Origin of the sequence: Nostoc sp. ChiVER01 (assembly GCF_034531155.1) — a bacterium.
Classification (GTDB): domain Bacteria; phylum Cyanobacteriota; class Cyanobacteriia; order Cyanobacteriales; family Nostocaceae; genus Nostoc.
The window spans coordinates 1-115,343 of sequence record NZ_JAVRBS010000009.1; the positions used below are offsets into that span (position 1 = coordinate 1).

The window sequence follows — 115,343 nt, forward strand, 5'->3', positions numbered from 1 at the left end:
TAATCCTTATATATTTTTGTTTTTTTCTATTGCAAAAGGTGTTAATGAGATTCCACTATTAAATTTATTAATCTTAAGTTCTTTATTGAAAATTGTAAGTATAAACTCAGCGAGCGTCATTACATCATTTTATAGCCAATTCAGATTGGTCAGTAGATAAATTAAAACAGCGAAGATTAAATAAACTCAAGAGAGCATTAAATGGTCATGCGATTACATTAGTAATAGATGAAACCGGAGATAGAAAGAAAGGTAAAAAAACTGATTATGTAGCAAGACATGAATCAATTTAAACCCTGTTATGTTTCTAGATGATTTCACTTATTTACTACTTACTTATCCCGGAAAGTGACAGAAGAGAGATAATCGATGCATCGATGACACGCAATCCTATTCTCCTTAGTTGAGCGATCGTTTTCATAGTTTGTTCCTCTAGTTCTTTTAGGTCGCAAAAGTGCTGATAATTCATTTGTCTGCAAAACAAAAGTCAGGAGCTTGTCTCTTTAATTACGAATTAGTAATTATTTGGTTAAACTTCTGCTTCGCTCGATAAAACTTTTGTCGCTTCAAAAACTGTATGGGGACTTTTGAAGGTTAGCCGTGCTTCTGGTTTCTGGAGTGCCACCATAGTTTTCACATGTTCGCATTCGTCATCACGGATGTTCGCGAACACATCGTATAAATTATCTACTCTAGGATGACGAAACTTACCCTTTAGTGTAGTCTGGACTTCCTCAAACATATAGAGATCGCCATCACGGTAGTAGTCGATCGCGACTTGGGGAGGTGTTTGAGTTTTCAGTTCCTGTTCATGAAGTTTTAAGTAGGTGTCATAAGTGTGGTAAGCATGATTTTCGATGAGTTCCATCAGGTAGTAGGCATAAGAGGGAAATAATATATAAAGTGGTACGACCACCCAGTAGTAAACCACAGCAACGTGTTGAGCGATAAAGCGATCAATCCAATAGCGATGTCTGACGACAAGCCGCTACGCGTCTACGTCCCCCAACGATTCCATAATCAATAGATGATGTAATTCGTTCTAAATTTCAGCAAAGTGAACTTTCAATAAGTCAGCCCTGCGCCAAAAACCAGCGTCTCGTAAAGATGCAGTACCGATAGATAGGAAAAGTAAGGAACGCGGGCGATGGTTTCCAGTGCATAAAACCGAGGGTAGGAACGATTTCCGTAAACGACATCGACAACGAATACGAAAAAACTGACGATCGCTCGAATCAAAACTTTCACAGTGTATTCCTCCAAAATTAAAACGTATTACAGGAACTTTAGGTTTCGACTTCTCAGAGAAATTTTGAACGAGTCAACTACTGTTATGGCTTGCTCCTACACCCTCACACTCCACACCCCACCCCTTCATAGCAAGAATTTCATCTTTACAAAGCCTGCCTATTCTTAATGAACTACCTGAACTTGATGAGTAACTGGAGCATGAACAATATGCACATTGATTCACAATTCTGAATTCTGAGTTCTGAATTCTTCCTCAAAGTTTGCAGTTGCCATCAAGAGGGTAGGCTGTTTCTCGTAATTCTCGTAATTCTCGTACTTCTCGTTGTAAAAAGAAGTTGAGGAAGGTACGGATTCCAGTAATCGCTGCAAGTTTGGCCACTGCATCCCACGAGGGGGAAATAGCTGTACCGACGATATCGGCAGCTAATAGAAATTCCAGCGCTAAGGCTAACACCACTCCAAATTCTAAACGGATTGTTTCTTGGAGAACCTGATCGCGTCTCCAAAAACGTAAGATTTTTTGGAGTGTGAGAATAATAGCGATCGCAACTGTTAAAATTGCAATGCCTTCCAGAAACACTTTCAAAAACATCGCAAATTCTTGCAATAATCCTTCTGCCAAAAGCGTCAACCCAGAGGTGTGTTCTGCACCAGAGTCTAAGGTAGTAGCTAGACAATTAGTATAAGCCGACACCCATCTAGGCTCGTTTTTTCGAGTGTGAGTGATGCTGGAAATGAGGGAGTTTGACATTTTTGAAAATACTGGGGTAATCAAAAGCGTGATAGAGCTTCCCCGTCAGAACATCTCGTTTGCCTAGCGCGATTAGCCGAAATGCCCCCACCGCGAGCGCGGCACCCATTAGCGGAGCAATCCCATAAATCCACTGATGATGCCAATTTCCTGTTATCAGTGCCGGAGCGAAACTCCGCGCCGGATTGAGACTTGTTCCCGAAATTGGAGCTTCTTGCCACACCATCCCGGCAATTAACAGCCAAATGACCAAAGGTGTCCAGCGCATCAGCCGATGATGACTGACAAAGATAAAAATCGTCAACACCAACACAAACGTAATTGTGACTTCTGATAAAAATACAATCCACAGTGGATAATTCAATCCAGGTAACGTCATGCCGTTACTAACGCTTCTGGCATAATCTCCCCATAGAGTCACGAGCAGGAACACAGCAGCGATCGCTCCTAGAAATTGTCCAATCATAAAGCCAACAAAATCTTGGAAGTGCATTTTGCCATGTATCCAAAATGCGAGTGAGACAGAAGGATTGATGTGAGAACCACTCAGTTTACCGATTGGAGAAACAGCTACAATCGCTCCACTTCCAGCAAAAATGAGTCCCGTAATTAACCGCCGAATGCTTGAATCAGGCACAAGCTTTTCCATTGGCAAACCGTGTCCAAAGTTAAAGACGATCGCACTCAAGCCGATGAAAATATTGAAAGTGGCTCCCAGGAATTCTGCAAAGTATTCGCGCCAATGCCACTGATTCAGAACGTTACTGTGCATATTTCGTAAATTTTGTCAACGATTTTGTTTTCTAAAATGAAGAAGATTCAGAAGCCAGAATTCAGCAATCTTAAGCGTGGGGGATTCAGACCCGTTACTAATTGAAGACCACCAAATTAAAAATTTGATGTGGTGTTTCACCGTTTATTCATCCACTTTTCGGGTGACGCTCCTAACGTCGCTAACGCTGCGCTAACAGCAGTCGCTCATGGGAGAAACCCCCAAGACCGCGCTGCTTCACCAGTTGCACAGAATTAATACTGAATTCTGACTCCTGAATTCTGTTTCGATAAAGCGATCGCCAAGGTGAGCGAGTTATATCATGTCCGCCTAAATAGTTATAATTCCCGCATTTATGCAAAACTAGGAAAACTTCTTTCCCCCTGCTCCCTGCCCCCCTGCGGTCTTAATGATAAGTCTTTCACCGAACACGATATTACTGGGCAATTGCTGTCTGTGGTTGCTTTGAAACGCGAAGAGCTGCTTTAATTAAGTCGGCTGCTTTTTCACCGATCATAATGGCGGGCGCGTTCGTATGTCCTGTGTTGAGAGTTGGCATAATCGATGCATCGACGACACGCAACCCTTCAATTCCATGTACCCGTAGTTCGGGGTCTACAACCGCCATTGGGTCAGTACCCATTTTGCAGGTGCCGATCGGATGAAACACCGTACCGCAATTTTCTCGAACGTAGGCTTCAATGGCTGTATCGTCAGTCACATCTGCGCCAGGAGCAACTTCTCGACCACGAAATTCATCAAACGCACTAGTCCCAAACAATTGGCGCATTAGCTTAATCCCGGCAACGAACTTCTGGACATCGGATTGACTTTGCAGATAGTTCAGTCGAATCACGGGGGCATCGTTGGGATCAGATGAACGCAAACTGACACTGCCAATGTTTTGGGGATGAACCAAAGCGATTAAACCCGTAAAGCCCACACCAGAGTTGGGATAGCCAGGCGGTGCCCACATAATCGGGCCAAAGATTAACTCTAAATCTGGTGCAATCCCCTGATTAATCTCACTATGCACAAACAATCCGGCTTCAGCACAGCCATTGCTGGTGATTGCCGTATGTAAATCCTGATTTGCCTCGTAGGGCACTGGAATGAGAATGTGGTCTTGCAGGTTCTGACCCACACCCGGCAAATCAGCGACAACCGGAATGCCCATTGCTTGTAATTGTGCTTTATCTCCAATGCCGGAAAGCATCAATAGCTTGGGCGAGTCGAACGAACCTGCACTTAAAATCACTTCCTGGTTGACTCTAACCTGATGAAACATACCCTCATGCAGATATTCCACACCAACGGCGCGAGTACCCTCAAACAACAAACGTGTTACTAACGCACTTGTTTGCACCGTTAAGTTCGGGCGATCAAGAATCGGTACTAAAAATGCAGCCGCAGCACTGTGTCGTTTGCCATCTTTGATGGTCAACTGGATAGGACCTGCTCCTTCCTGCTGCTTGCCGTTGAAATCAGGGTTGTAGTCATATCCCAGTGCGATGGCTGCGTCTACAAAGCGTTGAGAGATGGGCGCAGGAGAAGCAACATCAGTGATGCTCAACTCGCCGTCAACTCCGTGATATGCATCAGATCCGCGTTGCTGGTGTTCGGATTTCTTGAAATAAGGCAAGACATCCTGATAACTCCAACCAGGATTTCCGAGGTTCTGCCAGCCATCGTAATCGGCAGCATTGCCCCGAATATACACCAGAAAATTAATCGAACTGCTGCCACCCAGAACTTTACCACGCGGACAAAAGATTCTGCGATCGCCCAGATACGGTTCTGGCTCAGAGAAGTAGCCCCAGTCTACTTCAGTGCCAGGTAGGGTTGTGCAGTCTAACGGGATGTGAATCTCTGGTTTCGTATCAGGATTACCCGCTTCAAGTAATAACACTGTTGTTTCACCATCTTCTGTCAGACGATTAGCAACCACGCAACCTGCCGAACCCGCACCAATCACAATGTAGTCATATTGAGTCATGATTCTTTCTCTTAGTTTGTTGTCTGTCATAGATTTTTGGAATACATCAAATCTGTGCTATGCCACCATCTGCCAGAATCCCTTGTGACTGTCGAATCGATTTCAGTGCTTGCCCATACAACCAACAGCCCAACCCATCTATCACTAAGCTAAGAATGGCAGTAACGTAAAAGAGCAAACCCCAGCCTGACCAAGAAACTTGAGAAATATGAGCGGGACTCATGGCAATCAAATGAATGTAGGTTGAAACCAAGATTGAACCTATCAATGCATTGAGCAAAAACCAGATTCCAATGCGATAGAACCGTGTCCAAAGTAAAATAGCCGCAATAATAGCAGCCAGAAAAATGACAAGCACTACAAACGAACTTTGAAGCAAAGAAAGAGGAGCTGGAATTTTAATATGGGCTAAACCATGCAATCCATTTACAATCTCGTGTATCACCACGATCGCAATTCCATATTGAGCAATTTTCATGGGTTATCTCCTGATTAGAGCTTTCAGCAACACTATCGAACTACAGCATGGTGCCACCTGCGATTGTGGCAATCTCCGTGGCTAATTTGCGGCAGCATTCGCTATACGCAGCAAGACTCCATCGATCGCAGTTGCAACCGTACTTAGTTTTGCGTTTTTGTACTGCGCCATTACGGGTGAGAGGCGATCATAGGAAATCTTAGTCACACCCTGGCTGTCCTCAAAAACGTAGATTTTTGTTGGTAGGTAAAGTCCTACTTCCGGCCCACCAGCTTCAAGAAGTTTTCGCGCCGTCAAAGGATTGCCGATGATGAAACAATTTGCTTTCATCTTGATCGGCACACGGGACATCACCTTTCCCCAATTCAAAAATCCGACTTCAATTAAGTGACTTCTACCTGCCAACGGCTCAACTTCAGCAGCGTACTCATCGAAGGTCTTACTGGCTGAGAGCAACCGCATTAAATCCTCTGTACTGGTTTTGCCGAGTTCGGCTTGTAGGTCTTCAACGGTCTTTTCAAATGGTTTGGTCGAGGTGACGACTACATGAATGTTGGAAAAATTCTGTTCTTGTGGGTTGGACTGAGTGTTGAACACTGCAATTCCCTTCTGGGGAACTGCTTGAGCGAAAATAGGTGTGCAGAGTGAGGTTGCAAGAAGTGCTGCGGCAAAGAGCTTTGGCAATGGCAAAGAGATAGTTTTCATGGTCTGTCTCCTCTTGTAAGGGCGTGACTAACTAGACAGATTCAAAAATCGACTGAGCGTACCTGGAACGTCGATACAGAACCGAATTTCTTCTGTGAGATACCCAAGTTTTGTTGCATAGCCTCACCAGAAACCCAGTTTCTCGAAATACTGTACCGACGCTCTCAGAATTTGATTGGACTGTACCCAAGAGTAGTTGATGTAAGTAGTAGACGAGAACGGTTATTGAGGATCGTCTAAAACTGAACTGTATGCTTGTGGTTCTTCGATACGGTGTTGTGCGTACTTCCGTCGAGCCTTAACGATTTCCTGATACACCTTCTTGCGAGCTAAGTTGACGCTACCCAGAGGTTCGTGTTCGAGCAGGGTGTGCCAAGCCATGAATGATAATCCTTCATCCAACCGCTTCCGTTCCTCGAAGTCAAATTTCTGAGCGGGAATTTTGATGGTCGCCAGTTTGATATACGGTGAGTCTTCCTCTTTCCACTCCTGCATCGGATTCTCAATCGGCGTTTTCTCATCGTTGACATAAAGCTGCACTAGAAAGTCAAAGGTGGCATCCTTACCCTCTTGTGTCAGGTATTTGACGACTGCCTCACGCAAATAAGTATCTGAAGTGGGGGTTGCACCTGGTGTATCTTGCTGATGAGGCTTGACAGAAAACTTGATCGCCTGTGAGCCAAGCCGAAAGGGAGTCGCACTCCAGTATTGGATTAGCAACGGATTTGCCACTTGTTTGCTGGTAATCTCTTTGAGAATTTCAAATGTGGGAGCAAGCGATCGCAATTCTTCTTCATTTGCCTGACCGACGCTTGCTTTAGTCAGGTTGGCAAACCCTTGAGCATCGCGGACAAAGAACACCGGATGATTAATCAGCAAAAAGTCTTGGGTTTCCTGCTCATCATCCAGCACTTTTTCACCCTCTACCTGTAGAAGTTTGATAGCGAGTGCCCGAACATCGGGTACAAGATCCGATGTTAGCTGACCGCGTTTGTGTGCTGGGGAAGCATTGGAGGGTCTAACCCAAATCGGGTAAGTCTTGGGCTGGGCAAAGACACCCACCTTCAACGATTCAGGAATATTGTCCTCAACTTTGAACTCTCCCCAAACCAAGCCGTGTCCTTTAGGATGGTCTTTTCGCAGGTCTGGGCCTTTCTCGGCTTGAACTTTGAGATCGATGTCCACGATGGTATCGGTAGCTGCTTCTTGGGCAACAGTGTCCAGGATGGTATCAGTAGCCGTTTCTTGGGTAGCAGTGGATAGATTAGATTGGCTCATGGTTCTTTATCCTTATTGATTGTGAGTGTTTCAAGACTGAGAAAATGAGGATTACCAAACAAGGTAAAAGTTAAAAGGCAAAAGAAAGAAAAAAATGCAAAGTGTTGCGATTTATGGGAATGATGATAGTTACTAACTCATAAGACCTCCTCTGGTTGCTGGATTGTTTTCAATGCCCGTATACCAATCCAACATCCCAATGCATCTACTATTAATATGAGGATGGCTGTGATTTGGAAAAGCATACCCCAACCTTGCCAAGAAACTTGAGAAAGATGATCGGGGCTAATTACGATCAAATGATTGTAAATTCCAAAAAGGAGCGATCCTGCTATTGAAAAGAGCAATAGCCAGCTACCAAGGCGGTAGAACTGTGTCCAAAGTAAAAAGGCTGCAATGATGGGAGTCAGAAAAATTACAATAACCACGAACGAACTTTGAAGCAGAGATAAGCCAACAGGGATTTCGATATGTGCTAAACCATGCATTCCGTTAGCACTCGCATGGACGATCGCGATCGCTGTTCCATATTGAGCAATCTTCATTTTTATTCCTCCTGAGTAGAAAACTTCAACAGACATCATTCATTGATGGCAGTGCGATCGCAGATCGCAAATATGCAATACCGCTCGACTTAACTGAATTTACGGCGACCGAAAATTATTGATAAGTTTGTTAGATTAATTTGTTTTGCTGTAAGTTACCTTGCACTGACCACGGGTGCATCAACCATCCATTCTAACGATCGCGGCTGAAAATTTAATTCGCGTTTTGCCTTGGCATTCGATGCGCCTCGCATCTGAGTACCGTAGTAAACGGCATCCGCACCACCGATTTGCAGAGCATCTGCAACCGATATCTGCGGCGGCGATGGAGCATTAAGCCAACGAGCAAAGGCAGGGAGCCACTCGCGCACCTCTAAAGGGCGATCGTCCGCAATCAGGTAAATACCAGGATTGCCTCGCTCTGCTGCTGCAACTGTAGCGATCGCCGCATCTTCAACGTGTAACCACGACCATACACCTTCGCCATTGCCGACGATCGGGAATTGTTGCTGCCGTACTTGTTGAGCAACGTCGCCATCGGCAGCAAACCAAGTGCCAGGCCCGTAGAAGAAGCCATAACGCAAGGCAATTCCTTCTAGATTGGGCGTTTCGAGTAAGCGACGTTCGATTTCAGTCACCGTGCGAGCATCTGCTGCAACTGCGGGTGAAGCATCCAAAGATAGTGGTGTTTCTTCATCTGCCAATCCAGTTCCGGGAACTCCCCAGAATGCGATCGACTGCCTTAAATAACGACGCACACCTGCCGCTTGCGCTGCTGCCAGCACATTAGCACCCCCTTCTTGACGAAGACGCTGGTTGAGTGGTGCTGCTGCATTCATTGACTCGCCAGTGTAAGTTTTGGGTAAAGCAGTGAGTTGTTCGATAACCACTTCCGGTTGAGCGTGGATGACAGCAGCAATGAGCGCTTCTGCATCGAATACATCTGCGATCGCCAATTCCACACCTTGTTCGGCTAAAGTTTGTGCTTTTTCTGGAGAACGGGTCAACGCAACTACATCATGTCCTTGCCTCAACAATTGCGCGATTAGCGGACGACCGATCGCTCCCGTTGCCCCAGCAACAAAAATTTTCATTTGTGACCTCCTGTTGAATGGCATACTTTTGCGTCCTTTAGACACTATATGATTTGTTGTTCAAGCAAATCTTCGTTGATTTACAATGCTTCATTCGTCCAGTTATTGCTCAGTAATTGAAATCTAATATTTCAAGTTTCCATCTTCATTGCGGATTCCTCGAATCTTTATTTTGCTAAAGATTGCCTCTGCTCTATTAATTTTGGCGCAGGTAGCAGATAACTCGTCAACTATAACTATCGCACTATAGCAGCTATCTTGGAAAGAAGCAGGAGAATTTCCACCATCATCTACCAATAATCCATTTCGATTGTTTATTCCTCTTAACACAACAGTAGTTCTCTTGTCGCTACCATTTATTTTCCTACAAGTAGCACTAAGTACATTTGAGTGAAGACTAATATCTCTGCAACTATATTGGAAAGTACTAGGGGAAAGAGCAAAAGCAGGACTTGCTACTGTTGCTGTTAGTATCAAACCGACAACAGTACTAATACGAAAGTAAAACTGTTTCAGATTGGTTGTAGTTACTTTCATCTTGTTCACCTTGATGATGTGAAACTTGAGTTCTATAAATCTATGGGTGTAAGCGAATCTGTATTATGCAGTTCGTGAAAAAAATATTTCCGCTCCTACCTCAAAACCTGTAACTTTGTACTTCATATACAAGAAAACTGCTGTATTTGCAATTGCTGAGTCATTTCCTGTAATCTTCTTAAAGTATTTATATGTGGAGACTGCACTCAAGATTTTTGTTCAAGCATAGCTAGAGGCAAGGCAGCAAGATGAGCCAGTGGTATCTCAATCTGTGGGTAATGGTAGGCAGTACTTTGTGGGTACTGGGTTGTATTCAACCGATCGCAGCTCAAGTGATTCCCGATAACACGCTACCTGCCCTAGAGCGATCGCAAGTTTCTGGCAATCCTAATTTCCAGATTAACGGCGGAGCAAGGCGGGGTGGCAATTTGTTCCACAGTTTTCAATCATTTTCTGTGCCAACTGGAGGCTCTGTTTACTTCAATAATGCCGCAGATGTGCAGAACATTTTCAGCCGCGTCACAGGTGGATCAATCTCCAAAATTGATGGCGTAATCCGGGCAAATGGAACGGCGAATCTGTTTTTGCTTAATCCCAATGGTATTGTATTTAATGCAGGTGCTTCACTTGATATAGCGGGTTCTTTTGTTGCCAGCACCGCAAGTAGTTTGAAATTTGCTAATGGCTTTGAGTTCAGTGCTACAAATCCTCAGTCTGCTCCCTTGCTAAGTATTAATGTACCAACAGGTTTGCAATACGGAGTAAATCCTGGAGCGATTCAGGTTAAGGGCGATGGTCAAGGACAATTGATAGATAATACATTTGGGCTGCGAGTACAATCGAATCAAACTTTAGCGCTAGTAGGTGGTGATGTCAGTTTAGAAGGAGCAACACTCTTGACTGGTGGAGGACGGATAGAACTGGGCAGTGTTGCAGGAGAAGGCTTAGTAAATCTCACCTTTGACAATAAAGGTTTTTTCTTAGGTTATGATGCCGTACCAAACTTCGGCAACATTCAACTATCCCAGCAGGCAACAGTTGATGCCAGTGGTGCGGAGGGTGGTAATATACAAGTGCAGGGCAAGCGGATTACTCTTACCGATGGTTCCCAGATAGCGACAAATACTCTGGGAGTAGGGCAAGGTGGAAGTTTAGTAATTCATGCTACTGATGTGCTAGAGATAATTGGTATCTCCAACGATGGTCAGTATAGAAGTAATTTGTCAGTTCAAACTCAAGGTACAGGAAATGCGGGAGAGTTCCGAATTGATACCCAGAAATTGCTGATTCAAGATGGAGCATTTGTTGACGCTAGCACTTATGGAGAGGGCAAGGGTGGGAATTTATTTGTCACTGCCGACTCTGTGCAACTGATTAGTAACTCCAACGATGGTCAGTATCTGAGCAATTTGTCAGTTCAAACTCAAGGTACAGGAAATGCGGGAGAGTTGCGGATTAGTACCCAGAAATTGCTGATTCAAGATGGATCATTTATTAGTGCTGGCACTAATGCAGCAGGCAAGGGTGGGAATTTGTTTGTCACTGCCGACTCTGTGCAAGTGATTGGTAGCACCAAGGATGGTCAGTATCTGAGCAATTTGTCCGCAGAAGCTCAAGGTACAGGAAATGCTGGAGAATTGCACATTGATACCTCTAAATTATTGATTCAAGATGGGGCATTTATTAGTGCTGGGACTTATGGAGCAGGCAACGGTGGGAATTTGTTTGTCACTGCCGACTCTGTGCGGGTGATTGGTAGTACCAAGGTCGATCAGTATCCGAGCGATTTGTCAGTTCAAACCCAAGGTACAGGAAATGCGGGAGAGTTGCACATTGATACCTCTCAATTGCTAATTCAAGATGGCGCACAGGTTAGCGCTAGCACTTTTGGAGCGGGCAAGGGTGGGAATTTGTTTGTCACTGCCGACTCTGTACAAGTGATTGGTAGCACCAAGGATGACCTGTATCCGAGCAGTTTGTCGGCTGAAGCTTACGATACAGGAAATGCGGGAGAGTTGCACATTGAGACCCGTCAATTGCTCATTTCTGGAGCACAGGTTAGCGCTGGCACTAGAGGAGGGGGCAAGGGTGGAAATTTGTTTGTCACTGCCGACTCTGTGCAAGTGATTGGTAGCTCTAAAAATGGTCAGTATCCGAGCAATTTGTCAGTTCAAACCCAAGATCAAGGGAATGCTGGAGAGTTGCGGATTAATACCCAAAAATTGCTGATTCAAGATGGCGCACAGGTTACTGCTAGTACTTTTGGAGCGGGCAATGGTGGGAATTTGTTTGTCACTGCCGACTCTGTGCAAGTAATTGGTAGCTCTAGGAATGGTCTGTATCCGAGCAATTTGACAGTTCAAGCTAACGATACAGGGAATGCGGGAGAGTTGCACATTGATACCCCTCAATTGCTGATTCAAGATGGGGGACTTGTTAGCGCTGGTACTACAGGAGCGGGCAATGGTGGGAATTTATTTATAACTGCCGACTCTGTGCAAGTGATTGGTAGCTCCAATGATCGTCAGCATCCAAGCAATTTGTCAGTTCAAGCTAAAGGTACGGGAACTGCTGGCTCATTGTTTGTGGAAGCTAACTTTATCGGTTTGGACAACAATGCAGAAATCACTGCTGACACTACAGGAGGCGGTGGTAATATTTTCCTACGTACACCCTTGTTATTGTTACGCGATCGCAGTTCTATTACTACTAATGCCACTGGCGCAAATATTCCCGGAGGTAATATCACTATCGATGCAGCAAATGGTTTTATTATTGCTGTTCCTCAAGAGAATAGTGATATTAGTGCCAATTCTTTAGACTTTCGTGGTGGTCGAGTTGCAATCAACGCTCAAAGCATTTTTGGGATGCAGTATCGCAGTAATATACAAACTCCACAAAGTGATATCACTGCAACAGGGGCAAGTCCACAGTTCAATGGTTCAGTGCAAATTAATACACCAGATGTAGATCCCAGTTCAGGATTAGTACAATTGCCAGCCGATTTTGTAGATCGCTCTGGTTTGATTGCTCAAGGTTGTCCTGCAAATAAAGGCAATTCATTTACCATTACCGGACGTGGCGGTTTGCCACCTCTACCAACCCAAGCGCTTCGCACTAATCAAACTGCAACTGTTGATTGGGTGACATTGAATCCTCAAGAACAAAAAAGCACAAATGTCACAGAAAATTCACATTTAGCCAGGGGTCTGTGGCACAAAAACCGTAAATTAGAAGTTCAACAAATCAGCACCCCGATTGTGGAAGCTACTGGTTGGGTAATAAATAAGTCTGGCGCAGTGGAGTTAACAACTGCTGCACCCATAGCTACACGGACAAATGCTTTTAATTCTGCGATCGCCTCCGGCGGGACTTCATCCATCGCAGCTTGCCCATCCCCGGCCGCCGCTATTCAAAAATAATTTGTAATTCGTTTAACCAACTTTCAAGTTGTAAATACAAGCGATAACTAAAAACTTCCTTTTTGGGATCGATACGGGACAGTAGTGTAAAAGCACGATTATAAGCAGTCAGCGCACAATTACAATTACCCCAAAGATGATAAGTTCTACCACATTCAGCCCAAATGTAAGCTTCTAGTTGACCAAAAAGCAATGCTATCTCAAAGTTCTCAATTGCCTCTTTGTATTGCCCTAAGTCACGTAAGGTAATGCCTCGATTAATCCTAGCTCGAACATAGGTAGGATTTAAATCAATTGCCCGATCATAGTCGGCGATCGCTGCTGCTAAGTCTCCACAAACAACATAGTAATTTGCTCGATTGTTATAAGCACCTACTAATTTAGAATTAAGCTTTAAAGCAGTATTATAGTCACACAATGCTTTTTGTTTCTCGCCACTTTTAAAATAGATTAGCCCTCGATTGTTGAAATCGATAGCATTATTATAATCGCGGTCAATTAGTTTATTAAACAATGCGATTGCTTCACTATATTGTCTTTTTTGAGCTAATTTCAAAGCATTAGAGCGAAAATAATTATTATCAAAAACTAATTCGCTGCTTCTTTTCATATCATGCTCAAGAGTATTAATTGTAGTAGAGGCTACAAATTCAGGAGAATGATTTTGTTGAATTGTAGAAGCTAGAGTTGGCATATATTTATCTTGATGATGTGAAACTTTACTTCTATATAGCTATGGGTGGAAGGAAATCAATATTATGCAGTTAGTGCTAAAAAATAAAAAAGTTTGATTTAAGAAGATTTGTAAAATTAACAGTCGTGTTTGGTTAATACTAAATCAAAGTATGATGAACATTAAAGTTTTAAACGCAAAGGAGTGCTGAGGTTCACGCAAAGGGACGCGGAGGTTTATCTTGATTTACAAAATACGCTTTTATTTTAAAAAGTGGTTAAGAAGAATTACAATAGCTGTTTTGGCAGCCTTATTAAGTGTTTGGGGAATTTCAACTCCTGCTTTTTCTCAGTTTACTAAGACGCAACCAAATGCTCAATTGCTGGTTGAACAAGGTCGAAAACTCTATGAAACCGGACAGTTATCTGAAGCAGTAACAGTTTTACAACAAGCAACAGATACTTTTAATCTGCAAAAAGACGAACTAGGAAAGGCAATGGCGTTAAGCAATCTTTCGTTAGTCTTTAAGCAACTTGGACAGTGGAAAAAAGCAGAAGCTGCAATTACACAAAGTCTCAACCTTTTAAAAAATTCACAACTCAGAACTCAGAACTTTGCAATAATCTTGGCACAAACTCTTGATATTCAAGGAAATCTGCAATTAGAACTAGGTAGAACCGAACAAGCTTTAGATTCATGGAAGCAATCTGCTGATACCTATGCTCAAGCAGGTGATGAAATTGGTATCATCCGCAGTTTGATTAACCAAAGTATGGCAGAGCAAGCATTAGGGCTTTACCATCAAGCTCGCACCACTTTAGAAGAGTTACAACCCCGTCTTGAACAACAACCAGATTCGCTTGTTAAAGCTACTGCTTTACGTAGCTTTGGTGATGTTCTGCAATTGGTTGGAGATTTAGAATTATCCTTCAAAGTTTTACAACAAAGCCAAGACATCGCCAAAAAATTACAATCTCCTTCAGAAATTAGTGCTACTCTACTGAGTTTAGGTAATACCGCCCTAGCTTTAGGTAACAGACAATTCTTGCCGCAAAATAGTACGGGTTTTGAAAACTATACTCCGTTGCATTGTATTAACAGACCTGTCTCTACAGAATCCATCCAATTTTACCAACAAGCAACGCAATTCTACGAAGAGGCTGTCACCACAGCAACCTCACCACTTTTGCAAATCCAAGCCCAACTCAATCATTTAAGTGTATTGTTGAATCTTCAGCAATGGTCACAAGCTAAAAAATTATCTTCCGAAATCCAGGTAAAGCTGACTAAAATCACCCCAAGCCACACAGCAAATGATGCCCAAATTCATTTTGCTCAGAACTTAGTATGCTTAAAAGAAGCTACCAACGCAGATATTCCTTCATGGAAAGAAATTGCTGAAATTTTAGCGAAATCTATAGAGCAAGCTCAAAGCATGGATGATGAACGTTCAGTTGCTTATGCTTTAGGTGTATTGGGTGGATTATATTTAGAAAACCAAGACTTAGTTAATGCTCAAAAACTGACCGAGCAAGCTTTAACACTAGCTCAAGCAATAAAAGCTGGCGATATAGCTTATTTGTGGCAATGGCAACTAGGGTACATACTGAGAATAAAACGAGATATGGCTGGTGCGATCGCATCTTACACTGAAGCAGTAAATACTCTTAAATATCTCCGCAATGACTTAATTACTCTTAATCCAGATATCCAATTTTCCTTTCGAGATAATATAGAACCAGTTTACCGACAATTAGTAGATTTACTTTTGCAACCTGCATCTACAGTAAGCACAAAAAAAAGCATTAGTCAAAAGAATTTAAAGCAAGCTCGTGGCATACTTGAAACATTACAACTAGCTGAACTAGAAAACTTCTTCCGAGAAGCTTGTTTAAAAGCCGCACCCGAACAAATTGATGAAGTGGTTGATAAAACTGATGCCACAGCAGCAGTGATTTATCCCATTCTTTTAGCAGACCATTTAGATGTTATTCTCAAGTTACCAAATCAAGCTGAATTATCTCATTACACAATTAGTAAAAAATCAACAGAAATTAAAAGTATTTTAGAAAATTTACAACTATATTTAAGACAACCAGACAGAGTAAACGATGTTAATAAATTGTCTCAACAGGTTTATAGCTGGCTAATTCAACCTTTAGAATCAGAATTAGTAAGAAATAATATAAAAACGCTAGTATTTGTACTAGATGGGGAATTACGAAATATTCCAATGGCAGTTTTGTACGATCGAAAACATCAACAATATTTAATTCAAAAATATGCTATATCCTTAGCTCCCGGTTTACAATTAATTGAACCAAAATCTTTACAAAAAGTCCAATTGAATGGATTAATTGCTGGAGTAAGCGAACAACGCCAAATTGAAGGACGTTCATTTAGTCCACTCAAAAATGTAGAAATTGAGTTAAGACAAATCCAGTCAGCTATACCTAAAAATACAGAACTATTTAATCAGACCTTTACTAAAACAAACTTAGAGAATCAAATTAAAAAAATACCATATACAGTAGTTCATATAGCAACTCATGGCGAATTTAGTTCTAATCCAGATAAAACATTTATCTTAACTTGGGAGCAGCTTTTAAAAGTCAAGGATTTTGATAATTTAATTCGACTCAGTGGACAAAGAGAATCTAGCGCTATTGAATTACTTGTCCTCAGTGCTTGTGAAACCGCTCAAGGAGACAACCGAGCTACTTTAGGACTTGCTGGCATCGCAGTACGTGCAGGCGCTCGTAGTACGCTGGCAACTTTGTGGACGGTAGACGATGAGTCTACTGCTGAATTTATGAGTCAGTTTTATCAAGAGTTAGAAAATAACAAAGTAACTAAAGCTGAAGCTCTCCGTCGCGCTCAACTTAAGGTGTTGACTGATTACGAAATTCCCTATTTTTGGGCACCATATATTTTAGTGGGAAATTGGCTTTAAAATAATTCGTAATTTGTAATTATTTGCTCCTAACTCCTTTTACTGTTTAATTTTGACTTCTCCTACAAGAGGTTTTTGGGCTAAATTCTCTAGGTCAACATTTTGCAGTAGGTTAGCCCATTCATTATATAGAGTGGCATTTTTTGGTTCAGCAAGGCGGAGTTTTGCTAACTCTGTTAGGGCTGAATACCAAATCCCATTTTGAGTATATAGTTGAATGCGATCGCCTACTGTCGTAGCTGTTTTTAACTGCCTTGCCAAGTCAGATGTTAAAGCTATACGATGCACCAATCCGCGTACAAATACTGGATCAAATTGTTGTTGAGTACAATAAAGTTTAAAGTACCATTGGTATGTTTTATTAACTTCCAATGGTACGGAAGATGGTAAATTAAAGCTGACAATACCAGGTATCTTAGGAAGTGTAAAAAAAGTCCGGTAGATATCGTTGTTTGCTTCATCTTGCAAAACAAACTCTCCACTAGATACATCATCATTAAGTTGATAGGGTACAAACACCCAAAAGGTGGGATTCTCTTCAACAACTAAGCCGACTTTTTTTTCAGGTATCAAAGCTGTAAGCGGTACTTCTATAGATGGGCAGTTACCACGGCTTCCTGCTCCTCCTCTTTGAGAAGGTCTACCTCTGCTTGAACCATCTTGTGGTGATTGATTACCACTGCTAGCTGGCTGCTGAGACTTTGCTATCAATATTAAAGGATAGCTAGTACAGCTAAACAGTGCCAAAAGTAAAATGATGATAAATTTATTTTGAAAGAGAGCCAATATTTTTTGTATATTTTTCAAGTTTATAATCATATACAAATTACTCTATATTCTCAAATTATTCGCATTAAATTTTCATAAATACAAGTATTATAGCAATCCTATTTGATATAAGAAAATCGTCAGTCTCAGATCAGCGTTTACTGGATAAGAATGATAATCGTTGTGAGGGGAGATTGTTGCCCCTTGAATGCGATCGCCTTCACCTATCTTACTTGATAGCTACGACCTTGGCAGAATATCAATTTATGCACTTTTCTTTTGAAAAGTGCATAAACCGATCTATGTAACACCCATTAGAAGTATAGAGGGATAATAAACAAAGTTAAACTTCTGCTCAAGCAGTCAACTGTAACAGTTTAACTTGATATCAGATTGATTTTACATTTAAATACCATTTTAAGGATGAAAAGACAATAGACCTAAAGAGTAATTTTGGATATTATTAAAAATCTTTTTAACTGATTTATGTAAAATGCAGTAAAAATCATGAAAAAACGTGAAGGTATCATACAACAATTTTCAACATTCCTCAGCTTGAGAAATGAGAGTAAAACTTTCAATTTTATGTGGAAAGCTGATGTAGTCCTAGAACGTCATATAAGTTCTCTAGTGCAGTCAGAACCAGATGAGAAAAAAGAATATTGGGCGCGTTATTTTCTAAAAACTCTCAAAGAAATATCACAGGAAGAGTTACTCAAAGTTTGCTTAGAAGTTGAGGAAAAAGAAAGAATCGATGTTTCTAAAGCATCTTCCGAAAAACTCTCAAAGTCTTCTTTAAAAGCAGAGCAACATTTGTGTGCATACTTACAGGAAACTTGTCTTTGGGCAGCTAGAAAAAGCTATCAAAGATTTAAATTCATACAGCATAAATATTCATTAGAAGAATACTTTCAAATAGCTAATTCAGGTATCTATCCTCCAGCTAAACTTCTTAAAAATTTTAATTTAAATTATGCTCAAACCAATATAGAAGGTTATGCTAAAACGGCTGTCATCCGTTTTATTAGCAATACAATTTATCAAAAAGACTTAGAGGGCAAAAGAGAAAAATTTTCTAACTACGGTCTTTTAAAAGATTTGACAAAAAAAGAGATACAAGAAGCTTTAACTATCAAAGGAATAAATCAAAATCGTGTTAATTTATACTGTTTAGCTTGGCAATGTTTAGACGAGATATATAAACCGAACCAAAAGCAAGGAAACCGTAGTTTAGAAACACCTAGTACAGAATGTTTTCAGAAAATTGCATCATTATATAATGAACGGTGCAATCAACTAGGATATTTAGAAGCACCAGTTTCAAAGGATAGAATTCAAGAAATATTAGAAATTTGTATCCAAGCAGCTCGTGATTACCGAACAAAGCATTTTCTACCTTTAGAAGACTACAACAACTTAACTGATAGCCAAAATACTGCTTTAGATAATCTTGTTCAAGAAGAAGAATGGCAGCAAGTAAGCTCACTTGTTTCAAATTTATTTTCAGCTATCCCAGAGACTGGTCAAATAATGTTAAGACTCTGGCTAGGATTAAACTTAACTCAAACTGAGATGGCAATAGTTTTGCAAAATAAATATTCTGAACTACAGAAACAATATCAAGTAGCTCGACAATTAGCAAGATATAACAAAGTACTCTTAAAAGACTTTATTAATGAGGCTAAGAAAATTTATCCTGAAATTTGCTTAAATGACGACAAAGATATCGAAATAATTAAAACATCCTTAGATGAATGCTTACAATCACACTGTCAGCAATTATCTAAAAATGTTTTAAATAAAATTACTCAAAAATTGCAGTCTGAAGGTCAAATAAGTAGTCTGAAATATACATTAAAAGAAGCTTTTATAACTCAAATAGAAATAGATATGAGTTTACCTACAGACTCTTTGGCAACAGTTAGTAATAAACTAGCTGATTTTGTAGAGGAATGGCTAAAAGACAATTTTCTTAATTAAATAACAGGAATTACTAATTATGACAATTACCTTAGATGATTTAACTCTAATCTATCCCGAACATTTATGTTTAGATATATCAAACCAAGAGCGAGAAATTGCATGGAAGCAAACTAGGCAAGAGCTTTACTCTAACACATCTGCTCGCCGAAATGCCTACCTAAATCATTTATGTTTAAATACTTTTTTAACTTGGTTGCAAGAAGACTCAGACTTACAAGTAACACCCAAGTTATGCTTTAAAAAAGCTGAACTACCAAGTATTTGGGAAGTAGTAAATGGCTCAGGGTTAACACTAAACGAGACTCGATTAGTGTTAATTCCTAGCGATAAAAGCTACCTGAGTGAGTTTCGCATTCCTCAAGAATGGATTGATATTCCCAGTTGGGCCGCCCATTATTATATAGGGGTGCAGTTAGATTTAGAGGAGTGTTGGCTGCGGATATATGGTTATGCTAACTATCAACAAATCCGGGAGCAAGCTACTTATGATGTAATGGATCGAACTTATTGTTTAGATGCAGAAGATTTGATTGCAGATTTAAATGTAATGTGGGTAGCACAAGAACTTTGTCCTCACAAGACACTAGAGGTTAAATCCTTACCAACTTTGTCAAAACTACAAGTAGAGCAATTATTAGAACAATTAAATAAGTGGACTTTTTGTTCACCCAGACTCAATGTTCCCTTTGATATGTGGGGAGCATTGCTGGCGGTGGACAAATTTCGGCAGCATCTTTATCAGCGACGGTTGGAAAAACAAAAAAATAATTTAGCTGAAGCCAGTTATGTGGTTAGCAACTTGAGTTTATGGTTTCAAAATATTTTTAGTGCTGGTTGGCAAAATTTGGATACTTTGTTGACAACACAACAAAATACTTTAGCCGTTCAATTTAGAAGCGATTTTGATTTGAATGAGGGATATGTCAGACGTGCCAAGCTAATTGATTTAGGGATGCAACTTGGAGGTAGTGCAGTTGTTTTATTAATTGGTCTTAAAACAGAGGTCGATGGTAAAATTGGGCTACGCGTACAGTTGCATCCAGCAAATGGAGAAACTTACTTAATACCCAATCTCAAACTAACTTTGCTCTCACAAACAGGGACAATTCTTCAGGAAGTCTCTTCTAGAAGTGACGATCATTATATTCAACTCAAAAAATTTAAATCTTCCCCTGGAATTCGCTTTAGTATACAAGTTGCTCTCGATGATGTCAGTATAAAGGAAGATTTTGTACTGGAAGCAGTTGATGACTAATAGCCATGACTAAATTAGTCGTGTTGAACTTAGGAAAGGGTAACTTGCAGCAGGGATTTGCTACTGTTACTGCTCAGTTGTACAACTATAGCAATCCTATACCGATACAATTTACAGGCAGCTTGCCAGCCGCACCAGAACTTATAGAACTCTATAAACGTTGGCAGTTGCTATATTTGTTGCTGCATGAAGCTCTTTTTCCTGGTCAACGTTGGCAGAGAAATATGGCAAACGATACAGGTATTGAAATTGATACAGAAGATATAACTAATATTTCTTCTGTGGAGTTTAGTAATTTATGTAACAAGTTACAAAATAAAATTAATATTTGGCTAAAATCTGACCTATTTCGCAATATTGACCAGAAATTACGCACGAAGTTAGATCCGTATGAAGAAATTCGGGTAATTCTGGAAACGGAAGATAACCAAGTTCGTCGGCTACCCTGGCATTTATGGGATTTTTTTGAGGATTATCAAAAGGCAGTATTTGGTCTAAGCGCTCCTGAAGTAGATGAAGTGAAACCATTACACAAATCTCCTAGAGACAAAGTGAGAATATTAGCTATTCTTGGAAATAGTGAAGGAATTGATATTCAACAAGACCGGGCAATACTTGAACAACTACCAGGAACGCAGACTGTTTTTTTGGTCGAGCCACAACGCTTGGAGTTAGATCGGTGGCTGTGGGATAAACAGGGTTGGGATATTCTTTTTTTTGCGGGACATGGTTCGAGTCAAGCTGATTATGAAACAGGTGAAATTTATATAAATCAAACTGAGAGCTTAACGATCGCTCAGTTAAAAAATGGTCTGAAAGCAGCGATCGCCAGAGGTTTACAACTGGCGATTTTTAACTGCTGTGATGGACTAGGATTAGTGCGAGAATTGGCATCGCTGTACATTCCCCAAATGATTGTGATGCGGGAGGTAGTACCAGATCAGGTTGCTCAAGAATTTTTGAAGCACTTTCTAGAAGCTTTTGCCAATGGAGAATCTTGCCATTTGGCGATGCGGGAAGCTACAGAAAGGTTGCAGGGTTTAGAAAGCAGCTTTCCCTGTGCTAGTTGGTTGCCAGTGATTTGTCAAAATCCCACGGCGATGTCGCTGGTGTTGAATAAAGTCGGCTCTAGAACTATTAGCTTGCACGCTCGACGTAATATTATTAGGACAATTTTCCAAGTTAGTATCATCACCACTACTTTGATAATGGGGATGCGCTCCTTTGGGATGTTGCAGTCATGGGAACTGACAGCTTTTGATGCAATGATGCGATCGCGGCCTGATGAAGGACAAGATAAACGCATTTTAATAGTTACCGTCACTGAAGCTGATGTGCGATCGCAACCTGCTAACCAAAGAGGTGGAGCTTCATTATCAGACCGGGCCCTCGCTCAAGTTGTAGAAAAATTAGAGCAGTTTCAACCGCGAGTTATTGGCTTAGATATCTATCGAGAGAATAGTGTAGGAGCAGAATATCCGAAATTATCTCAACTAATGCAAAAGAGCGATCGCTTTTTTGCTATATGCAAAGTTAGTGAGGAAAACAAAAACAGTGGTGTTTCACCACCACCTGAAGTTCCCAAGCAAAACTTAGGTTTTAGTGACGTTATACCCGATCCCGATGGCATTGTCCGCCGTCAAATACTAGCTATGGCTCCTGCATCCCCCTGCAACGTTGATAAATCTTTTAGCTTTCAATTAGCAAACCGTTATTTGTTTACTGAGGGTATTGAGCCTAAACTCACAGCAGAAAAAAACTGGCAGTTTAATAATGTTATCTTTAAAAACTTGGAGGAAAATAGCGGTGGCTATCATGGAATCGATAGCTTAGGTCATCAAGTACTGCTTAATTATCGCTCTTCCCATCAAGTTGCTACACAAGTAACTCTAAAAGACGTTTTGAACAATAAACTCACTTCTGATTTAGTGAAGAATCGGATCGTCCTCATTGGTACAACTGCTGAAAGTTTTCATGATTATTGGTCTACACCCTATAGTGCCGGTCAGTGGCCATACGAGCAAATGCCAGGGGTCATGCTCCAAGCACACATGATAAGTCAGATTCTTAGTGCCGTTTTAGATCATCGTCCATTGTTGTGGATGTTACCGAAGTGGGGTGAATTCATCTGGGTATGGGCTTGGTCGTTGGTTGGGAGTATAATTGTTTGGCAATTTCGGTCATGGTTAAGATTGGGACTGGCAGGAGTCACAACTGTTTGCGTTTTATACGGTGTGTCCTTTGGTTTGTTACTCCAAGGAGCCTGGATACCGCTATTGCCCTCAATTTTAGTTTTGATAGTTTGTGGAGCTAGCGTCAAAATTTATACACTTTTTCCAAGTGATAAATGATAACTCGAAGGTATTCAGGGGAAAACTTTGCCAACCAGTCAAGCAAGTCTCTGGTAAATAGCTTCGTGTTGAAATCATTCAGGACTTACGCAACTGTCACAATTGCCGACGCGGCGCAGCCACGCCGATGTTCATATGTAGAACTTACTGAAGCAGATAATACAAGCCATCAGTTTCATTAAACTCCCAAGCTAAACCGCTGGGGTTGATTTTGCTAGGGTACAAGGTTAGGTAAAATAATACTATCAGCGATACCCATAAATGAATTTACTTGCTCTGTACCATCAAGGAAGAATTGGTCAGGGGAGCAAAGCATAACAAAGTTCTAAATGGTGCCGAAAGTAATACCCTGTTGTTTGAGCCACTGACGGTATGCAATAGAATAGCGATCGCTCGGTAAATGTACTTCTGCTTGCAAATTTAAAGGTAAGCGTCGGGGTTGCTGGGAATTGACAATGGCAATATCTTGACTCGCAACTTGATTTTGAATATTTAGATAGACTTCAACTGGAATTTCACGGGCGCTGTTTACCATTAACCAATATTGGGCCACGCACTCATCTTCATCGACTGGCGTAATTGTATAGAAGACATTTAGACGATGCTCTCCAGGTCCGAGTTTAAAGTATGCCACTAGCGGACGGAAGATACGATAATGGTAAGTGTTGAAAATCATTGGCGCTTCTTTTGGATTAGCCGAACTAAAATCTAGTTCCCACAAACCACATTTGAAACTAATCTGATCTGGAATAGACTCTAATTCATAATGCGTCAACTCAGGACGACTAGCGTGGGCGAATAATCCCGAATGCATAATTGGGAAGTGTGCCGGATCGATAAAATTTTCCAGCGCCCGCAGAGGGCTAGAGTGATAGTAGTAGGGGCCACAGAAAATTTTGCGATAAACCGGATCGTCCCATTCAGAAAATGGAGCTATATCTTGTTTTGGTGTTCCTAAACAGACCCAGAGCAAATCGTAACGCTCAAGAAGTTGGTAAGTTTTAACACAAGCTCGTGCGGGAGGCGATTGGTCTGGATTAGCTGGAGCTAGTATACATTTACCTTCGCTGTTAAAGGCTAAACCGTGGTACGAACAAACAAGGGTCTGTTTATTGACATATCCCAAAGAAAGACGAGCGCCACGATGAGGGCAAAGGTCTTGCCAAGCTAGAACTTTGTCACCATTATGCCAGAGTACTAAATCTGAGCCTAATAAACGCTTGTGCAGAACTGTTCCAGGTTGGAGGTCTTGCGAGCGGGCTATTACATGCCAATCATTCAGCAAAATCTGGTCTTGCACCATGAGTATCGACACCCTTGAGGTCAAATACCTATATCTTAATCAGAGTGAACATGAAACTTGAACTTGATTTTGGCAGCGATCTGGTACGCTAGGCGCTTGCTTTTCGCTACCATCAACTACAGAAATCATCCACCCGGATATCTCGCCAAATATCGGAAATCTGCCAGCCGGAATTGCCTATAGATTGTACTGGAGGATTGTCAAGGAATGGAATATAGTCAGGAACTCTAGGTTCAGGAGTGATTACTGGTTCTTCCTCAACCTCAACTACAGGGGCAGTAGAATTGTCAGTATTAGCTTGAAGAAGTTGGTCTTGTGCCTCCTCGATTAGCTTCATCTGTCTCAGGGTAAGGTTGTCGGATTTTTTGATTATCTTCTTGGTATCTGTATCATTATAAGTTTTCATTGGCTGTTTCCTCGAAGGCATTGGTTTAAAATTTGTCTGAGTAAACTTGGGAGAAGTCAGGTATAAATAATTTGTACAGAATTAACACTCTACTGCAAAACTATGGAAAATACGAGTCCCTAATTGTAAGAATTTATTGATTGGACATAAATCTCTTTTTCGGACAGATGCCTTAAGCAATCGCAGTAGGATCATTGTCAAAAACTACCTCTCAAGCAAAGATGTTCAATCTAATTGATGGCTTTTGGATTGCTCGATTGATTTATCTTGCTGCAAAGTTAGGGATTGCTAATGTGTTTGACAATCAGCCACAGACGAGCGCTCAACTTGCAGCCGCAACGAACACCGAATCGCGATCGCTCTATCGACTCATGCGTGCCGGGAGCGAGTGTCGGCATCTTTACTGAAGTGTCCAATCAATGTGGGAGCAAGTTGGTTGTAGACTACATTGTTGACAAAGACTTAAGCAATATCATCTTATTAGGACAATAGTTTCGGCGGTACAATTATTATGAAAGTTGCTGAAGCAATTAGCGTTTGACTTTGGCAAGAGACATTAATCAACGATGCTAGTATCGAACTGGCTAAATCTAGTTACGCTCAATTGTCGTCTGAACCATATCAACTGTCTGCTGAAAGTGTCAAGAAGGTTCTCAACGCGGATTTATCACAAAGAGATAAAAAAGGGGGGGGGAACTGCAAAAATGTATACATAACAAGCATTTTAGTAGCTATAAAGCATGACTTAAAATTAACAGATCGTAAAAGATTTAAGTAAATTATGAAATACTCATTATTCAACTCCAATATTCCACAACAGGCTCGTCAAAAAATCCAAGAAATCCAAAATATCTTTTTTCTCTATTTATTACAAATGTCAGCAAAGATGAGCTTAAAAAGTTTACAGAAAATCAAACAGTTATGCCAACAACACTTTGCCTGTGAAAAAGATGTGCTACTGGCGGCTGAACGTTTGAATCGTAATCTGCCTTTACATCAGCTTGTTGACATCAAAGTGCTTGAAGTTGTGCAACACCAAAAGCGTGGTCGTCCTCGCAAGGATGCTCAACTGGCGAAGCATTATCTACTGTGTGCAACAATTACATCCAAACAAACTGCCATTGATATTGAAGTTCAAAATCTGGATTCTACCGTGCAATATAAAACCGCCCTAGACGAAAGCTGGAGCAGTTTTTGATATAGCAATACTAAATCATTCGTGAGAAATAAAATCGCTGAAATGCCTATAAATACGTAGTTTTTGTCTACGTATTTTCTCACGTTTCAATTCAGATTACTATAGAAGTAAATTGTATAGGAGACAATTAATGTTGTCCCCGGTTTATCCATAGTAGATAGCGTTATATGAAAAAATTAAACATTTCTATTGCACACTTATGGCGTAGGGTAACATTAACGAGTTTGGTGGCTGTGTCTGGATTACTGGGTGTGATTAATTCCGCTCCAGAAGCGTCAGCTGGTCTTTGCCAAAGTATTTCTATCCCTGCATATTTTTATCCAGGAACTTATTGGCAAAAGGCAACAGAGGCAGCGCCGAGAGTTGGTGTGATGATTATGAATCCTAACAGTGGCCCTGGCAGTGCAAAAAATACCGACTACGTTACAACTGTGAAGAATGCACAAGCAGCAGGCATTAAAGTTATTGGTTATGTACCTACAACTTATGGAACCCGTAGTGCAACGGCTGTCAAAACAGAAATAGATCAATATAAAATTTGGTATGCGGTAGATGGTATCTTTTTGGATGAAGTAGCTACTAGTATCAATAATCTTACCTACTACACAAATATCACCAATTACATTCGTAATACAAAAGGTACTTTAGTGATGTTAAACCCTGGCACTATTCCAGCAGAGGATTATATAAAACTGGCGGACATTACCGTAGTGTTTGAAGATACTTATAGTAATTACCAAAACTGGCAAGCACCAGCTTGGCTATTTAATTATCCTGCGAATAAATTTGCACATCTTATACATACTACATCTGGCACAACTGGGATGAATAATGCGATTGAATTAGCTGTCAAACGAAATGCAGGCACTATTTATGTAACTAATGATGTTTTGCCGAATCCTTGGGATACTCTTCCTACATATTGGACTAATGAATTAACTGCTATGAAAACGAAATGTAGCACCCAAGTAACTGCTGCGCTACGTTGATCAAAACGCCAAAATTGATTGCTAGGTTCGGACTGGGTAAGGAAAAAAGTTTCGCCTTCCCCCCACCCAGCCTCATCCGCACGGAAATACACCCACTGACCGTCGCTTCTCGAAATTCAAAATTCAAAATTATTTAATTAATTTTTCAATTTTGAATTCTCTGAATTTTGAACTTAAAATTGAATTGGAGCAATAGTTACAAGCCCACGCTAGTTTGCTCAAGTCGGGGAACCCGCCCATGCAACTGGCTCCTTAATTTATTAATGGAGACATAAAAAAGCACAGCATTATTATTTCAAGCCACCGCATTTATACGTAGGGTTTGATAATTTTGAATTTTGAATTTTGAATTGTTTTGACTTACTGATTCTCCAACGGTACGACCCCAAACAAAATTTTGTGAACCGCAGATAGGACATGGCGTTTCTTGTAGACTACTGTTTTTGTGATTCGGTTGGTTGTTCATGAGGTTTCCCCCATAAATTCTGAGTGCAATCTTCAGCAGCTATTGGGGCAAAGTGCGATCGTGATCGCTTGAGCCTGAAATATGCCGAAGAACGGGAGCATCCAGTTTTGGAAGATTTACCATTTATGGGAAAATGTAAAGGGAAATAACCCTGTGCGATCGCGCTCCTATGAACCAAGAGAAACAAGAACGGATCAAAGCCTGCTTACAAGAATTGTCAACACTGCTGTATGAAGAAGCAGATAAAAGTAAGCTGACAGACCTTGAAGGCATAGAAAAAACAGTTCGCAGTCAAGTATTAGAACTAGTCAGCCCAGAAATAAGTTAATCATAAATTTAATTGTATATTGATTTGTGTAATTAATTTTGTTTAATTACTTATTGTGTTCTTCCCATACTACACTCATGAATCAGTATTTCTGCAAAAATGGGATGCTCCCGGATATTCTGTCACTACTAGAGACGGCTTGACGAACCGCTATGACAAAAACCCAAGTGTATTGAAATGGTTGAGAGTTTAGCCGTTAGACAATTTTGGATTTGGCGTCACCGTGGTCGAGTAGCAGGATTATACCCGGGAGCAACGCGATTTTCTGAAGTCGAACAAAAACTAGCGACAATGCGCCACTCAAAGGTCAGGCGATGCCTGCGGCGGGCTACGCCTACGTTAAAATATAGATTTAGGTAAAATGTATAAAATGTTCAGGCACTGTTGGGATGAAGAAAAGAATTAAAAATAGAATTACAAAAATTGTCCCAACTGCCAGCTATCTATGGTTATGAAAACCAATTTATTCTCCTCAAACATCTGCCAATAGTCTTGCTTTTCTAAGAAGAAATTGGAGAACAGTCTCTTCACGAGAAATGATATCTACCTTACCTTGCATTCCTAATTTAATCATACATTGGTTTTTGCCCTGACCGAAGACCAAACTTTCTGGTGCGATCGCCACTTTGTAGAAATCTCTCTGTTGATTGGAAGTCAGCAAGAGATTGTTTAGACTAGTTCCAGCAGATTTGATGGTATCTTGGGAAATTTTACTGACGACCCCTTTAAGAGTACCATAATCTGGATAGGGACAGGCAGAAACCTGCATTTGTACTGACTGGCCGGTCTTTAAATTACCAATGTCTGAAGGGGAGATGGCAGCCTCTATTGTCAAAGAGACATCATTCGGAACTATTTGAGCGATTTCTTGCCCTGAATTTACAGTTTGACCGGGATTTCGCAGATTTAGTTGAGCAATAATCCCGTCTGCCGTAGCAGCGATCTTAGTTTTACTGAGGTCGATTTCAACTTGTTGGAGTTGGCGGTTATCCCGTTCTAGCTGCTGCTGCAAAGCAATGCGTCGCTGGATTAGAGCTTCTTTTTCCCGCTTTAAAGAAGCGCTGGTCGCTTCGCCTGTTGCTTTTTCCTGTCCCACACTCTCAGAAGCGATCGCTATTTTTGCCCCAGTTGGATTGACGGCAGCTTTAGCGCGTTCCAGTCGAGCGACAGTAGCCTGAACCGCTTGTTGCCGCAGTTCTATCGTTTGTTTTTGGGCTTCAATAGTAGCTTTTTGTACCTCAACAGTTTGTTCTTGCTGGTTGACTGTATCCTGAGACTCATCTAATTGATCTTGAGACAGCGCACCCGCTTGAGCAACGCGCTGATAGCGATCACGCCGCTTGCTGGCTGCTTCTAAAGCAGATTGGACTGCTCTTAAATTTGCTTCAGCTGCTTTCAACTCTGCCTTAGCTCTTTGCCATTCATTTCGGGCCGAATTTAAATTTGCCTGGGCTTCTCGAACTTCAGCCAGGGTCGTAATTTGCCTATCTCGATAATCTCGCTTTCGGTGGCTCAATTCCGCTTTAGCCGAGGCTACACTCCGCTTGGAACGGTCAGTTTCGGCGAAAATCTGAGTATCGAGGGCTTGAATTTGGGCATTAATCTGAGTCAATTGTAAGTTTGCTTGCTGGATCTGATTTTGCATTTGACTTTTTTGGGTTTGCAAGTGGGAATCATCAAGAATCGCCAGGACATCTCCCGTTTTAACAATTTGATTCTCTTGCGCCCAGATGTATTTCACCGAGCCTTCTGTCGCCACTTGAACCAAACGTAATTCACCCGTAGGACGGATAGTTGCCTGTGCTTTAATAGTCACGTTGTACTTTGTTAATGTAGCTAGAACAATGGCTATTCCCACCGTAGTCACGGCAAACAGTCCTGCTAGTGTTGTCCAACGACTAATCGATGGCAAAAATTCGCTTTCTCTGACTCGTGGTAAAACAGCAAAAGAAGGAAACGCACCGAGACTGGGAGAGTTAAAATCGGTGCTTTCTGTTTGTTTTCCTTGTTCTACTGTCTTCTGTTTTTTTAATTGGTTATTTAAACTAGTCATCTCACTGCTGACTGCTACAGTTTTTAGGGAATCAAGAAATTTAGGTGTTCTCCCGTTTGTTGACATAACGCCTCTACTGACCCTTGTAGTTTTAAGCGACCGCGATCAAGCATGACAATCCAATCCGCCCGAGCAATAACACGCGGACGGTGGCTAATTAAAATTGTGGTTTTTCCCTGCCGATGGTCTAGTAAATTCTCCAGCACTTGGGACTCACTCACCGGATCAAGGGCACCTGTAGACTCATCTAAAATCAGGATGGGAGGGTCGTTGACGATTGCTCTGGCAAGTGCTAAACGCTGCCTTTGCCCGCCGGATAGATTAGCCCCAAATTCTCCTAAAACAGTTTGATATTTTTCTGGCAGTTGACTGATAAATTCGTCTGCTTCCACAATTTGGCAAGCTTGGACAATTTGGTCAAGGGTCAGATAAGGAGAACCCAAACGGAAATTGTTTACAATCGAGCGACCCCAAAAGTGAGCGTCTTGAGGAACTAGTATTACTTGCTGCCGCAAGCAGTCTAAAGAAAGGTCTTGCTGGTTATGGATTCCGTAACGAACATTGCCCGATTGAGGAGTATACAAGCTAGCCATCAATTTGACTAAGGTACTTTTGCCACAACCCGATTTTCCAATCAGTGCAATCACCTTTCCTCCGGGAAGGGTAACAGAAAAGTCTTGTAACAAGTCGAGTCGCCCCGGATGGTGAAAGGTCAAATTGGTGCAAACAATACCAGCATCGATGGGAATATGAACAAAAGATTGGCGAGACTCCTCTGGAATTTCGGGTTCGGCGGTAATGACTTCAGCGAGTCGTTGCGTCGCTGTTTGAGTTCGGGTAAATTGATCGACAAAACTGACAGCCGTATTGACAAATAAAGTTAGGTTGCCATTCATACTATTAAAAGCCAACAGCATCCCGATGGTTAATTCCTGACCGATAACGAGGGTGCTGCCAAACCAAAGCAAGATAATATTACCTGTATTAGCTACTAAATTAGCAAAAGTATTATTAACGATTAAAATTTGCACAGTGCTTAAGGTAACGGTAGTCAGACGACTAAAGCGGCCTTGAAATTCTTCCCAAAATTGAGAGGCCGCATTGGTCGTTTTTAGAGTCAAGGCACCTTTGAAGGTTTCAACTAGAACCCCTTGATTGTCTGCTGCTAAGGTAAAAACATTACGAACTTTTTTCTGAAGTTTAGACAAATAAATAACAGTGGGCAGCGTCATCAGTAGAGCCAGGAAAGCCGCCATCGCCGTGAGTTTAATACTATAAAAAAGCATAAAGCTTACTGAAATGACCGCCACAAAAAATTGACTGGGCAGCGTCACTAAAACTTGAGCAACTAATTGATTTATTTGTTGAATATCTTCTAACCGACTGGCAATTTCACCACTGCGCCGAGTTTCGTAGTAATTGAGAGGTAAACGTAGAATTTGACGAATGAAATCAAAGTTTAGCCCTAATTGGATGCGTTGGCCTAGATGAGCGATCAAAACCGATTGGACAAAGCGTAGAGTGCTGCTCACCAGGTTCATCGCAATCACAGCAATGACAATCCGCGTTAGCAATTGAGTGTCTTGCCGCACCAATACGTCATCGGTGAGGATTTGGATTAAAAAGGGAGTGGCTAAAGAAAGTACGCCGAGAATGAGGTTAAGCAGGAGTGCTTGATTGAGAATTTCTTTATGAGACCAGGCACGTTGGAGAAATAAAGACAATCCCTTAATTTCGTCTTTCTGGTCTTCCTGTGCTAAAAACCGCACTGGATCGGGATTGAGTAAGAGCATCACCCAATCCGTCCAAGATTCAATTAATTTAGTTTTCTCATAATATTGAATACCTGAAATCGCCGGATCGGCTACAACATATTTATTGCCTTTTTTCCCATATAAAACGACCCAGTGTTCGCCTCTCCAGTGAATAATAGCGGGTAAAGGTGCTTTATCTATCTTCTCTAAAATGACTGGCGAAGCAGTAACAGAACGGGCATTAAATCCTAAAGATTCTGCACCACGTTTTAACCCTAAAAGGGTAGTGCCTTGCTGTCTGGTTCCAGCAATATCACGAACGTAGCTAATCGTAAAATTTCGTCCGTGATATTTAGCGATCAAAGCTATACAAGCAGCACCGCAATCTTCTTGAGAATGTTGAAGCACGTTAGGATATTTCATCGACAAAACTCAACCTCGATAACTAGCTAAATGCTGTTTTAAAGCGGGAATAACTTGCTGAAAAACGCTTTCCCAATCTCCATATTGACGTTGGCGGAACAGTCGCATCGTCGGATACCAAGGGCTGTCTTCCCGCTCTTGCAGCCAAGGCCAATAAAGTCCAAATAGGTGAACCCATTGCTCCTGCTAAATGAGCAACGGCTGTATCTACCGAAATAACTAAATCTAGCTGATAAATCAATGCAGCAGTATCAGCAAAATCTTTAATTTGAGGCGTTAAATCATACAGCCGACTCTCATGTTTGAATTCATGAATTTCACTGGACAACTTTCCAACTTGAAGACTATATAAACTGATATACGGAATGGAAAGTAAATTGATAAAATAGGAAAGCGGGCAATCTTTTTCACATAAACTACCAGAACGTTCGTACTCACCTGTTTTCCAGACAATACCAATTTTTAGCCGAGTATCTGAAGCCGCTTGTAGGAGTGATTGTATATTCCAAGCTGTCCATTCTTCGGGTTTACAAGGAAATATATAAGGAACGTTAACTGGTATAGTTGATACAGTTGTTCCGAACAAATAAGGTAAGCTCAACAACGAAGCATTCACTTCAAAATTTGCTGAGGTAATTTCTCTGTCTACTAATTGAGTAATTCCAGAAACATTACTAAATAATCGAAGCAAGGGTTTGGCACAAGCGAAAATCACATTTCCACCTCTTTGAGCGACTAGAGGTGCATAACGAATTAACTGAATTGCACGGCTCAACCTAGAACCAATGTGAAGCACAATCTCTTTTCCATTTAGGTCAGAGCCATCCCACATTGTATCCTTCAAAAAATGATAATTTATAATATCGGGTAACTTTAATCTGTACTCAAAATCAGGTAGTCCATTTTCATAATCGCCTTTTTTTAAAAGGTTTATGCCACGCTCGCATCTAAGCTTAGGATTATCTGGTTCAATTTTTAGTCCTTTAGTTAAGTAATTAATAGCTTCATCTAGATTTTTTTGTGCAGTAAAACAGGTAGCTAAACCAAAATAAATATTACAATTATTAGCTAAAAGTAAAGCTTTTTGATAGTAGCTAATTGCTTCATCGAAATTCGCTTGTTGCTGATAAATATTTCCTAAACCAGTATAACATATAGCATCATTGGATGTTATACTAATAACTTTTTTATATTCAACAATAGCTTCTTGTAAATTATTTGTTCTATGAGCTAACATTGCTTTTAGTTTTAATGCCTCAATATAATGAGAATTTTTAAGCAATATTAGTTCTAATATCTCTCTTACTTTCTCTAAATTTCCTACTCTATATTCATGAATCGCTTTACTAAAATGTTCAGGTATTTCAAAATCCTTATTTGCTAATTCTTGGGAATTATAATTCATAAATACTCTTCCTTAATAGTTAGCTACACTATTTTTAAAAGGATTAAATATATAACGCTTGCTAGGATTACGATCACCAAAAATATTGAACATTAAAGTTGGTTTTGGGTTATCTAGATTTGGTTCATTTTCAGCAGAAATAGATTTAATATTGTGGATTGCATCTGAAGTAAACCCAATAATATCTCCTGGTTCTAAAATTTGCTTACTAATTGGTTTTACAACGGCATAATCGGGTTGCAAGCCATCATCAAAACGAGTCCAAAAGTAATTGAGTTCGCGTCCTGTAGTTTCATCTCCTAAAAAAGCAACAATACTCCAACTACCATGACTATGAACGCCTGAGTTCTGAGGCAACCAAGAAAATACATGAACTTCAAAAGGAGAGTTAGGATCGCGATATAAAGGTTTTGTTGCAGAACGTGTTTCTGGATCGGGAGGAGGACAAGTATCAATCACCCAGTCTGCTTGAGATAAAAAACGTCTGGTTAAAATGGTGGCAATCCTGATTCTCTCTAGATCGTCCGAGGTCAATTCTACTAAAGTATCTAAATCGTTTAAAAATCTACAAAAATAATAAGGATGACGCAGAGGAAAGTTATCTAGACTATTAATAACATCGTTTTTGTAAAATGCAATTATAGAAAAGTTCAGATGTTTTATTTGAATTAATTAAAGCCTATTTATCAAGAAAATATGTTCTACCAGAAATCTAAACAATACATAATTTCTTGAATACTGTATGCAAATTCAAGCAGTGCGAATTAATTCAAATTTATAAGTTTGAAAAAGTAAATAAAGGTGAACAGATTGTTTTATTTTACAAATTTAAAATTTCTTGCAGATAATAAATAACCTTATTAGGGAGAAGAGAAACCGTGCAGGGATGATTTTCAACTAAACAAAACTTATTCTTAAAACGTTGCTCTTGACAAACAGTACACTTAAAATCTATAAGGGCTAATTTGACATGAGGCTGTAGAGGAATCCAAAGTCTTGTTGGACTTGCTCCGTCACCATCTAAATCATTTCTCAAAATTGCTACTGTCGGACAGCCAACTGCCGCAGCAATATGAAGCGTTCCCGTATCAACAGTAAGGCAAGCTCTTGCACTAGATAAAGCACCAGCTAGCTCAGTCAGCGAAGTTTTGCCTAGATTTAAAAACGCCGAAACCCTTGCTATTAAAGGATTTTTATACTTTAGATGCGTTTGCTCTGTCCTGGATTGTTTGCAACAGTACTACTCGTAATCTCTCAATCAGTTGCGAAACTCTTCTTTCTATGTCTTTTGATGGCTCGGCTTTCTGCTCGTTGGTGAGGTATTGAAGTAGCTCTATTAAAAGCTCTTCAACCAGTGGGGTATGTAAAAATGATCGTCAAATCTTGCTATTTTGTCTCTGAATCAGATTATTATCGACAATTTCTAGGTTTTTGAGTTGCTTTTGACTGTTGAGGCTTGCTTGCAAGCAAACTCGTCGTTCTAAAGCAGATCGAAAATTTATCTTGCTGACTTCTTCTCCTAAAACTTCTGATAGTAGCTTCCATAACTTAGGCCCGACATCTTGCTTCAGATAACTAGGGGTATAGCGATAGTTGGAGGCTTTTGCCATCTCATCATAGGTCTGATCTTTCCACGCTCCCCACAAAATAAATTTTTCGACATCCTTTAAACGTCTTTGGTTTTTGGTAAAGACATCTGTATCTAAAATTTGAAAGACTTCTTCAAAAGATATTATCAACTTAATTTACCTCGCATACCATCAAGAACTATTCTCTTAGAAAAATTCTCAGACGACCCCGCTACCGAAATCGTCGTAGTGCTGGTCAACCAAAATATCTTATGACCCTACTTATTTATTCAGTTTTTTGGTGAGTTTTTCGCAAAGCTTTGGTTTTGTTACAAAAGTTTAAAGTGCTTGAATGTAAAAGTGGGAGGGGTAGCGTGAGTAGTAGTTCGAGAACTTTATCAGGGCAAACGCATCTAAATATTGACGAGCCTGAATCAGAGTAGAATTTAGCAAAACCCTAATCAAACAAGCAAATATTTACTAAGTATTTTAGCGTTAGCTTAAAATAGTACATCCAAACTTGAGTTTTATATTTTATATAAATGTATTAAATCAAATAGAAGAAGTCAGCATAGACTTATGGACATCCTATAAAAGTTTAATCCAAGAAATGCTACCGAATGCTCAAGTGATAGCAGATAGATTCTATGTCATGAAACAAATAAATCAGGAGTTAGACGCCAGAAGAAAACAGGAAAAAAGAATAGCTAATCAAATTAAAAACCGCCAAGAAAGAGAAAAGAAAATAGCTGGTTTAACTTACAGTAAATACCCTTTGTTAAAGAAAAAAGAAAGCTTTAATAGAATTACGCGATCGCAGATTGTACCGCTCCACGCACAAAACCTGGAGGAATCGGTGCAGAAGTTTTTGGAGATGCTCGGCAAGCTGAATCGTGCTTATTTGACCGATTTGGAAGGAAAAGTGCTGAGTCTTTTAGAGTTGGAAATTAGATAGAAGGAAAGCTAGGGATAAGGCAGGGCGATTAAGTCATCGTCAATGAAGTTTGCTGTTCAAGCCGAGTTTGTAAATCTACAATCAGGTTTTCTCCACCGCGTCGAGCTTCCCATACACCAGAATACTGCAAACCTATATTCCACTTTCCTTGCATATAATCTTCATTTTCTGAAACTATGCCTGTATATCTAACTGGTACAGGTGAAGTAATTAAATAACGTTTAGTAAAACTGACAGTCTGCCCAATTACCTCGCCATTGACCTGAGCTTCTCCTAAATAGTTGTCATCCAAAATGGAACCATTGAAAGTATTTCCACTCTGAACAAAGGTTGCTTCAAAGCGACTAGGAATCTCATCTTGCCAGTAAGTTCCTAACCAGTTACCGCTAAGGTCTGCCATATTGTTTCCTAGTAAAGATGTCTATGCGCTCACCCGAATTGAAGTAATTGACGCAGCAGATAGTTTACTCGCTATTGTTAAGCTGAAACTGTCAACCACCTAATTGTATCCTGTTAAAATCCAGGCATTGCGACGTAAAGAGGAAGCTGCTTGATGCGAGTAACCCAAACGCTCACTTGCGGATATGCCTCAAGAGCAATTTGGGCATCACTGGCAAGTTCGATATAGGGATAGCAGGCAACATCTGCGATCGTTGGGTGATTTGTCTCTAGCCAGTCTCGATTCAGAAGATGCTTATCTATCACCTCAAGCGTATATCTTGCCTTTTGCTGTGCGCCTTCTAAATCGATAGGTGTACCTAATAGAAAAAACCGTCGAGCCGCAGATAGACTATTCTGAATTTCATTGGCAGCAGTAGACAACCATTGCAAAACTTTACCCATTGCTTCCGGCTCTGAGGGCAACCAAGATTCTCCGCCATACTGACGAGCTAAGTACACTAAAATAGCTTGCGAGTCACGCAGAACTAGCTCGCCATCAATAAAAACTGGAACTTGCCCAAAAGGGTTAAGTTTTAAAAACTCTGTTGACTTCTGTTCCCCCACTATAAGATCAACCCGGATAATTTCATGTTCTAGCCCCAGCAGGGATAACAAGAGTACAACCTTGTAACAATTTCCTGATAGCTCGTGAGCGTATAATTGCATTTTTGAGAAATTCACTCCTGGAAAGGGAATATAATCTGCATACAAGAAAAACGATTTTACCCAGTGCAATGCTTGCAATAGTTTAACAAAACCGAGGGATGCCCCAACGCCATCATAGAGATTGGGGTGGAAATTTATTTCCAAAGTACACTCAGATCATGCTACAGCTTTATCTTCAAACACTGTCAGTAGACCGAAAAGTTCTGCGATGCCTTCGGCGGGCGTAGCCATCGCTAAAGAAAAGAATAGTAGTCTCTGATACCGTTTTTGGGGAGAATGTAGAAAAGCTGATTTTTGGGACAGATTATAACTAAAACTTATAATCTGTCCCAAAAATCAACCAAAATCAGCCAGATGGTAAACAAACTTCGCAGGCTACCCCATAGTTGCGGTCTACGGTTTGACGTAGAAATTCAAGCATCTGTTTGAGGGTAAATAGATAAGAAAAAACTTGCTTAGAGCTTCTTTTTAAACGGCTAAGATAATGCCATACTAGATAAATCCAAATATTAATAATTAAAAACGCCAAAGCTACAAATAAAAGCCGAATAATGGGATTTTTAATAGTAGTTTTAATCCGGCACTGATTTTTCATTCGATAGCTACTCTCAATCCCAAAGCGAAGACGATAGTCATCATGTATTGAATGTAATGACAGCTTAACTTTATAAACAGGGTAAATAAAAAATTCTCGCCCGTGTGCGCGTCTTTTACCATTTTTATATGTACAAACTATCCACACATGAAAAGTGACTGAGCCATATTTATCGCTGTTTAAAGTGTAAGTTGTTTTATAACTGCGCCGACCTCTAATTAGTTTTCTAGTACCTCCTTGTTTGCCTCGAATAATAACTGGCATTTCAAAGGGAATATCCAAAGCTTGTAACCATCTAATCACTGGCACACAGAAGAATTCCCGGTCTAAATACAATCTTTCAATTTGAAGATTCAAAGGCTCAATCAGAGCTAAAAGATAAGTAATAATTGCTACTAAAGTATTTTGTTGTTGAACAGCTTTAATAGCTAAGGTAACTCGTTTATTCTTTTTAATTACATAGACAGTAGCGTAGGCATAAAAAGAATCCAAATCATTAGTTTTATTTATGTAATATTCGTCAACGCTTTTTCCAAAAACTGTATTATAAAGCACAGCTTTTCAGCCAACAATCAGGTTCCCAGGTATTCATCACACAGCGATCGCAAAACTTTTCGGTCTAATTCTCGAATTGCTCCCATGACATTAACCGGAGGCGGAGCGTCTCCGGCTCCGCACGACCACAACGCCGTTGTCCTGGAACATTCTTGCGTTTTCCTTTTTTACCCCAACCCTTACGACGAATCACACGTAAACTGAACCCGCTCTCATCCCAAAACCATACCTGTAAACGCTCTGGTTGTTCTCTTGCGATTGTTAAATATTGAGTTAGCTTCTTTTGAAAATTGGCTCTTTCAATTGGATTTTGTTTATCTTCTAAACCATATTTATACCAGATATAACTATACTTTTTTCGCTTTAATATCCTTCTCACCTGAGAGCTACTTAAATCAATTCCTGTTTTCTCGGTTAAATATGTGGCTAATCTTTCTGCCGTCCATCTGCCGAAGTCGTAGCCTAAATCTGTTGGTTCTTGGTCAACAGTTTTTAATAATAGTTCAATATATTCAGGAGTCGCTTTTCGGTAATGTTCATACTCTCTTTTATTATGTAGAGTTTCTAGATCATCTGGATCGCCGTGCATACACCAATATGCTACTGTTCTGTGCGAACAGCATAAAAATTTAGCAATTTCGTATTGCGGTTTTCCATCATTCTGTAGGAGAATAATGAGAATTCTTTCCCTGACGTGTGGTTGGTCGCTATCTTTTAGAGCTTGCTGTAGCTTGCTGATTTGTTCTGGTGTTAAAAAGTTCTTGGCTGGCGGCGGCATAGTTGCTTTTCAACGGTTTTCTCTTTTTATTATGCAACTTAAGTGTCGATTAGCTTATTAGCTGTGAATGGGGTTGGCTTGAGTGCTTTTGCATTTTACCAGCACGATCAATACTTACAAGCGCAAATTAACGAACGTCAAAACACAATTCAACATACTTTTACTATAATCCATAATGGTCCTTTGCAAACTCTCGCCTATGGATTAAAGCACATGCGTGCTCAAGACATCCCCTACGAACAACTGGTTGGGCAATTTGAAAAGCTTACAGCATTTACGGCTGTTATGAGGTACAGTAGCAGCAACTGGCAAACCAGTTTCTTAAATGTTGAGGATTTATTAAATCGAGTGCAACTGAGATTAGTTTGTCAACCATTTCTGTTGTAGTTGGAGTGAAACTACGTAAAAAAGATTTAAGTTGTGACCACCATAATTCAATGGGATTAAAATCGGGAGAGTATGAGGATAAACAAAGAACTTTTGCACCGACAGCTTCAATCATTGGCACAATTAAATCTAGTTTATGTGCGGATAAATTATCCATTACTACCACTGCTTCTGACCATAAATTTGGCACTAAAAACTTTTCAACAAACAATTCAAATGCGATGCCGTCTATTGAGTTATTCATTGTCATTAACGCAACTACTTTTTTAATACTAATTGCTCCAATTACTGTAACTTTTGATCCTCTATAAAATGGATTCAGAGAATAGGCTCTTGTTCCCATTTGTGAACGGGCATGAGTCCTCGTTAACCCAAGTAGAATACCAGTTTTGTCCAAAAATACTAAATTTTCTGGTTCTATATGTTTGACCTTTTCCCAATAATCTCTTCTTTTATTTAGGACTCGCTCTGTGCCTACTTGGGTACTCCGAAGAGTTTTTTTTTCCGATTCAATCCTAATTTCTGTAACGCACGACACATTGCACTTCGACCTACCCAATTACCAGTCTTGTCTGCGAATAATTCACACAACTCTATCAATGTTGCATCGGGATGTAATTCAACTAATTCTCTTAACTCTATGTCAGCATTTGTTAGATGACTAAATTGTGGCTTTCCTCGCGGCTTTGGTTGTAAATTTTCTTCAACTTTTTGTTGTTTTACAAGCTTTTGCACTAAACTCTTTGAGACGGAAAATATGTTAGCTACTTTCCTGATTGAGATGTTTTTTTGAAGATGTGCTGCAATTATTTTCTCTCGAAGCTCGACAGAGTATGACTTCATTTAAAGGTATTTATATTTTAATTTAGTGTACCTCATAACAAGCGCAAGTGCTGTAATCAAGAAATTCGAGAAATTGGCGAATTTCTCAAACTCGAAGCCTTAACGAAGGAAGAGAGTTTGCGTTTAGGTAGCGGATTAATACTCGAATTGAACCGACCACTTCACGATTTATTATATGAAGTTTATTCAAGTACGTTAGAACGTCAAGAATTTGAACATTTTAAAACATTAAAAGTCAAAGTTCGTAATTTTGACCCAATTGATGATAAGTATTTAACTAGGGAATATAAACGGGAAATATGTCTATTTTTGGAAGTGACCTACTTTCAGCAGGGTTTACGCACTTGGTTTGAGACTAATGATTCCTGTGAACTGGAGCTAAAATCCACAAACAAGGATTTGGATTGATGACAAACAATCTGTTGCTCTGGTCAAATAATTTGTTGTTCTACAACAAAACAGACTTTTTGTGACTAAATAATACCAATCAATTTGAATTTTCTTTTCGACTTCATACTATTAAAGTCTTTTTCGGACTGTGTTTTTCTTATTAAAAGCTTAATTTAGATTCAGGTGTAGAGCGACGAATTATTTGACCGCAGCGACAAATTATGAGTCAAGTTCTTCATGACTGTAAGCTTTACTGTCAGGGCATCTAATTTTTAAGCTCTACACTAGCAGTTTTAAAGAAACCCACAACTAAGAAACCGGGGTATATCACCGTGACTGATAAGTTCTCTCGCAGTCAAATTCTTAAGGCAAGTGGTGCATTCATTGCTGGAGCCGCCGCCGCCAAGGGTCTTCCCCTTGTTGTTGGTAATGAGCCAGCACAAGCACAGACAATTGGAACATTCGCTGAGGTTCGTGTAGCTTCAAGTAATAATCCTCAAGTTACTATCGTACAGACTAATAATAACGATTTCGCCCGATTGCGGTTCTCGACGTTTGGTAAATCCGCTTGGGATATCGCTACTGGTGGTTCCAACAACGTGATGAATTTCTTTAACCCAGCAGTCAGGGGTAATGTGATGACCTTGACTACAACTGGCAATCTCTCAATCACTGGTGTATTCGCCCAGGGGTCATCCAGAGAATTGAAGGAAAATATTACTGAACTTTCCAGTAAAGAAGCACTTGAGACACTAGCTAACCTAAGCCCTGTCAAGTTCAAGTACAAAGCTGACACAGAAAAAGTACAACATGTTGGCTTTATCGCTGAAGATGTTCCAGAGCTTGTAGCAACCCCTGATAGAAAAAGACTTAGTTCTATGGATATTGTAGGGGTACTAACCAAAGTTGTTCAAGAACAGCAGCAGACAATTTTGGCATTGGCACAGAAAGTAAAAGCTTTGGAGAAACACTAGTATTTTCATACTTTTCTTAAAACTGAACTACTAGTAGCTCATTATTCACTTAGAAATCCAGAATTAGGAGGATCATCATGGCAGTAATTTGGACCCCAGACCCAGGACCAACCAATAGAGCAGATATAGGTACTAGTGATGCCGCTTCTGATAACTTTAATGGTTTCGGTGGAAATGACACCCTTAATGGTGGCGCTGGTGATGACACCTTACGAGGTGGCACTGGCAATGATCTCTTACAAGGTGGCGATGGTATCGACTTTCTATCCGGTGGGAGCGGAAACGATACCATAATTGGAGATCGTGGCAACGATACTTTCACTGGCGGAGCAGGCAACGACCGACTCATCTGGAACAACGGTGACGGTAGCGACAGAATCAGTGGTAATGCTGGTGATGACGTGGTTGAGGTCAACGGTGCCGCAACTGCTGGAGATACCTTCCGCCTAGAACAAGATGCCCAAGGAAGAGCAATCTTTGATCGGCTCAACCTAGTTCCTTTCACCCTGACTGTAGATAGTGCAGAGAGGTTTGAAATCAATGGTGGCGGAGGCGATGACATTCTTGATGTTAACGACCTAGCGGGAACTAGCGTCGGTGCAGTCAGCTTTACAGGCGGTGCTGGCAATGACTCTCTTGATGGTAGTGGCACATCAACACCCTTAACTGCCTCTGGTGGAATTGGTAATGACACCCTAATTGGTGGAACTGGAAATGACACCTTAATTGGTGACGCTGATAATGACTTGCTACGAGGTGGCGATGGTATCGACTTTCTATCCGGTGGGAGCGGAAACGATACCATAATTGGAGATCGTGGCAACGATACTTTCACTGGCGGAGCAGGCAACGACCGACTCATCTGGAACAACGGTGACGGTAGCGACAGAATCAGTGGTAATGCTGGTGATGACGTGGTTGAGGTCAACGGTGCCGCAACTGCTGGAGATACCTTCCGCCTAGAACAAGATGCCCAAGGAAGAGCAATCTTTGATCGGCTCAACCTAGTTCCTTTCACCCTGACTGTAGATAGTGCAGAGAGGTTTGAAATCAATGGTGGCGGAGGCGATGACATTCTTGATGTTAACGACCTAGCGGGAACTAGCGTCGGTGCAGTCAGCTTTACAGGCGGTGCTGGAAATGACTCTCTTGATGGTAGTGGCACAACTACATCATTAAGCGGCTTTGGCGGTAACGGCAGTGACAGCCTCTATGGTGGGGCTGGCAATGACGTCCTTAATGGTGATGCTGGTAGTGATGTCTTAAGGGGTGGCGCTGGTAATGATATCCTAACAGGCGGTAGTGGTAGCGATCGCTTCGTATTCAACTCAGGCGCTCAATATAGTGCTGGTGGTTTAGGCGTAGATGAAATTACTGACTTCAGCCGCAATTTTGACAGAATTGTTCTGTCTCGGACAAGTTTCGTCGGACTCAACAATCTGTCCGATATTAGGATAGTAGCTACTGATGCAGCTGCTGCAACTAGCTCTGGAATCATTACTTACAGCTTTGGAACTGGCAATTTGTACTTCAACCAAAACTTGACATCGCCAGGCTTTGGCACAGGTAGTCTGTTTGCTAACATTGATAACGATAACAATGCATCCACAACACCACCTGTATTAAGAGCTATAAACTTTGAGATCGTTGCTTAATCAAACAGAATCTAAGATATGTCTGCAAGTTTGTAGCTAGATTCCAATAATTGCAATCATCAGCATTGCTAATTAGGGGTCTTGAATCCTCTTTGTACATTATGTGCAAGGAGGATTACAATTTAAACTTCAAAAATCTGCATTGCCGATAAAGCTTTGACTTCTGCATCAGTTAGCCCAATTGAAATTGTTACCTTAGCCATACTTTTAAAGCCTGTAAATATTATGTACATCGCTAGTAGTTCGCCAAGGGAACTTAGCAGGGTAAAGGTTTTAAATCCCTTACCCTTTTCCCTTTTTCCTTTCCCCAGCTCTCACCCAGCATTTTTGGGTTGGCAGAGTACTAGTTCTGGGTTATACCCTTTGCATACAGTTTCTTTGACAGTACTTTTATTACTTACCACGAATTCTGTATAAACAACTTATCAATCTGATATCCGTAGATGAACATGGTCAATCAGGCGACCTCGATGAAATTCCATAGTGTTATCTTGCCTCTAAAAATGAGTCATTCTCTGGTCAACCATTGTTCTGGTTGAGTTGCTGCTCAAGCTGCTCATCCCAGAAGGCGGCTTCTATTTTGTGTCCATCTGGATCGCGCACAAAGCAGCCGTAATACGGCTCACTATAGTCGGGTCTGCCACCGGGGGCACCATCGTCTTTGCCTCCTGCCGCTAATGCTGCCTCATAGAAGGCGTGGACTGCTTCTTTTGTAGGAGCAATAAAACCAATGTGAGTTCCATTGCCAACCGTTGCAGGTTGCCCGTCGAAGGGAGTTCCCACCCAAAATTCGGGATACTGTTTGCCATAGGCGATCGCCCCCGGATGCTCCATAAATCGCTTACAGCCCAATGTTGGCAACACAGCATCATAGAAGGCGATCGCTCGTTCAAAATCATTAGTACCAATCGAAACATGCGAGAGAATGCTGGGATTGTTATCCATGTCGAAATCCTCTATCAGTTGAGGTGGATGTGGATGTGCCAGAGAGCCGATCGGTGATTTGCTGCACCCTAACACAACTTGATGAAACGATTGGATTATAACAGTACTAAAGTACTAAGCCGACTTGTCTTCTTTTGCCTTTTGTTAAGTTACAAGTTCACCCTGTTAGAAGATTTTTCATTTTTTTTCAACGGCATCATGGATGCCTGGCGCTTTAAACTGTTGTAAACCCTTAGCCGGACTGAATGTTAGGTTGAACTTCGCGCAACCGACGTTCCAGGAAACGACGCTCACTGTCATTTGTCACTAATTCTAGTGCCCGTGTATAGCTCTGGGTCGTTTCCTCTAATGCTCCAACACGCCGGAATAAATCTGCACGGGTGGCATGAAAGAGATGATAGCTGTCCAGTTCTGGAGCAAGGCTATCAATCAGTCCAAATGCGGCTTGAGGACTGTCTGCCATTGCGATCGCCACTGCTCGGTTCAAGGCCACAATGGGTGAGGGCTGCAAGCGTTCCAACATCTCATAGAGCCGCACGATCTGCGCCCAGTCTGTTTCTTCGGCGCGGGTTTCCTGACAATGGAGGGCTGCGATCGCCGCTTGCAGAGCATACACTCTGGTTCCAAAGAGCAACGCTTCCTCTACCAGAGGTAACACCTCAGCAATCTGTAGATGTGCCAGTGCCGGGTGACAGCAGGTAAAGATTAATCGCAGGCGATCGTCTCCAATTTCATCACTGTCATAGGTTGCAATACTGCTCGGGTTTTGGATTTTTAACTCGGAGTTGGGTTTGGGGAAAAGGTTAAAGGGTAAAGGTTAAAGGTTTTTTCTTTCCCCTTTTCCCCAAAACCCGACAAGTATTGTCATAGGTTGGTTCTTCAGTGGATGGAATTAAGCCAGATGCCGCATACCACTCCAGTTTTTCGGTCAGTTTCGTGCGTCGTCGGAGGCGATCGATCGCCTTGTACCGGGCAGTTCGGATAATCCAGGCACGGGGACGATCGGGAATACCGTTGCTTTCCCACTGATTCACTGCCGCTGTAAATGCTGCCTGTGCAGTTTCTTCAGCTACATCAAAATCTCCGACCAGCCGAATCAGAATAGCAACAATGCGCCCCCATTCAGTTCGATAAAGGGCAGCAATTGCTTGAGCCACATCTGTTTTTGGGATTGAAGCCATACCTTTGACAAAAAGACTTGAAGAAGAATTCAGAAGTCAGAATTCAAGAGTCAGAATCAAGACGCTCGCGGACTCGCTTTGCGCGTCGCTATCCGCCAGCCGTACAGAATTCATGCTGAATTCTGACTCCTGACTCCTGAATTCTGTTCGATAAAGTTCAATTGTACTAAACAAAATTTTTGCACTCAGGTGTCGATTTGGACAATTCCCGTTCGACTTAATCACAAAGGAGGCAACCGAATGAAATATTTGCTGCTGATTTATATGGACGAAAACGCCATGAGCGACACCGAGCGGGAGCATTGCTATGGGGAATCTGCCCAACTCGCCCAGGACTTGCTCCCCTCAAGGACAATTTCTGGCGACGGCTCCACTTCATCCTGTTGCAACCGCAACCAGTGTCCAAGTCCGTGATGGCAAATCACTCGTGACCGATGGACCATTTGCCGAAACCCGCGAACAATTGGGTGGATTCTTCCTCGTTAATGCTCAGGATTTGGATGAAGCCATTGCGATCGCCACCCGCATCCCAGGTGCAAAAGTCGGCACCGTCGAAATCCGTCCTGTCATCGAAGTTGCGGGACTACCAGCACAGCCCTGACCGTCCTTAACCGCTTGAACTCAAAGAGAACCCTCATGCAAAACAATTCCAAAATCACTCCCTGTTTATGGTTTGATGATCAAGCCGAAGCCGCCGCTCAGTTTTATACATCGATTTTTCGCAATTCCAAAATTGTCCACGTCAGTCGATATGGAGACGCTGGACAGGAAATTCACAGAAAACCAGCCGGAGCCGTCATGACTGTCAGCTTTGAACTTGATGGTCAGCCGTTCACAGCACTCAACGGTGGTCCGACCTTCAAATTTAACGAGGCGATTTCCTTCCAAATCTTTTGCGATACCCAGGCGGACGTGGACGATTACTGGCAAAAATTGTCTGCCGGTGGGGATGAAACCGCACAGCAATGCGGCTGGCTCAAAGACAAATACGGCGTTTCCTGGCAAATTATTCCTCGCATTCTGATTGAGTTACTCAACCACCCCGATGTGGCAACCTCTCAAAAAGTAACCACTACCATGCTGCAAATGAAGAAGATCGAGATTGATGAACTCAAGCGTGTCGCTGCTGATTAGCGGTTCCTTCGGAGTTGCGCTTTACGCTAATCAGCACACCCAACCCAATACTTGTCGGGTTTTGGGGAAAAGGGGAAAGAAAAAACCTTTAACCTTTACCCCAAACCCAATGCCGAGTTGAAAATGCACAAAGCGTTCAGTATTGACACCCAACCCCTCGCAATCTAACTCAAAACCATTCAACAGGAGATTTCACAATGAAAGTTATGGTCTTTGTCAAAGCAACCCAAGACTCCGAAACTGGGGTCATGCCGAGCGAACAGCTTTTAACTGAAATGGGGCAGTACAACGAAGAATTAGCCAGGGCAGGTATCTTGCTCGCTGCTGAGGGGTTTCATCCTAGCTCGAAAGGGGTGCGAGTTCACTTTTCAGGAACCGATCGCACTGTCACCCAGGGACCTTTCACTCCAGCGCCGGAGCTAGTGGCAGGATACTGGCTGTGGCAGGTGAACTCAATGGAAGAGGCAGTTGCTTGGGTAAAGCGCTGCCCTAACCCTATGCCAGGAGACTCCGAGATTGAGATTCGTCCCATATTCGAGGCAGAGGATTTTGATGAAGTCCTGACACCCGCCTTAAGGGAGCAGGAAGACCGCATTCGCGCTCAACTTGAAACGCAGCAGCAAGAGTAACGTCAGCGAAGAGGACAAGGGGCAGGGGGCAGGGGGGAGAACCCCATAAATAAATTTAGTTGCTCTGGAACAAGGACGTATTATTTCTCTCTACGAGACGCCAAAGGCGAACGCGCTTCGCGTCGACGCTCGCGGACTCGCTTGCCGCCGGCGCTATCGAAATAAATGTTTTTACTTGGAGTATAAATAAATTTAGGGGCTTGAAACCCTTGTGGCAGTAGAACTCCAGTATCTTTCTCCCTTGCTCCCTGCTCCCCTGCCTCTTTGGTCATCAGCAACCGCACAAATGATGTTCATGTGCGAACGATCCGCTCATCAAAACGCAGAGTCGATTACAAAAGGAGAAATTAATGCAACTCAATTCTTACCTGATGTTCAATGGCAACTGTGAGGCAGCATTCAAGTTCTACGAACAATGTCTGAGTGGGAAGATAACTATGATGATGACACACAAAGAAGCACCTTCTAACGAAAATGTCTCACCGGAATGGCAGGACAAAATCATGCACGCTTGCCTTGAACTAGACGATCGCCTCCTGATGGGATCTGACTGCCCACCAGGATACTTTGAAACCCCGCAAGGTTTCTACGTACAAATTAGCGTTCCTGAAATCGCTGAGGCAGAACGGCTTTTTCACGCTCTAGCAGAAAACGGCAAGGTAAAGATGGCGATCGCGCAAACGTTCTGGTCATCGCGGTGAAGGCATGTTGACCGATCAATTTGGAACACTGTGGATGATCAACTGCGAACAAACCATCTGAGCCTATATCAACATCTGTCATTCGTCCAAAGTCCAATTGTAAATAACCTGAGTTCAGGATAAGAAATCCTTAAAAGCCTTGAATTATCGTTGTTCGGTCTAAAGCTCTGTTTTCATCTATTGTCAATAAGACATATTGCTGAGATTAGTTTCATTTGTGAACCTTATTGACAAAATGATTCCACTTTTATCCCTGACTCGTGAGAATCAATTGACGAGGCAAGGCAATGACTATGCCTCGTAAGAGCGATGTCTACACGGGCTGCGCCTACGCTACTTCTTCCATCACCAGTAACCATATCCTGTAACCTGTCAAGCCATTTGCTCAAAGTCGCGGATGCCCCACTCAAAAATAACAATCCGGGCAGTCTATTTTGTCCACTAATCTTCTTGATGCCCACCAATTGAGTAATGATGACTTGCTCAAAGAATATATTGCCTAGCCATCTACTGAAGTACTATCAAGCCATCGCAGTATTTGATGCTAGTTCTGCCGAAATGAGATAATGTAGTAATGTAGATTATTTTTGTAATACGTCAGCGAGGAAGAATGATGACTCAATTACTAGCTGTCCGGGTTGCCTTCAAAAACTCAACCAACTCAAGGCGCAGAGATTTTCGTTAAATCCTCCATTTACAGGAATGATACTCGAATTTACAGACACTAAGCTCGACTTTATCCAAAATTAAGAACTTGGTTCTCTTGATACGGCAAAACCCTAGCTTTTTGGCAAAAACTTTTCTCATGTGACTGATTATCGGTGAAATCGAAAAAGTAGAACTACCATCCGACAAAGCTTTCAGCGTCAGCTTGAGCGTTGCAAAAAAATGGATAAAGTCGAGCTTAAGAGACGCTGGATTGCAACGTTTCAACTGTTGGGTGTGAAATGGGAAATTGCGTATTTCTAGGCATTTACAACTGTGGAAAATACCCGATTCAAGTCTAATAAAACATCTTCAAATCCAGGAATCGCTACTGACTGATGTGGTAAAGATATCTGCTTGCTGAGATAATTAAATTCATCTTGAGCATTTTGATACGGTTGGCTGTAACGCTCAAGTTGGCGAATATTTAAGTTGACAATCCAATAATCAGAAATTCCGGCTTCTGCGTAGATTTCTAACTTTGTTGTTTGGTCGTAATTTAAGGTTGAGTCCGAAATTTCAATCACTAAAAAAATATCTTCAGGATAAGGATGATGTGCGAGATAATCTTCATCTTTACCGCGTGCAATCGCCACATCTGGTTCAGGTTCACTTTGCGAAAGCAAAGTAATCGGATCTTGTCCGCGAATCACGGCGCGATCGCCCAACAACCGATCCAATTGGCGGCATAAGATAGAACCGCAGACTGTATGAGGTGTGCCCTTGGCTACCATCTGAATTAGTTCTCCGCGAATCAACTCGATGTGATCGCTCTCCTTTAGAAATTTCAGTTCAATCAGCCGATGATATTCGTCAATAGTAAATCGTTTTGGTGTGACAACATTCATGGGACATCATCGATTTAACTGTTATGTACTTTCTAGCTTACCATCTGTATCCATTAATTTTTCTTGTCAAACGTGTGAGATGCCTGTATCTGTACAGTGACTTTTTATTTGTCGCTATGCCAAATTAATGTCATTGAGGGTGTGAAGCTTGTACTCTCTAGCGTTAAGCTTAGAAGCAGCACAGGGAACTTACAGGCTGTATCAACACAAATTGTCGCAAGCCTAAAGTAGATAAGGCTTAGCTTGATGACACGAATTTGTCTCAACGCCATTTAATTTGTCACTGTACAAAATTCTACTAAAATATTTTTAAAAAAATTAGTAACTTCAATAATCTCCACATCCAGAACATAATGATCGATTCCAGAGTAGGTTTTATACACTTCTGGGACAATCCATTTTTTGGCGATCGCTAAATCAAAAATGGGACTATTTTTATCTATTTTAATCCCCTTCTCAAAGTAAGCGTGAACTTGCATTCCTTGTTTATGCGCTTCAACAATCAACCAATTTAACCATTGCTCTTGAAACTGGTTTTAACAACTTTTATAGCCTAGAGTTTGCTGCATAACTTCGCTATTGTACATCGTACAGCCATTCCCCCAAACACCATGAATAATTGTATTAATTCCTTGAGAGTGATAGTAACGAACTCTTTCACTAATTGTTTGCTCATCGGCATTGTTGGTGATTTGGTAGCGAGTTAAATAAATGCCTCTAATTACTTTTTTCTCCCAAAGAGTTGGAGGTAATGATGCTTTTTGATTTTGTATTGTTTTTACCGAAGCTTGGTTATTATTTAAAATGGGATTGGGAATACTTGAGAGAGAAACAGTAGGGGTTGAAGAAGCAGTTGGAGACGGATTCAAAATTGGAATATTTATTTGTTGGTTCTTAGGTAAAAGCTTGCTGATATCTAGATTTTCTTTCTGACTGAACCACCAATAACCACCTCCTAAAATAACTATGATTACAGAGAAAGGAATATTAGCACATCCACATCCAATTGGCTTTTTTTGGCGCGACATAATATGATGATTGCCTGGTAATTCATTATATATAGCAATCTCAAATTAAACCTTAAAGGATGTTTTAAAAGTCTTATTCTTGGTAGTAAAACGTTTTATACCCTCTAAATCCCCCGTTCTTTAAAAGGAATTGTAAGCTTGGATACAAAATTTTTCCAAGAATATATATGAGGATGGAAGCTGGGCTAACCTCCTTTTTTGAGTCTAGTGAGAGTAAAATCACATAAAGTTGCTTGAACAATAGTTCGTGCATTTTGGGAAAAGCTTAAATTTCTTTATTTTCGCCAATAGCCAATTCCTTTTTGCTATGTTTTAACTGTTTCCAAAGCGCCTTAATTTGCTCGTAAGCTTCTTCTGGAGACAGCTTTCCACCTGTTTCTAGGCAAGTAATGTAACTAATTTTTTGGGCAAATTCTTGGAGGTTGGCATTAAAAGCTAAAGTTTCTGGCTGGAAATTACCATAATATCGGCTACGAGGGTAAAGAAAACTATTTTTGTCTTGCGAGTTAGGTTGTGTCATTAGTTTGTTATCTGCAAGTTATTAAAAGTTCTAGATTTGTTATTCTACGTGTAATTACACAGTAGAAAAGCTAAATTCCAGAATGAAGTTAATATTGTAGTTAAAAATATATTTATTTGACTACTGTAAGAAGACAGAAATAACTATCCAGTTGAAAAAGGCACAAAATTTAATGTATAGGTCAATACAATTCAACTAAAATTACTTACTTTTCTTTGCGTCTACCTTAAAAAATTGACTTTGGATAGAAGAAAGGCAGTTCTTGAATATTGATAAAGAGTTTTAGCCTTAATTGTGTCTGGTAAAATATCTGCGATCGCCATTCGCGCACCGTCTTGTAAAAAAGATCCCCCCGCCTGCGGCGACCCTCTTAAAAAGGGGGGATCTTCGAGATATAAGGATGTTAACCGAACCGTATTATCGCGATCGCTATATGTGAAGCTCAAAACACGATAATTGCCCAGATGCTAACTCCCAAACCGATTGCTGCTAGATGTTGCGGCATGAGCGATCGCACTGGTTGCTTGGCAATCTTTTGCGTTAATAACATAGTCATTAACACTGAAAATATTATCGTTGTACCTTGCAAAAAAGCAATGACAGCCGGATGAGCAACCAATATTGGCAATTGTTCACCACTCAAACCAAGGGTAGCAAAGGTTACAGGTAAAATCCGTCCACCTTCACCTAAACCTAAACGCAGATAGTGAGCCAAGTTTCCCCCTAACACTAATGGTAGGTAGCCATAGGTAAGTTCTACAAATGATCGAGACTTGCGGTTAAAGTTGAACACTTGCAGCAAGCCATAAACCCCAAAGGTAAAAATCGCTGGGATGATTAACACTAGCAGGGATAATCCCAAGTGCTGCCAAAACTGAGTTAAATCCAGTTGTAACCCCAACCAAGATTGCAACTCTGGCAAGCGATGCAGATATATCCCACCCAACAGCAACAACAATAATGCTACTTCATAGGTGCGGGGTACATGAGTTGTCCACAGTTCAATTCCAGGGGGACGCAAGTTAAACTCAACGGAACGATGGGGACAGGCTTTCAGGCAAGTCATGCACAGTACGCAATCTCTGTTATCTTCTAATTGCGCTGGATGGGAATATAAGGGACATCCATTAGTTTCCATCCCTTCGCCCTTTTGTGGCCCACCTTTATAGCACTGATACGTGGTGCAACTGGCAGAACAAATACCTTGCTGGGCGCGGAGTTCCGTCATTGAGAGTTTGGCAAATAAACCATTCATGCCGCCGATGGGACAGAGATAACGACACCAAAATCGCCGCTCAAAAAGAGCAGAGAAGATCATCGCCCCAGCCGTAATTAACAGCAGCAAACAAGCGCTCAGATAAGCGGTATTTTCTAAATGCCAGAGTTCTTCCCATAAGAAAATTAGAGTAAACAAACCAAACATAAACCATCCGCCCCATTTCTCAGCTTCCTCTCTGGGCCAACGCTTAAGTTTTCGAGGCCACAGCCAGAGAGATAACTTTTGGGTAATTTCCCCGTAAATCATGAAGGGACAAACAGAACACCAGATACGCCCCAAAAAGGGAAAGAGAAATAGGAAGAAAGGCCACCACCAAGCCCAAAATAGATTTAATACGAAATTGCGATCGCGGGTTTGCGGCCCAATAAATAAGACTGCAACTATAATTGCAAAAGCCGTTGCAGTAAAACCATAGTTAATGCGATCGGGCCACCAGGGACTACGCAAAAACCGCCGCAAACGAGGATAGGCATTTAACAGATTCACCCGAAATCGTTTTTTCTTCGTTTCGGCTGGCCAGAAAATTTCTTCTGTTAATTCATTAGCACCCTCTGCTTGCACGATCGCTCTTTCTACCAGATTTTTTAATTCCTTAAGATTGCCAGGAAAATCATAAGACTGGAGGCGACGTAAAGCTTCTGGGGTGATGTGGGGTTTGGGAACGCCTCTAGCTCGAGTGTAAAGGCTAATATAGTATTCAACTTGTGCCTGAATATCAGCTTTCCGCACCCGTAGCGGTGGTACTTTAATAATGTGACCAATACAGCGTTCAATTGTCGGCTGAGTTTTTTCGGAAACAATCAGAATTCTGGCTTTGCTGGGACGAGGTTCAGGTGCTGCTTCTCCTGCACGACTGACGGGGGTATATGTGCCAGTTTTGAGCAACTGCGTCACCGGGGGTAATAATTCTTCAGGCAATTCTTGGATGTTGTTAAGAACTAAAGTACCTTCTCCCAACCATTCCAACAATCCTGGTTTACCGCCAGCACGACCGAATAAATCTGCACCGCTAGTTTGCAGAATCCCGCAATTTACTTTAATAATTGGTTCTCGGCGTTTTGGAGAACCAAAGTGGATGAGGGCTGCTATATTGTCTTTTTCTAACCCTGGTTCTCCAAAAATATCCACTGATTTGCGGTCAGCTGCCGCTTCTCTAATTTGCTCGCGCAACCGCACAGCATAACGACTTGTACCGACAATTCCCCGTTGGGCTTTTGTAACTAAATATGGTCGCAAAGCTACGGAGCGTTCTTGTTCATAGCCAAGTGCAGATGTTGCCTGAGCTAATTCTTGAGCCAATTGGCGCGAAAAAGCCTGAGCAATTTCGGAGTATTGGGTGGCTAATTCACGGAATTTATCACCAGGCACAACCCACAAATGACAATCTGTCACCGTAGTAATTGTGAATGGAGTTAATTCATCCAACAGCAATTCTTTGAGTTCAATCACTGCTCCAGGGAGGAATCCACAAGCTAAGGCTGGGTTGGTTTGATTGGTGCTATTGCTTTCGAGTTGACCTTCTACAAGAATATAAAGGGCTTCTGGAGGAGTGCCTTCGCTAACTAAGTCAGTTTCGGCTGGTACAACTTGTTCTTCAATTACTTGAGCGATCGCATTTAACACCTCAGATGAGAGAATTCCTAAACTCGTCCGTTCTTGTAGCCATGTAATCGTTTCTGGAGATGTCATATTAAGTTCTCCGTGTAAGCTGTTATGTATAACCAGAATTATCCTTGAAAGGGTATTTCAAAATATCTGTATTCATCTGTTGTGTATTAATACACAATGTGCAATGTTTGTCCTTGCTATTAAGCTAAAAACTTTTGCACTACACTCGTATTCAGCGTAAACTAAATTTGATGCAAATTTAATGACGTTTCCATTCCAGATGTATAGGTGACTCCGGAACGGGTATTTTGTTCAATGCAAATTTCATACTCAACAGGTTGCCCTGGTTGAAGCCAAGAATCAAAGCGATCGCCCAAATTGATCTGATAAGCATCGGCCCAGTGAGGATAGGGTCGATATAGAACAAGTGGGTAAGACATCTGGCTCACTTTGGAGTTGTTCTGGGACAAAATAATTGTTAATTTAACTGTTTTTAACTCGCCCAGAAGCTTACCTTTATCTAGAAGAGTAAAATTGCGGGGATCGGGGAAGCGATCAAATCCTTTAAAGACGATATTCCATTAGAAATAGCCAAATATATCGACCAAAAAATGAAGAAACTGCACAAGAACCACCAAGGAATGAGTTACGGGCAGTTGAGTGTATTATTACTAACATATATAATCAGTCAATCACACCATTGGTTGTGTGCATTAGAAGCGTGGAATATGCGAGGCAGGGTCATCGAGGATCGCGGAAACGGCACGCGCCACATCAACAGCCGAGATAGGCGAGGTCTTGCTGTTACCTAACGGTAGTGCCAGTTCATCATTGTCCCGGATGCCAGCAGCAGCCAGACGCAGGAAGAAGCCCTCAAGGAAGACCGTCGGCCGCACCGTGACGACCGGCAGCCCCGACCAAGCCAATGTCTGTTTTTGTGAGACTTGACGATTCTTTTAACTCAGTGATGTGGCTGTTTTAGCTATAATTTGGCTACGTTGCTCTACTAAATTCAAGGAAACTTTCACATCTAGTTCTGACGAATTGGTATTGAAAAATTTTTTGAGAATACGATTTGCCAGCAAAGCCTTGAATTGAGTTTATAAACGCTTTGCTATAAATAACCTCTAAACCAATCTGTTAAACACATTTACATCAACTTACTTATGGCTAATAGCATTGATTTCGCAATAATTACCTTACCTAATGCTATAAAATTAAAACTTGATTTTTTAGATAATGTAAATTTAGTCTCCTCAATTTCAGAAACTTATTTAGATTTTGACCATAAATTGCAGTTAAATTTAGACAAAATTTTTAGCATCCATAGTACAGTTCCATACATAAATGTGGCACTTGATAGAATCATTGTTGAAGTATTTGGAAAACCTGAAATTAGAATATCTTCACCAAAATATATAATTAATAAAATTTCTCCAGAATTTGAAATCAGTTTTAAAGGATTACTAAATAAACAAGATATTGAGTTATTTTTCGGCAAGCAAACCACATTAAAATACAAATTAAATGAAGATTTAATTTTTAGCAATATAGCGAGTAAATTTCCTATTATTAACGATTTAAAATTAAGCAACCCAGAGCTAATTATCACTGATACTGAACATGATTTCATACATTCAAAATTAGGTTGCATTAAGTTAAGCAAAGGATTCAACTTTATTGGAAATATTGATTTCGATAATCTCCAGACAAATTTCAGCAGTTTTATTCATCGAAGCTTAGGAATTGCGTGCTTAGGAGCGATAATTAACTTTAATCCGGGAGGACAGGTTAGCTTAACAGGTAATATTTCAGGCGATATTCAGCTATTCTCTCAGCAACAATTTCAGGCTACTTTTAATAACTTACTTATAGGATTAAATATTGGTGCTGATTTAGAGCCAAACTTTGGATTAACTGGAAATTTAATTCTTCAAGGCTACGATCCCACCCAAGAAAAAGAACCTAAGTTATTTCTCTCTGGTAGTCTGTCTCTCGAACCCGAATCTTTAACAGCATACTTTTGTCAACAAGGTGAAAAATCTTGGTATAATCCCTATGGATTGGTAGGAACTGAACTTCGCAATATCAGGTTTCAAGGAGGCGGAACGTATTTACCTCCTTACTTTGATAATTTTGGCTTCATTGGTGATTTGAAATGGGATAAAACAGAGCTTGAGGTAGCTTTTCTGATAGACACTAATGATCCTGAAAGATTAGCTTTAATTTTAAATCCCAAGCAAGCGGTTAGCTTAATAGATTTGTGGCAGGGGCCAGTCACTTCCTTTCTTAGCAAACAAGTAGGTTATTCAACCGATTTAGTTAACAAAGCACTAGGATTTTTAGAAAGCTTAGTAAACTTAAACATCGAATCAATTGATGGGGATGGAGACGGAAAAATTAATCCTTTAATTAAGTATGTTCCTTTTCCGACAAGAATTGCGGCTCAAGCGATATCAGAAGGTTTAGAAATTAATGGCAAACTTAATGCTTGGGGGCATGAGGCAATTTTAATCCTTCAAGGAGATAAAACTTTTAATAATATCTCTGGTTCATTAAAAGTTATGGAAATTGATTTAGGATTTCTGAAAATTAAGGGAACAGATGACGATAGTTTAGATTTATCTTTAAAGGTAACGCCTAGTGAGCAGTATCTTCAAGGAGATGGTTATCTAGAAATTCTTGACAACGAAATTGCGAATGTTGAATTTAAAATTACTCCTACCAATACTACCTTTAAAAACTTTGACCTGAGTTTAGGCAATCTGTTAAGTATTGATGTTGATGCCCTGAGTATCGATATAAAATCTGGTAGTGGTAGTGGTTTAGGAACAATTTCAGTTTTTGGTAATACCCTAGCAGGCATTATGTTTGATGTTACTCAAAATACTGTCAATCTGAGGCATGTTCGGTTGAATTTAGTAGGTTTCTTAACTTTGACTATTCCGAAGCTCACAGTTAACTTGAAGAATCAAAGCGCAGCAGGAACAGCAAATATTATTGCTTTTAATCAATCTTTGGGTAGCGGCACTTTATCATTTAACGCTCAGAACGTTTCAATTAATAATGTAGCTCTTAATTTAGGCAATGTTATAAAGCTCAATGTTCCTAGTTTTAAACTTGATTTAACTAATAAAAAGGTTTTTGGTTTAGGCGATATTATTCTCTTAGGTAAACAATTCATCGCGTTAGGTATCAGCCTCAACGAGAGCGGATTTCAAGCTACAAGTAATTTCAATTTTGGCGTTTTAGCTTTCAACGGCGCTACAGTCACTCTCAGCAAAGGAACTAATGGTAATATCAATAATTCTGGCAGTATTGCAGGAAGCCTCAAGTTTTTAGGCTACACCTTTGCCAATATCACGGCTAGCGTTAATAGTAGTAAATTAATTGCATCGGGTAGTTTTAATTTTGGTGGTATTTTAATACTTAAAGGAACAAATAATCGAAGGAATGCAACAATAACGCTTAACAGTCCAAAAAATGGACTGTACAATTGTGTTACTATTATGGGTAGCTTTTATCTGTTGGGTCAAGAGTTAACATCACTTACTATCCGCCATAATAATAGTACTTTAAAAATTTTAGGTATGCACATTATCAGAAAGCCCAACCATTCAAAAGGATAAATAGGGTAAAAAAAGTTAAATTCAAGTCATAGTTAGCCTTAATGGCACTAAACTAGTACAGCACGACGTAAATAAGCAGACCATTGAAAAGCCCTGAAGAGCTTATTCCATAACACTATTAACTTTTGATTTTTGACACTTCGACTCCGCTCAGTGTGAACTTTTGACTTCCGCCTTGCGGTACTAGGTTGTTATCTATATTTGTTAAGTTAATATTACAAGAAGTAAAAAAGTATTAATTGATTTTTATACCAGTAATTCTCTGATTATTGTTGCTTATTAAAAATTTTGATTTATCAATTTTAATAACTTCATAATTCTCTGTTATAAATATAGAGTAGATGCTAGCTATCATATCTGCTAAATCGACTTTAGATAATATTAGTAATTGCAAATTGAAAAATGATTTAGGAACAGTTTTAACAATTAAACATAATCTTCTATCATTTACGTGCCATACGCCAGTAAATTTATTACCCGTAATAAATTCGCTGGGTTTAGATAAAAGAAACGTTTGAATTCTAGTTTGCTCATAAGTCATATTATTTTTAAATTCAATAGAAATTTTTTCCCAATTTGTATTAAAACGCCATTTTCCAAAAAGTAACATTTCTATTTCTGTATCAGATAGGTTCATATTATTCATTGGCTTTCTCCCTTATTATTAAATAATGTGCAATTTACTCATGGTAAAGTTTCATGACAAGTTTTGGCACGAGTAAAAAATAAGTGCATCTGCCATACTAGCCAAGATCCAACTCGCCAAGCTGCCATTGACAACGGATCTGTAGATGAATATGAAGGTATGTCTAATATATTTTGGTCATAATGTAACCATGTAACTGGTAGATGTCCCATCGGTGTCGTCGGAGATAATTTAAAAGTTAGTTGGTCGTAATTTAACCAGTTTCCCTCTTTTCGCCAACCCAGGCGATCGCCAAGTTTTTTTTCTGTTTCATAATCTATTTGACCGCCTATTTCGTTCCAAATACTTTGCTGAATACTAAAGCCAAAGTAACCATGACTGTATTGTTGCCAAAGTTGATCGATTTTATGAAAAGCTTCACATGAAAAGTTAATAATATCCTGTTTATAAACTTCATTCCAATCATTCTTGCCCATGACTTGTAGCATTAATTTAGCTGTTTCAATATCAGCTTCTTGCCACTTGTACTGCATAAGAAGGTTTTGCAATTTTCTGTAATCAATATTCCAATTATTTTTAAATTCTGTGGGAAGCTCAATATCAACATCATTATTAGTTTGTTCCGCCAATTCTATTTTATCGATAAAAAGTTGAGGAGAAGGAGAAACAATATCTGTTTCTTCTATCCCTAACACTTTCTTTTGATCAACTAGTTGAGTTGACATATAATTAGATATTAGATAAATCGCTTGATTTAAAGTTATTTCATCTTTATCTAAATCAAAGTTATGAAACTGTAAATCTAATAATTGTGACTGAAAAAAAGCATCTTGCAGTCTATCTTTTTTATCATAACTTGCCACTAATAAATTGAGGATATCATGAGACATAGTACTAGTATCTTGTATCGTTAATAAATTAACTTGAGAATTTAAAGTACTACTTGCTAAATTTTGAATTTCTCCTACAATTGCGTAAAAATCTGCATCTACTTTTACTACATCATCTATTAAAGATTGAAACGGAGTAAAGTAATCTTGTAGAGACTTTTCTAGATTAATTGCTGTTTCAGCTATTTTTGCGATTTCTTGACGAATTTTTGTAGCTTGGACTTGGTATTCATAAATTTCTTGATATACCTCTATATCTTTAAGTATTTTCTGAATAGCTTGCTTTTGATTTTTGGTGTCTTCCGCTAAATTTTTAATTCCTCTACTGAGTAGCTTTACTTTTTCTAAAATTAAAAAATTAGTATTGCTTAACAGCAAAATAGATTTTAAATTTTCTTCTTCTTCCCATTTTAACTTGTCAATAATTTGAGAATTGTTATTATTTTTTATCTCGAGCTTACTTCTTTCTTCATTTACTTTTCTAATTTCATCATATTTTTGGTTGAATAATTTTCTCCAGTTATCTATAAAATTTAATAAAAAAGTTTGATAATTATTTTTATAATTTTCTAAAAAATCCAGAAGTTGAGTATAATCTGAAATTAATAATTTAACCTCTGCTAAAATTTCTCCTTGACTAATTTGTTTTTTCCATTTGATTATTCCCCAAAAATAAGAATAATATTTAGTACCTTCTTTAATTAAACTTTGGCAGGTTCTAATTTTTCTTTGAACTTTTTTTAGTTTGGGATTTTTTAAAGTAGGAAATCTATAATGTGTTTCATAAATCGTAATAAATTCATAAGTAACTAATTGTTTTTGCTTGATAGTTAGCATCACTTATTTTGAAATATACAAATAGTTGCTAAACTCTTACCCATTTCAATATTTCCGGGTTTTTGTTATAGCGGTAGGTTACACCATCCTTAGTAGTCACAGACTTTTGTTGACTAGCCTTGCTTCTGAGCGTAGTAAGAGAATAGTCAGTTAATGTCTGAAGCTCTTTATGAGAAAGTCCTATAATTGTGGCGTTCGCTGTTGATTCTGGTTTCATTTTGAGTTCATTTTCCGGGTAAATATCTATCGTAATTTGCTCTTTTTCAACTGGTTTAATAACAATCCCTTTTTGCAATTGATAATCTTGTACAGAAACAAGTTGCCAATTAGATTCTTGTGAAAGTTCTAACACCCATTGATGATAATTAAATAAGCTTTCTCTATGACCAACACTGATAAAAGTTGTTTTCGTTGATTGTAACTGTTGATATAGATTACCTTCGTTGTTTAAATCTAAAGCACTCGTTGCTTCATCTAAGATAGTGAAACTAGGATGTGTAATTAATAGCCGTGCAAAAGCGAGGCGTTGTTGTTCTCCTAAAGACAATATATTTTCCCAAGGAACTTCTGTATCAAAACCGTCTACACGGGTAAGTAAGTGTTGCAGGTTAACTTGTTGCAAAATATGTTCAAGTTCGCGATCGCTCATTTTCCTATTCGTATGAGGATAGAGCAACTGCTGGCGCAAAGTCCCTAAAATAATATAAGGTCGTTGGGGTAAGAATAATACTTCTTTTAAGGGAGGACGCACTAAACGACCAGTTCCCGCATTCCACAAACCAGCGATCGCTCTCAACAAAGAACTTTTACCCCTACCACTAGGGCCAACAATCAATAACCCTTCGCCTGATCCAACAGCAAATGACAAATTTTCAACAATCACCTGTTCATAATTTGGCGTTTGTAAAGTGACATTCTCAAAAGCTAAACGTTCTTCTTCTAGAATTTGAATAGTACTGACGTTCTCTGGTTGTTTACTAGCAGCTTGTAGAGCATCTGAAAACTCTGCTAAACGCTTTACATAGCCAGAAAATCGTCCTGAAATCCCAAACTCAGCTATTAGTTCTCCTAAAGCATTAGAAAACATAAAGCAAGCAAAACTAGCTTGGTTAATTTGTCCATAATCAATTTGATCTTGAAGAAATAAAGGTGTAAGAATAAACATCGAAAATAGGCTAATGGCAGACTGATATGCTCTGCCAAAAGCGTCTTGTCCCCTCTCTAAATTCAGTCTGCGTTCAGCAGTTTTTAAAACATTATTAAATCGACGCTGAATTATATTTAATTCTTCAGATTCTCCCTGAAAAAAAGCGATTGATTCAGCGTGATTACGAACATGAGTTAAGCAATAGGCAAAATCTGCTTTAAATGCAAGTTCTTCTTGGTTAACTTTATTTATTATTTGATTTAAGTAAACAGCTATGAAATTACCTATAATTGTATAAATAACTAAATAAATTGCGATTTGTGAAGAAACTATCCAGAGAATTATCAAAGCGCTTCCCATCTCTAAAGATTTTTCTAGTAAAGAAGATGAGAATCTCAAACCAATGCTAGTAATGGGTTCTATCTCTTGGGATAAGCGTTGATCTGGATTATCTATATCAGATTTAAAATTTATTTTATAATAAGCTTGATTGCTTAAATATTTTTCTAAAACATGAAGATTTAGCCATTTATACCAGTCAATAATTATTTTTTTTCTAACATATCTCAAAAGAGTGACTAGTAAGACCATCCCGACAATAATGAAGCTGGACAGCCATAAAGTACTATTATATTTATCAAGGTCTCTCTGTTCAATAACGATGTCAATTACATAGCGATTCCAGTAACTATTTGCAGCATTTGCAGCGACAATTACGACTATTAATAACACTAAGATAATGAGCATTACCCATGAGCGAATCACATCTGAAAATACTCTTCCTTCTGCTTTTGTTGGATACCAATAAGGCCCGGCAACTACTTTCACATCCTGCCAAAATTGAATTAAGGCTGAAAAAGGATTTGTTGTATTTTGCTCGCGTACAGATGGAGTTTGCATATTCTAAAAATGTAGCCGTTACTAATTACACTAGGAATTTTGAAATGACCTTTGAGAATTAAGTTAGACTCAAAGGCCATTTTTCCTTTTAGATAAGTTTAAAAGCTTGTATTATAAGCTTTTTGACTTTTGAATGCGTGACCTTTGCCTTGCGGTACTAGGTTAATGGTTCGTCATCAACAATTTCGACTGTTCTTGGAAAAGGGCCTTGGTCAGGCTCAGTAACGACTACTGGGCTGATATGATGTTTCAGTTTGAGTTTTAACTCATCTGAAATAGGCAATTCTTGAATTTCTTTGAGAAGAAATCTGACAGATTCAGTTTTGCTACGTTCTGTATAGACGAGCTTGAGAATGTTTTCAATTCCAAATCCCGCTATATATTCCCCTAGAACGGCTACTAACCCAAGCAAGCCTAAACCTCCTAAGAGACCTAAAGGCCCGCCCAGCGTTGAAAGCATAGCGACAACAGCAGCGACATTACCTCCTGATGCACCCGTTGCGATCACGAAAAGTATGCCAGGAAGGCCTAAACCAGAAATTTTTTTGACGAGTTCATCCATTGTACTTACCTACAATCCTTATAAAGTGAAAACATGACTAATACCAATTCGCAATGGGCTAACGCCCCGCTCCACTAACGCAATTAAAAAACTTAGAGATACTTACCTTTGAGGGTTTATATCTGTTTTATAATTTAAGTGAATTGGTATAAGAGAGTCATGATTAATTTCTTTTGTGAAGAAATTCAAAGTTTGACATCTTGCACCAACTAACTGGTGCAAGATGTCAGAAATCTGATTTAGCTCAACAAAAGACTACACAATTCATCGATTTGTTGACTTTGGTTAGATATTAATCGATGGGCTATAGCTTGTAACTGACGAGTATTTTGGAGTTTGGTATTATCTATTTCTTCTAATTCACTATCTAACAACGTTTGAAAGCGATAATAAAAACTTTGAGCTTCTTTATCAGTAGGTTCAAACAACTGTTCTAATTCTCCAGCTACCACTTCACTACTACCGTCAAACATAATATTTAAAAGTGGTCTTCCCCATTGTAAGAGTCCCCAATTTTTGACTTCTTTATAAGGGTAGACACTCGTCAGCGAACCCGTACCTAAAGAAACTACTAAAATATCTTCTGTTTTGAGAACTTTTTGGGCTTTTCGTTTACTACTAATTTGTGCTTCTAAAATAGCTAAATGGGCTGGATTATTAGCAAATACTCCACCATCGATTAAAGTATAGGCGATGCCGCTATTATGGGGGTTTACAAGCCGATGGGGGGCAAAATAAGTCGGAGTGGCACTAGTTGCTAATGCTGCATCTAGGAGCGTAAAACCGCCACATAACTTCTGAAAATTCTTAGATTCTATTTGCTGCTTTTCTAGTTGGTTTGTAAAAAATATCGGAATTCGCTGCTCGATATCATAACTCGTTACAAAAACTTCTTTGAGATTATTTTCTATAAGGGCGTTATCAAAATATTTTCTGAAAATTTCTTCTTTGCTTTCGGAAGGATATTTTGGCTGGAGAAATATATCCTCTAATGGGCCAAGTATTCTTTCAAACAATGGCTCATAAAATATTTCTACCCCATACTCCAGAAATAGCTGTAAAAGATCCTCAGCAGTGTATTGGGCTACAGGCAAGTTATCAGATACATCGGAACTTAATCGGGGTTTAGTTAGTCCAAGTGCTAAAATTCCGCCACTGGAAGTACCAGTAATTAAATCAAACAAACTAAATATAGGTTTTTGTGTCCGCCTTTCAATTTCTGCTAGGAGTAATGCCGGAATAATGCCCCGAATACCGCCTCCATCAATGGAAAGTATTTTATATTTGGGACGGGCTGTTGTATTCATGGTTTCTGGCGATTCCTCCTGAGTTAATATTTGTGCTTGTTGGATATTGATGGGATCTTCAGTTTGGTCTGTTTTGGTTTCCTCGGCATGTGGTTCGAGGGCGATCGCAGTTGGAATAATCTCGGATTGTTGGCTGTTTATTTCTGTCTGTTGAATTTCCTTTGGTTGGTTTTCGTCGTCGCTTACTAACGATACCGTTGTTGCTAATAAACTTGTAGTTAGTGGTGAGATATTTTCTTCAGGAATAACTGCTGTCTCAGTTTGGATTTCTTCAAGTTGAATATCTTCTTGATTGGATGATTCTGCTGCGAATGGAACTGGATTTGATGATTGTATTGCAAATGGAATTTCTGCTAAAGTCCAAATAGGATTACCACGAAAATTTCCTTGGTAGGACTTTCCAGTTTGATTTTTGACAGTTGTACCTTGCCCTTCGTCTAATTTCCAGTAAGCTACTAATCCTGATTCATCTCCAGCTATTAACCCACAACGATGAATCTGTATTTCTGCTTTAGTACAGGGATAATTCCAAACGCTAATGTTTGCTAATTGTCCTTTGAAGTAGACTTGTTTGTGTAACGTTGCTCCCAGAGTTATAGAACTTGTGGCTTTGTTTAAAGATGAACCTCTGAGAGAATCGTTGTATTCGCGCTCGTCAAGATATACGGTTAGCTGACCACTATTAAAAATAATAGCAAAAAAGTGCCATTGTCCTATAGTTAATTCTCCTTGCCCAAAGGTTTTAATACCCTTGCTAACACTTTCATCAATGTAGACATCTAGGCTTCCCGTTTCACTGATGCCGAATTCAAAATTGTCACTGAATCTCTCTGAAGAACGGGCAAAAAATACATTGCGCGTCCCGTAACTAGTGGCTTTATTTGTTAGTTCATGTGGATTTATCCATCCGGAAACCGTAAAAGCTGAACTTCCTTGAGCAAAAACGCCGCCAATATCGTTTCTACCGAAATCTATATAATCATTTACCCCATCAAATGTTAAAACTGTTTGTGTATTTACTAGGTTGAACACAAGGATTTAATCTCCAAATATCAATAACTCACAATTTTCAATAAAGAACTTAAGATTAATAAATTTAATAATGGAATCTCATTAACACCTTTTGCAATAGAAAAAAACAAAAATATATAAGGATTAATATCCTAATTTTTATTAGTCAGTAATACTTCTGCGATCGCTTGCGAAATGGGGTAGTGTGGTGAATATATCTCCAGCCAAAAAAATTCCCCGACTGGGTTAACTTCAAGGAATACATGGCGACCATCGGGCGTGACAATAATATCAATTGCTCCATAATTTAAGCCAAAATAAGCTATCAGTTTGAGCAGTTTTTTCTCAATATCTTCTGGCAAGTCGTAGGGTTGCCAATTTTTAACTAAGGCTCTCCCCTCTTTGCGCCAGTCATAAGTAGATCCTTCTAAGCTTTGGGAATCTACTGCGGCAGTGAATACGCGGTGTCCGACAATAGTTGTCCGCAATTCTAGCGCCTTGGGCACATTTTCTTGAAAGGTCATCGGACAAAAACGCAGTCCTTCCATATTCTCCAGATCATTATTTGTAACTGGAGTGGTAAACACAACGTTTTCTCGCCCCTGCTGATCGTAAATAGCAAAAGAAGAAAGCATTTTGGTAACTATACCTTGGTTACACTCTTGAGCAAATTGCTTGACTGCTTCTGGATTGTTTGAAGTCAGAGTACGTGGAGTTACAAGACCTATTTTGCGTGCAACTTGCAATTGTAGTTGCTTATTATTAGCTCGATCCACATTGGACATTTTATCAAAGTGAAATCCTTGAAGGCTGGCAATCATACCCCTGACTGTGGCGCGACATTCGTTAATTGATGCATCTCTGTATTGCTTGTCCATTGAGTCGGGAATTTTTTCTCCGTAGCGCATCCGCTGATACCAAACTGAGGAGACTTCACTCAAATCTAGCTTTTGTTCGCCATCAGTAATAATTACTCGTTCACTATCGCCGCAGTAAATATCTAGCTTGACTTCGGTGGGATATCTGTCTGTGTCAAACCGAAATGCTTTTTCTCCTCTAGCCTCAATTTCTTTGATGACTAGAGGAATACTTTCGTTGTCTTTACTAAACGTAACTATTAATACGGTCATAAAAAGTATGAACAGTGAAGTATGTAGACACCTTTTGGGTGGCTTGCCGCGGGCTAATATCAAATATTAAGTTTTTGATTATTCATTCTTTGTTTGAAGTAGGGCGTCTGCGATCGCACTTGCAATCGGTAAGTTTAAATCCTTTTCCAGCATTCCCCACTCCCCCACAGGGTTGATTTCCAAAAAGACGTATTCCCCTGATGGTGTGACGATGAAATCTAAGGCTCCAAACAACAGCCCAAATTTCTCCATAAAGGCTTTGAGACGACGAATTACTTCATCAGGAAGCTGGTGATGTTGCCATGCGCCAACTTCAACACCAGGTTTACGCCAATCAACTTTGGCTGCTGCATACATATCTGCATTTAGCGCCCCCACAAATACATTACCATTCACATACACCATCCGTAATTCCTGTTGCTTTGGAATTTGCTCTTGAAAAACCATTGGGCAATAACGCAGTGACTCAGCATCAACTAAATCTTCTTCTTTGACGATGCTGGTGTACAGAAAAAACGAGGAGTTAGCTTCCATACTGCGGGAAAGAGCAGTTAAGAGCTTGCTCACCATTTTGCCGTTGACTTGCCCAAAAAACTCTCGTGCTGCTTGGGCTTTGTTGGTGACAAGAGTCTGGGGAATAACAAAGCCTACTTCAGACGCAATCCGCAGTTGACGCAGCTTGTTACTTGCATAATCTATCCGCTCTAAATTATCTACCCACGTAGCTCCGTTGAGGCTGTCCCAAAAAGCATCTAAAGTTGCAAGTGATTCTCTAACGCAAGCTTCTCGGAACTTTGGCGCTAATTCTTGACTCAGTTGTGGTTCCCAAATACGGCGCATCCATACAGCTTGCACCTGCTCTGTGTTGATAGAGCGGTTGTTACATTCTATAGTGTGGTAGCTTTTAGACTTATCAAAATGTGCTGTTAATTGCACTTCTAGAGGAAACTTATCAGTATCTAGACGAAATGGTTGCACCCCTTTTTTTGATAAGGCTTCTGCCACTCTATCTATTGTAAAGAAATCACCACTGTGGGTGATTAATAAAACAACATCACGAGACAGGTGCATAAAATATTTTTTTGAGAATTTTAGGAGGTAGCTATTCAAAAATAGCAAACAAATTGCCTTTTAGAAACCAAAAATTTTAGATGATTTAGGGATCTATAAAAAGCAATCATCTCCATCTTATGGATAAGGCAATATGAAAGCGATCGCCTACGGCGGGCGCTCTGCGCCATCGCGTCTCTATGAGTAGTTTTCAGTTCTTTGATAACTGCTACTCTATTAAATGATGATTCAGCCAATTACAAGGTATCTTTCCGATCAGAAAGGTACTTTCAGATGTAAAAGAGTAAATTATTTATCTTCCAAATCTGAAGGAAACTTGTAAGTCCAAGGAACCTCTGTTCCTTCAGTAGCTTGCTCTGACAAGAAACGTGTAAAGAATGGTAACGCTACAACATCCACTGTTTTTACTGTGTTTGTAGGCATGAGTTTCCTTAAAAAAATTAACTTGTTTTTCAACTTAAATGTATATCATTAATTAAATATATTTTCAAGGTCAGTTAAGACAGTTATGACGTTAAAGCAGTTAGGAAAGTTAAGAAATTTAGGAAACTTAAGCAGGCAGCTAAGAAAAAGTATTTAAGAATTAATATCAAAATCATCAATATTAAACTATGAATTAGAACAAAATTTGAATCCAGCAAAATCCTTATTGGATATAACTTACAGCAAACTATTTTTTTTGGTAATTTGTTTCTTAAATTTCTTAAATTTCTTAAATTAATTATTTTCCAGGCTGTTGCATTTTATCTAGAAAAGTGAGATCATGCTCTAATTGAAATTAGAAGTATGTTAATTTAAAGAAAGCAAATTAGTTTCAAGGATAAATTAGAAAATAGTCTTTCTCAAAAAAAAGTAAAGTCATCAGTCATAGCAGGAGTTAGTTATACTGTGATCGCAGCCACACTTACAGCATTGACAACTCCGTTTAGCATCGTAGGAGGTATAGAGATGTTAGTCTAATAACGGTTGTAGGAGATACTTTAATGGGATATGTGATTAAAGTCATTATTAAGGCTATTTATGCAAATGTAGCAAGACCAAATCAGTAAAATTTCTTATCAAATAAATTAAAAATTTACTTATTATAGAAGAGCTAAAACCTTGTTAGATATGCAAATTTATGTATATCAAAGGTTTAGTAAGGTAATATTGATTAAAATAAATAGGATATTTAGGAAGATTTAGAAGCTAATACAGTTAAATCATTAGAGTGAGTTTTTAGTGAGTTTAATTATGAATGATGAAGCAGAAAATATTAATATTCAGTCAGAGGCGATCGCCATTATTGGTATAGGGTGTAGATTTCCAGGAGCGAATAATTATAATGAATTTTGGTATAATTTAGAGAAGGGAGTTAATAGTGTAACGGAGATACCTCAAGAACGATGGAATATTGATAACTTTTATTCTTCAAATATCGAACTTCCCAATACAAGTACTAGTAAATGGGGAGGATTTATCGAAGATGTAGATAAATTTGACGCAAAATTTTTTCAGATATCAGAGCGAGAAGCTCGGCGAATAGATCCTCAACAAAGGATCATGCTAGAACTGAGTTGGTCATGCTTAGAAGATGCTGGATATTCACCATTAGAATTATCAGGAAATAACGTTGGTGTTTTTATTGGTGTTTGTAATTTCGATTATAAAGAATTACAAGATAAGGGCGAAGTCATTGAAGGATATAATTCTACAGGTACATATACTTCTATTATTCCCAATCGAATTTCCTACTTTTTCAACTTTCATGGCCCTAGTATTCCGATAGATACTGCTTGTTCTAGCTCACTTGTAGCCATACACCAAGCAGTGAATACACTCAATCAAAATGAATGTGAGATGGCGTTAGTTGGTGGTGTCAGTGTATTGTGTACACCGACTAGTTATATCTCTTTTAGTAAGTTGGGTATGTTATCACCTGAAGGGAAATGCAAAACCTTTGATGCTCAAGCAGACGGTTATGTGCGAGGTGAAGGGGCAGGTGTCATTTTATTAAAACCTTTGAAAAAAGCAGTTGAGGATAAAAATTATATTTATGGAATAGTTAAAGGTAGCGCCATAAATCATGGTGGTCATGCGCGTACTTTAACTTCTCCCAATGCTTATTCTCAATCACAAGTTGTGAGGTCTGCATGTATAAAAGCAAATATTACACCTGATACAATATCTTATATAGAAGCTCATGGAACAGGTACGCCGTTAGGCGATCCAATTGAAATTAATGCTTTAAAACGAGCATATACACAACTATATCAGCACTATGGTATTGAACAAACCGCAGAAAGCTATTGTGGATTAGGTTCAGTAAAAACAAATATTGGACATTTAGAATCAGCAGCAGGTATTGCTGGGATCATAAAAGTATTATTAGCAATGAAATATAAAAAATTGCCAACAATTAACAACTTTCAGCAATTAAATCCTCGAATCAAGTTAGATGGTAGTCCCTTTTATATAGTTAAAGAAACGAAAGATTGGCAACATTTAAAGACAAAAGAAGGGAAAATTATTCCTAGACGAGCAGGGGTAAGTTCCTTTGGCTTTGGGGGTGTTAATGCCCATATAATCCTAGAAGAGTCGTTAGTGCCAGAAGAAATAGTGGTGACGAACATTGAGCGTCCAAGCCACTTGATAGCACTTTCGGCGAAAACTGATAAGGCTTTAGAAGAACTAGCAAAAAGATATCAAATTTATTTAAAATCTGATTTAAAGATATCGTTAGCAGATATTTGTTACACCGCCAACACTGGGCGAAGCTCCGGAGGAGCCGCTTCGCTAACGCATTTTGACTACCGCCTTGCTATTGTGGCCGACTCTAGAGAGCAGTTGGTCGATCGACTCAGTGCTTTCGCATCTGGGAAAGACATCACCGGCTTAATTAGCGATAAACCTGGCAAAAAGCCAGCAAAGATAGCCTTTTTATTCACTGGTCAAGGCTCTCAGTACATCAATATGGGTCGCCAACTCTACGATAGCCAACCCATCTTTCGCCAAACTATCGAGCAGTGCGATGAAATTCTCCGCCCTTATCTGAAGGATTCTTTGTTAGAAGTACTTTATCCTACCCAGACTCTTGAGCAATCATCTTTGTTGGATGAAACTGCCTATACCCAACCAGCATTGTTTGCTTTTGAATATGCCCTGTATCAACTGTGGAAATCTTGGGGCATTGAACCAAATGTGGTGATGGGTCATAGTGTAGGCGAATATGTTGCGGCAACTGTCGCAGGCGTTTTTAGCCTAGAAGATGGACTTAAACTCATTGCCTATCGGGGACAGTTGATGCAGCAATTGCCTTCTGGAGGCGAGATGGTTTCACTAATGGCTTCCGAGGAAACAGTTCAAAAAGTTATAGCGCCATTTCATGACACAGTGGCATTAGCAGCCATCAACGGGCCTGAAAGTGTAGTGATTTCGGGAGCCAGTGAAGACATTGCTGCTATTTGTCAGCAACTGTCAACACAGGGGGTAAAAACGAAGCGGTTACAAGTATCCCATGCTTTCCATTCTCCATTCATGACACCCATGTTGAAGGAGTTTGAGCAAGTAGCTAGTCAAATAACCTACAATCAACCCCAGATACCATTAGTCTCTAATATCACCGGACAAATTGCTGATGAGAATATCACCAATGCACAATACTGGGTGAATCACATCCGACAAACAGTGCGGTTTGCCGATAGTATGCAGAGATTACATCAACTTGGGTATGAAGTCTTTTTAGAGGTTGGGCCTAAGCCAATTTTGTTGGGTATGGGTCGTGAGTGCTTGCCTGAGGGTGTGGGTTGGTGGTTGCCTTCTCTGCGTCCGGGAGTGCCAGAATGGCAACAGTTGCTTTCTAGTTTGGGTGAATTATATGTAGGGGGAATGGCAGTAGATTGGTCAGGGTTTGACCGTGACTATTTCCGCAAGAAAGTTACATTACCCACTTATCCGTTTCAACGACAGCGCTATTGGATTGAGAATACACCCCCTAAACCTCAACGGCAACAAAACTCGACAAAACTGCACCCATTATTAGACAAAAAGCTCCAGTTGCCCTTAAGCAAAGAAATCTTGTTTGAGTCTGAATTCAGTAGCCAAACCCTACCGTTTTTAGTAGATCATCAAGTTTATAACCAAATTGTTGTGCCTGGAGCCTGTTATCTCTCCTTGCTATTGGGTGTAGCAGATTTGACTTTTGCCAGTGAGTCATGTCTGTTAGAAAATATAGTTTTCCCTCAAGCATTGGTTATCCCAGAAGATAAAGCACGCACAGTACAGCTGGTACTGTCTTTTGAAGAGAGTAGCGCATCTTTCAAACTTATCAGCTTTGATCCAGTTGCAAATAGTAGTACTCAGATAAGTCAGTGGCTAGTCCATGCCACAGGGAAAATTTCACAAGGCGTTAACATTGCACCAGAAACTGTCTTTCTCCAACAGATACAGACGCGCTGTACTCAACAAATAGCTGCTGTGGAAATTTCCCAAAGTTGGCAAAATCGGCAGATTCAATTTGGTGCAAGCTTTCAGTGGCTTGATTGTGTCTGGTGTGGAGAAGGAGAAGCCCTAGCCAAGCTCAAATGGCTTGATCTAGTAGATGATTTAGAGAAGTATCAATTATATCCAGGTCTTCTGGATTCCTGCTTGCAACTGACCAGCTTTTTCTTCCCTAGTGAAGACACTTTTGTACCCTTCGCAATTGAAAGTTTCCAATTTTACCAACGTCCCCAAAGTCAGCAGTTATGGTGTCATGCAGTACGATGTCTCCAAGGGGCTACGCCTACGCAGTCTGAGAACTCCGATTCGGACAACCTTGTAGTAAATATCAGGCTATTTGACGTTAACGGGCAGTTGATTGCAGACATCAAAGGTTTTGAGGCTAAAAAAGCAACTCCCAACACTTTATTGCAAAGTCTCCAGCTAGACTTGAAAGAAAATTCTGTAGAAAATTGGCTGTATGAAGTAGAGTGGCAACCTCAAGTGCGCTTTAGCAATGAGCAACTGTCTCCAAATTACCTGCCAGCACTTGCAGAAATTAGCCCTAAACTTCAGCCACAATATTCTCAATTGATGGCTGAACCACAGCTAAAAGTTTATCAGGCAGCAGTCAGCCAGTTAGAAGCACTCAGCATTAACTATGTGCTGCAAGCCCTGACAGCAATGGGATGGAAACCGCAATTAGGGCAGCGCTTCACTACAGATGCGATCGCTAACCAGTTAGGAGTAGTCAGCCAACATCAACGGCTATTCAAGCGACTACTAGAGATGTTAGCAGAAGTAGGGATATTAGAGGCAAAAGCTTTGGAATGGCAAGTTATCCGCGAGCCAGAAGACATCGCTTTGCAAGCTGAATTAAATGCCCTGTTAACTCAATATCCAATAGCAAATGCTGAATTCACTCTTCTAGGACGTTGCGGCCTATCATTAGCCCAAGTACTAAGGGGCGAATGCGATCCATTGCAATTGCTTTTCCCCGAAAACGACTCAACTACAGCCCAGTTATATGAGAATTCGCCACTGACAAAAGTGATGAATATCTTAGCTCAACAAGCCATAATTTCACTTGTCGAGCATTTACCAACTGGACGGGGATTAAGAATATTGGAAATCGGCGCGGGAACTGGTGGAACAACCTCTTATTTACTACCACATTTATCCTGTGAGCAAACCGAATACCACTTCAGCGATATTGGGATCTCTTTTACCCAAAAAGCCCAAGAGAAATTCCAGGATTTCCCATTTGTAAAATATCAAGTATTAAACATTGAAAAAGATCCCTTTAGCCAAGGATTTGAAAAGCAGCAATATGATGTAATTGTGGCTGCCAATGTCTTGCACGCTACCCAAGATTTACAACAAACCCTCAAACACACCAAGCAATTATTAGCACCACAGGGCATATTAATTTTATTGGAAACAACTCAGCGTCAGCGTTGGCTGGACTTAATCTTTGGGTTAACTCCAGGATGGTGGCGATTTAACGATTTACACTTACGTCCAGACTATCCCTTAATTAGTGCTGCCCAATGGCAAGAAGTGTTGCAAGAGACTGGGTTTACAAGCACAGTTAATATATCATCTACTCAACAAACTCAAAGCGTTTTATCTCCAGCAATGCTAATGCTGGCACAAGTACCACCATCACCAAACGAGTTGGTACAAGTTGAGCAAAAACATTGGCTGTTATTTGCAGATCGGCAAGGTATAGCGCAACAATTAGCTGACAAGCTAGATACTCACTCACAACTTTGTACCTTGGTATTTGTTGGTGAGGAATATGAACAATTAGACCAGCAAAAATTCAAAATTAACCCAAGCAACCCACAACATTATCAAAAGCTATTGCAGGCAATCAATAGCAAACCCTTGAATTTGTATGGTGTAGTTCATTGCTGGAGTTTAGATACAGTTAAAGCAGCAGAACTCACCGCAACCGATTTAACTGCGGCATCTTTACTAGGATGTGGTAGCACCTTGCATTTAGTCCAGGCATTGACAGGGACTAATTTATCTGCTTATCCTCGCCTCTGGTTAGTAACTCAGGGAGCAGTGGCGATCAGCTTTGCTAACCTAGAGGGATTAGTGCAATCAAGCTTGTGGGGAATGGCAAGGGCGATCGCTACCGAACATCCAGAACTCAACTGTGTGCGGGTAGATTTAGCTCCAAAGGCAGATGCAAAAGTTGTGCAAGCCTTATTTGAGGAAATTTGGTTTCCGACTAAAGAAGACCAGGTTGCCTTTACAGACCAACTGCGTTATGTCGCTAGGTTAGCTCGCTATCAGAAGCATAAAGATTATCTAGAAACAGCAGCACCAAAACCTCTAAAGTTCCGTGAAGATAGTACCTACCTGATAACTGGCGGTATGGGTGGTTTGGGTTTATTGGTAGCTCGTTGGATGGTGCAACGGGGAGCAAGGCATTTGGTCTTAGTTGGGCGTAGTAGTGCAAGTGCTGCTGTTCATAAGCAACTTCAAGAGTTAGAACAGGCTAGCGCTCAAGTAAATGTTATTCAGGCCGATGTGTCTGATGTCGAACAAATCACAAAAGTACTCTCAGAAATTGAGCAAACTCTACCACCACTGCGCGGAATCATTCATTCTGTTGGTGTTTTGGATGATGGCATTCTACAACAACAAAACTGGCAACGCTTTGCAAAAGTTTTGGCTCCAAAAGTAGAAGGAGCTTGGCATCTGCATACTTTAACTCAGAACCAGCCTTTAGACTTTTTTGTGATGTTTTCTTCTATAGCTTCTTTACTTGGTAATGCAGGTCAATCTAACCATGCGGCAGCCAATGCTTTTCTTGATGCTTTAGCCCATCATCGCCAGGCTCAAGGACTAGCAGGTTTGAGCATTAACTGGGGAGCTTGGTCACAAGTAGGAGCCTTCGCAGAGCGTCAACTTGATGAGCAAACAAAAACACGGGGTATTGGAACGTTTAACCCAGAACAGGGATTAGTTGCTTTGGAGCAATTATTATGTCAATCCTCTACTCAAGTTGCAGTTATGCCTATGAATTGGGTGCAGTTTTTGGAAAAATCCAATTCAGTTTCGCCGTTGTTCGCTAACTTTTTGCAAACTTCAGTAAAAACTGTGGTTATGCAATCTGAGATGGTTGAGCAAATAAAGACAACAAATATTACCAAGCGCCGAAAACTTTTGCAAGATCATATTTTTTCACTAGTTGCTAAAGTCCTCGGTTGGCATTTGTCAGAATCCATTGATCTACAGAAAAACTTTTTTGAGTTAGGGATGGATTCGCTAACTTCTTTAGATTTGAAAAATCACCTACAAAAGAGTTTAAAATGCTCTTTACCGCTAAATTTGGTTTTTAAGTATCCTACTGTAGATTTGCTAACTGATTATCTATTGGAAGAACTTGGCTTAGATTCTGATTATGAATTAGATAAAGAAGTTCAAGAGGAAAGTAATGAACCATTTCAACTAATAAATATTGCAAGTAATAATAATAGAATTAAAATAGAATTATGAATTTATTAAAATTTTTACAAGACATTTCTTTTAAAGGAATTGAATTGGAGCATGATGGAGAAAAATTGCTAATAGATGGTTCGGAAAGTTTATTAACTCCTGATGTCATTGCTCAACTCAAACAACACAAAACTGAAATTTTACAGTTACTGCGCGATCGCCCAGATATTTTAAATATTTATCCTCTTTCCTACGGTCAACAATCCCTGTGGTTTCTATGGCAATTAGCACCTAAAAGCGCAGCCTATAATGTAGCTTTTACCTGTCGTATCTGTTCACTTATAAATGTTACGACTTTACAAAAAAGTCTACAAATTATTTTTGAACGTCATCCACAATTACGTAGCAAGTTTTTTAAGCAAGATAATAATGTTGTTCAACAGATCCATCAAACTCAGTTCACAGATTTTCAGCAGATAAATGCCTCTACTTGGAGAGAGCAGGAGCTTGAGCAAAGAGTTTTTCAGGAATACCAACAACCCTTCAATATCGAAAATGATTCGATAATGCGGGTGCGTTTATTCAGTTGCTCACACCAGGAACATATCTTGTTAGTGACCATACACCATATTGCTGTTGATGCTTGGTCTGTATTATTACTAATAGAAGAGTTAATAACGGTCTATCTTGCACTAGAGTTAGGTGTTCAGCCATCTCTAACTCCTCTAAAGCACTCCTATATAGATTACGTTCGTTGGCAAAGAGAATTATTAACCAGTACTCAAGGAGAAAAACTGTGGAACTACTGGCAGCAAAAACTCGCAGGGGAGTTGCCTGTACTTAACTTGCCAACAGATAGACCAAGACCAGCCATACAAACCTACAACGGCGCTTCTTATAATTTCAAGATATCCCAAAAGCTCACAGAACAACTGAAAAAGCTAGCTCAAGCAGAAGGCGTGACCCAATACATGGTTCTGCTAGCTGCATTTCAGGTTCTCTTGTATCGTTACACGGGGCAAGAGGATATTCTGGTTGGTGCGCCCACATCAGGTAGAACTCAACCGGAATTTGTGCCACTAGTTGGCTATTTTGTCGATCCCGTCGTTATGCGGGCAAATCTTTCAGGAAATCCTAGTTTTCAAGAGTTTCTGACTCAAGTTTGCCAAACAGTATCAGAAGCATTAGCGCATCAAGATTTTCCCTTTGCTCTACTAGTAGAAAGATTGCAGCCACAGCGCGATCCGAGCCGTTCTCCTATCTTTGGGGCTGTATTCAACTTCCTTTTCCAGAACTTGGGGCAGTTTGAGCATACGCAACAACTGTGGTTAGGAGGTGAAGTAGATAAAGAAGGAATTAAACTCAAACCTTTTGAAATGCCTCAGATGGAGGGTCAGTTTGATCTAAATCTGACGATCGCAGAAGCAAGTTCTTCTTTATCTGGGATTTTTAAGTACAATACTGACCTTTTTGATGTCAGCACTATCGAGCGGATGCTGGGGCATTTTGTGACCTTGCTGGAAGCAATTGTGGCTAATCCACAACAAAAGATTTCGCAATTGCCAATGCTTACAGAAGTTGAGCAACACCAGTTATTGCTTGAGTGGAACAACACACAAGTGGAGTATCGCCAGGATAAGTGTATCCACCAGTTATTTGAAGAACAGGTTGAGCGAACCCCGGATGCAGTAGCAGTTGTATTTGAAAATCAACAACTGACTTACCACCAGTTGAACTGTCGCGCTAACCAGTTGGCGCATTACTTGCAGTCTTTGGACGTGGGAGCAGATGTGCTGGTTGGGTTGTGTGTGGAGCGTTCGTCGGAGACGTTGCCGGAGGCATCGCTAGAAATAATCGTGGGAATATTAGGTATTCTCAAAGCGGGTGGAGCTTATGTGCCACTCGACCCTGAGTATCCAACTGAGCGTTTGCGTTTTATGCTCGAAGATGCTCAAGTTAAAGTATTGTTAACACAACAGCACTTAGTAGAGTCAATTCCTCAACATCAGGCGCATCTTGTCTGCTTAGACAGCGACTGGGAAAAAATTTCTCAAGAGTGCGAGTCAAACCCTTCTTACACCGCCACACCCGATAACCTAGCATACGTCATCTACACTTCTGGTTCTACAGGTAAGCCCAAAGGCGTTTTAGTCAACCATTCAAATGTAGTTCGTCTGTTTGCAGCGACAAACTCTTGGTATAACTTCAACTCTCAAGATGTCTGGACACTGTTCCACTCTTATGCATTCGACTTTTCCGTATGGGAAATTTGGGGTGCTTTACTGTATGGTGGACGACTGGTAGTAGTGCCTTATTTAGTGACGCGATCGCCCGAATCCTTCTTTAAGTTATTAACTCAAGAGAAAGTCACAATTCTCAATCAAACACCCTCAGCTTTTCGTCAGTTGATTCAAGCCGAACAGTCAACGGCAACTACCGACAATTTGAACTTACGCTTGGTTATCTTCGGTGGAGAAGCCTTAGAACTGAAAAGTTTACAGCCTTGGTTTGAACGCCACGGCGACCAATTGCCACAGTTAGTAAATATGTACGGGATTACAGAAACAACTGTACATGTAACTTATCGTCCATTGAGTAAAACCGATTTAAATGGCACAGCAAGTGTAATTGGTCGTCCGATTCCCGACTTACAGGTGTATGTGCTGGATGAATATAAACAGCCAGTGCCGATTGGTGTTCCTGGTGAAATATACGTTGGTGGTGCAGGGGTGGCGCGTGGCTATCTCAATCGTCCGGAACTTACAGCACAGAGGTTTATATCTAGTCCTTTTGACAATTCAAAATTATATAAAACAGGAGACTTGGCGCGGTATTTGCCCAATGGCGAGTTAGAGTATTTAGGACGAATTGACCAACAAGTGAAGATTCGCGGCTTCCGCATTGAGTTGGGAGAAATTGAGGCATTACTAGCGCAACACCCAGCTGTTTGGGAAAGCGTGGTGGTGATACGAGAGGATGAACTTGACGACAAACGTTTAATAGCTTACGTAGTGCCGAAGGTGAAACAATCTTCTACAGTCGCAGAACTACGTCAGTTCCTCGCCAATCAACTCCCCAGCTATATGGTGCCAAACACTTTTGTGATGTTGGAGTCCCTGCCACTAACTCCCAATGGCAAAATAGACCGCCGCGCATTGCCAAAACCGGAGTTAGACAGCACACTGCTAGAAAAATTTGTTGCCCCACGCACCCCAATTGAAGAAATGCTGGCACAAATTTGGGCGCAAGTGCTGAGAGTAGAGCAAGTAAGCATTTACGATAACTTCTTTGAACTTGGGGGGCATTCGCTACTAGCAACTCAACTGCTTTCACGCATTCGCAACATTTTCAAAGTAGAACTACCATTGCGTAGTCTGTTTGCCGCAGCAACACTAGCCGAATTGGCACAAGAGATAGGACAGTTGCAGCAACAAAATTTAGAAAAAACCTCCCTACCGATCTTACCAAGAGCAAGGGACGCAGAATTACCACTGTCTTATGGTCAACAGCGTTTGTGGTTTTTAGACCAGTTCGAGCCGAACAGCGCCATTTACAACATACCTACAGCTTTGCATCTTCAAGGAACTCTCAAGGTTGCAGCCTTAGAACAAAGCTTGCGAGAAATTATTCATCGCCATGAAGCTTTACGCACCAACTTCATCACAGTTGATGGAAAACCTTCTCAAATCATTCAAACACAAACAAATTGGACGTTCTCAGTTGTTGATTATCAGCATTTATCTACAACTGAACAAAAAATTGCTACACAGCAATTAGCGCAAAAACAACTTATTCAACCTTTTGACCTAGCAACTGAAGCATTAATTAGGGCGACATTAGTAGTGCTTAATAAGACAGAACACGTCTTGTTAGTCTATATGCATCATGTTGTCTCTGATGGCTGGTCAATGGGTGTATTTGTTCAGGAGTTAGCAGCACTGTACAATGCTTATTCAGTAGGTCAGCCGTCATCATTAGCACCACTTACGATTCAGTACGCAGATTTTGCAATTTGGCAAAGACAGTGGTTGCAAGGGGATGTACTACAAAAGCAATTGATTTATTGGCAACAACAACTGGCAGATGCACCAGGTTTATTGTCGCTTCCCACAGACCGACTGAGACCTGCTGTGCAAAGTTTTGCAGGGGCATATCAACAGTTTGCACTTTCCAAGCAGCTAACTAGTGGGTTAATACAGTTAAGTCAAGAGCAAGGAGTTACCTTGTTTATGACGCTGTTGGCAGCTTATGATACTCTGTTTTACCGCTACACAGGCGTGGCAGACATTTTGGTTGGTTCACCGATCGCAAATCGCGATCGCAGTGAAATTGAAGGGTTAATTGGCTTTTTTGTCAATACCTTAGTGATGCGTACCAACTTATCAGGCAATCCTAGTTTTTGTGAGTTACTGGGTCGCGTTCGGGAAATGGCAATGGATGCTTACTCTCATCAGGATTTGCCTTTTGAAATGTTAGTAGAAGCATTACAGCCAGAACGGGATCTTAGCCATACACCACTGTTTCAGGTGGCGTTTGTCCTCCAAAATGCTCCCATGTCTCAATTGGAGTTGACTGGGTTAACCGTTAGTCCACTGGTAGTAGAAGGTACAACTTCCAGGTTTGATTTGACCTTATCAATGGAGAACACTGCTGCTGGACTGGTGGGGCTTTGGGAATATAACACTGATTTGTTTGATTCTAGTACCATTGAGCGAATGACTGGTCATTTTGTGACGTTGCTTGAAGGTATTATTGCTAATCCAGAGGAACGGATTTCTCAATTGCCTCTGTTGACACAAGTTGAGCAGCATAAATTATTAATTGAATGGAACGATACTCAAGCGGATTATCCCCAGGATAAATGCATCCATCAGCTATTTGAGGAGCAGGTGGAGCGCACCCCAGATGCAGTGGCGGTAGTGTATGAAAATCAACAGATTACTTATCGAGAGTTGAACGCTAAAGCAAATCAGCTAGCACATTATCTACAAACCTTGGGTGTGGGGCAAGATGTGCTGGTGGGGTTGTGTGTTGAGCGATCGCTAGAAACAATCGTGGGAATATTAGGCATTCTCAAAGCGGGTGGGGCTTATGTGCCACTTGACCCCGATTATCCGACTGAGCGTTTGCAATTTATCTTAGAAGATGCTCAACTTTCGGGGCTGTTAACCCAACAGCAATTAGTAAAATCTCTTCCCAAACATCAGGCGCGTGTCATCTGCTTAGACACCGACTGGGAAAAAATTTCTCAACAGTCCGAGTCAAACCCTTCTTACACCACTACATCCGATAACCTAGCATACGTCATCTACACTTCTGGTTCTACAGGTAAGCCCAAAGGCGTTTTAGTCAACCATTCAAATGTAGTTCGTCTGTTTGCAGCGACAAACTCTTGGTATAACTTCAACTCTCAAGATGTCTGGACACTGTTCCACTCTTATGCATTCGACTTTTCCGTATGGGAAATTTGGGGTGCTTTGCTTTATGGTGGACGACTGGTAGTAGTGCCCTACATGGTGACGCGATCGCCTGAGTCTTTCTATCAATTGTTATGTCAAGAGAAAGTCACCATTCTAAATCAGACACCCTCAGCCTTCCGTCAGTTGATTCAAGCCGAACAGTCAACAGCAACTACTGGGGATTTGAACTTACGCTTGGTTATCTTCGGTGGAGAAGCCCTAGAACCCAAGAGTTTACAGCCTTGGTTTGAGCGTCATGGCGACAAATCACCCCAGTTAGTGAATATGTACGGTATTACGGAAACTACTGTACATGTAACTTATCGTCCATTGAGCAAAGCCGATTTAAATGGCACAGCAAGTGTAATTGGTCGTCCGATTCGAGACTTACAGGTGTATGTGCTAGATGAATATCAAAAGCCAGTACCAATTGGCGTCAAGGGTGAAATGTACGTTGGTGGTGCAGGGGTTGCGCGTGGCTATCTTAACCGTCCTGAACTGACAGCACAGAGGTTTATTTCTAATCCCTTTAGCGACAACTCAAAAGCACGACTATATAAAACAGGCGACTTAGCTCGTTATCTGCCCAATGGCGAGTTAGAGTATCTAGGGCGCATCGATCAACAAGTAAAGATTCGCGGCTTCCGTATCGAACTTGGAGAAATCGAGGCGGCGCTAACACAATACCTGGCTGTGGGGGAAACCGTAGTAATCGCCCGAGAGGACGATCCTGACAATAAGCGTCTGGTAGCCTATATCGTTCCCGACCAAGAATATGCCTTTCCAATTTTACAACTACTTCGTTTTAAAAACAGAGGTCTACTTAATGAAGGGTTACTCTATGAGTTGCCAAATGGCATGGTGATTGCCCATCTGAATAAAAACGAGACAGAATTCGTCTACAAAGAACTTTGGGAGGAACAAGCTTATTTAAAACATGGCATCATTATCAATGAAGGGGATTGCATATTTGATGTAGGTGCCAATATCGGCCTGTTCGCACTCTTCATGGGTCAAATATGTAAAGATGTTACTATTTACGCATTTGAGCCAATTCCGCCTGTTTTCGATCTGTTACGCATAAATACTGAGGGCTATGGTTTAAATGTGAAACTGTTTAATCTTGGTCTTTCCAGCGAGATCAAGAGTGACACCTTTACATATTATCCTCAGGTTTCCGTAATCTCTGGACGCTTTGCTGATGCCGATCAAGAGCGAGAGGTGATCAAATCCTTTTTGCTCAAACAACAGACTATAGCAAATGAGACAGAAATATCTAGTCAGGCAATTGATGAACTGCTAGCAGAACGATTGCAGAGTCAGCAATTCACTTGCCACTTAAGAAAAATTTCTGATGTGATTGGTGAGCATGGTGTTGAGAGGATCGATTTGCTGAAAATCGACGTGGAGAAAAGTGAGCAGGATGTGCTTTCTGGTATCCAGCAAGAAGATTGGCAAAAGATCCAGCAGATAGTTGTAGAGGTTCATAACATCAATGGAAGGTTGGAGGAGATTGCAGCGCTACTAAAAGAACATGGATACGATTTAACTATTGAGCAGGATACTTTACTAGAAGATACTGTACTCTACAATATCTATGCCAGACGACCATCCATAAACCAGTACCTCCCAGACGAGGCTAATAGCAGCAGGTTAGTCTGTGATTCTTTAAAACCGATCTGGAGCAGTTCGAGTTTATTACTCAGTGAGGTTCGCCGCTTCCTGCAAAAGAAGCTACCCGAATACATGGTGCCATCAGCCTTTGTACTGCTGGAATCCTTACCCTTGACATCTAACGGCAAAGTAGACCGTCGCGCTTTACCTGCACCAGAATTAGACAGAACACTGCTAGAAAAATTTGTTGCCCCGCGCACCCCAATTGAAGAAATGCTGGCACAAATTTGGGCGCAAGTGCTGAAAGTAGACCAGGTAGGCATACATGATAACTTCTTTGAACTTGGGGGACACTCGCTGCTAGCAACCCAACTGCTTTCACGCATTCGCACCAGCTTGAAAGTAGAACTACCATTGCGTAGTCTGTTTGCCGCCGCGACAGTTGCCGAATTAGCTCATCTTATTGGGCAGTTGCAGCAACAAAAAATAGAACTAATTTCTCCATCCATCTTACCAAGGGCAAGGGATGCAGAATTACCACTGTCTTATGCTCAACAGCGTTTGTGGTTTTTAGATCAGTTACAACCGAACAGTAGCTTCTACAACATACCCATAGCTTTACATCTAGTAGGAACTTTCAATCAAGTAGCTTTAGAACAAAGCTTGCGAGAAATTATTCATCGCCACGAAGCGTTACGCACCAACTTCGTCATAGTTGATGGAAAACCTTCTCAAATCATTCAAATACAAACGAATTGGACAGTCTCAGTTGTTGAATTGCAACATTTGCCAACACTTGCACTGAGCGAAGTCGTTGGCGCAGCCTCTGCCTCAGCAGAAGCGAGCGAACAAGAAATTGCAAGACAGCAATTAGTGCAAAAACAAGCTATTCAACCATTTGACTTGGCGAACCAAGCATTAATTAGGGCAACATTAGTAGTGCTGTCCGAGACAGAACACGTTTTGTTGGTGTGTATGCATCACATTGTCTCTGATGGCTGGTCAATAGGTGTGTTTGTCAAAGAGCTAGCAGCACTGTACAATGCTTACTCTCAAGGTCAGCCCTTACCCTTAGCCCCATTGCCAATTCAGTACGCAGATTTCGCCATCTGGCAGCGAAACTGGTTGCAAGGGGATGTACTGCAAACTCAACTCTCGTACTGGCAACAACAACTAGCAAACGCACCAGCTTTCTTGTCGCTACCAGCCGACCGACCTAGACCAGCTGTGCAAACCTTTAATGGCGCACATCAAGAGTTTACACTTTCAATGGAGCTAACTGCTAGACTGGCAAAACTGAGCCAGCAACAAGGAGTAACGCTATTCATGACGCTGTTGGCAGCCTTTGATACCCTACTTTACCGCTACACAGGACAAGAAGATATTTTGGTGGGGTCTCCTATTGCTAACCGTAATCGTAGTGAAATCGAAGGGTTAATTGGCTTTTTTGTCAATACCTTAGTAATGCGTACCAACTTATCAGGCGATCCTAGCTTTAGCGAATTACTTGGTCGCGTTCGAGAAATGGCAATGGATGCATACTCTCATCAGGACTTGCCATTTGAAATGCTGGTGGAAGCATTACAACCAGAACGGGATCTGGGTCACACACCACTGTTCCAAGTGATGTTTGTCCTTGAGAATACGCCCATACCTCAAATAGAGATGGCTGGGTTAAATGTCACTCCATTGATGACAGCAAGCACAACGGCAAAGTTTGATTTGACTTTAGCAATGGAGAACACCGCTACTGGATTAGTGGGGTGGTGGGTATATAACACTGACTTGTTTGATGTATCTACCATTGAGCGAATGACGGGTCATTTTTTGAGATTGCTTGAAGGTATTGTTGCTAATCCCGAAAAGCGAATTTCTCAATTGCCCCTGTTGACACAACCTGAGCAACAGCAGTTATTAGTTGAATGGAACAATACTCAAGCGGATTATCCCCAAGATAAGTGCATCCATCAGTTATTTGAGGAGCAAGTTCAGCTTACCCCAGATGCGATCGCAGTTGTGTTTGTAGACGCGCAAAGCGCGGCTTCTCAAAGAGTAAATCAACAACTGACTTACCAGCAGTTGAATACCAAAGCTAATCAATTGGCGCATTACTTGCGTTCTTTGGGGGTAAAACCAGATGTACTGGTCGGGTTATGTCTAGAACGCTCACTAGACATGGTGATCGGACTTTTGGGAATTCTTAAGGCGGGTGGGGCTTATGTGCCACTTGATCCTGACTATCCCCAAGAACGTTTGAGCTTCATGTTAGAAGATGCTCAAGTTTCAGTACTGCTGACTCAACAGCGACTTGTTGACAAACTGTCACAGCATCAAGCAAACCTTGTCTGTTTAGATGAGGTATGGTCACAAATTACCCAAAACAATCAAGATAATCCCGTCAGTGAAGTCAGAGCTTTTCATATAGCTAATGTAATTTACACGTCAGGATCTACAGGTAGACCCAAGGGCGTGATGGTTGAGCATACCGGACTGTGCAACTTAGCTCAAGCTCAAATTAAGACTTTTGGCTTGCAAAACTTCAGTCGTGTTCTCCAGTTTGCTTCCCTGAGTTTTGATGCTTCTATCTGGGAAGTTGTGATGGCTTGGGGGTCAGGGGCAACACTTTACCTGGGAACAAAAGACGCTTTACTGCCAGGGAAACCGTTAGTTGAGCAGTTACGCAATCATGACATTACCCATATCACGCTCCCACCATCGGCCTTAGCAGTTATGCCAGCAGAGGAACTTCCGGCATTGCAGACTATGATTGTGGCAGGAGAAGCTTGTTCTGCTGAATTAATCAGGCAGTGGTCTGCTGGCAGAAACTTTTTTAACGCTTACGGCCCGACGGAAGCTACTGTCTGTGCCACGATTGCAAAATGCACTGATGGCGACGAGAAAATTTCTATTGGTAAAGCGATCGCCAATACACAAGTCTATATTTTAGACAAAAATTTGCAACCAGTACCGATTGGTGTGCCTGGAGAGTTACACATCGGTGGTGTGGGGTTAGCCAGAGGCTACCTCAACCGTCCAGAATTGACACAAGAGAAATTCATCTCCAATCCTTTTGAGGAAGTAGGAGGGAGTAAATTATATAAAACTGGAGATTTAGCGCGTTACTTACCAAATGGCAATATCGAATACTTGGGGCGAATTGATAACCAAGTAAAAATACGTGGTTTCCGCATTGAGTTAGGTGAGGTTGAAGCAGTACTGAGCCAACATGGTGATGTGCAGATATGTTGTGTCATCGCCCGTGAAGAAACTCCAGGCAATAAACGCTTAGTCGCTTACATATTACCGCATCCACAGGCGACTTGTACTGAGCGGAGTCGAAGTACACCCACAACTAGCGAACTACGACAGTTCCTTTCTAATAAACTGCCTGGGTATATGGTGCCAGCCGCTTTTGTGATGCTGGAGTCCTTACCCCTGACACCTAACGGCAAAGTAGACCGTCGCGCTCTACCTGACCCAGATTTACATCAGGAACTATCAGATTATGTAATGCCAAATACAGAAGTAGAAAAAATCATTGCTGGTATTTGGCAAAAAGCACTGGAAGTAGAAAAGGTGGGAGTTTACAATAATTTCTTCGAACTAGGAGGACATTCGTTACTACTAGTACGAATTAATCAGCAATTGCAAGAAGAATTTGGTTTACAACTGTCAATAGTTGATATGTTTAATTATCCAACTATACATACTTTAAGCCAACACTTGAATACTAAATTAAATCACGAAGATACTTCTATAGAAAAGAGTTCTCGTACTCAAGCTCATAGTGATAGTAAATTTTTAAGAAACCAACAATTACAACTTAGACAACAGCATCGTTCTCAGAAAAAAAGGTAAAAAATGAAAGTAAATTCAGTTAATAACAATAATGATTTAAACAATTCTGAGATAGCGATAATTGCTACTGCTGGACGGTTCCCAGGAGCAAAAGATATTGAATCTTTTTGGCAAAATCTACGTGATGGTGTAGAGTCTATCTCCTGGCTGACAGATGAAGAATTAATAAATTCTGGTATTTCTCTAGATTTACTGAGTAATTCTAATTATGTGAAAGCTAGTGCTGCTTTATCAGATATTGAATTGTTTGATGCAAATTTATTTACTTATAGTGCGAAAGAAGCTGAGTTAATAGATCCACAACAACGCATATTTCTAGAATTAGCTTGGGAAGCTGTAGAAAAAGCTGGTTATGATCCACAAACTTACAACGGTTTAATTGGGATTTATGGTGGTGTAGGGATAAATAGTTATTTGCTTAATAATCTTTATCCTCATCATCAATTATTAGAGACATTTAGCCTTCTGCAATTGGGAATTTCCAACGATAAAGATTTTTTGCCGTCACGAGTTGCTTATAAACTCAACTTGACAGGGCCAGCAGTGAATGTGCAAACTGCCTGTTCTACTTCTTTAGTCGCTGTTCATTTAGCTTGTCAAAGTCTATTAAATGGTGAATGTGATATGGCTTTAGCTGGTGGAGTTTCTATCAGCATTCCCCAAAACAGAGGTTATTTGTATCAAGAGGAAATGATTCTTTCTCCTGATGGACACTGCCGTGTTTTTGATGCTCAAGCACAAGGAACTATTGTCGGTAGCGGTGCTGGTATTGTGGTATTGAAAAGATTAAAGGATGCAATAAGCGATCGCGACCACATCCATGCAATTATTAAAGGCTCGGCGATCAATAATGATGGTGCAATGAAAGTCGGCTACACTGCTCCTAGTGTCAGTGGTCAAGCAGCAGTCATTAGCGAGGCTCAAGCTATAGCTGGTGTAGATGCCGAAACAATTTCTTACATCGAAGCTCATGGCACCGCTACACCTTTAGGAGATCCGATTGAAATCGCAGCGTTAACTCAAGCTTTTACTCAAAGTACTGATAAAAAAGGCTTCTGCGCTATTGGTTCGGTAAAAACCAACTTTGGACATTTGGATACAGCAGCAGGTGTCACAGGTTTGATTAAGACTGCATTAGCACTGGAACATCAAATGCTGCCTCCTAGTTTGCACTACCAGACACCTAATCCCAAAATTGATTTTGCTAACAGTCCTTTTTACGTCAATACAACCCTGACTGAATGGAAAACAAATAACACCCCTCGCCGTGCTGGGGTAAGTTCTTTTGGTATGGGGGGGACGAATGCTCATGTGATTTTGGAAGAAACTCCTTTGTTAGAGCAGGGGAGCAGGGGAGCAGGGGAGCAGGGGAGAAATTATCAACTTTTGGTACTTTCTGCTAAGACTGCAACTGCACTGGAGAAGGCGACAAATAATTTAATCACGCATTTAAAAGAGCATCCAGAACTCAACTTAGGCGATGTAGCTTATACACTCAATAGCGGTCGCCGGGATTTTAATCATCGACGGATGTTAATTTGTCAAGACTTAGAAGATGCTGTTACAGGTTTAGAGTCAAAACAAGTATTTACCAACTATACAGAGATTACAGAACGGTCTGTTGTCTTTATGTTTCCCGGTCAAGGTTCTCAATATGTCAACATGGCACGGGAAATTTACCAAACCGAGACAGTATTTAAAGAACAAGTTGATTATTGCTCAGAAATCCTTAAACCCCTACTAGGGCAAGATTTACGTCATATTCTTTACCCCAGTGATGAAAAAATTGATGAGGCATCGCAGCAACTTCAACAAACAGCTGTTGCTCAACCTGCTATTTTTGTAATTGAATACGCCCTAGCTAAATTATGGCAGTCATGGGGAGTGGAGCCACAAGCTGCGATCGGTCATAGTATTGGCGAGTATGTAGCAGCAACTCTAGCAGGAGTTTTTTCCCTAGAAGATGCTTTATCTCTAGTAGCAGCACGCGGACAGATAATGCAGCAACTTCCTAGTGGGGCAATGCTTTCTGTTCCCTTGCCCGTAGACAAAGTAAAATCCCTATTAGGATCAGAACTTTCTGTTGCAGCGATTAATCAACCTTTGCAGTGCGTGGTTTCCGGTTCTATAGCAGCAATAGAGGCACTACAAAATCAGCTAGCTACTCAAGGGATTGAATGTCGCCGTCTGCATACTTCTCATGCCTTCCACTCCCAAATGATGGAACCAATTTTAGAGACATTTGCAGAGCAAGTTAAAAGAGTTACTTTAAATCACCCAAAAATTCCTTATATCTCTAACCTGACTGGTACATGGATTACAGTCACCCAAGCCACAAATCCTGACTACTACGCTCAACATCTGCGTTCCACAGTGCTTTTTGCCCAAGGTGTAGAGAAATTATTGGCAACACCTGAGCAAGTCTTACTAGAAGTGGGGCCAGGACACACACTCACTACATTAGCTAAAAAGCATCCTGACAAAGCAGCCGCACAAACGGTGTTGACTTCGTTACGTCATCCTCAAGAAAAGCAATCCGATACTCGTGTTTTATTCAATACACTAGGTCAACTCTGGCTAGCTGGAGTCAATATAGATTGGTTTGGATTCTATAGTCAGGAGGAATATTATCGTCTTCCCTTACCAACTTATCCCTTTGAGCGCCAACGTTATTGGATTGACCCTCCACAAAAAACAGCTTGGGGGCAGTTGCAAACCTTACCCACAACATCACAATTGTGGACATCGCTCATAGAAGCAGGCCAGAATCAAGCAAGTGTTAGAGATGGAGAACTCAACGAGTTAACATATCGAGAGAATAGACACTGGTTGGATCATTTATGTACAGCCTATATCAACTCTGCATTCAAACAATTAGGGGCTTTTAAGAATACCGAGGAAAAGTATTCTTTAGAGAATTTGTTGGCGCAATGCCATATAACTCCCCGTTATCAACAATTGGTGTGTAGATGGTTGCAAATATTAGTAGAGCAAGGACAACTACAGCAACAGGAGGGGTTATTTACTGGACTAGTGCCATGTTCGCAAGATTTGATTCATGAACTTTTAAAAGAAGTCAGAGTAAGAATGGCTGCTAAATCTCTAACAGTAGATTTAGTACAGCGTTGTGGTGAAAATTTAGCTAATGTTGTTGTTGGTAAACAAGAACCTTTAGAGTTTTTCAATGAACTGATTTATCAAGAAGAAAACAACGGTTCAAATTCAGAATTGGCATTATTAAATTACTACAACTCTATCTTGCGCTCAAGCCTGGAAAAAGTGGTCAAGTCATTGCCATCATCGGTTCACCTGAGAGTTTTGGAAATCGGCGCGGGTACTGGTATGTCTACGCAAGCATTACTACCTGTATTGGCTTCAAAACAAACCAACTATACTTTTACTGATATTGGTAGCGGCTTTCTGACTAAAGCGCAACAGAAGTTTAAGGACTATCCATTTGTTGAATATCGATTACTAGATATAGACAAGTCTCCAACTGAGCAAGGATTTGAAAAGTGTAGCTTTGATATCATCATCGCCTCTAATGTGTTGCACGCAACTCGGAACATAGATCAAACACTCCACCATGTACGCTCTTTATTAGCTCCTGGCGGTTTCCTATTAGTGTGGGAAATTACTCAGCCGAAAATAGACTTTGATATCACTTGGGGTCTGCTGTTGAAACTTTTAGATGATAATAGACGCAGCCCAGGTCAGCCTTTTATTATCAAAAATGAGTGGTTTGAAGCATTACGCGCTCAAGATTTTGTTCAAGTTGCTGCTTTTCCAGAAACTGAAGCGTTTGAGCATAAGATTATTATGGCTCAAGCTTCTGTACCAGTCGCATTTAGCACAAAGTTTGGACAAAAAGAGACTGATCAAAAATTACAGCTTTCATTACAAACAAAGCCGGATAATTTTCAGCTAGAAAACTTATCTGTACTTCACTCAAGACCCGATTTGCCAAATTCATATATAGCTCCCCGCAATGAACTTGAGCAAAAAATTGCCGATGTCTGGCAAGAATTATTGGGAATCAAGCAAGTAGGAATCAATGACAACTTTTTTGAATTGGGAGGAGATTCTCTAATAGCTGTTCAGGTTTTGTCCCGGCTACGAAATATTTTTTATATCAAATTATCTCTAGCAAGTTTGTTTGAATATCCCACAATAGCTGAAATAGCACTAAAGCTAGAAAAACAACTAGAACCAGATATTAACTTAGGTGCAATTGATAGAGAAGAAATAGCAATATGATCGACATGAAATAGTTATTAACTATGAATTACGAGTTACGAATTAGTTGACAGTATGAAGGTAATAATTATATGAATATCAAGCAATTTGTAGCTGAACTTTCTCAACAAGGTGTAAAATTGTGGGTTGAAGGTGAACAGTTGCGTGCTAATGCTCCAAAGGGAGTATTGACAGCAGAAACTCGTGACTCATTAGTTAAGAATAAAGCAGAACTTATTTTGTGGCTGCACCAGAAAAATGATATCGCCACTGATACTGATTTACCCCCGATCAAAGCCGATCGCCCTCAGAACTTACCTCTGTCTTTTGGCCAAGAACAAATCTGGTTATTGAACCAGTTGGAACCAGATAACCCCTTCTACAACGAACAAGCAGCTCTAAAATTGCACGGTCAGTTGAACGTCGTAGCACTAGAGCAAAGCCTCAACAAAATTATCTCTCGCCACGAAGCATTACGTACTAACTTCGACACCATCAACGAGCAGCCAGTCCAAGTAATTGCTGACAGCTTAATCTTAAGTCTGCCAATCATAGATTTAACAGATTTACCTGAAAGTGAAAAAGCGATCGCTTGTCAGCAATTAGCCACAGCAGAAACAACTCGACCCTTTGCTCTTGCTAATTCTCCTTTAATTCGAGCTTCTGTGCTTAAACTCACAGAGGTAGAACACGTCTTGCTAATCACAATACACCACATTGTTTTTGATGGTTGGTCAATGGGTGTGATAATGCGGGAATTAGCAACCATTTACTCAGCCCTTAGCAATAACCTATCTCCAGAGTTACCTGAGTTACCAATTCAGTATGCCGACTTTGCTATTTGGCAACGGCAGTGGTTACAAGCAGAAATACTCGAAACACAGCTTGACTATTGGAAAAAACTACTCAAAAACGCTCCTACCTTACTAGAGTTACCCACAGACAGACCAAGACCAGCCATTCAAACTTTCCGAGGCGCACTCTACAGTGTCGAACTTTCAAATCAACTGAGTCAAGCAGTTGCTAATTTCACCAGGCAAGAGGGAGCTACTCTGTTCATGACGCTGTTCGCAGCTTATGTTACCTTGCTTTATCGGTATACAGGCTCCGATGACATTTTAGTAGGCACACCCATTGCTAAACGCGATCGCTTAGAACTCGAAGGGTTAATTGGCTTTCTTGTCAACACTTTAGTATTACGTACCGATTTGTCAGGCAACCCCACTTTTGGGCAATTGTTAAGTCGAGTACGTCAACTGACAGTGCAAGCTTACGCTCATCCAGACCTGCCCTTTGAGGAATTGGTAAAAGCATTGCAGCCACAACGAGACCTCAGTCATACACCATTGTTTCAGGTGATGTTTGTCCTCGAAAATGCTCCCATATCTGAAGTAGAGCTTACTGGCTTAACTGTCAGTCCGTTAGCGATAGAAAGAACAATTGCCAAGTTTGATTTGACTTTATTCATTAAAAATACTACCTCTGGACTGGCAACTGTGTGGCAATACAACACAGACTTGTTTGATGCGCCCACCATAGAGCGGATGGCGGGTCATTTTGTGACCTTGCTCGAAAGCATTATTACTAATCCTCAAGAAAAAATTTCTCAATTGCCACTGCTGACACAAGTTGAGCAACAGCAATTACTTGTCGAGTGGAACAATACAGGAGTGGATTATCCCCTCAATAAATGTCTGCATCAATTGTTTGAGGAGCAAGTTCAGCGTACCCCAGATGCAGTGGCAGTGGAGTTTGGCAATCAACAACTGACTTATTACCAATTAAACTGTCGCGCAAATCAGTTGGCGCACTACCTCAAGTCTTTGGGAGTGAAAGCCGATATATTGGTGGGGTTGTGTGTGGAACGTTCCTTAGAAATGATCGTGGGACTGTTAGGAATTCTCAAGGCAGGTGGAGCATACCTGCCACTCGATCCCAACTATCCCAATGAACGCCTAAGTTTCATGCTTGAAGATGCTCAAGTTCAAGTACTGCTAACCCAAAATTCACTTCTTGAAAGACTACCTCAGCATCAAGGGAAAGTTATCTGTTTGGACACTGACTGGATACAAGTTTCCCAGTTCAGTCAAGACAATTTCATCTCTGGCGTACAAGCTGATAATCTGGGTTATGTGATTTACACCTCTGGTTCTACAGGTAAACCTAAAGGTGTAGCGATGAGTCAGCTTGCTCTTGTCAATTTAATCTTCTGGCAAGTGGAAAATCTGAAAGTTGCTCGCGGCGCAAGGACTTTGCAATTTTCTCCTCTCAGCTTTGATGTTTCTTTCCAGGAAATGTTCTCTACTTGGCATTCTGGAGGTGCATTAGTCTTGATTACGGAGGAATTGCGGCGAGAGCCAATGGCTTTGTTAGCTTTGATGTCAGACAAAGCGATTGAGAGACTGTTTATTCCCTTTGTTGGCTTACAGCAACTAGCTGAAGTAGCTGTTGGCAATAAATTGTTTACAAGTCATTTGCGGGAAATCATTACTGCTGGGGAACAGTTGCAAATTACTCCCGCCATTTCTCACTGGTTGAGCAAACTCACTGATGATTGTACTCTGCACAATCATTATGGGCCATCAGAAAGCCATGTAGTCACTACTTTTACGCTGACTGATTCAGTGGAGACTTGGCCCCTACTGCCTGCCATTGGTCGTCCCATTGCCAACACACAAATTTACATCCTGGATAAATATCTACAGCCTGTACCTGTGGGTGTGCCAGGAGAATTATACATTGGTGGTGTTGCTTTGGCGCGGGGCTACCTCAACCAACCACAGTTAACACAACAGAGATTTATCCCTAACCCTTTTGAGGAGGTACAAAGGGATAGATTATATAAAACGGGGGATTTGGCACGCTATTTACCGGATGCAAACATTGAATACTTAGGACGTATTGATAATCAAGTTAAGGTGCGAGGCTTCCGAATTGAGTTGGGAGAAGTCGAAGCCGTACTGAGCCAGTATGAAGATCTAGAGGGATGTTGTGTTATCGTTCGTGAAGATAACAGGGGTGATAAACGCTTAGTCGCCTACGTGGTAACAGATCGGAACTGTACACCGACAATCAACCAACTACGGCAATTCCTGAAAGCAAAGCTGCCAGAGTACATGGTACCCAATGCTTTTGTGATCTTGGATTTCTTGCCACTGACTCCTAGCGGTAAAGTAGACCGAGGTGCTTTACCTGCACCTGATATACACAGCAGTAATTCAGACAAATTTGTAGCCCCACGCACTCCGATTGAAGAACTACTGGCACAAATTTGGGCGCAAGTGCTGAAAGTGGAGCAAGTAGGAGTTTATGATAACTTCTTTGAACTTGGGGGACACTCGCTACTAGCAACGCAACTAGTTTCACGCATTCGTAACATTTTCAAGGTAGAATTACCATTGCGTGAATTATTTGCAAGAGCGACAGTTGCCGAATTAGCACTCATCATTGAGCAGTTACAGCAACAAAAAATAGAACTCTCTGCACCACCTATCTTACCAAGAGAGACGAATGCTCAATTACCACTGTCTTATGCTCAACAGCGTTTGTGGTTTTTAGACCAATTAGAGCCGAACAGTGCCTTATACAATATCCCCTTAGCTTTGCGTCTAGTCGGAACTTTTAATCAGGCAGCCTTAGAACAAAGCTTACAAGAAATTATTCATCGCCATGAAGCGTTACGCACGAATTTCGTCACTGTTAATGGAAAACCTTCTCAAATCATTCAAACACAAACGAATTGGACGCTCTCAATTCTTGAGTGGCAATATCTGCCACCAGACGAACAAGAAATAGCCACACAGCAATTAATACAACAACAAGCCATTCAGCCTTTTGAACTGGCAAGTGTTGCATTACTCAGGGCGACATTAGTAGTGCTGTCCGAGACAGAACACATTTTGTTAGTGTGTATGCACCATGTGGTGTCTGATGCTTGGTCAATAGGTGTGTTTATCGAAGAATTAGCAGCACTATACAATGCTTATTCTCAAGGTCAGCCGTCACCTTTAATACCACTGCCGATTCAGTATGCAGATTTTGCCCTATGGCAAAGAAACTGGTTACAAGGAGATGTCCTGCAAAGCCAACTAAGTTACTGGCAACAGCAACTAGCAAACGCACCAGCTTTATTGCCCCTACCTACAGACCGACCTAGACCTGCGGTGCAGACTTTCGCTGGCGCATATCAAGAGTTTGCACTGTCAGTTGAGTTAACTAATCGGCTGACAAAACTAAGCCAGGAGCAAGGAGTAACTTTGTTCATGACGCTCTTGGCAGCTTATGATACCTTACTCTATCGCTACACAGGTGTAGGAGACATTTTAGTAGGGACACCAATTGCAAACCGCGATCGCAGTGAAACAGAAGGGTTAATTGGCTTTTTTGTCAACACTTTAGTCATGCGTAGTAACCTGGCAGATAATCCTAGCTTTAGCGAATTGCTCACTCGTGTACGAGAAATGGCAATGGACGCTTATGCTCATCAGAATTTGCCTTTTGAAATGCTAGTTGAGGCATTGGAGCCACAAAGAGACCTTAGCTATACACCACTGTTCCAAGTGATGTTTGCACTCCAGAATGCGCCTATGTCTCAAGTCGAGTTAACTGGGTTAAGTGTCACCCCATTGATTGCAGAAAGCGCAACAGCTAAGTTTGATTTGTCTTTATTAATGCAGAACACTCCGACTGGAATGGTGGGTGTATGGGAGTATAGTACTGACTTATTTGATGAGCGCACAATTGAGCGGATGAGTGGGCATTTTAGAACCTTGCTGGAAAGTATCGTTTCTAACCCAGAGAAGCGAATTTCTCAATTATCACTGCTGACACAACCTGAGCAACAACAGTTATTAGTAGAGTGGAACGATACTCAGGCGGATTATTCTCAGGATAAGTGTATCTATGAGTTGTTTGAAGAACAGGTTGGGCGTACCCCAAATGCAGTAGCAGTTGTATTTGAAAATCAACAACTTACCTATCACCAGTTGAATTGTCGCGCTAACCAGTTGGCTCATTACTTGCGCTCATTGGGTGTGGAAGCAGATACGCTGGTTGGGTTGTGTGTAGAACGCTCTTTAGAAATGCTTGTGGGACTCTTGGGAATTCTCAAAGCAGGCGGGGCTTATGTGCCACTTGACCCAGACTATCCTACTGACCGTTTGGCATATATGCTCAATGATTCACAGGTGCAGATACTGTTGACTCAAGAGAAATTGCTCACTAGCTTACCGGAACATACCGCCCGTGTATTCTGCTTAGATCGAGACTGGGAAGACATATCAACGGAAAGTGAAGACAATCCAGTTAGTGGCTCTACAACTGATAACTTAGCTTATGTCATTTATACATCAGGCTCAACAGGTCAACCTAAAGGTACTTTAGTCAACCACTCAAATGTAGTGCGTCTGTTTGCAGCCACGGATTCTTGGTATCACTTTAGTCAAGATAATGTGTGGACAATGTTCCACTCTTATGCATTCGACTTTTCCGTGTGGGAAATTTGGGGCGCATTGCTGTATGGTGGACGACTGGTAGTAGTTCCGTATTTAGTGACGCGATCGCCCGAATCCTTCTATCAGTTATTGTGTCAAGAGCAAGTCACAATTCTCAATCAAACACCTTCCGCCTTCCGCCAATTAATTCAAGCTGAACAGTCAGGTTTAACCACTAGTAATTTAAACTTACGCTTGGTAATTTTCGGTGGAGAAGCCTTAGAAATCAAGAGCTTACAGCCTTGGTTTGAGCGACATGGCGACACCTCACCCCAATTAGTGAATATGTATGGGATTACAGAAACTACTGTACACGTCACTTATCGTCCATTGAGCAAGGAAGATTTAAATCACACAGCCAGTATTATAGGTCGTCCGATACCTGACCTCAAGGTTTATGTGCTGGATGAATATAAACAGCCAGTACCAATTGGCGTTCCTGGTGAGATGTACGTTGGTGGTGCTGGGGTGGCGCGTGGCTATCTGAATCGTCCAGAACTGACAGCAGAACGCTTTATTTCTCATCCTTTTAGCAACTACGACAAAGCGCGACTATATAAAACCGGGGACTTGGCACGGTATTTGCCCAATGGCGATTTAGAATATTTGGGACGCATCGATAATCAAGTCAAGATTCGGGGTTTCCGCATTGAGTTGGGTGAGGTGGAAGCATTATTAGCTGCTCACCCAGATGTTTGGGAAAGTGTGGTGGTAGTGCGAGAGGATGAACTGGGTAACAAACGTTTAGTGGCTTACGTAGTGCCGCAGGTGGGACAATCTCTGACAATCCAAGAACTGCGTCGCTTCCTCAGCAACCAACTGCCAAGCTACATGGTTCCAAGTGCTTTTGTACAGTTAGAAGCTCTCCCACTGACAGCAAATGGTAAGATAGACCGTCGCGCTTTACCTGTACCTGACACTGCAAGACCAGAACTAGAAGATGTTTTTGTTACGCCTAGCACAAGAGAAGAAAAAATATTAGCCACTATCTGGGCTAATGTTCTCGGTATTGAGCAGGTGGGTATTCATGATAACTTCTTTGCTTTAGGTGGAGATTCTATCCGTAGCATTCAAGTGCTGTCTCAAGCTAAAGAACATGGTTTGAGTTTCTCTCTTGCACAGCTATTCCAACATCAAACAATTCACGAGCTAGTCCAAGAACTGGAAACACAAGAGAATAACATTGCAAAATTAGAACTAACTCAACCATTCAGCCTAATTTCTCAAGCAGACAAACAGCAGTTACCTGATGGTCTAGAGGATGCCTATCCCCTTGCTATGCTGCAAATGGGAATGATTTATCACAGTGAGTACAGCCAAGATAGTGCAGTCTATCACGATATTTTCAGCTTCTACCTCAAAACCCCTTTTGATGTTCAACTTTTAGAGGTCGCTATTCAAGATTTAGTCAATCATCACGCTGTACTGCGGACTTCATTTGAGCTTAGTAACTTTAGTATTCCATTGCAACTGGTTCATCAGCAGGTTGAGGTTACGTTGCAGGTGGAGGATTGGTGTGATTTGAATCATTCTGAGCAAGAAGATGCATTAGCTGCTTGGTTTGCAGCTGAAAAGAAACGGCATTTTGATTGGACTCATCCTCCCTTAGTGCGTTTCTTTGTTCATCGTCGCACAGAGGATACATTTAATCTGGCTTTGAGCTTTCACCACGCCATTCTTGATGGATGGAGTGTTGCCTCAATGATGAGTGAGTTGCTTAAGCGTTACTTGTCGCTTTTAGGCAAAGGAGTCGATTATGTATCGCCAAAATTCAGTATTGCGTTCCGGGATTTTGTGGCTTTAGAGCAACAAGCGATCGCATCATCGTCAACTGCGCGATACTGGAGTGAAAGGTTAAACGACAGCACTTTTACCAAATTACCTCGCTGGTCTTTTGTGCAAACAAATACTAATGTTCGAGAAGTTGGTGTGCAAGAGGTAACTTTATCCCCCGAAATTTTTGCAGGCTTAAAACAACTGGCTCAGTCGGCAGAAGTTACACTCAAGAGTGTGCTGTTGGCTGCTCATCTGCGAGTATTAAATTTCCTCACTGGTGAGTCAGATGTAGTAACGGGTGTAGCAGCTAACGGACGACCTGAGCAAAGTGATGGTGAACGAGTCCTGGGACTATTCCTCAATACATTGCCATTCCGCTTGCAATTTGCTGGAGGTACTTGGACAGACCTGGTGCAAAAAGTGTTTGCAGCAGAACGAGAAATGTTGCCACACCGCCGCTATCCTTTGGCAGAAATACAGAGAAGTTTGGGTAGCGAATCTCCTCTGTTTGAGACGGCGTTTAATTTCACGCATTTCCATGTCTACGAACAAGTACTGGGACTCGATAATTTACAGCTGCTAGGTGGAAAGTTTTTTGAACAAACAAACTTTACTTTTCTTGCTCAATTCAGCGTCAGTCCCAACTCCTCTGAGGTAGCACTGAATTTGAAATACGATCCCTGTGAATTATGTTCCGAACAAATTAACAGGATTAGCGATTATTACCTTAGAGTTCTTGCTGCAATGGCGAACCAGCCACAAGGACGTTATGAGTTGCACTCTCTTGTTTCTTTAGAAGAGCATCATCAACTTCTAGTGGAGTGGAACCAGACAGCATTAGAATATCCCAAAGATAAATGCATTCACCAGTTGTTTGAAGCGCAAGTAGAACAAACACCCAATGCAACGGCGGTGATATTTGGGGATCAACACCTTACATATACCGAGTTAAACGCCAGAGCAAATCAACTTGCCCATTATCTACAAACCCTTGGGATCAAACCAGAAGTACTGGTTGGGTTGTGTGTGGAGCGATCATTAGAAATGATAGTGGGAATGTTGGGAATTCTCAAGGCGGGTGGGGCTTATGTACCTCTCGACCCAGAATATCCCCAAGAGCGTTTAAGCTTCATGCTCGAAGACACTCAGCTATCAGTCGTATTGACTCAAGAAAAACTAGTTAACAAACTAGGCGATCGCCTCCGGCGCGGCTTTGCCGATTCTCCAGAGGAGACGCTACGCGATCGCCAAGCTGGTGTAATTTGCTTAGACTCAAACTGGGATATCATCAGCCAACAAGCACAACACAACCCAACTACTAGCATCAAAGCTGATAACTTAGCTTATGTAATGTACACAAGCGGTTCTACAGGTCAACCCAAAGGCGTTAGCATTATCCATAGAGGTGTAGTTCGATTAGTCAAACAAACCAATTATGTGAGCATTTCTGCTCAAGAAGTATTTCTACAATTTGCTCCCATCTCCTTCGACGCTGCAACTTTTGAAATTTGGGGTTGCTTAGTTAACGGTGGAAGACTAATAGTATTCCCCTCTAATAACCCATCAATAAATGAATTAGGACAAGTTATTGAGCAATACCAAGTTACTACCCTTTGGCTAACGGCGGGTCTATTTCATTTAATGGTAGATGAAAATATTGATGTTTTAAAATCCTTACGTCAACTGTTAGCAGGTGGTGATATTTTATCTGTTCCTCATGTCCAGAAATTTCTCCAAACTGTAGGGAATTGTCAATTGATTAACGGCTATGGCCCAACAGAAAATACAACTTTTACTTGCTGTTATCAAATCCCAACCTCACTCAGTCCAGATGTCTCTGTTCCTATTGGTCGTCCCATTGCTAATACCCAGGTTTATATTTTAGATAAAAATCTGCAACTGGTATCTATTGGTGTACCAGGAGAATTGTTTATTGGTGGTGCAGGGTTAGCGCGGGGTTATTTCAACCGTCCCGAATTAACACAAGAGAAATTTATCCCCAATCCGTTTGAGGATTCAGGAGGGAGTAGATTATATAAAACTGGGGACTTAGCACGCTATTTACCTGATGGCAATATTGAATACTTAGGACGTATTGACAACCAAGTAAAAATGCGCGGTTTCCGCATCGAATTGTCAGAAATCGAAACAGTCCTGAACCAACATGGTGATGTGCAAGCATCTTGCGTCATCCTTCGTGAAGATATCCCTGGTGATAAACGCTTAGTAGCCTATGTGGTAGCGCATCAGGACTGTACACCCACTTTAGGCAGCGAACTGCGGCAATTCTTGAAAACAAAATTACCAGATTACATGGTGCCAAATGCTGTTGTCATCTTGGAGTCATTGCCGCTAACTCCTAACGGCAAGGTAGATCGCCGTGCTTTGCCCATACCGGATTTACAAAGCGAAATTTCAGATAAATATGTTGCCCCGCGCACACCAATAGAAGAAACACTGGCACAAATTTGGTCACAAGTGCTGGGATTAGAGCAAGTAGGAATTCATGATAACTTCTTTGAACTTGGCGGACACTCGCTACTTGCAACCCAACTGGTTTCACGCATCCGCGATCGCTTCAAAGTGCAACTTTCTTTAAGCGAATTTTTCAATGTCGCAACAATAGCTGAACTAGCGCAATCTATCGGGAAGTTACAGCAACAAAACTTAGACCTAACTGTTCCACGCATTCTACCAAGGAGCAAGAGATGATTACTGAAGAATTATTACCCCTATCTTATGCTCAACAGCGCTTGTGGTTTTTAGACCAGTTAGAGCCGAATAGTGCTTCATACAACATCCCCTTAGCTTTGCGTCTAGTGGGCAATCTCAATCAAGCTGCTTTAGAACAAAGCTTGCAAGAAATTATTGATCGCCATGAAGCTTTACGCACAAACTTTATCACTGTTGATGGACAACCACTACAAATCATTAGGGAACAGAGAACAGGGAACAAGGAACAGGGGATCGTATCAATTGTTAACTTGAAGCATTTATCCACAAATGAACAAGAAATTACTACACAGCAATTGGTACAACAAGAAGCTATTCAACCTTTTGACTTGGCAAACCAAGAACTAATTAGAGCAACATTAGTATTGTTGAATGAGACAGAATATGTCTTGTTAGTGTGTATGCACCATGTTGTCTCTGACGGCTGGTCAATGGGTGTGTTTGTCCAAGAACTAGCAGCACTGTACAAGGCTTATTCTGAAGGTGAGCCGTCACCTTTAGCACCACTACCCATTCAATACGCAGATTTTGCCTTATGGCAAAGAGACTGGTTGCAAGGGGATGCACTACAAACTCAACTAAATTATTGGCAACAACAATTAAAAGATGCACCAACTTTATTGTCACTACCCACAGACCGTCCCAGACCTGCCGTGCAGACTTTCGCTGGTGCAACTCAAGAATTTCCACTCTCAGTTGAGTTGACTAATAGACTGACAAAACTGAGCCAAGAGGGAGGTTGTACTCTCTTTATGACTCTATTAACAGCCTTTGATATTTTACTTTACCGTTACACAGGGCAATCAGACATTTTGGTAGGGACACCGATCGCCAACCGCGATCGCAGTGAGATAGAAGGGTTAATTGGCTTTTTTGTCAACACCTTAGTGATGCGTACTAACTTAGCAGGCGACCCCAGTTTTAGCGAATTACTTGGTCGCGTTCGCCAAATAACTCTAGGAGCGTATACTCATCAGGAATTGCCTTTTGAAATGCTAGTTGAGGCATTGCAGCCAGAACGGAATCTCAGCCATACACCACTGTTCCAAGTGATGTTTGCACTCCAGAATGCACCCATGTCTAAACTAGAGCTTGCTGGTTTAACTATCAGTTTTTTAACAGCAGAAAGCAAAACTACTAAGTTTGATTTGAGTTTATCAATGTACAACTCTGGTACTGGATTAGTGGGTGTATGGGAGTACAGTACAGACTTATTTGATAGCAGCACAATTGAGCGGATGACTGGGCATTTTGTGACTTTGCTGGAAGGAATTGTGGCTAATCCCAAAGAGCGAATTTCCCAATTGCCAATGCTTACACAAGTTGAACAGCATCAGTTATTAGTTGAATGGAACTCGACTCAAGTAGATTATCCGTTTGATAAGTGTATCCATGAGTTGTTTGAGGAGCAGGTTAAGCGTACCCCGGATGCTGTAGCAATTATCTTTGACAATCAACAACTGACTTACCAGCAATTGAACTGTCGCGCTAACCAGTTGGCGCATTACTTGCAGTCTTTAGGTGTAAAACCAGATACATTGGTAGGTATTTGTGTAGAGCGATCGCTCTTAATGGTCGTGGGACTACTGGGTATTCTCAAAGCAGGTGGGGCTTATGTGCCACTTGACCCAGACTATCCCCAAGAACGCTTGAGCTTTATGCTAGAAGATGCTCAAGTTCCAGTTTTGCTAACACAACAGCAACTCCTTGAAAAGTTACCTCAGCATCAAGCGCAGGTTGTATGTTTAGATACTGACTGGCAATCTATTTCACTGTCAAGTCAGGATAATGCGATCGTGCAGCTTACCGTAGGTATCACAAAAGTACAAACAACTAACTTGGCTTATGTAATTTATACCTCTGGTTCTACAGGCAGACCCAAAGGGGTTCTTATCTCACATGGCGCGATCGCCAACCACTGCTGTATTATTCAACAAGCTTATGCACTTGTACAGAGTGATCGTGTACTCCAGTTTGCCTCAATCAACTTCGATGCCTCATTAGAACAAATATTTCCTACATTAATAGTTGGTGCTTGTTTAATACTCCGAGGCTCAGATGTATGGACTCCGACAAACTTTCAAAAAATAATTTTGGATTTTGGACTTAGTGTCGTTAATCTCCCAACAGCCTATTGGCAACAACTGGCTCAAGAGTGGGTCAAAACACAAGTGTTAGATACCAACAGCAAACTCAGACTTGTGGTTGTTGGTGGAGATATAATTTTGCCCGAATATGTTACCCAATGGCAACAAAGTCCAATGTCTTGTGTTCGTCTGGTCAACGCTTATGGCCCCACAGAAACGACTATCACCGCAACACTGTTTGAAATTCTTCCCCAGTTGAGTCAAGATATTAATCTGAAAAAAATTCCTATTGGTCGTCCTCTGCCTAACAGGAATATATATATTCTAGACACATATTTACAGCCTGTTCCAATTGGTGTGCCAGGAGAATTGTACATTGGTGGTGTGGGGTTGGCAAAAGGATATCTCAACCTTCCACAATTAACAAGCGAAAAGTTTATTCCCAATCCGTTTAGCACTAATCCAAATTCCCGCCTCTACAAAACTGGGGACTTGGTACGCTACTTAAGCGACGGGAATATCGAATATTTAGGACGAATTGACAACCAAGTGAAAATTCGCGGCTTCCGTATTGAGTTGGGAGAAATCGAAACAGTACTGAGCCAACACGGTGATGTCAAAGCATCTTGTGTCATTGTTTGCGAAGATACTCCAGGTAATAAACGCATAGTTGCCTACGTAGTACCGCATCAAGGGCAGATACCTACAGTTAACCAGTTGCGCTCCTTCATCTCTGGGCAATTGCCTGCTTACATGATGCCTCATGCTTTTGTGATGCTAGAGTCCCTACCTCTTTTGCCCAATGGCAAGGTAGACCGCCGCGCATTGCCTGCACCAGACTTTCGTGGGGAACTAGAAGTCAGTTTTGTAGGGCCACGCACCCCCATTGAAGGAATGCTAGCGCAGATTTGGGCAGAAGTTCTGAGACTAGAGCAAGTGGGCATTTACGATAACTTCTTTGAACTTGGCGGAGATTCTATTCTCAGTATTCAAATTATTAGCAGAGCCAAGCAAATAGGATTGCATCTGGCTCTCAAGCAATTATTTGCACATCAAACAATTGCAGAATTAGCGACAGTTGCTAACATAGTAAATGCGATCGCAGTAGAACAAGGATTAGTCACAGGGACATTACCTCTAACACCAATTCAACACTATTTCTTTGAGCAAAATTTCCCAGAGCCGCACCACTTTAATCAATCATTTCTGCTCTCAGTCCCATCTGACCTCGAACCAGAGTTATTAAAGCAAGTATTGCAGCAATTGTTAGCACATCACGATGCTCTGCGCTTACGTTTTACACAATATGAGTCCACTTGGCAACAAATTCACTCTGCTGTAAATGATAACATTTCTTTCTCTCAAATAGACTTATCGGAACTCCCAGAAAGTGAGCAACAAACTGCCATTGAAACTAAAGCGGCTTCCTTTCAGGCGAGTTTGAATCTGTCAGAAAATCTAGTGCAAGTCGCCTTTTTTCATCTGGGTATTGACAAAAGGGCACGATTACTAATAGTTATCCATCACTTGGTAGTTGATGGTGTTTCTTGGCGGATTTTATTAGAGGATTTACAAACAGCTTACCAGCAACTTGCTCAAGGTAAAGCCATTGCCCTGACTGCCAAAACAACTTCTTTCAAGGATTGGTCTGAAAAATTAACAGCTTATGCACAATCAATTGCCCTCAAATCTGAAGTGGCTTATTGGCTGAATGAATCTCGCGCCGCAGTTCCTTCCATCCCAGTTGACCATACACAAGGGGCAAACACCGTTGCGTCTGCCAGTACAGTATCAGTGTCATTAAATGAGATCGAAACTCGTGCCTTACTGCAAGATGTGCCAAAGGCTTACAACACTCAGATTAATGATGTGCTACTGACTGCCTTGGTGCTGGTTTTGGCAAAATGGACTAACTCAAGCTCTGTGCTGTTCAACTTAGAAGGTCATGGGCGGGAAGATATTGTTGATGGTGTTGATTTATCACGGACTATCGGTTGGTTTACAACCATTTTCCCTGTATTTGTGGAACTCCAAGCAACAGAAAATCCAGCAGATGCCCTAAAATCTGTCAAAGAAGAACTGCGCGCTATTCCCAACAAAGGAATTGGCTACGGCTTATTGCGCTATCTGAGTCAGGATGCAGAAATTGCTGCTCAAGTCCAAGCATTTGGGCAAACAGAAATCAGTTTTAATTATTTGGGTCAATTCGATCAACTTCTCAATACATCTTCTTGGATGCAGCCAGCTAGTGAGTCTGCTGGACAAAGCCAAAGTTTGCAGAACAACCGCGCTCATTTATTAGACATTAACAGCATTATTGCTGGAGAACGGTTGCAAATCGAGTGGATTTACAGCACAAATATCCACCAGCACGCCACGATCGCAACTCTGGCGCAAGATTTTGTCAAAATATTGCAAGGGTTGATTGCTCATTGTTCATCACCTGAGAGTGGAGGTTATACACCTTCAGATTTCCCGCTAGTCAACCTAAACCAGCTAGAACTAGACCAACTGTTGACAAGTTTAGGCAAAACTAACTCCAAAAATATTGAAGATATTTACCCACTTTCTCCCATGCAGCAAGGGATGCTGTTTGAAAGTTTGTATGCTCCAGACACAGGAGTATATTTTGAGCAGTTAAGTTTTACTTTAAAAGGTGAGTTGAACGTAGCAGCTTTTGAGCAAGCTTGGCAGCAAGTGGTAGCACGGCATTCAATCTTGCGGACTGCTTTTGTTTGGGAGCAATTAACCCAGCCACTTCAAGTAGTTTATCGGCAGGTGGATATTAACCTCAACAGACATGATTGGCAACGGCTATCTGCACAAGATCAGCAAGAGCAATTAGAGCTTTTCTTGCATTCACAGCGACAACAGGGTTTCCAACTCTCTCTTGCACCACTGATGCACCTGGCCCTCATTCAATTGAGTGCAGATACTTATCAATTCGTTTGGAGTTCTCATCACTTATTGCTTGATGGCTGGTCAATGCCTTTGGTTTTCAAAGACCTATTGTATTTTTATCAAGCAATTTTTCAGGGTGAAACTAAGACAGTTCAACCAACCCAAAGCTACCGCAACTATATTGCTTGGCTACAGAAACAAGACTTAGCCCTAGCTGAACAATTCTGGAAAGAAAAACTCCAAGGTTTTACCTCACCCACTTCTTTGATAGTTGATAAACCCTCGTCAAAACGACAACAGCTAAATTCTAGTTATAGTGAACAACAAATCCAACTGACAGTGCAAGCAACAGCAGCCCTACAAAGTTTTGCACGACAACATCAACTGACAATAAATAATCTAGTGCAGGCAACTTGGGCAATACTTCTGTGTCGCTACAACCAAGAAACAGATGTAGTTTTTGGTGCTACTGTGTCCGGTCGTCCGCCATCTCTTATCGGCATCGAATCGATGGTGGGAATATTTATCAACACTTTGCCAGTGCGAGTTCAAGTTGCAGATGATACCCAAGTGCTGGCTTTGTTGAAGGATTTACAGGCACTGCAAGTTGAGTCTGAGCAATACTCATATAGTTCATTAGTAGAGATTCAGGGCTGGAGTGAAGTCCCCAGAGGAACGCCTTTATTTGAGAGCATTGTTGTCTTCGAGAATTATCCAGTTGATGCGGCAGTGCAAGAACACAATCACAGTTTCGACCTAGACAATATTCACAGCATTGAACAAACCAATTATCCTCTGACTGTAGTTGCTGCTCCTGGTAAGCAATTTTTGGTAAAGATTAGCTACGATACTAGCCGATTTGATGATGCAGCGATCGCTCGAATGTTAGAGCATTTTCAAACATTGCTTGAGGGAATTATTGCTAATCCACAGCAGCGAATTTTGCAATTGCCTCTGCTGACAGCAACTGAGGAACAGCAATTATTAGTGGAATGGAACGACACTCAAGTTGATTATCTTCAAAATAAATGTATCCATCAGCTGTTTGAAGGGCAAGTAGAGCGTACTCCAGATGCGATCGCAGCTGTCTTTGAAAATCAACAACTGACTTACTACCAGTTGAATGCCAAAGCAAATCAGTTGGCGCACTACTTACGCTTTTTGGGTGTGAAAGCTGATGTGTTGGTGGGCATTTATGTGGAGCGATCGCTAGAAATGGTCATAGGACTATTGGGGATTCTTAAGGCGGGTGGGGCTTACGTGCCACTTGACACAAACTATCCTCAAGAACGCCTGAGTTTCATGTTAGAAGATGCGGCTGTTTCGATATTGTTGACTCAGCAGCAACTCGTTGAGATACTACCTGAGCATCAAGCAAAACTTGTCTGTTTGGATACTAACTGGCAATTAATTTCCCAGTTTAGCCAGGACAATTTCATCTCTGATGTGCAAGCAACTAACTTAGGTTATGTAATTTACACCTCTGGTTCTACAGGTAAACCTAAAGGTGTAGCCATGAGTCAGCTTGCTCTTTGCAATTTGATCCTGTGGCAACTGGAAAATATGAAAATTTCTCGTGGAGCAAAAACTCTGCAATTTTCTCCTATCAGCTTTGATGTCTCCTTTCAGGAAATGTTTTCTACTTGGTATTCTGGAGGTACATTGCTCTTGATCACGGAGGAATTGCGCCGAGATCCAGTGGCTTTGTTAGCTTTGATGGAAAACAAAGCGGTTGAAAGATTGTTTATTCCCTTTGTTGGCTTACAACAACTAGCTGAAGTCGCTGTTGGCGGTGATTTATTTACTAGTAATTTGCGGGAAATCATTACTGCTGGTGAACAGTTGCAAATTACTCCCGCCATTTCTCATTGGTTAAGCAAACTAACTGATGATTGTACTTTGCACAATCATTATGGGCCATCAGAAAGCCATGTAGTCACCACTTTTACTCTGACTAATTCAGTGGACGCTTGGCCGCTACTTCCTCCAATTGGACGACCAATTGCTAATACACAGATATACATCTTAGATAAATATCTACAGCCTGTACCTATCGGTGTAGCAGGAGGATTATACATTGGTGGTGTCTCTTTAGCGCGAGGCTACCTGAACCGACCTGAATTAACACTTGAGAGATTTATCCCCAATCCCTTTAGCACTGACACGTACTCCCGGCTGTATAAAACTGGAGATTTAGCACGCTATTTACCGGATGGAAACATTGAATACTTAGGACGCATCGACAATCAGGTTAAAGTGCGAGGCTTCCGGATCGAATTGGGAGAAATCGAAGCAGTACTGAGCCAACATGGCGATGTGGAGGCATGTTGTGTCATCACCTACAAAGACGGCGATCAGCGCCTAGTCGCCTACATAGTGCCGCATCAGCACTGTACACCGACAATTAGCGAACTGCGCCATTTCCTCAAAGCAAAGCTACCAGAGTATATGGTACCCAATGCTTTTGTGATGTTGGAGTCGTTGCCCCTAACTCCTAGCGGCAAAGTAGACCGCCGCGCATTGAAAGTATTTGATTTACATAGCAGCGACTCAGATAAATTTGTTGCACCACGTAACCAATTAGAACTGCAATTAGCACAAATCTGGTCAATAATTTTGAAAGTGGACAAGGTAGGAGTACAAGATAATTTCTTTGACCTCGGTGGTCATTCCCTTTTAACTCCTTACTTAATGGCTCAAATTAAACAGCAGTTTGGTAAAGATATTCCTATAGCCAGCCTTTACCAAAATTCAACTATCGAACAGTTGGCAACTGTTGTGCAAGCGGATTCGGATTCCTCAATTTGGTCTCCCTTAGTAGCAATTCAGTCGAACGGTTCCAAGCCACCTTTGTTTTGCCTTCCAGGAGCTGCTGGTACTCCTTTCTACTTGTATGACTTAGCTCGTTGTCTAGGTTCAGATCAACCATTTTACAGTTTCCAAGCAAATGGTCTTTCTGGAGGATCGGTAGCCCTTACCAAAGTTGAGGATATGGCAGCCCAGTACATTCAAGAACTAGAGGTTGTTCAACCGCAGGGGCCTTATTTTTTGGCTGGGCATTCTTTTGGCGGTAAATTAGCCTTTGAAATGGCGCAGCAGTTACTTCGCAAAGGACATAAGGTTGCTTTAGTTGCCATTCTTGATACTTCAGCACCTTTTTATCAGGAAAAGCCAGAAGGTTTTGATTGGGATAATGCTAAATGGCTAGCTCAATTGGCAGGTGCAATCGAAATTATTTACGCAAAGAAACTAGATATTTCAGACGAAATTCTTCAATGTTTGGTTTGGGAAGATCAACTGAAATACGTTCTAGAACGATTAAAAAATGCTGATATCTTGCCTCCCGATGATGAAATTACACAGCTTAATAATATGGTGCAATTACTCAAAGCTAACTCTCTAGTTAATTATGTGCCACAACAGGTTTATCCAATCCGAATTACTTTGTTGCGGGCCAGCGAAACTCCCGCAGTCGAGGAGTCTAATAGTGAAGTACTTTCTGAGATTTTGCAGGATTCGACCTGGGGCTGGAGCAAGTTTTCTCCCGAGCCGATGGATATCCATTTTGTCCCTGGCAACCATGTCACGATGATGACTCAACCCTATGTTCAGACATTAGCCAAACAGTTGAAAGCTTGTATCGAAGAAGCACAGGAAACTATGGGTGATGGGGTATAAACCTTCTTTTGATCGCCAGATTCTGCTCATAAGGAGCATTCTACTGTGAAATAGCGATCGCCTGACTCAATGTTAATCAACACAAGTTCCTATTAGTAATTAGTTTGTTTTAAGCATCAAAACAATAGTTATGTTCTATACCAATCAGATCGACAAAACCATGAAATTAACGAAAGACCAAATAGAATATTACAAAGAAAACGGGCTACTCTTTATCCCAGAGCTTTCTCAACAAAAGAAGTTGAGGCAATGCACGCTGCTGTTGAAGATTTGATAGTAAGAGATATACCAGGACGGATTTTAGAAAGGGATAACAAAACAGTGCGCGCTCTTCATGGATGCCACGCCACCACGGAAATTTTCGATTCTTTGACTCGACACCCTAGCCTCCTAACATCTACCTGTGAAATTCTCAATAGCGATGTATATGTCTACCAATTTAAAATCAACTTTAAAGCAGCTTTTGGAGGAGATATATGGCCGTGGCATCAAGACTTTGTGTTTTGGGATAGAGAAGATGGTATGCCATCCCCTAAAGCATTGAATGTTGCTGTTTTCTTGGATGAATGTAATGAGTTTAACGGGCCTATGTATTTCATTCCAGGTTCTCACAAAAAGAGCCTTGTTCACTTGGGACAAACAGAGTCATCTGAAGTTAATCACCAAAAAAATGACTGGAAATCTAATGTCAGTGCTGCTCTCAAGTACTCCCTCGGTAAAGAAACGATCGCCAAACTAGCTACTGAAAAAGGTATCGTTGCACCTAAAGGCCCTTTAGGCTCTGTCCTTTTCTTTCACTGTAATTTAGTACACGGATCAGCACCCAACATTTCTCCTTACGATCGCAGGCTCCTAATTATCACTTATAACAGCATCAACAATATACCAAGCTTCAAGGGGCAACCCAGACCAGAATTCTTGGTGAGCCGCGATCACACACCACTACAGCCTCTATTCAACAAAGCTCTTATCGAGCCTGCATTTCGTAGATAATGCGATCGCCTAAACCTAAAAATGGATGAAGTCGAGCCAGCACAAGTAAATATCTAAGTGCAAACATGATTTTGAGTATCGAGTGCTATATGTAATTTCTCACTCGGTACTTATTACTTGTTATTCAGCACTAAAAAGTATTAAATCTGATTATAAAAGATTTCAGTTTATTTTTAAAATATGCCAACCCAAGTTCTTCAAACTCAACCCGGAACAAATCCTGTTTCAGATTTTATCCAATTCTGGAAAAATGTCGGAGCGATCGCAGGGCCTTACTGGTATCCAACAAAGCCAGGAGAAAGAGCATTTTCAGATGTGATTCGTGCATGGGCAATGCTTATTCTGCTGATATTATTAATAATCGCACTTGTAGGTATAACTGCTTTTAATAGTTTCGTTAATCGTTATTTGATCGATATAATTATTCAAGAAAAAGATTATTCTAAGTTCATTAACATAGTGTGGCTTTATGCTGTTGGGCTTGTCTCCGTAACCCTCTTAGTTGGATTTTCTAAATTTCTTAGAAAAAAAATCGCTCTTGATTGGTACCAATGGCTCAATAATCAGATTTTAGATAAATATTTGACCAATCGTGCTTATTATAAAATTAATTTTAAAGCTGATATTGATAACCCAGATCAACGTTTATCTCAAGAAATTGAACCTCTTCCTAGTAATGCCCTCAGTTTTTCAGCTACTTTCCTAGAAAAAGTACTGCAAATGGCAACTTTTTTAACGATTCTCTGGTCAATTTTCCCAAAGGTCGCTATTGCTTTGCTGATTTATACGATTATAGGTAATTTGATTGCTGTGTACTTAAATCAAGAATTAATTAAAATTAATCAAGAGGAACTTGAATCTAAAGCAGACTATAATTATGCACTAACTCATGTTCGGAATCATGCCGAATCAATAGCTTTTTTTCGAGGAGAAAATCAAGAATCAAATATAATTCAACGAAGATTTAGTAATATCCTAAAAAGTGCGATACGCAAAATTAATTGGGAGAGAAATAACGAAATTTTTAACAGAGGGTATCAGTCTGCTATCGAATTTTTTACGTTATTATTACTCGCACCTTTATATATTAGTAATGAAATTGATTTTGGACAAGTTGGACAAGCTACTTTAGCTAGCTATCTGTTTGCTACTGCTCTGGGAGAATTAATAGCTGAATTTGGCACTTCTGGAAATTTTTCGAGTTACGTTGAGCGTTTAGCTGAGTTCTCAGATGCATTGGAAGAAGTCACTAAACAACCTGAGAATCTGAGTACTGTTAAAACAATAGAAGAAAACTATTTTGCTTTTGAGAATGTCACCTTACAAACACCAAACTATGAGCAGGTGATCGTCGAAGATTTGTCACTTTCTGTTCAACGTGGAGAAGGTTTATTGATTGTTGGGCCAAGTGGTCGAGGTAAAAGTTCTTTGTTGAGAGCGATCGCTGGTTTGTGGAATGCGGGGACTGGTCGTTTGATGCGACCTCCCCTAGAAGAAGTCTTATTTTTGCCCCAACGCCCTTACATAATTTTGGGAACTTTACGCGAACAGTTACTCTATCCTAATACAAATCGTCAAATGAGCGATCGAGAACTCAAAGAAATTTTGCAACAAGTCAACTTACAAAATTTGCTAAGTCGAGTCAATGGCTTTGATACAGAAGTTCCTTGGGAGAATATATTATCGTTGGGAGAACAACAACGCCTTGCATTCGCACGACTGTTAGTTACTCATCCTAGCTTCACTATATTAGATGAAGCAACCAGTGCCTTAGATTTGAATAATGAAGGAAGTTTATATCAACAGTTACAATCAACTCAAACAACTTTTATTAGTGTTGGACATCGGGAAAGCCTGTTTGATTATCATCAATGGGTTTTAGAGCTTTCACAAGATTCCAGTTGGCAACTTTTAACTGTGCAGAATTATCGGCTTCAAAAAGCAAAAGAAATTGTCATCACTCCTACCCAAAAAGCTGAAATCAAAATAGATGATTTTTCCAACGAAAAATCCCAAATCCAACCAGAAAGAGCAGTAGAAATAGACACAATCGAAGGACTTTCTCACCAGGAAATGCAGATGTTAGCTAATTATTCAATTGGTACTATTAGAAGTAAGGCAAGCAAAGGACAATCCATAACTACTAAAGAGGGCTTAACCTACTGCTATAACAAAAACCCAAAGATATTGAAATGGGTAAGACTTTAGTACTCTATTTTTAACTAATTGCGTCATCCTTGTTTGTCTGGTGGTAGCGATGAGCCTGTAGTATAGAGATTCAATTTTAAAATCATTTGATGAATTAAAAACTGTATTAGTTACTAAGGCAAAACTTCAACAAACAAATTTCAAAACCAGTTATAAATTTGAGTATATGTTTACGCTTTTTATTATGAGGTGATAATCGCATTTTATTGATTTAGAATGGTTACGTCATTATTTTAATGGCTCTCCTAGACTTCCGTTGATAAATTAATACTAAAAAACCCTAAAATACTTGATATAACTAGGTTTTGCTAAAATATAACCGTAAGGATTCAGGTCTAATCTTGCGGAAGCAAAGAAGGGCGAGACAGACAATTATTAGAGTCAGCCAGTAATGCTTGTACAAAAAAATCAATCACAGACCTACCTTGACGACGACAGGTTTGCGCCACCGTCAACAAATTGGCAGTGTGTTGAAACCGTTCCATTGACCGGAAACCACCATTAACTTTGCGTTTTGTTACGGCCAAACGCAGCGAACGTTCAGCTTCATTATTATCAGGAGGAACTTCAGGGTAGTCAAGAAAATACCACCATTGATTGGCTTTATCGCGCAGAGAACGTAAAAGGTTTCCTGCTGTAGCTCCGGCTAAGTCAATCCACTGATTAAGTGTTCGTTGCAACTTGGAACAGGTGGTCAGATTAGCGATGTCAATGGTAAAGTAATTCAACTTGGAGCGATCGCCACCTTTCTAGATGTCCACGAAACCTGTTACAACTGCTGGTATTGTCACTATTGAAGCAACCGGCAATACATTAATATAATTAATATAATCGTGACTTTTAGCTCGACTTTATCCAACTACGCAGCATAAACAGCAAGATCCCGCAAACGTTCAAACAAAGGGTGAGGTACTTTTACCATTTCAAAGGATTCATGGGACATGGAAAAAGTGCTGCGAGCAAAAAATCGCCGCACCAAAGCCAGTGCATCAGAGAAGGAAGGCAAATGTTTGGTGTACCAGCTTGTTTGTCGAACTTGCCACCAATTAAGCAAATTCATATCTAGCTAGCTTTTTGGGCTTTTCTATCCGTCGAACTCACGTAATTTTAGATTTTGGATTAAAATAATTTTTTGGTTCATGCCCCGTCCCTTGTAGAGCAACTGCGCTATGAAGAAAGCAAATCTAAGCTTCTGAAACTAAGTCTCGTTGTGGGGGTTAATCCCTTCTCCCAAGGGGAGAAGACTCGCTAACGCTGCGCTAACAGCAGTCGCTCATGGGGGAAACCCCCAGACGCTCGCGGACTCGCTAACGCTGCGCTATCGCTCTTGGCGTCTCCCCTTGGGAGAAGACCGCGCTGCTTCACCAAAATTGCAAATCTAAAATCCAAAATACCTTGACCTTAGCGCGATCCTCTATAAGTAACCGATCTTTGCAAATTAGCTAGAGCGCGATTGTAATCCAAAATAGCTGCGACTCGATTACCTTCTGCTCTTGTTAGGTCATTTTCAGCAGAAATCACCTCTGTTTGAGTGCCCACACCAGCTTGAAACCTCAGCCTTGCTAAAGTCAGAGCTTCCCTAGCTTGATTTAAAGCCACACTAGAAGTCTGCACATTATTTAAATTGGATTGCAATTGAGAATAGTACTGTTCTACATCAAAGCGAATTAGATCGCGCTGGCTACCAAATTGAGACTCTGCGATCTCAATATTAGCTCTCGACTGAGCCGCTCTGGCTCTTGCAGCTCCAGCATCAAACAAAGTGAGATTTCCGTTAAGTCCTAATGAATAGCCATCAGTAATGCTAGCGCCATCATTATACCGATCTAACAGGTTGTAGTTGGCTGCCAAACTAATTTGCGGCCCTAGCTGTGAAAGTGCCTGTCGTCGCTGTTGCTCGGAAAGATTACGTTGTGCTAATTGCTGTTGCAATTCCGGACGATTTTGAAACGCTTGGACAATACTTTGTTCTACCGTCTGCGGCCAAAGACCAGCTATTTGTACAGGATCTGCGGCAGTAATATCAACTGACTCTGACAAACTCAACAACGTGGCAAGTTGACGACGGGCAATTTGTTGCTGCGAGATAGCATTAACTAGGTCTTGTTGAGAATTTGCTAAATTCACCTGAGCTTGCAACACATCAAAGCGCGTACCCACTCCAGCCTGTTCTCTGGCTATAGTATCCCGCAAATTAGCCTGGGCATTTTCCACAGCAGCTCGATTAATTCTTACTTGTTCATCTGCTTGTTGCAAATTGTAGTATTGAGTGGTGGTATTCAAACTAATTGTCAAAGACTGATTTTCAACATTCAATTGATCTACACGTAATTGTTCTTCGGCAGCTCGGATTGTCGCTTGTCGATTACCGGAGGTATAAACGTCATAATTTAATTGGGCTGAACCATTAAAAGAGGTGCGGCCTTGAGATGAATTATTAGTAAAACCATTACCATTATTAGTCACACTACTGTTAATATCCAGAGTAGGAAACAAGGCAGCTTGAGACTCGCGTAGCGCCGAACGACTGCGTTCTAGCTGTAATAGGGCTAGCTGTAAATCTCGATTGTTGCGTCGTGCGAGTTCCAAAGTTTGTGCCAAACTGATTGGCACAGTTTGCTTAATCCTGACTTCCTCTGGTTTAGTAGGAAATTGCAGAGGATTGGGACTGGGGTTGAGGTAATTGGGAACCTTTATAGGGGTTGAGGTATTCTGGGGCTTTGGGGGAGTTGCTGCACTTGCTGCATTTGGAAAAAGAATAGCGAATGCTACGGTAATCCAGGTAAAATGCACGAAGAATAAACTGAAATTCATAAATAGATTGTAGTTATTAATTAGTTTTCGAGGATACAATCACAACTTTTCATCCTAATTGATCTAAGAGAATTTTAAACTTCCCCTCAAAAAACTGATACTAACAAATTAGCCTACAATCAAGCCATCCTGAACTCGAATAATCCTTTTGGTTTGAGCAGCGATATCTGGTTCATGAGTGACAATCACAATCGTGATCCCTTGGTCATTAAGTTCGGTCAGTAAACTCATCACCTCATGAGAAGTTTCTGTATCTAAAGCTCCTGTTGGCTCATCTGCCAATACTAATGCAGGTCGGTTCACCAAAGCACGAGCGATCGCTACCCTTTGTTGCTGTCCCCCAGATAGTTGACTCGGACGATTAGATATACGTCCCCCTAGTCCTACTTTTTCCAAGGCATCTAATGCCCTTTGACGGCGTTTTGGCTTAGGCAAGTTAGCGTAAACCATTGGTAGCATAACATTTTCTAGCGCTGTTGCCCGCGCCAATAAATTAAATTGTTGGAAAACAAAACCAATCCTTTGGTTACGAATATAGGCTAGTTCATCATCATCAAAAGTCGTCAGGTTTCTGCCTTCAAAAATATAGTCTCCAGTTGTGGGACGATCCAGACATCCCAAAATATTCATGAGCGTAGATTTCCCCGAACCTGATGCACCCATAATCGAGACATATTCACCTTCTTCAATAGAGAGTTCAATTCCCTTGAGGATTGGCACACTAACTTCTCCCAAGTGGTAAGTTTTAGTAATAGATTCCATCCAGATCATTGTTGGCATAAGAGTTAGGAGAGACGCGATTAATCGCGTCTGTACAAGAGTATTGAGTAGAGACGCGATTAATCGCGTCTGTAATTACGAATTACGAATTATTTAGTCGCTTCTTAAAGCGGTGATTGGATCTAATTTGGCAGCATTCCGTGCTGGA

74 protein-coding genes and 5 pseudogenes (1 of these 79 running past the window's edge) are annotated in these 115,343 nt (G+C 40.9%); 30 read left to right on the plus strand and 49 right to left on the minus strand.

Annotated features, from left to right (window positions below; translation table 11 throughout):
- Positions 1-88: 88 nt before the first annotated feature.
- A pseudogene (locus RMY00_RS13965) lies at positions 89-278 on the plus strand (transposase); the annotation flags it as partial.
- Positions 279-529: 251 nt separating this feature from the next.
- Here the strand turns inward: RMY00_RS13965 and RMY00_RS13970 are convergent.
- The 4 genes from RMY00_RS13970 to RMY00_RS13985 form a co-directional block, all read right to left on the minus strand.
- Positions 530-931, minus strand: a complete 402-nt coding sequence (locus RMY00_RS13970; RefSeq protein WP_322648114.1) for an alternative oxidase — start codon at positions 929-931, stop codon at positions 530-532.
- Positions 932-1,065: 134 nt separating this feature from the next.
- Complete coding sequence (locus RMY00_RS13975) at positions 1,066-1,263, minus strand: hypothetical protein (protein WP_322648115.1); 198 nt, start codon at positions 1,261-1,263, stop codon at positions 1,066-1,068.
- 241 nt (positions 1,264-1,504) lie between these two features.
- Positions 1,505-2,002, minus strand: coding sequence for a DUF1622 domain-containing protein (locus RMY00_RS13980; RefSeq protein ID WP_322648116.1), 498 nt, complete (start codon positions 2,000-2,002; stop codon positions 1,505-1,507).
- Positions 1,950-2,774: an MIP/aquaporin family protein gene (locus RMY00_RS13985; RefSeq protein ID WP_322648117.1), complete on the minus strand. Its 825-nt coding sequence runs from the start codon at positions 2,772-2,774 to the stop codon at positions 1,950-1,952. The genes RMY00_RS13980 and RMY00_RS13985 overlap by 53 nt, the downstream gene beginning before the upstream one ends.
- Positions 2,775-2,903: 129 nt before the next feature.
- On the opposite strand from RMY00_RS13985, the gene RMY00_RS13990 reads away from it, so the two are divergent.
- Positions 2,904-3,032 (plus strand): hypothetical protein, encoded by a 129-nt coding sequence (locus RMY00_RS13990; protein WP_322648118.1) that lies wholly within the window; start codon positions 2,904-2,906, stop codon positions 3,030-3,032.
- A gap of 178 nt (positions 3,033-3,210) precedes the next feature.
- On the opposite strand, the gene RMY00_RS13995 is transcribed toward RMY00_RS13990, so the two are convergent.
- The 7 genes from RMY00_RS13995 to RMY00_RS14025 all read right to left on the minus strand — a co-directional run bounded on the left by RMY00_RS13995 (position 3,211) and on the right by RMY00_RS14025 (position 9,407).
- A complete protein-coding gene (locus RMY00_RS13995; RefSeq protein ID WP_322648119.1) occupies positions 3,211-4,800 on the minus strand; it encodes a GMC family oxidoreductase in 1,590 nt (529 codons plus the stop codon).
- A 16-nt stretch (positions 4,801-4,816) separates the two neighbouring features.
- Positions 4,817-5,248 (minus strand): hypothetical protein, encoded by a 432-nt coding sequence (locus tag RMY00_RS14000; RefSeq protein ID WP_322648120.1) that lies wholly within the window; start codon positions 5,246-5,248, stop codon positions 4,817-4,819.
- An 81-nt stretch (positions 5,249-5,329) separates the two neighbouring features.
- A complete protein-coding gene (locus tag RMY00_RS14005) occupies positions 5,330-5,953 on the minus strand; it encodes a DUF302 domain-containing protein (protein WP_322648121.1) in 624 nt (207 codons plus the stop codon).
- 222 nt (positions 5,954-6,175) lie between these two features.
- Positions 6,176-7,231, minus strand: coding sequence for a catalase family protein (locus tag RMY00_RS14010; RefSeq protein ID WP_322648122.1), 1,056 nt, complete (start codon positions 7,229-7,231; stop codon positions 6,176-6,178).
- Between the two features lie 137 nt (positions 7,232-7,368).
- Positions 7,369-7,776 carry a hypothetical protein gene (locus RMY00_RS14015; protein ID WP_322648123.1) on the minus strand — a complete coding sequence of 136 codons (408 nt, stop codon included), beginning with the start codon at positions 7,774-7,776 and terminating at the stop codon, positions 7,369-7,371.
- 155 nt (positions 7,777-7,931) lie between these two features.
- Positions 7,932-8,870, minus strand: a complete 939-nt coding sequence (locus tag RMY00_RS14020) for an NAD(P)-dependent oxidoreductase (RefSeq protein ID WP_322648124.1) — start codon at positions 8,868-8,870, stop codon at positions 7,932-7,934.
- Positions 8,871-8,993: 123 nt separating this feature from the next.
- Positions 8,994-9,407 (minus strand): CVNH domain-containing protein, encoded by a 414-nt coding sequence (locus RMY00_RS14025; RefSeq protein WP_322648125.1) that lies wholly within the window; start codon positions 9,405-9,407, stop codon positions 8,994-8,996.
- Between the two features lie 248 nt (positions 9,408-9,655).
- On the opposite strand from RMY00_RS14025, the gene RMY00_RS14030 reads away from it, so the two are divergent.
- Entirely contained in the window at positions 9,656-12,829 is a 3,174-nt protein-coding gene (locus RMY00_RS14030) for an S-layer family protein (RefSeq protein ID WP_322648126.1), read from the plus strand.
- Here the strand turns inward: RMY00_RS14030 and RMY00_RS14035 are convergent.
- Positions 12,816-13,523, minus strand: a complete 708-nt coding sequence (locus RMY00_RS14035; RefSeq protein ID WP_322648127.1) for a tetratricopeptide repeat protein — start codon at positions 13,521-13,523, stop codon at positions 12,816-12,818. The genes RMY00_RS14030 and RMY00_RS14035 overlap by 14 nt on opposite strands.
- Positions 13,524-13,803: 280 nt before the next feature.
- Between RMY00_RS14035 and RMY00_RS14040 the strand changes: the two genes are divergently transcribed.
- Positions 13,804-16,455 (plus strand): CHAT domain-containing protein, encoded by a 2,652-nt coding sequence (locus tag RMY00_RS14040; RefSeq protein WP_322648128.1) that lies wholly within the window; start codon positions 13,804-13,806, stop codon positions 16,453-16,455.
- Positions 16,456-16,494: 39 nt separating this feature from the next.
- Here RMY00_RS14040 and RMY00_RS14045 read toward each other — a convergent pair whose 3' ends face one another.
- Complete coding sequence (locus tag RMY00_RS14045; RefSeq protein ID WP_322648129.1) at positions 16,495-17,241, minus strand: DUF928 domain-containing protein; 747 nt, start codon at positions 17,239-17,241, stop codon at positions 16,495-16,497.
- Positions 17,242-17,730: 489 nt separating this feature from the next.
- On the opposite strand from RMY00_RS14045, the gene RMY00_RS14050 reads away from it, so the two are divergent.
- Genes RMY00_RS14050 through RMY00_RS14060 form a run of 3 tightly spaced genes read left to right on the plus strand, consistent with a single transcriptional unit; the run spans position 17,731 to position 22,812 of the window.
- Complete coding sequence (locus tag RMY00_RS14050; RefSeq protein ID WP_322648130.1) at positions 17,731-19,203, plus strand: sigma-70 family RNA polymerase sigma factor; 1,473 nt, start codon at positions 17,731-17,733, stop codon at positions 19,201-19,203.
- Positions 19,204-19,222: 19 nt separating this feature from the next.
- Positions 19,223-20,461 carry a DUF1822 family protein gene (locus RMY00_RS14055; protein WP_322648131.1) on the plus strand — a complete coding sequence of 413 codons (1,239 nt, stop codon included), beginning with the start codon at positions 19,223-19,225 and terminating at the stop codon, positions 20,459-20,461.
- Between the two features lie 5 nt (positions 20,462-20,466).
- Positions 20,467-22,812 carry a CHASE2 domain-containing protein gene (locus tag RMY00_RS14060; protein WP_322648132.1) on the plus strand — a complete coding sequence of 782 codons (2,346 nt, stop codon included), beginning with the start codon at positions 20,467-20,469 and terminating at the stop codon, positions 22,810-22,812.
- 325 nt (positions 22,813-23,137) lie between these two features.
- On the opposite strand, the gene RMY00_RS14065 is transcribed toward RMY00_RS14060, so the two are convergent.
- Both RMY00_RS14065 and RMY00_RS14070 read right to left on the minus strand, forming a co-directional pair.
- On the minus strand, positions 23,138-24,115 hold the full coding sequence (locus tag RMY00_RS14065; RefSeq protein ID WP_322648133.1) for an aromatic ring-hydroxylating dioxygenase subunit alpha: 978 nt from the start codon (positions 24,113-24,115) through the stop codon (positions 23,138-23,140).
- A gap of 112 nt (positions 24,116-24,227) precedes the next feature.
- Complete coding sequence (locus RMY00_RS14070; protein ID WP_322648134.1) at positions 24,228-24,521, minus strand: hypothetical protein; 294 nt, start codon at positions 24,519-24,521, stop codon at positions 24,228-24,230.
- 194 nt (positions 24,522-24,715) lie between these two features.
- Here RMY00_RS14070 and RMY00_RS14075 point away from each other — a divergent pair, with 194 nt between their 5' ends.
- From RMY00_RS14075 to RMY00_RS14095, 5 genes and pseudogenes are all read left to right on the plus strand, one after another.
- The gene (locus RMY00_RS14075; protein WP_322648135.1) at positions 24,716-24,928 is read left to right on the plus strand and encodes a methyltransferase dimerization domain-containing protein; all 213 of its coding nucleotides are present in this window, start codon (positions 24,716-24,718) and stop codon (positions 24,926-24,928) included.
- Between the two features lie 374 nt (positions 24,929-25,302).
- Complete coding sequence (locus tag RMY00_RS14080) at positions 25,303-25,719, plus strand: hypothetical protein (RefSeq protein ID WP_322648136.1); 417 nt, start codon at positions 25,303-25,305, stop codon at positions 25,717-25,719.
- A gap of 167 nt (positions 25,720-25,886) precedes the next feature.
- Positions 25,887-26,708 (plus strand): spherulation-specific family 4 protein, encoded by an 822-nt coding sequence (locus RMY00_RS14085; RefSeq protein ID WP_322648137.1) that lies wholly within the window; start codon positions 25,887-25,889, stop codon positions 26,706-26,708.
- A gap of 489 nt (positions 26,709-27,197) precedes the next feature.
- Positions 27,198-27,323 carry a hypothetical protein gene (locus tag RMY00_RS14090; RefSeq protein ID WP_322648138.1) on the plus strand — a complete coding sequence of 42 codons (126 nt, stop codon included), beginning with the start codon at positions 27,198-27,200 and terminating at the stop codon, positions 27,321-27,323.
- A gap of 20 nt (positions 27,324-27,343) precedes the next feature.
- Positions 27,344-27,499: pseudogene (locus RMY00_RS14095) on the plus strand (ISKra4 family transposase); the annotation flags it as partial.
- Between the two features lie 475 nt (positions 27,500-27,974).
- On the opposite strand, the gene RMY00_RS14100 reads toward RMY00_RS14095, so the two are convergent.
- From RMY00_RS14100 to RMY00_RS14125, 6 genes are all read right to left on the minus strand, one after another.
- On the minus strand, positions 27,975-29,621 hold the full coding sequence (locus RMY00_RS14100; RefSeq protein ID WP_322648139.1) for an HlyD family efflux transporter periplasmic adaptor subunit: 1,647 nt from the start codon (positions 29,619-29,621) through the stop codon (positions 27,975-27,977).
- On the minus strand, positions 29,579-31,732 hold the full coding sequence (locus tag RMY00_RS14105; protein WP_322648140.1) for a peptidase domain-containing ABC transporter: 2,154 nt from the start codon (positions 31,730-31,732) through the stop codon (positions 29,579-29,581). Before RMY00_RS14105 ends, RMY00_RS14100 begins: the two co-directional genes overlap by 43 nt.
- Positions 31,733-31,754: 22 nt before the next feature.
- On the minus strand, positions 31,755-33,137 hold the full coding sequence (locus RMY00_RS14110) for a tetratricopeptide repeat protein (RefSeq protein ID WP_322648141.1): 1,383 nt from the start codon (positions 33,135-33,137) through the stop codon (positions 31,755-31,757).
- Between the two features lie 12 nt (positions 33,138-33,149).
- Positions 33,150-33,671 (minus strand): hypothetical protein, encoded by a 522-nt coding sequence (locus RMY00_RS14115; RefSeq protein ID WP_322648142.1) that lies wholly within the window; start codon positions 33,669-33,671, stop codon positions 33,150-33,152.
- Between the two features lie 286 nt (positions 33,672-33,957).
- Positions 33,958-34,320, minus strand: coding sequence for a glycosyltransferase family 9 protein (locus RMY00_RS14120; protein ID WP_322648277.1), 363 nt, complete (start codon positions 34,318-34,320; stop codon positions 33,958-33,960).
- 193 nt (positions 34,321-34,513) lie between these two features.
- On the minus strand, positions 34,514-34,876 hold the full coding sequence (locus RMY00_RS14125) for a hypothetical protein (protein WP_322648143.1): 363 nt from the start codon (positions 34,874-34,876) through the stop codon (positions 34,514-34,516).
- 349 nt (positions 34,877-35,225) lie between these two features.
- Between RMY00_RS14125 and RMY00_RS14130 the strand changes: the two genes are divergently transcribed.
- Positions 35,226-35,660 carry a transposase gene (locus RMY00_RS14130; protein ID WP_416212063.1) on the plus strand — a complete coding sequence of 145 codons (435 nt, stop codon included), beginning with the start codon at positions 35,226-35,228 and terminating at the stop codon, positions 35,658-35,660.
- A gap of 28 nt (positions 35,661-35,688) precedes the next feature.
- On the opposite strand, the gene RMY00_RS14135 is transcribed toward RMY00_RS14130, so the two are convergent.
- From RMY00_RS14135 to RMY00_RS14150, 4 genes and pseudogenes are all read right to left on the minus strand, one after another.
- Positions 35,689-36,060: a hypothetical protein gene (locus tag RMY00_RS14135; RefSeq protein WP_322648144.1), complete on the minus strand. Its 372-nt coding sequence runs from the start codon at positions 36,058-36,060 to the stop codon at positions 35,689-35,691.
- Positions 36,061-36,173: 113 nt separating this feature from the next.
- A complete protein-coding gene (locus RMY00_RS14140) occupies positions 36,174-36,911 on the minus strand; it encodes a glutathione S-transferase family protein (protein WP_322648145.1) in 738 nt (245 codons plus the stop codon).
- A gap of 202 nt (positions 36,912-37,113) precedes the next feature.
- Positions 37,114-37,917 (minus strand): transposase, encoded by an 804-nt coding sequence (locus tag RMY00_RS14145; protein WP_322648146.1) that lies wholly within the window; start codon positions 37,915-37,917, stop codon positions 37,114-37,116.
- 56 nt (positions 37,918-37,973) lie between these two features.
- Positions 37,974-38,695, minus strand: a pseudogene (locus RMY00_RS14150) (IS630 family transposase); the annotation flags it as partial.
- A gap of 42 nt (positions 38,696-38,737) precedes the next feature.
- On the opposite strand from RMY00_RS14150, the gene RMY00_RS14155 reads away from it, so the two are divergent.
- Complete coding sequence (locus RMY00_RS14155) at positions 38,738-39,082, plus strand: hypothetical protein (protein ID WP_322648147.1); 345 nt, start codon at positions 38,738-38,740, stop codon at positions 39,080-39,082.
- Here the strand turns inward: RMY00_RS14155 and RMY00_RS36165 are convergent.
- Both RMY00_RS36165 and RMY00_RS14165 read right to left on the minus strand, forming a co-directional pair.
- Positions 38,979-39,620 carry a transposase gene (locus RMY00_RS36165; RefSeq protein ID WP_416212064.1) on the minus strand — a complete coding sequence of 214 codons (642 nt, stop codon included), beginning with the start codon at positions 39,618-39,620 and terminating at the stop codon, positions 38,979-38,981. The two genes, RMY00_RS14155 and RMY00_RS36165, sit on opposite strands and share 104 nt — an antisense overlap.
- Positions 39,557-39,925: a helix-turn-helix domain-containing protein gene (locus tag RMY00_RS14165; RefSeq protein ID WP_322648149.1), complete on the minus strand. Its 369-nt coding sequence runs from the start codon at positions 39,923-39,925 to the stop codon at positions 39,557-39,559. Before RMY00_RS14165 ends, RMY00_RS36165 begins: the two co-directional genes overlap by 64 nt.
- Before the next feature lie 147 nt (positions 39,926-40,072).
- On the opposite strand from RMY00_RS14165, the gene RMY00_RS14170 reads away from it, so the two are divergent.
- The 3 genes from RMY00_RS14170 to RMY00_RS14180 all read left to right on the plus strand — a co-directional run bounded on the left by RMY00_RS14170 (position 40,073) and on the right by RMY00_RS14180 (position 42,944).
- Positions 40,073-40,333, plus strand: coding sequence for a hypothetical protein (locus tag RMY00_RS14170; protein WP_322648150.1), 261 nt, complete (start codon positions 40,073-40,075; stop codon positions 40,331-40,333).
- 314 nt (positions 40,334-40,647) lie between these two features.
- Entirely contained in the window at positions 40,648-41,289 is a 642-nt protein-coding gene (locus tag RMY00_RS14175) for a tail fiber domain-containing protein (protein ID WP_322648151.1), read from the plus strand.
- Positions 41,290-41,366: 77 nt separating this feature from the next.
- On the plus strand, positions 41,367-42,944 hold the full coding sequence (locus tag RMY00_RS14180; RefSeq protein WP_322648152.1) for a calcium-binding protein: 1,578 nt from the start codon (positions 41,367-41,369) through the stop codon (positions 42,942-42,944).
- A gap of 519 nt (positions 42,945-43,463) precedes the next feature.
- On the opposite strand, the gene RMY00_RS14185 is transcribed toward RMY00_RS14180, so the two are convergent.
- The 3 genes from RMY00_RS14185 to RMY00_RS14195 all read right to left on the minus strand — a co-directional run bounded on the left by RMY00_RS14185 (position 43,464) and on the right by RMY00_RS14195 (position 45,070).
- Positions 43,464-43,889 carry a VOC family protein gene (locus RMY00_RS14185; RefSeq protein ID WP_229500702.1) on the minus strand — a complete coding sequence of 142 codons (426 nt, stop codon included), beginning with the start codon at positions 43,887-43,889 and terminating at the stop codon, positions 43,464-43,466.
- A 232-nt stretch (positions 43,890-44,121) separates the two neighbouring features.
- On the minus strand, positions 44,122-44,547 hold the full coding sequence (locus RMY00_RS14190; protein WP_322648153.1) for a hypothetical protein: 426 nt from the start codon (positions 44,545-44,547) through the stop codon (positions 44,122-44,124).
- A gap of 145 nt (positions 44,548-44,692) precedes the next feature.
- On the minus strand, positions 44,693-45,070 hold the full coding sequence (locus RMY00_RS14195) for a sigma factor (protein ID WP_322648154.1): 378 nt from the start codon (positions 45,068-45,070) through the stop codon (positions 44,693-44,695).
- Between the two features lie 307 nt (positions 45,071-45,377).
- Here RMY00_RS14195 and RMY00_RS14200 point away from each other — a divergent pair, with 307 nt between their 5' ends.
- The 4 genes from RMY00_RS14200 (at position 45,378) to RMY00_RS14215 (ending at position 47,534) form a co-directional block, all read left to right on the plus strand.
- The gene (locus RMY00_RS14200) at positions 45,378-45,671 is read left to right on the plus strand and encodes a YciI family protein (RefSeq protein ID WP_322648155.1); all 294 of its coding nucleotides are present in this window, start codon (positions 45,378-45,380) and stop codon (positions 45,669-45,671) included.
- Between the two features lie 35 nt (positions 45,672-45,706).
- Positions 45,707-46,204 (plus strand): VOC family protein, encoded by a 498-nt coding sequence (locus RMY00_RS14205; RefSeq protein ID WP_322648156.1) that lies wholly within the window; start codon positions 45,707-45,709, stop codon positions 46,202-46,204.
- Positions 46,205-46,401: 197 nt separating this feature from the next.
- Positions 46,402-46,833, plus strand: a complete 432-nt coding sequence (locus tag RMY00_RS14210; protein WP_322648157.1) for a YciI family protein — start codon at positions 46,402-46,404, stop codon at positions 46,831-46,833.
- A gap of 350 nt (positions 46,834-47,183) precedes the next feature.
- Complete coding sequence (locus tag RMY00_RS14215; protein ID WP_322648158.1) at positions 47,184-47,534, plus strand: VOC family protein; 351 nt, start codon at positions 47,184-47,186, stop codon at positions 47,532-47,534.
- A gap of 965 nt (positions 47,535-48,499) precedes the next feature.
- Here RMY00_RS14215 and RMY00_RS14220 read toward each other — a convergent pair.
- From RMY00_RS14220 to RMY00_RS14250, 6 genes and pseudogenes are all read right to left on the minus strand, one after another.
- Entirely contained in the window at positions 48,500-49,087 is a 588-nt protein-coding gene (locus tag RMY00_RS14220) for a Uma2 family endonuclease (RefSeq protein WP_322648159.1), read from the minus strand.
- 290 nt (positions 49,088-49,377) lie between these two features.
- Positions 49,378-50,115 (minus strand): annotated as a pseudogene (locus tag RMY00_RS14230) (family 10 glycosylhydrolase); the annotation flags it as partial.
- A gap of 265 nt (positions 50,116-50,380) precedes the next feature.
- Positions 50,381-50,635 carry a hypothetical protein gene (locus RMY00_RS14235; protein ID WP_322648162.1) on the minus strand — a complete coding sequence of 85 codons (255 nt, stop codon included), beginning with the start codon at positions 50,633-50,635 and terminating at the stop codon, positions 50,381-50,383.
- Positions 50,636-51,077: 442 nt separating this feature from the next.
- Complete coding sequence (locus RMY00_RS14240) at positions 51,078-53,603, minus strand: cyclic nucleotide-binding domain-containing protein (RefSeq protein ID WP_322648163.1); 2,526 nt, start codon at positions 53,601-53,603, stop codon at positions 51,078-51,080.
- Between the two features lie 161 nt (positions 53,604-53,764).
- Positions 53,765-53,962, minus strand: a complete 198-nt coding sequence (locus RMY00_RS14245) for a hypothetical protein (protein ID WP_322648164.1) — start codon at positions 53,960-53,962, stop codon at positions 53,765-53,767.
- A gap of 273 nt (positions 53,963-54,235) precedes the next feature.
- Positions 54,236-54,448, minus strand: coding sequence for a hypothetical protein (locus tag RMY00_RS14250; protein WP_322648165.1), 213 nt, complete (start codon positions 54,446-54,448; stop codon positions 54,236-54,238).
- A 240-nt stretch (positions 54,449-54,688) separates the two neighbouring features.
- On the opposite strand from RMY00_RS14250, the gene RMY00_RS14255 reads away from it, so the two are divergent.
- A complete protein-coding gene (locus tag RMY00_RS14255) occupies positions 54,689-57,151 on the plus strand; it encodes a hypothetical protein (RefSeq protein WP_322648166.1) in 2,463 nt (820 codons plus the stop codon).
- Between the two features lie 235 nt (positions 57,152-57,386).
- Here RMY00_RS14255 and RMY00_RS14260 read toward each other — a convergent pair whose 3' ends face one another.
- The 8 genes from RMY00_RS14260 to RMY00_RS14295 form a co-directional block, all read right to left on the minus strand.
- Complete coding sequence (locus RMY00_RS14260; protein WP_322648167.1) at positions 57,387-57,797, minus strand: hypothetical protein; 411 nt, start codon at positions 57,795-57,797, stop codon at positions 57,387-57,389.
- Positions 57,798-57,835: 38 nt separating this feature from the next.
- Positions 57,836-59,524: a GUN4 domain-containing protein gene (locus RMY00_RS14265; protein WP_322648168.1), complete on the minus strand. Its 1,689-nt coding sequence runs from the start codon at positions 59,522-59,524 to the stop codon at positions 57,836-57,838.
- A 28-nt stretch (positions 59,525-59,552) separates the two neighbouring features.
- Positions 59,553-61,571, minus strand: coding sequence for an ABC transporter ATP-binding protein/permease (locus tag RMY00_RS14270; protein ID WP_322648169.1), 2,019 nt, complete (start codon positions 61,569-61,571; stop codon positions 59,553-59,555).
- A 157-nt stretch (positions 61,572-61,728) separates the two neighbouring features.
- Positions 61,729-62,133, minus strand: coding sequence for a hypothetical protein (locus RMY00_RS14275; RefSeq protein WP_322648170.1), 405 nt, complete (start codon positions 62,131-62,133; stop codon positions 61,729-61,731).
- Between the two features lie 239 nt (positions 62,134-62,372).
- Entirely contained in the window at positions 62,373-64,472 is a 2,100-nt protein-coding gene (locus RMY00_RS14280) for a patatin-like phospholipase family protein (RefSeq protein WP_322648171.1), read from the minus strand.
- 131 nt (positions 64,473-64,603) lie between these two features.
- Positions 64,604-65,581: an MvdD family ATP-grasp ribosomal peptide maturase gene (locus tag RMY00_RS14285; RefSeq protein WP_322648172.1), complete on the minus strand. Its 978-nt coding sequence runs from the start codon at positions 65,579-65,581 to the stop codon at positions 64,604-64,606.
- Between the two features lie 78 nt (positions 65,582-65,659).
- The gene (locus RMY00_RS14290; protein ID WP_322648173.1) at positions 65,660-66,652 is read right to left on the minus strand and encodes an MvdC family ATP-grasp ribosomal peptide maturase; all 993 of its coding nucleotides are present in this window, start codon (positions 66,650-66,652) and stop codon (positions 65,660-65,662) included.
- A 288-nt stretch (positions 66,653-66,940) separates the two neighbouring features.
- Entirely contained in the window at positions 66,941-67,075 is a 135-nt protein-coding gene (locus tag RMY00_RS14295) for a hypothetical protein (RefSeq protein ID WP_322648174.1), read from the minus strand.
- Between the two features lie 810 nt (positions 67,076-67,885).
- On the opposite strand from RMY00_RS14295, the gene RMY00_RS14300 reads away from it, so the two are divergent.
- The 7 genes from RMY00_RS14300 to RMY00_RS14330 all read left to right on the plus strand — a co-directional run bounded on the left by RMY00_RS14300 (position 67,886) and on the right by RMY00_RS14330 (position 111,601).
- Positions 67,886-74,626, plus strand: coding sequence for an SDR family NAD(P)-dependent oxidoreductase (locus RMY00_RS14300; RefSeq protein WP_322648175.1), 6,741 nt, complete (start codon positions 67,886-67,888; stop codon positions 74,624-74,626).
- Positions 74,623-85,497 carry a non-ribosomal peptide synthetase gene (locus tag RMY00_RS14305; RefSeq protein WP_322648176.1) on the plus strand — a complete coding sequence of 3,625 codons (10,875 nt, stop codon included), beginning with the start codon at positions 74,623-74,625 and terminating at the stop codon, positions 85,495-85,497. Before RMY00_RS14300 ends, RMY00_RS14305 begins: the two co-directional genes overlap by 4 nt.
- A 3-nt stretch (positions 85,498-85,500) precedes the next feature.
- Positions 85,501-89,754: a beta-ketoacyl synthase N-terminal-like domain-containing protein gene (locus tag RMY00_RS14310; RefSeq protein WP_322648177.1), complete on the plus strand. Its 4,254-nt coding sequence runs from the start codon at positions 85,501-85,503 to the stop codon at positions 89,752-89,754.
- Positions 89,755-89,825: 71 nt separating this feature from the next.
- A complete protein-coding gene (locus RMY00_RS14315) occupies positions 89,826-99,713 on the plus strand; it encodes a non-ribosomal peptide synthetase (RefSeq protein WP_322648178.1) in 9,888 nt (3,295 codons plus the stop codon).
- Complete coding sequence (locus tag RMY00_RS14320; protein WP_322648179.1) at positions 99,710-108,400, plus strand: non-ribosomal peptide synthetase; 8,691 nt, start codon at positions 99,710-99,712, stop codon at positions 108,398-108,400. The genes RMY00_RS14315 and RMY00_RS14320 overlap by 4 nt, the downstream gene beginning before the upstream one ends.
- A 249-nt stretch (positions 108,401-108,649) precedes the next feature.
- Positions 108,650-109,393, plus strand: coding sequence for a phytanoyl-CoA dioxygenase family protein (locus tag RMY00_RS14325; RefSeq protein ID WP_322648180.1), 744 nt, complete (start codon positions 108,650-108,652; stop codon positions 109,391-109,393).
- 180 nt (positions 109,394-109,573) lie between these two features.
- Positions 109,574-111,601, plus strand: a complete 2,028-nt coding sequence (locus RMY00_RS14330) for an ABC transporter ATP-binding protein/permease (protein ID WP_322648181.1) — start codon at positions 109,574-109,576, stop codon at positions 111,599-111,601.
- Positions 111,602-111,936: 335 nt separating this feature from the next.
- Here RMY00_RS14330 and RMY00_RS14335 read toward each other — a convergent pair.
- Positions 111,937-112,284: pseudogene (locus RMY00_RS14335) on the minus strand (IS66 family transposase); the annotation flags it as partial.
- Here RMY00_RS14335 and RMY00_RS14340 point away from each other — a divergent pair.
- On the plus strand, positions 112,276-112,398 hold the full coding sequence (locus tag RMY00_RS14340; protein WP_322648288.1) for a hypothetical protein: 123 nt from the start codon (positions 112,276-112,278) through the stop codon (positions 112,396-112,398). The pseudogene RMY00_RS14335 and the gene RMY00_RS14340 sit on opposite strands and share 9 nt — an antisense overlap.
- A 62-nt stretch (positions 112,399-112,460) precedes the next feature.
- Here the strand turns inward: RMY00_RS14340 and RMY00_RS14345 are convergent, their stop codons facing one another.
- From RMY00_RS14345 to RMY00_RS14360, 4 genes are all read right to left on the minus strand, one after another.
- Positions 112,461-112,661, minus strand: a complete 201-nt coding sequence (locus tag RMY00_RS14345; RefSeq protein WP_322648182.1) for a hypothetical protein — start codon at positions 112,659-112,661, stop codon at positions 112,461-112,463.
- 341 nt (positions 112,662-113,002) lie between these two features.
- Positions 113,003-114,415: a TolC family protein gene (locus tag RMY00_RS14350; protein ID WP_322648183.1), complete on the minus strand. Its 1,413-nt coding sequence runs from the start codon at positions 114,413-114,415 to the stop codon at positions 113,003-113,005.
- A 108-nt stretch (positions 114,416-114,523) separates the two neighbouring features.
- Complete coding sequence (locus RMY00_RS14355) at positions 114,524-115,195, minus strand: ABC transporter ATP-binding protein (protein ID WP_109009410.1); 672 nt, start codon at positions 115,193-115,195, stop codon at positions 114,524-114,526.
- Between the two features lie 93 nt (positions 115,196-115,288).
- Positions 115,289-115,343 carry the 3' portion of an ABC transporter permease gene (locus RMY00_RS14360; RefSeq protein WP_416212065.1) on the minus strand. Its footprint extends 1,226 nt past the window's final position, so the window shows 55 of its 1,281 coding nt (coding positions 1,227-1,281); the start codon falls outside the window, past its right edge — the gene reads right to left on this strand; it ends in the stop codon at positions 115,289-115,291.

Excerpts from the sequence above, each read along its gene's own strand:
- RMY00_RS13980 (WP_322648116.1), bottom strand. The coding sequence starts at position 2,002 with ATGTCAAACTCCCTCATTTCCAGCATCACTCACACTCGAAAAAACGAG.
- RMY00_RS13985 (WP_322648117.1), bottom strand. The coding sequence starts at position 2,774 with ATGCACAGTAACGTTCTGAATCAGTGGCATTGGCGCGAATACTTTGCA.
- RMY00_RS13995 (WP_322648119.1), bottom strand. The coding sequence starts at position 4,800 with ATGACAGACAACAAACTAAGAGAAAGAATCATGACTCAATATGACTAC.
- RMY00_RS14000 (WP_322648120.1), bottom strand. The coding sequence starts at position 5,248 with ATGAAAATTGCTCAATATGGAATTGCGATCGTGGTGATACACGAGATT.
- RMY00_RS14005 (WP_322648121.1), bottom strand. The coding sequence starts at position 5,953 with ATGAAAACTATCTCTTTGCCATTGCCAAAGCTCTTTGCCGCAGCACTT.
- RMY00_RS14010 (WP_322648122.1), bottom strand. The coding sequence starts at position 7,231 with ATGAGCCAATCTAATCTATCCACTGCTACCCAAGAAACGGCTACTGAT.
- RMY00_RS14015 (WP_322648123.1), bottom strand. The coding sequence starts at position 7,776 with ATGAAGATTGCTCAATATGGAACAGCGATCGCGATCGTCCATGCGAGT.
- RMY00_RS14020 (WP_322648124.1), bottom strand. The coding sequence starts at position 8,870 with ATGAAAATTTTTGTTGCTGGGGCAACGGGAGCGATCGGTCGTCCGCTA.
- RMY00_RS14025 (WP_322648125.1), bottom strand. The coding sequence starts at position 9,407 with ATGAAAGTAACTACAACCAATCTGAAACAGTTTTACTTTCGTATTAGT.
- RMY00_RS14030 (WP_322648126.1), top strand. The coding sequence starts at position 9,656 with ATGAGCCAGTGGTATCTCAATCTGTGGGTAATGGTAGGCAGTACTTTG.
- RMY00_RS14035 (WP_322648127.1), bottom strand. The coding sequence starts at position 13,523 with ATGCCAACTCTAGCTTCTACAATTCAACAAAATCATTCTCCTGAATTT.
- RMY00_RS14050 (WP_322648130.1), top strand. The coding sequence starts at position 17,731 with ATGAAAAAACGTGAAGGTATCATACAACAATTTTCAACATTCCTCAGC.
- RMY00_RS14055 (WP_322648131.1), top strand. The coding sequence starts at position 19,223 with ATGACAATTACCTTAGATGATTTAACTCTAATCTATCCCGAACATTTA.
- RMY00_RS14060 (WP_322648132.1), top strand. The coding sequence starts at position 20,467 with ATGACTAAATTAGTCGTGTTGAACTTAGGAAAGGGTAACTTGCAGCAG.
- RMY00_RS14065 (WP_322648133.1), bottom strand. The coding sequence starts at position 24,115 with ATGGTGCAAGACCAGATTTTGCTGAATGATTGGCATGTAATAGCCCGC.
- RMY00_RS14070 (WP_322648134.1), bottom strand. The coding sequence starts at position 24,521 with ATGAAAACTTATAATGATACAGATACCAAGAAGATAATCAAAAAATCC.
- RMY00_RS14080 (WP_322648136.1), top strand. The coding sequence starts at position 25,303 with ATGAAATACTCATTATTCAACTCCAATATTCCACAACAGGCTCGTCAA.
- RMY00_RS14085 (WP_322648137.1), top strand. The coding sequence starts at position 25,887 with ATGAAAAAATTAAACATTTCTATTGCACACTTATGGCGTAGGGTAACA.
- RMY00_RS14100 (WP_322648139.1), bottom strand. The coding sequence starts at position 29,621 with ATGTCAACAAACGGGAGAACACCTAAATTTCTTGATTCCCTAAAAACT.
- RMY00_RS14105 (WP_322648140.1), bottom strand. The coding sequence starts at position 31,732 with ATGAAATATCCTAACGTGCTTCAACATTCTCAAGAAGATTGCGGTGCT.
- RMY00_RS14110 (WP_322648141.1), bottom strand. The coding sequence starts at position 33,137 with ATGAATTATAATTCCCAAGAATTAGCAAATAAGGATTTTGAAATACCT.
- RMY00_RS14135 (WP_322648144.1), bottom strand. The coding sequence starts at position 36,060 with ATGGCAGACCTTAGCGGTAACTGGTTAGGAACTTACTGGCAAGATGAG.
- RMY00_RS14165 (WP_322648149.1), bottom strand. The coding sequence starts at position 39,925 with ATGAAGTCATACTCTGTCGAGCTTCGAGAGAAAATAATTGCAGCACAT.
- RMY00_RS14180 (WP_322648152.1), top strand. The coding sequence starts at position 41,367 with ATGGCAGTAATTTGGACCCCAGACCCAGGACCAACCAATAGAGCAGAT.
- RMY00_RS14185 (WP_229500702.1), bottom strand. The coding sequence starts at position 43,889 with ATGGATAACAATCCCAGCATTCTCTCGCATGTTTCGATTGGTACTAAT.
- RMY00_RS14195 (WP_322648154.1), bottom strand. The coding sequence starts at position 45,070 with ATGGCTTCAATCCCAAAAACAGATGTGGCTCAAGCAATTGCTGCCCTT.
- RMY00_RS14200 (WP_322648155.1), top strand. The coding sequence starts at position 45,378 with ATGGGGAATCTGCCCAACTCGCCCAGGACTTGCTCCCCTCAAGGACAA.
- RMY00_RS14205 (WP_322648156.1), top strand. The coding sequence starts at position 45,707 with ATGCAAAACAATTCCAAAATCACTCCCTGTTTATGGTTTGATGATCAA.
- RMY00_RS14210 (WP_322648157.1), top strand. The coding sequence starts at position 46,402 with ATGAAAGTTATGGTCTTTGTCAAAGCAACCCAAGACTCCGAAACTGGG.
- RMY00_RS14215 (WP_322648158.1), top strand. The coding sequence starts at position 47,184 with ATGCAACTCAATTCTTACCTGATGTTCAATGGCAACTGTGAGGCAGCA.
- RMY00_RS14220 (WP_322648159.1), bottom strand. The coding sequence starts at position 49,087 with ATGAATGTTGTCACACCAAAACGATTTACTATTGACGAATATCATCGG.
- RMY00_RS14235 (WP_322648162.1), bottom strand. The coding sequence starts at position 50,635 with ATGACACAACCTAACTCGCAAGACAAAAATAGTTTTCTTTACCCTCGT.
- RMY00_RS14240 (WP_322648163.1), bottom strand. The coding sequence starts at position 53,603 with ATGACATCTCCAGAAACGATTACATGGCTACAAGAACGGACGAGTTTA.
- RMY00_RS14245 (WP_322648164.1), bottom strand. The coding sequence starts at position 53,962 with ATGTCTTACCCACTTGTTCTATATCGACCCTATCCTCACTGGGCCGAT.
- RMY00_RS14255 (WP_322648166.1), top strand. The coding sequence starts at position 54,689 with ATGGCTAATAGCATTGATTTCGCAATAATTACCTTACCTAATGCTATA.
- RMY00_RS14260 (WP_322648167.1), bottom strand. The coding sequence starts at position 57,797 with ATGAATAATATGAACCTATCTGATACAGAAATAGAAATGTTACTTTTT.
- RMY00_RS14265 (WP_322648168.1), bottom strand. The coding sequence starts at position 59,524 with ATGCTAACTATCAAGCAAAAACAATTAGTTACTTATGAATTTATTACG.
- RMY00_RS14270 (WP_322648169.1), bottom strand. The coding sequence starts at position 61,571 with ATGCAAACTCCATCTGTACGCGAGCAAAATACAACAAATCCTTTTTCA.
- RMY00_RS14275 (WP_322648170.1), bottom strand. The coding sequence starts at position 62,133 with ATGGATGAACTCGTCAAAAAAATTTCTGGTTTAGGCCTTCCTGGCATA.
- RMY00_RS14285 (WP_322648172.1), bottom strand. The coding sequence starts at position 65,581 with ATGACCGTATTAATAGTTACGTTTAGTAAAGACAACGAAAGTATTCCT.
- RMY00_RS14290 (WP_322648173.1), bottom strand. The coding sequence starts at position 66,652 with ATGCACCTGTCTCGTGATGTTGTTTTATTAATCACCCACAGTGGTGAT.
- RMY00_RS14295 (WP_322648174.1), bottom strand. The coding sequence starts at position 67,075 with ATGCCTACAAACACAGTAAAAACAGTGGATGTTGTAGCGTTACCATTC.
- RMY00_RS14300 (WP_322648175.1), top strand. The coding sequence starts at position 67,886 with ATGAATGATGAAGCAGAAAATATTAATATTCAGTCAGAGGCGATCGCC.
- RMY00_RS14305 (WP_322648176.1), top strand. The coding sequence starts at position 74,623 with ATGAATTTATTAAAATTTTTACAAGACATTTCTTTTAAAGGAATTGAA.
- RMY00_RS14310 (WP_322648177.1), top strand. The coding sequence starts at position 85,501 with ATGAAAGTAAATTCAGTTAATAACAATAATGATTTAAACAATTCTGAG.
- RMY00_RS14315 (WP_322648178.1), top strand. The coding sequence starts at position 89,826 with ATGAATATCAAGCAATTTGTAGCTGAACTTTCTCAACAAGGTGTAAAA.
- RMY00_RS14320 (WP_322648179.1), top strand. The coding sequence starts at position 99,710 with ATGATTACTGAAGAATTATTACCCCTATCTTATGCTCAACAGCGCTTG.
- RMY00_RS14325 (WP_322648180.1), top strand. The coding sequence starts at position 108,650 with ATGCACGCTGCTGTTGAAGATTTGATAGTAAGAGATATACCAGGACGG.
- RMY00_RS14330 (WP_322648181.1), top strand. The coding sequence starts at position 109,574 with ATGCCAACCCAAGTTCTTCAAACTCAACCCGGAACAAATCCTGTTTCA.
- RMY00_RS14345 (WP_322648182.1), bottom strand. The coding sequence starts at position 112,661 with ATGAATTTGCTTAATTGGTGGCAAGTTCGACAAACAAGCTGGTACACC.
- RMY00_RS14350 (WP_322648183.1), bottom strand. The coding sequence starts at position 114,415 with ATGAATTTCAGTTTATTCTTCGTGCATTTTACCTGGATTACCGTAGCA.
- RMY00_RS14355 (WP_109009410.1), bottom strand. The coding sequence starts at position 115,195 with ATGCCAACAATGATCTGGATGGAATCTATTACTAAAACTTACCACTTG.